General features: G+C 42.4%; 116 protein-coding genes and 3 tRNA genes (2 of these 119 only partly in view). 53 read left to right on the top strand and 66 right to left on the bottom strand.

The features are described 5' to 3' along the window. Window positions 1–239: the 3' portion of a hypothetical protein gene (locus ACZ5NL_RS01215; protein ID WP_464842532.1), read on the top strand. Its footprint begins 85 nt before the window's first position; 239 of the gene's 324 nt are visible here — the last part of the coding sequence; its start codon lies beyond the left edge, outside the window; its stop codon occupies window positions 237–239. Between the two features lie 3 nt (window positions 240–242). After that, complete coding sequence (gene rpiA, locus ACZ5NL_RS01210) at window positions 243–926, top strand: ribose-5-phosphate isomerase RpiA (protein WP_464842531.1); 684 nt, start codon at window positions 243–245, stop codon at window positions 924–926. Window positions 927–1035: 109 nt separating this feature from the next. Here the strand turns inward: rpiA and ACZ5NL_RS01205 are convergent, their stop codons facing one another. Further along, window positions 1036–1737 carry an IS6-like element ISPfu1 family transposase gene (locus ACZ5NL_RS01205; RefSeq protein WP_011011522.1) on the bottom strand — a complete coding sequence of 234 codons (702 nt, stop codon included), beginning with the start codon at window positions 1735–1737 and terminating at the stop codon, window positions 1036–1038. Between the two features lie 133 nt (window positions 1738–1870). Between ACZ5NL_RS01205 and ACZ5NL_RS01200 the strand changes: the two genes are divergently transcribed. The 3 genes from ACZ5NL_RS01200 (at window position 1871) to ACZ5NL_RS01190 (ending at window position 3171) form a co-directional block, all read left to right on the top strand. After that, window positions 1871–1958 (top strand) — tRNA-Leu (locus ACZ5NL_RS01200). A gap of 59 nt (window positions 1959–2017) precedes the next feature. Then, window positions 2018–2602 carry a hypothetical protein gene (locus tag ACZ5NL_RS01195; protein ID WP_464843511.1) on the top strand — a complete coding sequence of 195 codons (585 nt, stop codon included), beginning with the start codon at window positions 2018–2020 and terminating at the stop codon, window positions 2600–2602. Continuing rightward, window positions 2599–3171 carry an aldolase gene (locus ACZ5NL_RS01190; protein WP_464842529.1) on the top strand — a complete coding sequence of 191 codons (573 nt, stop codon included), beginning with the start codon at window positions 2599–2601 and terminating at the stop codon, window positions 3169–3171. The genes ACZ5NL_RS01195 and ACZ5NL_RS01190 overlap by 4 nt, the downstream gene beginning before the upstream one ends. Here ACZ5NL_RS01190 and ACZ5NL_RS01185 read toward each other — a convergent pair. Both ACZ5NL_RS01185 and cobO read right to left on the bottom strand, forming a co-directional pair. Then, entirely contained in the window at window positions 3164–3418 is a 255-nt protein-coding gene (locus tag ACZ5NL_RS01185) for a UPF0147 family protein (protein WP_435371997.1), read from the bottom strand. The two genes, ACZ5NL_RS01190 and ACZ5NL_RS01185, sit on opposite strands and share 8 nt — an antisense overlap. Window positions 3419–3507: 89 nt before the next feature. Then, complete coding sequence (gene cobO / locus ACZ5NL_RS01180; protein WP_464842528.1) at window positions 3508–4038, bottom strand: cob(I)yrinic acid a,c-diamide adenosyltransferase; 531 nt, start codon at window positions 4036–4038, stop codon at window positions 3508–3510. An 88-nt stretch (window positions 4039–4126) separates the two neighbouring features. On the opposite strand from cobO, the gene ACZ5NL_RS01175 reads away from it, so the two are divergent. Both ACZ5NL_RS01175 and ACZ5NL_RS01170 read left to right on the top strand, forming a co-directional pair. Then, window positions 4127–5215, top strand: a complete 1089-nt coding sequence (locus ACZ5NL_RS01175) for a DmpA family aminopeptidase (RefSeq protein ID WP_464842527.1) — start codon at window positions 4127–4129, stop codon at window positions 5213–5215. Between the two features lie 9 nt (window positions 5216–5224). Further along, entirely contained in the window at window positions 5225–6421 is a 1197-nt protein-coding gene (locus ACZ5NL_RS01170; protein ID WP_464842526.1) for an aminotransferase class V-fold PLP-dependent enzyme, read from the top strand. Here the strand turns inward: ACZ5NL_RS01170 and ACZ5NL_RS01165 are convergent. Genes ACZ5NL_RS01165 through ACZ5NL_RS01150 form a run of 4 tightly spaced genes read right to left on the bottom strand, consistent with a single transcriptional unit; the run spans window position 6411 to window position 9778 of the window. Further along, entirely contained in the window at window positions 6411–7256 is an 846-nt protein-coding gene (locus ACZ5NL_RS01165; protein WP_464842525.1) for a deoxyribonuclease IV, read from the bottom strand. The genes ACZ5NL_RS01170 and ACZ5NL_RS01165 overlap by 11 nt on opposite strands. Window positions 7257–7298: 42 nt before the next feature. Beyond that, window positions 7299–8363 carry a coiled-coil domain-containing protein gene (locus ACZ5NL_RS01160; RefSeq protein ID WP_464842524.1) on the bottom strand — a complete coding sequence of 355 codons (1065 nt, stop codon included), beginning with the start codon at window positions 8361–8363 and terminating at the stop codon, window positions 7299–7301. Continuing rightward, on the bottom strand, window positions 8332–9495 hold the full coding sequence (locus ACZ5NL_RS01155; RefSeq protein WP_464842523.1) for a DUF373 family protein: 1164 nt from the start codon (window positions 9493–9495) through the stop codon (window positions 8332–8334). Before ACZ5NL_RS01155 ends, ACZ5NL_RS01160 begins: the two co-directional genes overlap by 32 nt. Beyond that, on the bottom strand, window positions 9467–9778 hold the full coding sequence (locus ACZ5NL_RS01150; protein ID WP_464842522.1) for an MTH1187 family thiamine-binding protein: 312 nt from the start codon (window positions 9776–9778) through the stop codon (window positions 9467–9469). Before ACZ5NL_RS01150 ends, ACZ5NL_RS01155 begins: the two co-directional genes overlap by 29 nt. Before the next feature lie 98 nt (window positions 9779–9876). On the opposite strand from ACZ5NL_RS01150, the gene ACZ5NL_RS01145 reads away from it, so the two are divergent. Continuing rightward, window positions 9877–10494, top strand: coding sequence for a TIGR00296 family protein (locus ACZ5NL_RS01145; protein WP_464842521.1), 618 nt, complete (start codon window positions 9877–9879; stop codon window positions 10492–10494). Between the two features lie 221 nt (window positions 10495–10715). Beyond that, a complete protein-coding gene (locus ACZ5NL_RS01140; RefSeq protein WP_464842520.1) occupies window positions 10716–11618 on the top strand; it encodes a pyrolysin in 903 nt (300 codons plus the stop codon). 4 nt (window positions 11619–11622) lie between these two features. Here the strand turns inward: ACZ5NL_RS01140 and ACZ5NL_RS01135 are convergent, their stop codons facing one another. Beyond that, window positions 11623–12975, bottom strand: coding sequence for an RsmB/NOP family class I SAM-dependent RNA methyltransferase (locus ACZ5NL_RS01135; protein ID WP_464842519.1), 1353 nt, complete (start codon window positions 12973–12975; stop codon window positions 11623–11625). 81 nt (window positions 12976–13056) lie between these two features. Here ACZ5NL_RS01135 and ACZ5NL_RS01130 point away from each other — a divergent pair, with 81 nt between their 5' ends. Beyond that, window positions 13057–16551: a DNA polymerase domain-containing protein gene (locus ACZ5NL_RS01130; protein WP_464842518.1), complete on the top strand. Its 3495-nt coding sequence runs from the start codon at window positions 13057–13059 to the stop codon at window positions 16549–16551. Here the strand turns inward: ACZ5NL_RS01130 and ACZ5NL_RS01125 are convergent. Together ACZ5NL_RS01125 and ACZ5NL_RS01120 are read right to left on the bottom strand one after the other, a co-directional pair. After that, on the bottom strand, window positions 16541–17113 hold the full coding sequence (locus ACZ5NL_RS01125) for a dephospho-CoA kinase (RefSeq protein WP_464842517.1): 573 nt from the start codon (window positions 17111–17113) through the stop codon (window positions 16541–16543). The two genes, ACZ5NL_RS01130 and ACZ5NL_RS01125, sit on opposite strands and share 11 nt — an antisense overlap. Before the next feature lie 41 nt (window positions 17114–17154). Continuing rightward, window positions 17155–19329 (bottom strand): ATP-dependent DNA helicase, encoded by a 2175-nt coding sequence (locus ACZ5NL_RS01120; protein ID WP_464842516.1) that lies wholly within the window; start codon window positions 19327–19329, stop codon window positions 17155–17157. A gap of 194 nt (window positions 19330–19523) precedes the next feature. On the opposite strand from ACZ5NL_RS01120, the gene ACZ5NL_RS01115 reads away from it, so the two are divergent. Beyond that, window positions 19524–19763, top strand: coding sequence for an Lrp/AsnC family transcriptional regulator (locus ACZ5NL_RS01115; protein ID WP_087037882.1), 240 nt, complete (start codon window positions 19524–19526; stop codon window positions 19761–19763). Window positions 19764–19765: 2 nt separating this feature from the next. Here ACZ5NL_RS01115 and ACZ5NL_RS01110 read toward each other — a convergent pair whose 3' ends face one another. Next, the gene (locus ACZ5NL_RS01110) at window positions 19766–20074 is read right to left on the bottom strand and encodes a signal recognition particle protein Srp19 (RefSeq protein WP_464842515.1); all 309 of its coding nucleotides are present in this window, start codon (window positions 20072–20074) and stop codon (window positions 19766–19768) included. Between the two features lie 55 nt (window positions 20075–20129). On the opposite strand from ACZ5NL_RS01110, the gene ACZ5NL_RS01105 reads away from it, so the two are divergent. The 5 genes from ACZ5NL_RS01105 to ACZ5NL_RS01085 all read left to right on the top strand — a co-directional run bounded on the left by ACZ5NL_RS01105 (window position 20130) and on the right by ACZ5NL_RS01085 (window position 24897). After that, a complete protein-coding gene (locus tag ACZ5NL_RS01105; RefSeq protein WP_464842514.1) occupies window positions 20130–20747 on the top strand; it encodes a DUF257 family protein in 618 nt (205 codons plus the stop codon). Between the two features lie 13 nt (window positions 20748–20760). Beyond that, window positions 20761–21522 carry a tRNA (adenine-N1)-methyltransferase gene (locus tag ACZ5NL_RS01100; RefSeq protein ID WP_464843510.1) on the top strand — a complete coding sequence of 254 codons (762 nt, stop codon included), beginning with the start codon at window positions 20761–20763 and terminating at the stop codon, window positions 21520–21522. A 162-nt stretch (window positions 21523–21684) separates the two neighbouring features. Next, window positions 21685–22554 carry a sulfide/dihydroorotate dehydrogenase-like FAD/NAD-binding protein gene (locus tag ACZ5NL_RS01095; protein WP_464842513.1) on the top strand — a complete coding sequence of 290 codons (870 nt, stop codon included), beginning with the start codon at window positions 21685–21687 and terminating at the stop codon, window positions 22552–22554. After that, complete coding sequence (gene gltA / locus ACZ5NL_RS01090) at window positions 22551–23981, top strand: NADPH-dependent glutamate synthase (RefSeq protein WP_464842512.1); 1431 nt, start codon at window positions 22551–22553, stop codon at window positions 23979–23981. The genes ACZ5NL_RS01095 and gltA overlap by 4 nt, the downstream gene beginning before the upstream one ends. Before the next feature lie 166 nt (window positions 23982–24147). Then, window positions 24148–24897 carry a class I SAM-dependent methyltransferase gene (locus tag ACZ5NL_RS01085; protein WP_464842511.1) on the top strand — a complete coding sequence of 250 codons (750 nt, stop codon included), beginning with the start codon at window positions 24148–24150 and terminating at the stop codon, window positions 24895–24897. Here ACZ5NL_RS01085 and ACZ5NL_RS01080 read toward each other — a convergent pair. Next, window positions 24890–25243 (bottom strand): DUF7132 family protein, encoded by a 354-nt coding sequence (locus ACZ5NL_RS01080; protein WP_464842510.1) that lies wholly within the window; start codon window positions 25241–25243, stop codon window positions 24890–24892. The genes ACZ5NL_RS01085 and ACZ5NL_RS01080 overlap by 8 nt on opposite strands. Before the next feature lie 44 nt (window positions 25244–25287). Continuing rightward, on the bottom strand, window positions 25288–26589 hold the full coding sequence (locus ACZ5NL_RS01075) for a TldD/PmbA family protein (protein ID WP_464842509.1): 1302 nt from the start codon (window positions 26587–26589) through the stop codon (window positions 25288–25290). Window positions 26590–26674: 85 nt separating this feature from the next. Between ACZ5NL_RS01075 and ACZ5NL_RS01070 the strand changes: the two genes are divergently transcribed. Continuing rightward, window positions 26675–27256: a hypothetical protein gene (locus ACZ5NL_RS01070; RefSeq protein ID WP_464842508.1), complete on the top strand. Its 582-nt coding sequence runs from the start codon at window positions 26675–26677 to the stop codon at window positions 27254–27256. On the opposite strand, the gene ACZ5NL_RS01065 is transcribed toward ACZ5NL_RS01070, so the two are convergent. From ACZ5NL_RS01065 to gcvPA, 3 genes are all read right to left on the bottom strand, one after another. Then, complete coding sequence (locus ACZ5NL_RS01065; protein WP_464842507.1) at window positions 27236–28603, bottom strand: TldD/PmbA family protein; 1368 nt, start codon at window positions 28601–28603, stop codon at window positions 27236–27238. The genes ACZ5NL_RS01070 and ACZ5NL_RS01065 overlap by 21 nt on opposite strands. Before the next feature lie 69 nt (window positions 28604–28672). Continuing rightward, a complete protein-coding gene (gene gcvPB / locus ACZ5NL_RS01060; protein WP_464842506.1) occupies window positions 28673–30172 on the bottom strand; it encodes an aminomethyl-transferring glycine dehydrogenase subunit GcvPB in 1500 nt (499 codons plus the stop codon). Between the two features lie 10 nt (window positions 30173–30182). Continuing rightward, window positions 30183–31538, bottom strand: coding sequence for an aminomethyl-transferring glycine dehydrogenase subunit GcvPA (gcvPA, locus tag ACZ5NL_RS01055; RefSeq protein ID WP_464842505.1), 1356 nt, complete (start codon window positions 31536–31538; stop codon window positions 30183–30185). A 127-nt stretch (window positions 31539–31665) separates the two neighbouring features. Between gcvPA and ACZ5NL_RS01050 the strand changes: the two genes are divergently transcribed. Further along, window positions 31666–32334: an HAD family hydrolase gene (locus ACZ5NL_RS01050; RefSeq protein WP_464842504.1), complete on the top strand. Its 669-nt coding sequence runs from the start codon at window positions 31666–31668 to the stop codon at window positions 32332–32334. On the opposite strand, the gene ACZ5NL_RS01045 is transcribed toward ACZ5NL_RS01050, so the two are convergent. Next, the gene (locus ACZ5NL_RS01045; RefSeq protein ID WP_464842503.1) at window positions 32331–32609 is read right to left on the bottom strand and encodes a hypothetical protein; all 279 of its coding nucleotides are present in this window, start codon (window positions 32607–32609) and stop codon (window positions 32331–32333) included. The two genes, ACZ5NL_RS01050 and ACZ5NL_RS01045, sit on opposite strands and share 4 nt — an antisense overlap. Before the next feature lie 98 nt (window positions 32610–32707). Here ACZ5NL_RS01045 and ACZ5NL_RS01040 point away from each other — a divergent pair, with 98 nt between their 5' ends. The 8 genes from ACZ5NL_RS01040 to ACZ5NL_RS01005 all read left to right on the top strand — a co-directional run bounded on the left by ACZ5NL_RS01040 (window position 32708) and on the right by ACZ5NL_RS01005 (window position 39156). Continuing rightward, complete coding sequence (locus ACZ5NL_RS01040; RefSeq protein WP_464842502.1) at window positions 32708–33385, top strand: metallophosphoesterase; 678 nt, start codon at window positions 32708–32710, stop codon at window positions 33383–33385. A 47-nt stretch (window positions 33386–33432) separates the two neighbouring features. Next, a complete protein-coding gene (locus tag ACZ5NL_RS01035) occupies window positions 33433–34131 on the top strand; it encodes a PrsW family intramembrane metalloprotease (RefSeq protein WP_464842501.1) in 699 nt (232 codons plus the stop codon). A gap of 4 nt (window positions 34132–34135) precedes the next feature. Further along, the gene (locus ACZ5NL_RS01030) at window positions 34136–34342 is read left to right on the top strand and encodes a hypothetical protein (RefSeq protein WP_464842500.1); all 207 of its coding nucleotides are present in this window, start codon (window positions 34136–34138) and stop codon (window positions 34340–34342) included. A gap of 316 nt (window positions 34343–34658) precedes the next feature. Beyond that, window positions 34659–36398 (top strand): OPT family oligopeptide transporter, encoded by a 1740-nt coding sequence (locus ACZ5NL_RS01025; RefSeq protein WP_464842498.1) that lies wholly within the window; start codon window positions 34659–34661, stop codon window positions 36396–36398. Between the two features lie 10 nt (window positions 36399–36408). Beyond that, on the top strand, window positions 36409–36927 hold the full coding sequence (locus tag ACZ5NL_RS01020) for a cell division protein (RefSeq protein WP_464842496.1): 519 nt from the start codon (window positions 36409–36411) through the stop codon (window positions 36925–36927). 63 nt (window positions 36928–36990) lie between these two features. Beyond that, on the top strand, window positions 36991–37863 hold the full coding sequence (locus ACZ5NL_RS01015; protein ID WP_464842494.1) for a hypothetical protein: 873 nt from the start codon (window positions 36991–36993) through the stop codon (window positions 37861–37863). Window positions 37864–37918: 55 nt separating this feature from the next. After that, window positions 37919–38731, top strand: coding sequence for a hypothetical protein (locus tag ACZ5NL_RS01010; RefSeq protein WP_464842492.1), 813 nt, complete (start codon window positions 37919–37921; stop codon window positions 38729–38731). Next, entirely contained in the window at window positions 38728–39156 is a 429-nt protein-coding gene (locus ACZ5NL_RS01005; RefSeq protein WP_464842490.1) for a hypothetical protein, read from the top strand. Before ACZ5NL_RS01010 ends, ACZ5NL_RS01005 begins: the two co-directional genes overlap by 4 nt. A gap of 63 nt (window positions 39157–39219) precedes the next feature. On the opposite strand, the gene ACZ5NL_RS01000 is transcribed toward ACZ5NL_RS01005, so the two are convergent. The 8 genes from ACZ5NL_RS01000 to ACZ5NL_RS00965 form a co-directional block, all read right to left on the bottom strand. Next, the gene (locus ACZ5NL_RS01000; protein ID WP_464843509.1) at window positions 39220–39549 is read right to left on the bottom strand and encodes a DUF1667 domain-containing protein; all 330 of its coding nucleotides are present in this window, start codon (window positions 39547–39549) and stop codon (window positions 39220–39222) included. Between the two features lie 22 nt (window positions 39550–39571). Then, complete coding sequence (locus tag ACZ5NL_RS00995; protein WP_464842489.1) at window positions 39572–40816, bottom strand: NAD(P)/FAD-dependent oxidoreductase; 1245 nt, start codon at window positions 40814–40816, stop codon at window positions 39572–39574. Further along, the gene (locus ACZ5NL_RS00990; protein ID WP_464842487.1) at window positions 40813–42303 is read right to left on the bottom strand and encodes an FAD-dependent oxidoreductase; all 1491 of its coding nucleotides are present in this window, start codon (window positions 42301–42303) and stop codon (window positions 40813–40815) included. Before ACZ5NL_RS00990 ends, ACZ5NL_RS00995 begins: the two co-directional genes overlap by 4 nt. A 156-nt stretch (window positions 42304–42459) precedes the next feature. After that, window positions 42460–43944 carry a glycerol kinase GlpK gene (gene glpK / locus ACZ5NL_RS00985; protein ID WP_464842486.1) on the bottom strand — a complete coding sequence of 495 codons (1485 nt, stop codon included), beginning with the start codon at window positions 43942–43944 and terminating at the stop codon, window positions 42460–42462. Window positions 43945–43992: 48 nt separating this feature from the next. Then, window positions 43993–44748 (bottom strand): glycerophosphodiester phosphodiesterase family protein, encoded by a 756-nt coding sequence (locus ACZ5NL_RS00980; RefSeq protein WP_464843508.1) that lies wholly within the window; start codon window positions 44746–44748, stop codon window positions 43993–43995. A 34-nt stretch (window positions 44749–44782) separates the two neighbouring features. Beyond that, window positions 44783–45484, bottom strand: coding sequence for a glycerophosphodiester phosphodiesterase family protein (locus tag ACZ5NL_RS00975; RefSeq protein WP_464842484.1), 702 nt, complete (start codon window positions 45482–45484; stop codon window positions 44783–44785). Between the two features lie 36 nt (window positions 45485–45520). Beyond that, complete coding sequence (locus tag ACZ5NL_RS00970; RefSeq protein WP_464842483.1) at window positions 45521–45829, bottom strand: hypothetical protein; 309 nt, start codon at window positions 45827–45829, stop codon at window positions 45521–45523. Further along, window positions 45826–46575 (bottom strand): ParA family protein, encoded by a 750-nt coding sequence (locus tag ACZ5NL_RS00965; RefSeq protein WP_464842481.1) that lies wholly within the window; start codon window positions 46573–46575, stop codon window positions 45826–45828. Before ACZ5NL_RS00965 ends, ACZ5NL_RS00970 begins: the two co-directional genes overlap by 4 nt. Before the next feature lie 142 nt (window positions 46576–46717). On the opposite strand from ACZ5NL_RS00965, the gene ACZ5NL_RS00960 reads away from it, so the two are divergent. From ACZ5NL_RS00960 to ACZ5NL_RS00940, 5 genes are all read left to right on the top strand, one after another. After that, window positions 46718–48043 (top strand): SLC45 family MFS transporter, encoded by a 1326-nt coding sequence (locus ACZ5NL_RS00960; protein ID WP_464842480.1) that lies wholly within the window; start codon window positions 46718–46720, stop codon window positions 48041–48043. 10 nt (window positions 48044–48053) lie between these two features. Continuing rightward, window positions 48054–49355 (top strand): MFS transporter, encoded by a 1302-nt coding sequence (locus tag ACZ5NL_RS00955; protein WP_464842478.1) that lies wholly within the window; start codon window positions 48054–48056, stop codon window positions 49353–49355. Next, window positions 49352–50212 carry an alpha/beta hydrolase gene (locus ACZ5NL_RS00950; protein WP_464842477.1) on the top strand — a complete coding sequence of 287 codons (861 nt, stop codon included), beginning with the start codon at window positions 49352–49354 and terminating at the stop codon, window positions 50210–50212. The genes ACZ5NL_RS00955 and ACZ5NL_RS00950 overlap by 4 nt, the downstream gene beginning before the upstream one ends. Window positions 50213–50282: 70 nt before the next feature. Beyond that, window positions 50283–51287 carry a phosphorylating glyceraldehyde-3-phosphate dehydrogenase gene (locus ACZ5NL_RS00945; protein ID WP_464842475.1) on the top strand — a complete coding sequence of 335 codons (1005 nt, stop codon included), beginning with the start codon at window positions 50283–50285 and terminating at the stop codon, window positions 51285–51287. A 37-nt stretch (window positions 51288–51324) separates the two neighbouring features. Next, window positions 51325–51681 carry a hypothetical protein gene (locus tag ACZ5NL_RS00940; protein WP_464842474.1) on the top strand — a complete coding sequence of 119 codons (357 nt, stop codon included), beginning with the start codon at window positions 51325–51327 and terminating at the stop codon, window positions 51679–51681. Here the strand turns inward: ACZ5NL_RS00940 and ACZ5NL_RS00935 are convergent. Continuing rightward, a complete protein-coding gene (locus ACZ5NL_RS00935) occupies window positions 51678–51968 on the bottom strand; it encodes a DUF167 domain-containing protein (RefSeq protein WP_464842473.1) in 291 nt (96 codons plus the stop codon). The two genes, ACZ5NL_RS00940 and ACZ5NL_RS00935, sit on opposite strands and share 4 nt — an antisense overlap. Window positions 51969–52012: 44 nt before the next feature. On the opposite strand from ACZ5NL_RS00935, the gene ACZ5NL_RS00930 reads away from it, so the two are divergent. Beyond that, window positions 52013–53203, top strand: coding sequence for a right-handed parallel beta-helix repeat-containing protein (locus ACZ5NL_RS00930; protein WP_464842471.1), 1191 nt, complete (start codon window positions 52013–52015; stop codon window positions 53201–53203). On the opposite strand, the gene ACZ5NL_RS00925 is transcribed toward ACZ5NL_RS00930, so the two are convergent. From ACZ5NL_RS00925 to ACZ5NL_RS00910, 4 genes are all read right to left on the bottom strand, one after another. Continuing rightward, on the bottom strand, window positions 53177–53695 hold the full coding sequence (locus ACZ5NL_RS00925) for a ribonuclease FAU-1 family protein (protein ID WP_464842469.1): 519 nt from the start codon (window positions 53693–53695) through the stop codon (window positions 53177–53179). The genes ACZ5NL_RS00930 and ACZ5NL_RS00925 overlap by 27 nt on opposite strands. A 35-nt stretch (window positions 53696–53730) precedes the next feature. Next, window positions 53731–55440: a glycine--tRNA ligase gene (gene glyS / locus ACZ5NL_RS00920; RefSeq protein WP_464843507.1), complete on the bottom strand. Its 1710-nt coding sequence runs from the start codon at window positions 55438–55440 to the stop codon at window positions 53731–53733. 55 nt (window positions 55441–55495) lie between these two features. Continuing rightward, a tRNA-Ala gene (locus ACZ5NL_RS00915) sits at window positions 55496–55572 on the bottom strand. A 59-nt stretch (window positions 55573–55631) separates the two neighbouring features. Next, on the bottom strand, window positions 55632–56288 hold the full coding sequence (locus ACZ5NL_RS00910; protein WP_464842468.1) for a metallophosphoesterase: 657 nt from the start codon (window positions 56286–56288) through the stop codon (window positions 55632–55634). 83 nt (window positions 56289–56371) lie between these two features. Between ACZ5NL_RS00910 and ACZ5NL_RS00905 the strand changes: the two genes are divergently transcribed. From ACZ5NL_RS00905 to ACZ5NL_RS00895, 3 genes are read left to right on the top strand one after another with little or no spacing between them, the layout of a single operon-like run. After that, entirely contained in the window at window positions 56372–56701 is a 330-nt protein-coding gene (locus ACZ5NL_RS00905) for a hypothetical protein (RefSeq protein ID WP_464842466.1), read from the top strand. 48 nt (window positions 56702–56749) lie between these two features. Continuing rightward, window positions 56750–57763: a deoxyhypusine synthase gene (locus tag ACZ5NL_RS00900; protein ID WP_464842465.1), complete on the top strand. Its 1014-nt coding sequence runs from the start codon at window positions 56750–56752 to the stop codon at window positions 57761–57763. A gap of 47 nt (window positions 57764–57810) precedes the next feature. Then, window positions 57811–58146, top strand: a complete 336-nt coding sequence (locus ACZ5NL_RS00895; protein ID WP_464842463.1) for a hypothetical protein — start codon at window positions 57811–57813, stop codon at window positions 58144–58146. 15 nt (window positions 58147–58161) lie between these two features. On the opposite strand, the gene ACZ5NL_RS00890 is transcribed toward ACZ5NL_RS00895, so the two are convergent. The 11 genes from ACZ5NL_RS00890 to ACZ5NL_RS00840 all read right to left on the bottom strand — a co-directional run bounded on the left by ACZ5NL_RS00890 (window position 58162) and on the right by ACZ5NL_RS00840 (window position 70443). Continuing rightward, a complete protein-coding gene (locus ACZ5NL_RS00890; RefSeq protein WP_464842461.1) occupies window positions 58162–59352 on the bottom strand; it encodes a molybdopterin molybdotransferase MoeA in 1191 nt (396 codons plus the stop codon). Window positions 59353–59388: 36 nt separating this feature from the next. Beyond that, window positions 59389–59898, bottom strand: a complete 510-nt coding sequence (locus ACZ5NL_RS00885) for a MogA/MoaB family molybdenum cofactor biosynthesis protein (RefSeq protein WP_464842460.1) — start codon at window positions 59896–59898, stop codon at window positions 59389–59391. A 94-nt stretch (window positions 59899–59992) separates the two neighbouring features. Then, window positions 59993–60685 (bottom strand): CPBP family intramembrane glutamic endopeptidase, encoded by a 693-nt coding sequence (locus ACZ5NL_RS00880; protein WP_464842459.1) that lies wholly within the window; start codon window positions 60683–60685, stop codon window positions 59993–59995. A gap of 246 nt (window positions 60686–60931) precedes the next feature. Then, window positions 60932–61384, bottom strand: a complete 453-nt coding sequence (locus tag ACZ5NL_RS00875; RefSeq protein ID WP_464842458.1) for a putative toxin-antitoxin system toxin component, PIN family — start codon at window positions 61382–61384, stop codon at window positions 60932–60934. Continuing rightward, window positions 61366–61656, bottom strand: coding sequence for a ribbon-helix-helix domain-containing protein (locus tag ACZ5NL_RS00870; RefSeq protein WP_464842457.1), 291 nt, complete (start codon window positions 61654–61656; stop codon window positions 61366–61368). The genes ACZ5NL_RS00875 and ACZ5NL_RS00870 overlap by 19 nt, the downstream gene beginning before the upstream one ends. Window positions 61657–61772: 116 nt before the next feature. Then, the gene (locus tag ACZ5NL_RS00865) at window positions 61773–63206 is read right to left on the bottom strand and encodes an ATP-binding protein (protein ID WP_464842455.1); all 1434 of its coding nucleotides are present in this window, start codon (window positions 63204–63206) and stop codon (window positions 61773–61775) included. An 80-nt stretch (window positions 63207–63286) separates the two neighbouring features. After that, on the bottom strand, window positions 63287–66316 hold the full coding sequence (locus ACZ5NL_RS00860) for a hypothetical protein (RefSeq protein ID WP_464842454.1): 3030 nt from the start codon (window positions 66314–66316) through the stop codon (window positions 63287–63289). Then, entirely contained in the window at window positions 66313–68088 is a 1776-nt protein-coding gene (locus ACZ5NL_RS00855; RefSeq protein WP_464842452.1) for a DUF2357 domain-containing protein, read from the bottom strand. The genes ACZ5NL_RS00860 and ACZ5NL_RS00855 overlap by 4 nt, the downstream gene beginning before the upstream one ends. 1 nt (window position 68089) lies before the next feature. Continuing rightward, window positions 68090–68524, bottom strand: coding sequence for a hypothetical protein (locus tag ACZ5NL_RS00850; protein ID WP_464842450.1), 435 nt, complete (start codon window positions 68522–68524; stop codon window positions 68090–68092). A 32-nt stretch (window positions 68525–68556) separates the two neighbouring features. Next, window positions 68557–68898 carry a gamma-glutamylcyclotransferase family protein gene (locus ACZ5NL_RS00845; protein WP_464842449.1) on the bottom strand — a complete coding sequence of 114 codons (342 nt, stop codon included), beginning with the start codon at window positions 68896–68898 and terminating at the stop codon, window positions 68557–68559. A gap of 3 nt (window positions 68899–68901) precedes the next feature. Then, window positions 68902–70443, bottom strand: coding sequence for an MBL fold metallo-hydrolase (locus ACZ5NL_RS00840; protein ID WP_464842447.1), 1542 nt, complete (start codon window positions 70441–70443; stop codon window positions 68902–68904). A gap of 197 nt (window positions 70444–70640) precedes the next feature. Here ACZ5NL_RS00840 and ACZ5NL_RS00835 point away from each other — a divergent pair, with 197 nt between their 5' ends. Continuing rightward, window positions 70641–71390 carry a class I SAM-dependent methyltransferase gene (locus ACZ5NL_RS00835; RefSeq protein WP_464842445.1) on the top strand — a complete coding sequence of 250 codons (750 nt, stop codon included), beginning with the start codon at window positions 70641–70643 and terminating at the stop codon, window positions 71388–71390. 12 nt (window positions 71391–71402) lie between these two features. Here ACZ5NL_RS00835 and ACZ5NL_RS00830 read toward each other — a convergent pair whose 3' ends face one another. Beyond that, a complete protein-coding gene (locus ACZ5NL_RS00830; protein ID WP_464842444.1) occupies window positions 71403–71561 on the bottom strand; it encodes a hypothetical protein in 159 nt (52 codons plus the stop codon). A 21-nt stretch (window positions 71562–71582) separates the two neighbouring features. On the opposite strand from ACZ5NL_RS00830, the gene ACZ5NL_RS00825 reads away from it, so the two are divergent. Then, a complete protein-coding gene (locus ACZ5NL_RS00825; RefSeq protein ID WP_464842443.1) occupies window positions 71583–74240 on the top strand; it encodes a valine--tRNA ligase in 2658 nt (885 codons plus the stop codon). Window positions 74241–74331: 91 nt separating this feature from the next. Here the strand turns inward: ACZ5NL_RS00825 and trm10 are convergent, their stop codons facing one another. From trm10 to ACZ5NL_RS00795, 6 genes are all read right to left on the bottom strand, one after another. Next, window positions 74332–75462, bottom strand: a complete 1131-nt coding sequence (gene trm10 / locus ACZ5NL_RS00820) for a tRNA (guanine(9)-/adenine(9)-N1)-methyltransferase (RefSeq protein ID WP_464843506.1) — start codon at window positions 75460–75462, stop codon at window positions 74332–74334. Between the two features lie 63 nt (window positions 75463–75525). Then, window positions 75526–75903: a hypothetical protein gene (locus tag ACZ5NL_RS00815; protein ID WP_042697605.1), complete on the bottom strand. Its 378-nt coding sequence runs from the start codon at window positions 75901–75903 to the stop codon at window positions 75526–75528. Window positions 75904–75953: 50 nt separating this feature from the next. After that, entirely contained in the window at window positions 75954–76376 is a 423-nt protein-coding gene (locus ACZ5NL_RS00810; RefSeq protein ID WP_156882076.1) for a hypothetical protein, read from the bottom strand. A 23-nt stretch (window positions 76377–76399) separates the two neighbouring features. Next, window positions 76400–77395 (bottom strand): hypothetical protein, encoded by a 996-nt coding sequence (locus ACZ5NL_RS00805; RefSeq protein WP_464842442.1) that lies wholly within the window; start codon window positions 77393–77395, stop codon window positions 76400–76402. Between the two features lie 72 nt (window positions 77396–77467). After that, entirely contained in the window at window positions 77468–78346 is an 879-nt protein-coding gene (htpX, locus tag ACZ5NL_RS00800; protein ID WP_464842440.1) for a zinc metalloprotease HtpX, read from the bottom strand. After that, complete coding sequence (locus tag ACZ5NL_RS00795) at window positions 78337–78891, bottom strand: adenylate kinase family protein (RefSeq protein WP_464842438.1); 555 nt, start codon at window positions 78889–78891, stop codon at window positions 78337–78339. The genes htpX and ACZ5NL_RS00795 overlap by 10 nt, the downstream gene beginning before the upstream one ends. 136 nt (window positions 78892–79027) lie before the next feature. On the opposite strand from ACZ5NL_RS00795, the gene ACZ5NL_RS00790 reads away from it, so the two are divergent. Further along, a complete protein-coding gene (locus ACZ5NL_RS00790) occupies window positions 79028–79156 on the top strand; it encodes a hypothetical protein (protein ID WP_464842436.1) in 129 nt (42 codons plus the stop codon). Between the two features lies 1 nt (window position 79157). Here ACZ5NL_RS00790 and ACZ5NL_RS00785 read toward each other — a convergent pair whose 3' ends face one another. Next, a complete protein-coding gene (locus tag ACZ5NL_RS00785) occupies window positions 79158–80375 on the bottom strand; it encodes a methionine adenosyltransferase (protein WP_464842434.1) in 1218 nt (405 codons plus the stop codon). A 341-nt stretch (window positions 80376–80716) separates the two neighbouring features. Between ACZ5NL_RS00785 and ACZ5NL_RS00780 the strand changes: the two genes are divergently transcribed. From ACZ5NL_RS00780 to ACZ5NL_RS00760, 5 genes are read left to right on the top strand one after another with little or no spacing between them, the layout of a single operon-like run. Continuing rightward, entirely contained in the window at window positions 80717–81337 is a 621-nt protein-coding gene (locus ACZ5NL_RS00780) for a translin family protein (protein WP_464843505.1), read from the top strand. Beyond that, complete coding sequence (locus ACZ5NL_RS00775; protein ID WP_464842433.1) at window positions 81327–81887, top strand: endonuclease V; 561 nt, start codon at window positions 81327–81329, stop codon at window positions 81885–81887. Before ACZ5NL_RS00780 ends, ACZ5NL_RS00775 begins: the two co-directional genes overlap by 11 nt. Beyond that, window positions 81874–82509 (top strand): DUF120 domain-containing protein, encoded by a 636-nt coding sequence (locus ACZ5NL_RS00770; protein WP_464842431.1) that lies wholly within the window; start codon window positions 81874–81876, stop codon window positions 82507–82509. Before ACZ5NL_RS00775 ends, ACZ5NL_RS00770 begins: the two co-directional genes overlap by 14 nt. After that, window positions 82506–83030, top strand: coding sequence for a hypothetical protein (locus tag ACZ5NL_RS00765; protein ID WP_464842430.1), 525 nt, complete (start codon window positions 82506–82508; stop codon window positions 83028–83030). The genes ACZ5NL_RS00770 and ACZ5NL_RS00765 overlap by 4 nt, the downstream gene beginning before the upstream one ends. Window positions 83031–83064: 34 nt before the next feature. Continuing rightward, on the top strand, window positions 83065–83274 hold the full coding sequence (locus ACZ5NL_RS00760) for a PRC-barrel domain-containing protein (RefSeq protein WP_252743511.1): 210 nt from the start codon (window positions 83065–83067) through the stop codon (window positions 83272–83274). On the opposite strand, the gene ACZ5NL_RS00755 is transcribed toward ACZ5NL_RS00760, so the two are convergent. Further along, the gene (locus ACZ5NL_RS00755; RefSeq protein ID WP_464842428.1) at window positions 83271–84734 is read right to left on the bottom strand and encodes an NAD-binding protein; all 1464 of its coding nucleotides are present in this window, start codon (window positions 84732–84734) and stop codon (window positions 83271–83273) included. The two genes, ACZ5NL_RS00760 and ACZ5NL_RS00755, sit on opposite strands and share 4 nt — an antisense overlap. Window positions 84735–84837: 103 nt before the next feature. Between ACZ5NL_RS00755 and ACZ5NL_RS00750 the strand changes: the two genes are divergently transcribed. The 3 genes from ACZ5NL_RS00750 (at window position 84838) to topA (ending at window position 89971) form a co-directional block, all read left to right on the top strand. Then, window positions 84838–86541: a hypothetical protein gene (locus tag ACZ5NL_RS00750; protein ID WP_464842427.1), complete on the top strand. Its 1704-nt coding sequence runs from the start codon at window positions 84838–84840 to the stop codon at window positions 86539–86541. 159 nt (window positions 86542–86700) lie between these two features. Further along, complete coding sequence (locus ACZ5NL_RS00745) at window positions 86701–87567, top strand: DMT family transporter (RefSeq protein WP_464842426.1); 867 nt, start codon at window positions 86701–86703, stop codon at window positions 87565–87567. Window positions 87568–87811: 244 nt separating this feature from the next. Next, window positions 87812–89971, top strand: a complete 2160-nt coding sequence (topA, locus tag ACZ5NL_RS00740; protein WP_464842425.1) for a DNA topoisomerase I — start codon at window positions 87812–87814, stop codon at window positions 89969–89971. Between the two features lie 23 nt (window positions 89972–89994). Here topA and ACZ5NL_RS00735 read toward each other — a convergent pair whose 3' ends face one another. Genes ACZ5NL_RS00735 through surR form a run of 3 tightly spaced genes read right to left on the bottom strand, consistent with a single transcriptional unit; the run spans window position 89995 to window position 92079 of the window. Further along, the gene (locus tag ACZ5NL_RS00735) at window positions 89995–91176 is read right to left on the bottom strand and encodes an NAD(P)/FAD-dependent oxidoreductase (protein WP_464842424.1); all 1182 of its coding nucleotides are present in this window, start codon (window positions 91174–91176) and stop codon (window positions 89995–89997) included. Continuing rightward, a complete protein-coding gene (locus ACZ5NL_RS00730; protein WP_464842423.1) occupies window positions 91173–91376 on the bottom strand; it encodes a DUF362 domain-containing protein in 204 nt (67 codons plus the stop codon). The genes ACZ5NL_RS00735 and ACZ5NL_RS00730 overlap by 4 nt, the downstream gene beginning before the upstream one ends. 10 nt (window positions 91377–91386) lie before the next feature. Continuing rightward, on the bottom strand, window positions 91387–92079 hold the full coding sequence (gene surR / locus ACZ5NL_RS00725; protein WP_464842422.1) for a sulfur metabolism transcriptional regulator SurR: 693 nt from the start codon (window positions 92077–92079) through the stop codon (window positions 91387–91389). 150 nt (window positions 92080–92229) lie between these two features. On the opposite strand from surR, the gene pdo reads away from it, so the two are divergent. Beyond that, on the top strand, window positions 92230–92904 hold the full coding sequence (pdo, locus tag ACZ5NL_RS00720; RefSeq protein ID WP_464842421.1) for a protein disulfide oxidoreductase: 675 nt from the start codon (window positions 92230–92232) through the stop codon (window positions 92902–92904). A 43-nt stretch (window positions 92905–92947) separates the two neighbouring features. Continuing rightward, window positions 92948–93550 carry a tRNA (pseudouridine(54)-N(1))-methyltransferase TrmY gene (gene trmY / locus ACZ5NL_RS00715; protein ID WP_464842420.1) on the top strand — a complete coding sequence of 201 codons (603 nt, stop codon included), beginning with the start codon at window positions 92948–92950 and terminating at the stop codon, window positions 93548–93550. Here the strand turns inward: trmY and ACZ5NL_RS00710 are convergent. Further along, a complete protein-coding gene (locus ACZ5NL_RS00710) occupies window positions 93547–94788 on the bottom strand; it encodes an amidohydrolase (RefSeq protein WP_464842418.1) in 1242 nt (413 codons plus the stop codon). The two genes, trmY and ACZ5NL_RS00710, sit on opposite strands and share 4 nt — an antisense overlap. A 248-nt stretch (window positions 94789–95036) precedes the next feature. Between ACZ5NL_RS00710 and asnS the strand changes: the two genes are divergently transcribed. Together asnS and ACZ5NL_RS00700 are read left to right on the top strand one after the other, a co-directional pair. Beyond that, complete coding sequence (gene asnS, locus ACZ5NL_RS00705) at window positions 95037–96329, top strand: asparagine--tRNA ligase (protein ID WP_464842417.1); 1293 nt, start codon at window positions 95037–95039, stop codon at window positions 96327–96329. A gap of 70 nt (window positions 96330–96399) precedes the next feature. Further along, window positions 96400–96476: transfer RNA gene (locus tag ACZ5NL_RS00700), tRNA-Arg, on the top strand. Between the two features lie 180 nt (window positions 96477–96656). Here ACZ5NL_RS00700 and ACZ5NL_RS00695 read toward each other — a convergent pair. From ACZ5NL_RS00695 to ACZ5NL_RS00655, 9 genes are all read right to left on the bottom strand, one after another. Continuing rightward, complete coding sequence (locus tag ACZ5NL_RS00695; RefSeq protein WP_464842415.1) at window positions 96657–97124, bottom strand: hydrogenase 3 maturation endopeptidase HyCI; 468 nt, start codon at window positions 97122–97124, stop codon at window positions 96657–96659. Window positions 97125–97145: 21 nt separating this feature from the next. After that, a complete protein-coding gene (locus ACZ5NL_RS00690) occupies window positions 97146–97871 on the bottom strand; it encodes an Mrp/NBP35 family ATP-binding protein (protein ID WP_464842414.1) in 726 nt (241 codons plus the stop codon). After that, the gene (hypA, locus tag ACZ5NL_RS00685; RefSeq protein ID WP_464842412.1) at window positions 97868–98284 is read right to left on the bottom strand and encodes a hydrogenase nickel incorporation protein HypA; all 417 of its coding nucleotides are present in this window, start codon (window positions 98282–98284) and stop codon (window positions 97868–97870) included. The genes ACZ5NL_RS00690 and hypA overlap by 4 nt, the downstream gene beginning before the upstream one ends. Window positions 98285–98362: 78 nt before the next feature. Further along, window positions 98363–99739 carry an acetyl ornithine aminotransferase family protein gene (locus tag ACZ5NL_RS00680; protein ID WP_464842411.1) on the bottom strand — a complete coding sequence of 459 codons (1377 nt, stop codon included), beginning with the start codon at window positions 99737–99739 and terminating at the stop codon, window positions 98363–98365. Window positions 99740–99788: 49 nt separating this feature from the next. Next, window positions 99789–101336 (bottom strand): alanine/glycine:cation symporter family protein, encoded by a 1548-nt coding sequence (locus ACZ5NL_RS00675; RefSeq protein ID WP_464842409.1) that lies wholly within the window; start codon window positions 101334–101336, stop codon window positions 99789–99791. A gap of 167 nt (window positions 101337–101503) precedes the next feature. After that, window positions 101504–102622 (bottom strand): tungsten cofactor oxidoreductase radical SAM maturase, encoded by a 1119-nt coding sequence (locus tag ACZ5NL_RS00670; protein WP_464842407.1) that lies wholly within the window; start codon window positions 102620–102622, stop codon window positions 101504–101506. Next, window positions 102623–102871 (bottom strand): ubiquitin-like small modifier protein 1, encoded by a 249-nt coding sequence (locus tag ACZ5NL_RS00665; protein ID WP_464843504.1) that lies wholly within the window; start codon window positions 102869–102871, stop codon window positions 102623–102625. A 34-nt stretch (window positions 102872–102905) separates the two neighbouring features. After that, window positions 102906–104723, bottom strand: coding sequence for an aldehyde ferredoxin oxidoreductase family protein (locus ACZ5NL_RS00660; RefSeq protein ID WP_464842405.1), 1818 nt, complete (start codon window positions 104721–104723; stop codon window positions 102906–102908). 169 nt (window positions 104724–104892) lie between these two features. Beyond that, window positions 104893–106170, bottom strand: a complete 1278-nt coding sequence (locus tag ACZ5NL_RS00655; RefSeq protein ID WP_464842404.1) for a bifunctional L-myo-inositol-1-phosphate cytidylyltransferase/CDP-L-myo-inositol myo-inositolphosphotransferase — start codon at window positions 106168–106170, stop codon at window positions 104893–104895. A 131-nt stretch (window positions 106171–106301) separates the two neighbouring features. Here ACZ5NL_RS00655 and ACZ5NL_RS00650 point away from each other — a divergent pair, with 131 nt between their 5' ends. Next, window positions 106302–107804 carry a carboxypeptidase M32 gene (locus ACZ5NL_RS00650; RefSeq protein ID WP_464842402.1) on the top strand — a complete coding sequence of 501 codons (1503 nt, stop codon included), beginning with the start codon at window positions 106302–106304 and terminating at the stop codon, window positions 107802–107804. Here the strand turns inward: ACZ5NL_RS00650 and ACZ5NL_RS00645 are convergent. Then, a complete protein-coding gene (locus tag ACZ5NL_RS00645) occupies window positions 107796–108140 on the bottom strand; it encodes an ASCH domain-containing protein (protein ID WP_464842401.1) in 345 nt (114 codons plus the stop codon). The genes ACZ5NL_RS00650 and ACZ5NL_RS00645 overlap by 9 nt on opposite strands. Window position 108141: 1 nt before the next feature. Continuing rightward, complete coding sequence (locus ACZ5NL_RS00640) at window positions 108142–109260, bottom strand: geranylgeranyl reductase family protein (RefSeq protein WP_464843503.1); 1119 nt, start codon at window positions 109258–109260, stop codon at window positions 108142–108144. A 62-nt stretch (window positions 109261–109322) separates the two neighbouring features. Here ACZ5NL_RS00640 and pcp point away from each other — a divergent pair, with 62 nt between their 5' ends. Then, window positions 109323–109925 carry a pyroglutamyl-peptidase I gene (gene pcp, locus ACZ5NL_RS00635; RefSeq protein ID WP_464843502.1) on the top strand — a complete coding sequence of 201 codons (603 nt, stop codon included), beginning with the start codon at window positions 109323–109325 and terminating at the stop codon, window positions 109923–109925. On the opposite strand, the gene proS is transcribed toward pcp, so the two are convergent. Then, window positions 109922–111388 (bottom strand): proline--tRNA ligase, encoded by a 1467-nt coding sequence (gene proS, locus ACZ5NL_RS00630; RefSeq protein ID WP_464842399.1) that lies wholly within the window; start codon window positions 111386–111388, stop codon window positions 109922–109924. The two genes, pcp and proS, sit on opposite strands and share 4 nt — an antisense overlap. A gap of 107 nt (window positions 111389–111495) precedes the next feature. Between proS and ACZ5NL_RS00625 the strand changes: the two genes are divergently transcribed. Continuing rightward, window positions 111496–112225: the 5' portion of a 2-hydroxyacid dehydrogenase gene (locus tag ACZ5NL_RS00625; protein ID WP_464842397.1), read on the top strand. The gene runs 272 nt beyond the window's last position; 730 of the gene's 1002 nt are visible here — the first part of the coding sequence; it begins with the start codon at window positions 111496–111498; its stop codon lies beyond the right edge, outside the window.

Genomic DNA, 112225 nt, shown 5'->3' with positions numbered 1-112225 from the left:
CTCAAATGGGTTACATTGCAGGCTTACTGATTTATCTGCTCTCACCAAAGATAGTTATAGCTCTCGTTAAGGATCTTCCGGATGAGCTAAAGGATGAAAGAGTTCTGCTTAAGAAGGGCTTTTGGGGATTCTTCCTGTTTTGGTTGTACTTCACGATCTTCAGCTATAACCTCATCCTGCAGCCCGAACCGAAATTTTACTCAAACCAATCCCTCCTTTACAAAATAATGAAGGGATGAAGAATGGAAGAAATGAAAAGAATGGTCGCTAAGGAAGCTCTGAAGTACATCGACGATGACATGATAATTGGGTTAGGCACAGGTTCCACAACAGCTTACTTCATTCAAATGCTTGGAAAGAAGCTTATGACTGGGGAACTTGAAGATGTTTATGGCATCCCTACCTCACATCAATCACGCCTTCTGGCTCTTGAGAGCGGAGTTCCTGTTGTGAATCTTGATGAGGTTGATGCAATTGATCTCGCCATAGATGGTGCAGATGAAGTCGATCCGCACCTCAATCTCATCAAAGGAAGAGGTGCGGCACTAACGATGGAGAAGATCATTGAGTATAGAGCTGGGACGTTTATAGTGCTTGTTGATGAAAGTAAACTTGTGGAGTATCTAGGCCAAAAAATGCCCGTGCCTATAGAAGTAATCCCCGCAGCTTGGAGAGCGATAAAAGAAGAGCTTGAAGTCTTTAACGCAACAGCTGAGCTTAGAATGGGTGTTAAAAAAGACGGGCCAGTAATAACTGACAACGGGAACTTTATACTTGATGCAAAATTTGAAAGAATCGAAGACCCGCTCGACATGGAAATCGAGCTAAACAATATTCCGGGGGTTGTAGAAAACGGCATCTTTGCGGACATAGCGGATATTGTTCTTGTTGGTACAAAAGAGGGCGTTAAAAGGATGGAAAGGTAATGCTTTTTATCTTGTGTCATCTCCCACAACTTATCACTTTTAAGTTATAACTTATAATTCATGTGAACTGCCGGGCAAAAGGAGTTTTATAATAAAATTTGAGATACTGTTAGGATAACTGGGGCATCACCTCCTGAAGCCATTCAGTAACATCACCAGGCGGATCACCAAAACTAGAATGAATTCTGACAAAATTATACCAGAAGGCAAACAGAAAAACAAACCTATGAACCCTCCTCCAGTCTTTACCCCTGAAATTATTCCAGAAACGCTTCGTCCTCTCCTTCAACGTCCTAAACCAGCGCTCAACACTGTTCCTCGGCCCGAAAGTCACATGCAGATAACCCAACCTCAAACTCTTAAAAGCAGACTTATACCAGCTCGCCCTGTCAACCAGAAAGACAGGCTGCCCTTCACACGACTTTAAAACAACCAGAATGAAATCCCTGGCAACCCACCAGTTTCTAACAGTCGTAATCCAGACTGCTAAAACTTCCTTGCTCTCAACGTCAATTGCAGCCCAGAGGTATCTTTTCTTCCCGTTGATTTTTATTACTGTTTCGTCAACTGCGATGAAGTTTCGCTGTTTTTTGACTGCGAGGATTTTTGGCTTGTAAACTGCTTCTGCGAGTTTTTGGACTGCCTCCCAGACTGTTACGTGACTGATTTTGAGTATTCTGGCGGTTTGCCGGTAACTGAGGCCTCGCAGGTATAATTCTACTCCCCTGATTTTCTTTTCTGGTGGGATTTTGTTGCGACGAAAGGGTTTTAAGGCTGAAACCACCCAGTAAATAATGGTTTCAGACTTCATGTTCCCCCTTCTTTTTCTAAAGTACTGCCAGTAACTTAAACCTGACACCCCACAGCTTATCCTAACAGTATCAAATTTGAGACCACAAGGTTTTTAAAATCGAGTTGGTGTATAGAGAAATGAAGACCAACGTGCGGGGGTTGCCGAGCCTGGTCAAAGGCGGTGGACTCAAGATCCACTCCCGTAGGGGTTCCGGGGTTCAAATCCCCGCCCCCGCACCAAATCTCTTATAACAACAAAATCTAAAAGCTAAGATCCATACTTTTCTATGGTGAGAGTGATGATAATTTATGAACCAATAATGCTTGCAATGCCTCTTGCGGAAAAAATCAAAGATCAAATATTGCAAGAAAAGAAAATACCAGATGGGGAGACTCTTCGAAGAATATTAACATCTCTTGGTCTTGAGGAGACGTGTTTGGGAAGAGGACTAGCTTTATTTCGCTCTAAATATGTTCTCGCTCTTTTGATCCCCTCTGGAAAATACATAACTGTGGATATACTCTCTTCAACCGGAGATTTAAGCGATGCTCTGGAGCTCATGGTGTATCACGACAAAACGCTCAACGCGTACATAGTCGACATAGTACCTGCCAATGAACTCGAATTTGAGGGAAACATCGGCATAGAGCCGGTTATAATAGATGCAGAAACCTTTGAACTAAAAAGCACGCCTATTTTGGGACATTTTGAAAAGGAAAATGGGGAAATCTTCTTTGTAATAAGTGAGAAAACTTACGAAGTATGGAAAGAAAGTGGCAAACTTGAGGTCTGTCCCGTATGTGGAGCTGATGAGCTTGTATGGCAGAAGGGAATTGCCTACTGCAGCTCCTGTGGCTTTGGAATAAAGGTGGTGAAAAAATGAGCAGACTTGTTAAAGAGATGCTTGTTAAGTACTCCAGACTAGCTCACGAAAGAGGATTAACAGCGGCATTTGGGGGCAATTTGAGTGTTCTTTTTAACGGGAAAGTATTCATAAAGGCAACTGGGTCTGTTATGGATGAACTTACCCGGGAACAAATAGCTGTTGTTGATCTAGACGGGAATGTTCTAAGCTTAGTAAGGCCTTCTTCAGAATGGAAGCTTCATGTTGAGGGCTACAAGCGAAGAAGGGACATAAGAGCTATAGCACATCTCCATCCTCCTTATTCGATAGTTGCATCTATGTTGCTTAGTGAAGAGCTCCCCATAATAACGCCCGAGGCCGAGATATACCTAAACAAAATTCCTATAGCTGAGTTTAAACCAGCTGGTAGTTGGGAGTTGGCTAAAGAAACCGCAAAGTATCTAGAACACCATGATGCAGTTATTTTACAGAATCATGGAATAGTGACCGTCGGAAGAAGCTTAAGGGAAGCTTATTACAAAGCCGAATTAGTAGAGGAAAGTGCAAAATTATGGTATCTAAAAGAAAAAGGCAGGCAAATCATTTAATCTGCTCCAAAGCACCCAGTACTTCCCAAATTATAGTTCTTGTGTGCATTGGCATGTTTGGGTCTTCGCTAATCTCCTCAAGAATAGCAATAGCGTCTGCAGCTCTCACAGTTGGATCTTTACTGGTGTCCATCAGGGCTTCAATCGCCTGCTCAGCAGCTCTCCTAATATTTCTTGGGACGATTGTATCTTGAACAACTTGCTCCTTTAGAACTTGGATAATCTGTTGGATCCTTTCCTCGCTCATTCCCATCACCTCCAATTTAAGTAAGAATTCGTAACTAAAATTTTCCCACCATATATTGCACATTGGTTATTAAAACCTTTTCGGTTCTTTTAGTACTCTACGCCCTTTCTCGCAATTACTCCTCTATTGTAGGGATGTTTTATTTCCCTCATTTCTGTCACATAATCTGCTAGTTCATAAAGCTCCTCCGGGCAATATCTGCCCGTTAGAACAAGCTCGGTATTTTGTGCTTTTTCTTTTATGAGCTCCTTAACTTCTTCTATTTTTATCATCTTAAATCCCAGAGCTACGCATATTTCGTCAAGAATCACAAGATCCCATTCACCGCTTTTAACAACTTCTCTAGCTCTTTCTAAGGCCTTTTTTGCAGCTTCAATTTCTTCTGGCTCAGGCTTTCCGTGAATAAATTTTGGTAAGCCATAGGATTCAACAACAACTCCGCATTCTTGAGCTTTTCTCTGTTCCCCATAGACATTAGCTGATTTCAAAAACTGTATCATAATAACCCTTCCTCCATTGCCAAGCATTCTTAGAGCTAAACCTAAGGCTGCTGTAGTCTTACCCTTTCCATTTCCGGTGTATATGTGCACCAGACCGAGCTTCTCTTTCCAGTTTGTCATTTTATTCACCAAGGAAACTTGGTGTTGGAGTATTTATTCATTGCGAAAGAGCTTTTATTTTTTGGGTATATTCTTATTGGTGGCATGTATGAAAGCTCCTGAGCTCGGCATCAAAATTGGAATTTTTGAGCATGGAAAGAAAAACTCAATAAGCGACGTTAAAGGCGTCAAAGTTGGCCACGTCACACTAATTCGGGGTGAAGGGAAGCTTATTCCGGGTAAAGGCCCTGTAAGAACAGGTGTGACTGCAATAATCCCTCATGAGGGGAACATCTATAAAGAAAAGCTATTGGCAAATGTTTTTGTTATGAATGGTTACGCTAAGCCCGTTGGTCTAGTTCAAGTGCAAGAACTCGGAACCCTTGAGACGCCCATAATACTAACCAACACTTTAAGCATCGGTACCGCTGCTGACTCATTGATAGACTACACGCTTAAGCAAAATGAGGACATAGGAGTGAGCACGGGTTCGGTTAATCCAGTGGTTATGGAATGTAACGATTCTTACCTCAACGACATCAGAGGTAAGCACGTCAAAAGAGAGCATATATTTGAAGCAATTGAAAACGCAAAAGAGAACTTTGAAGAAGGCGCTGTTGGTGCTGGAACCGGGATGAGTGCCTTTGAGTTCAAGGGTGGCATTGGTTCTTCCTCTAGGGTAGTGCATATAGAGAACAGAAAATATACTATTGGGGCCTTAGTTTTGAGCAATTTTGGTAAAAGAGAGGACCTGACAATAGCCGGAGTTCCCATAGGGATGGAGTTGAAAGATTGGCCTGGAAGAGGGGGAGAAGGAAAGGGAAGCATAATAATAGTCGTCGCAACAGATGCGCCTCTGACCCCAAGACAGCTCTATAGGATTGCCAAGAGGGGAAGTGTGGGACTGGCAAGGACTGGGGGTTATGCATACAATGGGAGTGGGGACATAGTTTTTGCCTTCTCAACCGCTCAGAGGATAAAACACTACCAAAAAGAGCCACTAAACATAAAAGCACTCCCCGACAACATCTTGTCCCCCCTTTTCAAAGCTACAGCTGAGGCCGTTGAGGAAGCAATAATTAACTCACTCCTCCAGGCAAAAACCATGAGTGGAAGGGACAATCACATCCGTTATGGCATTCCTAAAGACGAGCTTATGAGACTAATGAAAAAATATGGAAGACTGGAAAAGAACTGAGGTGAAAGCATGAATCTTAAACATCTTTTTCCGGGATTAAAGAATTTTAAAGCCTATTTGAACACAGCAAGCGCTGGATTTTTGCCTTTAACGGCTCTTAAGAGAAGTATAGACTTTCTATATTATCTAGTAGATTTTAGGGAAGGCACTGATTCAGTGGACTTTTTGGACAAAGAAATCATGGAGAGAGTTTTAGGAGAGGGGGCAAGGCTCTTTCATACCAACAAAGAGAATCTAACCCTGACGATTCAAACAACAGAAGGACTGAGGAGATTACTCTCATCATTGGAACCGAGAAAGGGCATGAACATCGTCTCCTTTGATATGGAGTTCCCTTCTATTTCTTGCCTTCTAAAGAGCTATGCGAGAAGGTACGGTCTGGAGACTAGGGTCGTCAAAAACAGAAGTGGCTGGTACTTTCTTGAAGACATTGAAAGAATGGTGGATGATGATACCTTTGCAATAATCGGAAGCAGTGTCCAGTGGATCTCGGGCCAAAGAATGAATCTAAAAGAAATATCCAAAATTGCCCACGAGCATGGAGCGTGGTTTATAGTGGATGCTGTTCAGCATGCCGGTGGCTTAGTATTATATCCAGAAAGAGATGGAGTTGATGCCTTCGTTGCGGGAGGTGAGAAATGGTTGCTTAATCCATCCATTGGTTCCGGGATTATGTATCTTTCCGATGAACTTATTGAGGAGGCTTCACCGCTGACAGGACTATTGAACATGAAGCCCCCAGTAGGAGAGTGGTCATTGTGGTGGGGAATGCCCGAAAAGAATCCCTGGGGAGAATTCGAGCTTAAAAACGATGCAAGAAAGCTTGACTTCGGTGGTGGGCCGCCTTACCTTATGGCAACAACTCTCTGGGGGGCTCTCGAGCTGATAAATGATATAGGCATCAAAAAAATTGAGAAACATAATACTAAGCTCGCAGGGAAGATTAGGGATGAAGTTCTGAGCTTAGGCCTAGGGATTATCGGGGATGAAAACTGGGAAAATTCTGCAATAGTTACAATAAAAACCGGCTTGAACTATGAGAAAGAGGAAGAAATCTATCAACAAATGCTTGCTAAGGGGATAAAGGTCAGCCACAGGGGAGCGTTAGGTCATTATGGCATAAGAGTTTCCCCTCACCTGTACAACGAAATGGAAGATGTGGAGATAGTTTTAAGCTCTCTCGTGGATTCGCTTTCTAAACTCTGATTTCCTCGTATTTTTTCTTCATTAACAGGGCATCACCCTCTATGTTGGGGCTCTCACTTATAACAACTCCTTTGACTCTAAACTCCTTCAAAACCCTGAGTAGATCCTCCCATTTCATATCACTTTCTTGCAAATTCAAATGATTCTTTTCACCTTTCTCGGAGTAGTTTATTCCGCTTATGTGAATATGCATGTTGTCTAAAGCATCTCTTCCAAGTTCCTTTTCGATTAGGGATAGCATTTCTCTCCACTCTTCAGTGCTGTTGTACTTCCCTTTGTTTCTTGCGTGGCAATGCGCAAAATCTATAGCTGGGAGAACTTGCTCAACATCTTGGCTTAGCTTTATTATCTCTTTGAGACTTCCAAATTGTGTTGGCTTTCCAGTCAACTCAGGCCTTATCCACACGTCTATTCCCTTGTCCTGCAGGACTTTCACAATGTCCTTTAGCTCGTTCTTAATTTTTTCATAAACTTTTAATGGATCTTGTTTTAAGTAATAGCCTGCGTGGAATACTACGCTCCACCCTCCGGCTTCGTGCAAACGCTCAGCACTTTGGATTATTCTCTTCTTACTTGCCTCTACTTTTGCTTTCTCTGTTGCGTTTAGGTTTATATAATAAGGTGCATGTGCTGTGAGAAGAACATCGTTCTTTTGAGCAACATATTTTATCTTTTTAGCCATTTCGGGCCTTATATTAACCCCTCTCACGAATTCGAGCTCCATTGCATCTAAGCCGAGCTTTCTAACCTGTTCTATTCCCGATATTGTCGAAGGCTTTGGAGTTGAAAGAGGTATTCCTGCTGTTCCAAACCTCAGCCTGTCAATCTTTATCATTTTTACCACCCAGAATTAGGTAATCCTAAAAATATAAAAACTTTAACTCCTCTCAATTTTTTCTCCCAAGATGTGCTCAAGTTTTGAAATGCTTTTTCTAAGCTCTTCTTCCAGTTCTTGTATCTGCTTCTTAAAGGATCTTATTTTCTTCTCCTTTTCTTGGATTTTTTTCTTTAGTTCCTCGATCTCCCGTTTTTTGGCTTCTTCTTCCCTTATGAAATTTGAGAGCTCCTCCTCGATTTTTGTTAATTTTTCTTTCATGACAGCTAATTCTTGAGACTCTTTTACTAAACTTGTTTTAGCCCACTCTGCGGTTTTCTTATACTTTTTGTCAAGATTGTCTTTAATTTTATCGAGCAGCTTCAGAAACTCTTCTGGATGATGAATAGCATAGGCGGAGTCTTTTGAGAACTCTTTTGCAGTCATATCTGGCATTCTCATTCTTTTTATTGGTTTTTGGAGCTTAGAAATCTTAGAGCGGATATTTATTTCCTTCTGCGATATTTCTCTCTTGAGCTTTTCTTCAGATTCTTTGAGGACTTTAAACTCCGGTTTCTTTTCGAGCTCTTCAATCTGCTCCTGAAGTTTTTTTAACTGTGCCATGAGCTTTTCCTTTGAAAGTTCTTCCTCTTTTACATGGTTTCTAAGGTCTTCCAGTTCTTTCAGCAGCTTTTCAGTCTCTACGTCTTCAATACCAACTTTATTTATCTCCCCAAGATATTCAGAATACTTCTTAGATAAAGCCTTTAAAAGGGTGTTTATCTCATATACTTCCTTCTCAAATATCAGGAGCAAATGCCGGCCATGGGCAACGTGAAACTTGGAAATCTCTGGCAGTATTTTTTCAACGTCTTCAATACTCTTTATCTTTTGCACCATATTCCGGAGCGCAGTTATGTACCTCTCCTTTTCAACCTCTACAATTCTAGCCAATTGCGGGTCAATCTTTTTAGGCAACTCTTTTTGCTCAAGTCTTTCAAGATTTTTGAGAATTTTTAGGACAATTCCCTTAGAGCTCTTTGTGTATTTTTCCGATATTTTTTGTCTTTGTTTTTTGGTGTCTTCTTTTATCTTTTCATACTCCCGGAGTGCTTCTTTCAGTTTCAACTTTCTCCCATCCTCTTACTTTGTCCCTTAGATACATTCCAACAAGGGTTGCAAGGGCTATGTCAGCAATTGCTATGAGCCCCTTCTTTAGGAATTCAATTGAATAGAAGGATACTATTGAGAGGGCATAGAGTGTGGTAACATCAATTGTTATCCACAATGCCGGTAGCAGTAAAATGCCGCTTATGTAATACCAGATATGATAATCCTTTCTCAGGTAAGAATGAACGATCTTGCCTATCATTAAAACGCCCAGTGCAACGATAAATGGAGTATTTATGGCATTTAGGAAGATAACTGCTCCTAAGAGCTCAGTTCCAGGATATCTCCCAGTTAACTGAAGTGCAATGCTTTCTAAGTTAAGATAAGCGTTTACTGCTCCGGCGAAGAGAACAAATACTGCTGCAATAGCAGAAACGAACTGTATAAATCCTTTAGTTAGGAAGTGCCCTAGGACTTCCCTTATTCGGAAAGCCTTTGCAAAGAAGTATCCTCCTATGAGAAAGAGTATCAACCCGGTAACGGTTGAAGAAATTATTGCAACACTCTGTTGATATTTTATAGAAAGCAACCGGGCAATGCCGTAGATGAGCAGTATCATTCCGGGGAGCCCAAAGAAGATTTTTGCTGCCTCAGGATCACTCAAAATCTCTTTTAGATAACGATACAGAATGTAATACGTTGTCTCAATGCTTTCACTTTGTTTGACCACCACCCTGCGAGTGCTTATGATTGGAATTCTTGAAGTTATTATGGGGAATATCTGCTCGTCTTCTGCTCCATCTGTTACTGGTATCACTCCATCAGCAGGGAAACGCTTAAGAACATCTTCCAGCTGTTTTTGCAGTTCTAAGTCGCTCTTAACCCCTACATCAGGATGTCCTGTAATGAGTGCCACTTCAACGTCTTCAAATTCTCCTTTTTCCTTGAGCTCATCATATAGCTTTACTGCGGCATATAAAACGTTGGCATCGCTATCTTCAGGATCAGCTAAGCTGAGCTTTAGAGCAGCATCTACACATGCATCTCTTCCAATAACAGGCCCTTTAACCCCTGCTTTTTTTCCAAAATCATCATCTCTATCAATAGCGAGTACTAGTGCTTTAATCTTTATCCCCCCGGACTTTCTCAAAAACTGATTTTATCTTATCTTCCATTTTTCTATCCTTGTCCCGTCTGTCATCGATTCTTATCGTTGTTGAAACCCGTTTTGCACCTAGTTCAAACATTGCTTCGTGAGCCTCTTCGATTATCTTTAAGCCCTCTCTGAGAGTTGGGACCTCAATGATTGTGCCCATAGGGGTCAATTGATATTTTACTCTCTTTTCCTCTAAAAGCTTTACTACATGAGCGATATATTTGCTTAGGCTCAGTTCTCCCAATGGAACAATGACGAATTCAATAATCACTCCCACCTTCGACACCTGGCTAAATTAGAATCGACAATTTTTTTAAGCTTAACGGTGGAAAGTCTTATTTTGCTTAAAGAACAAAAGGTATTGGTGAAGAAAACATGTACAGGATAAAAGATGAGTGGGGAGAATTCTTGGTGAGATTAGCTAGAAAAGCCATAGAAGAATATTTGAGGTCTGGTAAGGAAATAGGTCCTCCTGAAGATACGCCTCCCGAACTATGGGAAAAAATGGGAGTTTTTGTGACTCTCAACAGATCAAATGTTCCTCCTACTCAGGCATTGCGCGGATGCATAGGTTTTCCGTATCCAATATATCCCTTAGTCAAGGCAACTATAAAAGCCGCTATCTACGCAGCTGTCGACGACCCGCGCTTTCCTCCGGTAGAACTCGATGAGCTTAATAATCTGAAGATAGAGGTTAGCGTTCTAACCCCTCCAGAACCCATAGAAGGTCCTCCCCATGAAAGGCCTAAAAAAATAAAGATTGGAAGAGATGGGCTCATAGTTAAAAAAGGCATTTACAGTGGGCTTTTGCTTCCCCAAGTGCCTATTGAATGGGGTTGGGATGAGGAGGAATTCTTAAGTGAAACATGTTGGAAAGCAGGTCTTCCGCCAGATTGTTGGTTAGATGCAGATACGGAGGTTTATCGTTTTACTGCAGAGATTTTTGAAGAGGAATATCCAAACGGGCCCGTGAAGCGAAAACCTCTATATTGACCAGAACTCCTCTTTTTTGGTGGATTTCTCTCCATGTTTTTGGAAGGTAATGACCAATTACATATATAGTATTTTGCCCAAATATCATATAATGATAAATCGGGGGTTTAAACTATGAAAAAAGTTTTAGGACTCGTGGTCGTTTTCTTGTTTGTTTTGAGTACTCTTAGCTTTTCTGCAGCCCAAGGAATTACAGGAAAAAAGTGCTGATACTAAAAAACGTGGATGCGTGGAGTTCTAATGCAAATGAAGTAGTATTAACTGAACTGGGAGTTTCCTATGATGTTATGAGTGCTGCTCAGTTGAATTCCTTAACTGCTTCTGATCTGATAAATACTTACGACATGATCTTAATTGCAAGCGATCAGAATCAACAGTTCTATGATGATCTTGGTCCTCAAATGCCGAAGCTCGAAGAGTTTGTAAAAGCAGGCAAAGTTCTTCAAATTCATGCCGCAAACTGGGGATGGCACGGAGGCCGTTGGACCACTCCACTACCGGGAGGAGTCGAAATAGTTAACAGCTACTCAAACTACGACTATATATTAGGAAATGGAACTTGGCTGTACAGCACATATGCAAGCCACGGATACTTAATTAACGTCCCAACTGGAGCGGAGATAATAACTGTACAGGGGGATGGCTCAACACCAAATTACAACAAGCCCAGCACAATTATATATTCCTTCGGAAGCGGTCGTGTTATGGCTAGTGGACTTACCTTCGAATACAGCGTTAAATATAGGGGTCCAGAATGGAAAGCTTTTCTTAAGGAGCTAATTGTGGACAACCTTGAATATTCAAAAAAGAAAGAAGAAAAGCCTGAAGTTGTTCAGAAACCCTTTAACTACATTATCTGGAACTTCTTCTACTACAGACAATACCAAAAAGCCACTGAAAGGTTTGACTTATTATACAGCAGTCCTGAGGCTGGAGAATTAGATAATGAGACCTTAGAGCTTGCACTGTTTCACAAAACCCTTGCAGAACAGTACTATGCAAAAGCAGAGGAAAATGGTCCGATATTCCAGAACTTAAACAGCATAAAAGTGTTCATAAATCTAAGAAAAGCCTACTTCCATGTGAGAGACGCAGTTGGTGTTCTAGAAGAGGGTATGGGTTGATTTTTTATTTTTTCAATTTTGCAATGAAAAAGCTATTACAGTCGTGTAAATGGGTGAAACTCCTAAAGACCTTATCTCCAATCTCAGTGAATCCCTTTTCCCCCCATGAGAATGGGTAATCGACAAGCTCAAAACCTACTTTATTTATAGCGTACTTTATGTTTTCCTCATTCTCATCAATCCTTATTGAGCATGTAGAATAAGTCATTTCACCTTCTTTTTTTAGATTCCTGTAAGCGTTTCTTATCATGGCTTTTTGAACCTGAATAACCTTCTTTATCTTTTCCTCATCAAAGCGCCATTTAACTTCTGGAAACTGCCTATATGTTCCGGAAGAAGAACAAGGTGCATCAAGTATTATTTTGTCAAATTTTTCTTTGTCTTTAAATTTCATCCCATCAGCGTGCACAAGCTTAACGTTCTTAACTCCTAAGAGTTTCATTTTTGCCTCCATTTTCCTTAATCTCTCGAGAGAATAATCCACGGCCACTATCTCTCCAGAGTTCTCCATAAGATGAGCAGTATGGAACGTTTTGCTTCCGGGGGCCGCGGCAAGATCTAAAACTCTCTCACCTTTTTCCGGAGCAAGGACATGAGCAACATAAGCACTCGCTAAGTCCTGAATCACAAAATAGCCCTCTTTATACCAATCTAAACGGGTTATTGGTGTTTCATACTCTAAAATCTTTAGAACATCCTCTACTGGGGTTTTTGCTACTCTAACATTGTGTTCTTCTAAGTATTCCGCAAGTGTGTCGATGTCTGTCTTAAGGGGGTTCACTCGTACGTAATACCTTTGAGGCCTGTTGTTGCTTAATAAAAGGCGTATTGCGTTTTCGTATCCTAAAAGGTCTATAACGTACTCTACATACCAACGCGGATGAGAAAACTTCACACTTAAATACTCTATTCTATCCCTTTCCTTGAGCTTTTTTAGAGCTTTATCGAGATTAAATTTTTCTGCCTCTCTAAGAATTGCATTTACGAATTTTGCTTTGTTCAAATCATATTTTTCCTTTACAACTCTAACCACTGAATCTGTAGCTATTGCCGGATTGATTCCTTTAAACTTCATTTCAAATATGCCAATCCTAAGGAGATTGGCAAGGTAAAGATCAAGATCCCCGATCTTGGTTCCTTTGAGAACAGAGTTTGCAATAAAATCTATTTTCTTTCTCCATTTTTCAATTTCAAAAACATAAGCATGAGCCAAACCTCTTGCCTTTTCTCTGTCTTTTCCACTAACTCTTTTGAAAACTCGCTCTAGAGCGTTTTTCGATGAAAGCTCACGCTCCTCTATGAGGGTTAAGATGTCTGCAATCAGCTCATGAAGGGTTATTCTATAGAACAACTCCATGATTTTCGATTTGGAAGAGGGTTTAAAAATTTGGCGGAACTTTTATTTAATTTGAATTCCAGTTTATATCTGGTGGTATTTATGATACTGGACACTGATTACATAACAAGAGATGGCAAGCCCATAATTCGGATTTTTAAGAAAGAGAACGGGGAATTTAAAATAGAGCTTGATCCCCACTTCCAGCCCTATATCTATGCTCTTCTCAAGGACGACTCCGCTATTGATGAAATAAAGGCAATAAGGGGTGAGAGACATGGAAAAACCGTGAGAGTGCTAGATGCAGTTAAAGTCAAGAAAAAATTTTTGGGGAGGGAAGTCGAAGTCTGGAAGCTTATATTCGAGCATCCCCAAGATGTTCCAGCTATGAGAGGTAAGATAAGGGAGCACCCGGCTGTGGTTGACATTTATGAATATGACATACCATTTGCCAAGCGTTATCTTATAGATAAGGGCTTGATTCCTATGGAAGGAGACGAAGAGCTTAAGCTCTTTGCCTTTGATATTGAAACGTTTTATCATGAGGGAGATGAGTTTGGAAAGGGCGAAATAATAATGATTAGTTATGCTGATGAAGAAGAAGCTAGGGTAATTACGTGGAAGAACATCGATTTACCGTATGTTGACGTTGTATCCAATGAAAGAGAAATGATAAAGCGTTTTGTTCAAGTTGTTAAAGAAAAAGACCCGGATGTGATAATAACTTACAATGGAGACAATTTTGATTTGCCATATCTTATAAAACGGGCAGAAAAGCTTGGAGTTCGTCTTCTCTTGGGAAGGGACAAAGAACATCCTGAGCCCAAGATCCAGAGGATGGGGGACAGCTTTGCTGTGGAAATCAAAGGCAGAATACACTTTGATCTTTTCCCAGTTGTGCGAAGGACAATAAACCTTCCGACATATACGCTTGAGGCGGTTTATGAAGCAGTCTTAGGAAAAACCAAAAGCAAATTAGGGGCAGAGGAAATTGCCGCTATCTGGGAAACAGAAGAAAGCATGAAAAAACTGGCTCAGTACTCGCTGGAAGATGCTAGGGCAACATATGAGCTCGGAAAAGAGTTTTTCCCCATGGAAGCCGAGCTGGCAAAGCTTATAGGACAAAGTGTTTGGGATGTTTCTCGCTCAAGCACCGGCAATCTCGTGGAGTGGTATCTGCTAAGAGTGGCATACGCAAGGAATGAACTCGCACCAAACAAACCCAGTGATGAAGAATACAAGAGGCGTTTAAGAACAACTTACCTAGGAGGGTATGTAAAAGAGCCAGAAAAGGGTTTATGGGAAAATATCATTTATTTAGATTTCCGTAGCCTGTATCCTTCAATAATAGTTACCCACAACGTATCTCCAGATACCCTTGAAAAAGAGGGCTGCAGGAATTACGATGTTGCTCCGATAGTAGGATACAGATTCTGCAAGGACTTTCCGGGCTTTATCCCATCGATACTTGGGGACTTAATCACCATGAGGCAAGAAATAAAAAAGAAAATGAAAGCTACAATTGATCCAATAGAGAAGAAAATGCTTGATTATAGACAAAGGGCTGTCAAATTGCTTGCAAATAGTTATTACGGCTATATGGGATATCCAAAGGCAAGATGGTACTCGAAGGAATGTGCTGAAAGCGTTACCGCATGGGGGAGGCATTATATAGAAATGACGATAAGAGAAATAGAGGAGAAGTTTGGTTTTAAAGTACTTTACGCAGACAGTGTCTCAGGAGAAAGCGAGATCATAATAAGGCAAAACGGAAAGGTTAGATTTGTGAAAATAAAAGATCTTTTCTTTAAGGTGGACTACAGTATTGGCGAAAAAGAATACTGCATTCTTGAAGGTGTTGAAGCACTAACCTTGGACGATGATGGAAAGCTTGTCTGGAAGCCCGTTCCCTACGTGATGAGGCACAGAGCAAACAAAAGAATGTTCCGCATCTGGCTGACCAACAGCTGGTATATAGATGTTACCGAGGATCATTCTCTCATAGGTTATCTAAACACATCAAAAAAGAGAACTGCAAAAAAAATCGGAGAAAGGCTAAAGGAAGTAAAGCCAGTCGAATTGGGCAAAACAGTAAAATCTCTCATATGCCCAAATGCACCGCTAAAGAATGAGAATACCAAAACTAACGAAGTAGGGGTAAAATTCTGGGAGCTCGTAGGATTGATTGTAGGGGAGGGAAACTGGGGTGGAAATTCTAACTGGGCAGAGTATTACCTTGAACTTTCAACAGGCAAAGATGCAGAAGAGATAAAGCAAAAACTTTTAGAACCCCTAAAAACTTTCGGGGTAATCTCAAACTATTATCCTAAAAACGAGAAGGGAGACTTCAACATATTGGCAAAGAACCTTGTGAGATTCATGGAAAAGCACTTTAAGGACGAAAAAGGAAGGCGAAAAGTTCCAGAGTTCATGTATGAGCTTCCGGTTACTTACATAGAGGCATTTCTCCGGGGACTATTTTCAGCCGATGGTACTCTAACCATCAGGAAGGGAATTCCAGAGATTAGGTTAACAAACGTTGATGCTGACTTTCTAAAGGAAGTAAGGAAGCTTCTGTGGATTGTTGGAGTTTCTAATTCAATATTTGCCGAAACTAATCCAAATCGCTACAATGATGTTTCCACTGGAACCTACTCGAAGCATCTAAGGATCAAGAATAAGCGGCGTTTTGCAGAAAGGGTAGGCTTTCTAATCGAGAAAAAGCAGAAGAAACTTTTAGAATATCTAAAATCAACGACGGTAAAAAGAAATACCTTGGATTTTGACTTTGACCTTGTATATGTGAAAAAAGTAGAAGAGATACCATACGAGGGTTATGTTTATGACATTGAGGTCAAAGATACCCATAGGTTCTTTGCAAACAACGTCCTAGTACACAATACAGACGGCTTTTATGCAACAATACCTGGAGAACAACCTGAAATTATTAAAAAGAAAGCCATGGAATTCTTAAACTACATAAATTCTAAACTTCCAGGCCTGCTTGAGCTTGAGTATGAAGGTTTTTACTTGAGAGGATTTTTTGTCACAAAAAAGCGCTACGCAGTCATAGATGAAGAGGGCAGGATAACAACAAGGGGCTTGGAAGTAGTAAGGAGGGACTGGAGTGAGATAGCCAAAGAGACGCAGGCGAAGGTTTTGGAAGCTATACTTAAAGAGGGAAGTGTTGAAAAAGCCGTTGAGATTGTGAAAGATGTTGTAGAAAGAATAGCAAAATATAGGGTTCCCCTCGAAAAACTTGTTATCCACGAGCAGATTACCAGGGATTTAAAGGATTACAAAGCCATTGGTCCCCATGTAGCAATAGCAAAAAGACTCGCTGCAAAAGGAATAAAAGTGAAACCGGGTACGATAATAAGCTATATTGTTCTCAAAGGGAGCGGAAAAATAAGCGATAGAGTAATTTTGCTTACAGAATACGATCCTAGAAAACACAAGTACGATCCGGACTACTACATAGAAAACCAAGTTTTGCCAGCGGTACTTAGAATTCTCGAGGCATTTGGATACAGAAAGGAGGACTTAAGATACCAAAGCTCAAAACAAACCGGTCTGGATGCATGGCTCAAGAGGTAGCCCTCTTATCTTTTAAGCCAAGTTCCTCTGCAAGTCTCTCTATCTCTCTTTTGTATTCTGATATGTGATTTTCATTAACTATTAAGTAGTCTGCTAGGGCAATAACATTTCCAATTCCAAACTTGAGCTCTTTCCAGTCTCTAGCCTCAAACTCCCTCCATGTTTTTGGATCGTCGCTTCTTCCTCTTCTGCTTAGTCTTTCAAACCTTTTTTTCGGCGAGGAATGTACAGCTATTATGATTATCTTTTCATTTGGAAATGCATCTTTAAATGTCTGAATCTCATCTAAAGACCTTACCCCATCGATTATAACTGCCCTGTGACTCTTTAAGAGCTCCTTTACCTTTGGAATCGTTAGCTTTGCCACAGCATTATCCCCAAGTTCCTGTCTCAACTGGATGCTCACATTGTTCATTCCTTCTGGAGTTCTCGGAATTCCTCTTTTGTCAGCTTCCTCCCTTACGATATCTCCCATAGAAACGTGGGGCACTCCATACTTCCCAAAAATTTTCACTATCTGGCCTTTTCCAGAACCAGGCATTCCCACTATACAGATTATCATTGCCCACACCCACCTAACGCTAATTGATTTAAAAAGGTTGCTCATTTAAAAAACTCATCCAGCGTTCCTTTTCTTGCTTTTTTCTTCATTTTAACCTTTGGGAGTTCCACCCCAAAGTGCTGATATATCCTCTCCAAGATCCCGACTCCGATTCCCTCCACCTTTAGAAGTTCGCTGGGCTTTGCTTTTACGATGTCTTCTACGCTCTTAAAGCCCGCATTGTAAAGGGCTCTTGCTCTCTTTCTGCCTATCATCGGGAGGCTTGTGAGTTCAAGTAGCTCCTCTCTCACTCCATATTTGACTCTTAAGTGGAGTTGCTTTAAGAAATCCAGAATCTCTTTTTTAGGACTGGAAAGCTTGTATAATTCAATTAGGGAATACATAAGCCAATCTGCCAGTTCCAGTATTCTGTAGAGATCTCCCGTGTCTATGTCATAAGTTTCCAAGATTCTTGCCTCAGGAACTTCGTTAATCCAGTCAAGGAGGAGTTTTGCTGTTTTTACCTCCCCAAGGAACTTTTCAAATTTGTAGTCCTCCCAGTAGGGAATGCTATGATAAAAATAATTTTCCATTTCATATGCATAGTCAAGAATATCTTCCTGTTCTTTGCGTCTTATCCTTAAAGATGTCATGTCCGGGGTGGAAGCTAAAAGATGAAAAATACCCAGCGGGTTTGGATTTGTCTCAAGCTTCTCAAAAGCATCTTTGAACTTTTTAGCCGTTAATGGATCAAGATATAGCTGAGAAGTTCTTATTCCGAAGGGAAGGGGCATAAACTGATCGTTTAGGTCAATGTCAATGAACTCATTTTCAAGCAGGAAGTAGACTATATCCTTAGCCTTTCCTTCAAGGGCTTCAAGGTTCTTCCGCTGGTGGTAGTAGAAGGTTTTTTCTAGGAATTCTATGAGCCCTCTAAAGTTCTTAACTCCGAAATTGGTTATTAAGGCAAGAATCTGACTTCTAAATGATGCTTCATTTGAGAGCATTGAAAAGAGATTTTCTGGCTTGCCGAAGATGTATCTTTTCATCAGGTCTTCTGGTTTTTCAGTTTTTGCAATTATTATTGCTTGTCCCTCTTTGTCGTATTTAGGTCTTCCCGCCCTTCCCATCATTTGCTGTATCTCCAAAACAGGAATATCACTCCATCCGAAGTTGGAATAACGCTTTGTGTCCCTAATTATAACGCGATATGCCGGCAGGTTTACGCCAGCGGAAAGGGTTGGAGTAGCTGTGATTACTTTTATAAGACCTTCTCTAAATGTTTCTTCTACAATGGAGCGCTCTTCTCTCCCTAGGCCTGCATGGTGAAAGGCTACCCCTTTCTTTAGGGCTTCTTTGAGTTTCTCGTTGGTTGGAGTGCTCTCAAGTTCATCCGCTATTTGCCTCAGTCTTCTCTCTTCGGGCTTGCTTAAAAATCTCTGGACTTTCCCCCCTAATAGAAGGGCTTCTTTTTCGGCACTTCTTCGGGTGTTGACAAAGACAAGCACTTGTTTATCTTTTTTTAAAGCGTCAATAACGAGGGAATCCCATTGACTTGGAAATTTTTCAATACCCCCATCTTCCCAGAAAAGTTGCCCATGGTGAAAAACACCTCTTTTTAGGCTTACAGGGCGCCATTCACTTACTATTAACTCTGCGTTTAACCACTCTGCAAGCTCTTTGGCATTTCCAATGGTTGCACTTAATCCTAAAATTTGAGCCTTATTCATTAAATGGGAGAGAATCATTTCTAGGGTAGCTCCTCTGTCGTATGAGCCGAGAAGATGAATTTCATCGGCAACTATAAGCTTGACATCTTTTATCCATGGGGACTTATGGCGAAGCAGAGAGTCAAATTTTTCTGATGTTGCTATGATAATGTCGTATTTTCCAAGCCACTCCTCTGCACTGTCATAATCTCCAGTTGTCACTGCTATCTTGATCCCTAACTTTTCCCAGAACTTGAATTCCTTGTATTTCTCCTCGGCAAGTGCTTTTAAGGGGACAAGATATACTGCCTTTCCTCCCTCACGGAGAATCTTGTTTATCATCACTATTTCCGCAACAAGGGTCTTTCCAGAGGCAGTAGGGATGGCTAAAATCAAGTTACCTCCGCTAAGCACCTTAGTTTTTAATGCCTCTGCTTGAGGGGGATACAGCTCTTCTATACCTCTCTCGAGTATCAGCCTTATAATTCTCTCATCCACTCCCAGTGATTTAAGTTCCTCTACCTTCATACCTATCAGCCCAAATAAAAGAAAAGCGTTTATATAGCTTTTTGAAATATTAAGCCTCATGAGGATTGGGGTGTTATAGTTCGTTTATCTCATGATAACGAAATAATTTTTGTCAGATGTATTGAAAATAAATGCGAAAACCTTAAATTATAGAACATCTCTAAAAAGACTGACAACAAAATCTGGTGATGTAAATGGTTAGGGCATACATTTTGTTAACAATTGAAATCGGGAAGGTTGAGAAGGTAATAGAAGAGATAAAAGCAATTCCAGGAGTTTTAAAGGCCGATGCTGTCACTGGACCATATGATGCAATAGTCGAACTTGAGGCTGCCGATTTAGGAGAGCTCACAAGAAAAATCCTGCACGACATACACAACATAGACGGAGTAATTGACACGACAACTGCAATAGTTGTAGAAACAGAGGAGTAAAGTTATTTTTTCCTGCGTGCTTTTCTAAATTCTCTAACCTTTTGAGCTATTAGCTTTAGAGTTTTTGATTTTCCGTGCTTGCTTTCTACAATAATCCTGCCTTTAACTCGTAGTTCATCATCTAGTCCTGCAAGCCTTGGATTTAGAGCCTCTTTATTGACTTCTATAATCGTAATTCCCAGAGCTTTAGCTGCGTCTATTATCTCATCTATATTGGGCTTTTCCACTGCAAGATTTTTCGGAACTTCTCTGCCGTACTTCCGTGGAATCCTAGAGTCTATTTCGTTTGTCCATATTACGAACTTGCTCATTTTGAACACCTAAAAAGTTTAAAAGCTTTGGCATTAAAAATTCTTTGGTGAGAACATGGAAGTTGATTCACTTACCGAGTTTTTAAAAACGCACTCTACACCGGGTGATTTCATTCTCGTAGAATATCCCTCGTTGTATCCCCTCGAAAATCTGATATGGGGAGAGCTTATACCCTCTCTTTCCAATCGTGAGATCTTAATAGATGACTTTTTTGGTGTGGGTGATCTGTTATTTAGGGATTATCTAAGGAAAAGCTCTCCCGAAAAATATAAAGTGTTAATGGAGTCCACAAAGAAGATAAAGGCAATAAGGATAGGGCCCGGTAGAACAAGCTACGCCTCCGCAGTTGAAGAAATGCCTGTTACATATGAGATCTCCGAGTTTATGAGGAATTATTATAATGCTCTAATGAAGCTCTCTTCTCCTTCAACAAAAGTTGAGTATTCAATAACCCTTGACATATCTCAGTATATTTACTTCGGTGGGGATAAGGCACTTAGAGCAATTTTGTTTACAAGAAGCACGCTCCCGTTTGAAGACTGGACTTCTATTTATTTTGTGAATAATGATATATTAGATAAACAGCAAATTGCTGTTTTAAGGGAGCTTGCAAGCAAATCAATAAAGATTCGAAAAGAAGGAAATCTCTACAAGCTTGAAATAGAGGAGTAGTTCGGTGGTTAAAATGATAAAACAGGGAGATAAAGTTGTGTTGCTTGACCCTAGAGGAAAGAGGTATCTTATAACAGTAAAAGAAGGGGAATTTCATACAGACTTGGGCAAAATAGATTTAAGCGAACTTTTGAGGAGGGAGTTCGGGACTTTTGTGGAATCCCATAAGGGGTACCAGTTTAGAGTTCTCAAGCCAAGAATAGTTGATTATATTGACAAGATGAAAAGAGGACCCCAGATAATTCATCCAAAAGATGCTGCCCAGATAGTAGCATTTGCAGGGATCTCTCCGGGAGATGTTATAGTGGAAGCAGGGGTAGGGAGCGGTGCATTAACGCTTTTTTTGGCCAATATTGTTGGTCCTCAGGGAAAAATAATTGGTTATGAAGTGAGGGAGGATTTCGCAAAGCTCGCATGGAGAAACATTGAGTGGGCAGGCTTTGCGGATAGAGTTAAGATAAAGCTAAAGAACATCTATGAGGGTATTGATGAGGAAAATGTGGATCACGTCATCTTAGATCTTCCACAGCCGGAGAACGTTGTGGAACATGCAATAAAAGCTCTAAAGCCGGGAGGATTTTTTGTTGCATACACTCCTTGTATAAATCAGGTTGACAGACTGTACAAGAAGTTAAGAGAGCATAAAGCTCACTTTACGAGGCCTAGGACAATCGAGTGTTTGGTGAGGGAGCAGGAAGTTAAAGAGGAGTGCATAAGGCCAAGAACAACCATGCTGGCACATACAGGTTACATAACTTTTGTTAGGAAGAAATAATTTCTTCTTTGTCTCTATCGGTTTCTTTGTGAGTTTTTTATCTTATCCATTATTTTCTTATGTGCCTAGCATAACCTTTGGTTTACAATAATTTTATAAATACCTTGAGTTTTGAACAAAAGTAGATGATCAAATCTGAACTCATGTACGGAGGTGTTCATTATGTACGAGATACTGGAGAAGAAAGAAATTGCCGCTAAAAATGTTTTGTATAAAATTCACGCCCCGCATATAGCTAAGAAGGTTCAACCGGGTCAATTTGTTGTAGTCAGAGCATTCGAGAACGGAGAAAGGATTCCTCTAACTCCCGTGATGTGGGATTCCGAAGAAGGGTGGATAATACTAGTGGTTTTCATAAGGGGGAAGACTACCCTTAGAATGAACGTAGAACTAAAAGAAGGGGATAAAATACTGAATATAGCCGGTCCATTAGGCAATCCAGCTCCAATGGAAAAATTTGGAAAGATTTTGGCAATAGGAATGATGACCGGGATAGTGGAAGTTTACCCAATAGCTAAAGCGTGGCAGGAAATTGGGAACGAAGTGATAACCCTTCATATAGCCCCAGAACCAATGGTTCTCCTTAAAGAAGAGTTAGAAAATGCAGTCTCAAAACATGTAATAGAAAGCTTCCCACTTAAAGAGGGTATGGGAATGCCCGAAATATTCAAAGAACTTGTCACAAGGGGGCAAGCAAAGGTAAGGGAGCTCATTGAAAAGGAGAAGCCAGATTTGGTCTTTATGGTCGGACCGGCAGGAGGGCAGAAGGCTATTTTCGAAGTGGTTAAAGAATATGGAATTCCCATGGAAGTTGACCTTCATCCCATAATGGTTGATGGGACTGGGATGTGTGGTGCGTGTAGAGTTACCGTCGGAGGAGAAGTTAAATTTGCATGTGTGGATGGTCCAAGCTTTGATGCTTATAAGGTAAACTGGGACGAGCTTATTGCTAGGTCCGGGTTCTATACTGACTTGGAAAGAAAGGCTCTGGAAGATTATCTCGCTAAACTCCAGCAAGGGGGTGTTCAATGATGGCCCTTATCAAGGAAAGAGTTCCCACTCCAGAAAGACCCGTGGAAGAGAGACTTAAAGGTTTTATGGAAGTTAATTTGGGTTATACATTTGAGCTTGCCGTTAAAGAAGCGGAGAGATGTCTTCAGTGTAATCCTGCACCCTGTACTCAGGGATGTCCTGTTCACATAGACATTCCCGGTTTCATAAGAAAGCTCCGTGAGAACAAGGATAATCCAGAAAAAGCCGTTAAAGAGGCATTAGAAGTTATCTGGGCGTGCAACACTTTGCCTGCGATTACTGGCAGAGTTTGTCCCCAAGAAGACCAGTGTGAAGCCCCTTGTGTCATGGGTAAAGTTGGAGAGCCCATAAACATTGGAAAGCTTGAGCGCTTTGTGGCAGATTATGCAAGAGAAAAGGGTATAGACGAGAAGCTGCTTCAGGAAATTATCCCAAAAATTGAAAAGAAGAAGGAGAAAATTGCTGTTATTGGGGCCGGGCCAGCTGGATTAACATGTGCCGCAGAATTGGCCAAAGAGGGCTATCAAGTTACAATATTTGAGGCCCTCCACAAGCCCGGAGGAGTTCTTGTTTACGGAATCCCTGAGTTTAGACTGCCAAATGATACCATAGAAAAGGAGCTTGAAAAGCTCAAAAAGCTTGGCGTTGAGATAAAAACTGACTACATTGTGGGAAGGACTGTAACATTCGATGAACTTCTTGAAGAGTATGATGCTATTTTTATAGGAACTGGTGCTGGAACCCCCAAACTTCCAGATATTCCTGGGATTAACTTAAACGGTATCTATTCAGCGAATGAGTTCTTAACAAGAGTCAATCTTATGAAAGCTTATGCATTCCCGGAATATGACACTCCTATCAAGGTGGGTAAGAAGGTTATAGTCATTGGAGCTGGCAACACTGCAATGGACGCTGCAAGGACTGCAAGAAGGCTTGGAGCAGAGGTCACAATAGCATATAGAAGAGGAGAAGAAGATGTTACAGCAAGAGTTGAGGAAGTTGCGCATGCCAAAGAAGAGGGAGTTAGGTTTGAGTTCTTCCTCAATCCAATTGAGTTCATTGGCGACGAAAACGGAAGAGTAAAGGCAGTGAAGTTCATGAAAATGAAAGCCCTTGAAGAAAGAGACGCAAGAGGAAAGAGAAAAATTGTGCCTACTGGAGAAACCGTGATTCTTGAGGCAGACACGGTTGTGATAGCAATAGGCAAAACAACAAGCAAACTCCTTAGGATGACACTTCCCCAGATAGAAGCGGATGAATATGGGGTAATAAAGGTTGATGAGAACCTAATGACCAACATTCCTGGAGTCTTTGCTGGTGGGGATGCTATAAGGGGAGAGGCAACTGTTATCCTGGCAATGGGCGATGGAAGAAAAGCCGCAAAGGGAATTAAGCAATATTTGGAAGAAAAACGAAAGAACACCTGATATCCCCTCTTTATTTTAATTTCTCGAACTATCGAATAATGTTTATAAGGCGTTTTCTAAATTTAGATAGGCGATGAAGACCTCTAGGGTATCTGAACTGTGATGATGGTCAAGTGCTGAGCCGCTAAACGTATAAACCCTTGTGCCTTACTGTTTTCGATGGACTATGAGCTTGGAAGAAATTTTAGAGGAAGAGGATTTGGGAATTGAGATCCTCCATCCTGGCGGATTGGAAATTACGAGGGAGCTAGCAGAACTCTGCGGCATTAACGAAAAATCCAAAGTTTTGGATGTGGCATGCGGTACCGGCGAAACTGCCTGTTTTTTAGCAGCAACCTTTAGTTGTGAGGTTGTGGGAATTGACGCTTCTCCTTTAATGATAGAGAAAGCAAAGAGGAAAGCAAAAATGAGAGGAGTGGAAACAAAGACCACTTTTATCTTGGGTGATGCTCACAAATTGCCTTTTCTAGATAATACTTTTGATGTTGTTATTTCAGAGTGCACGCTCTGTCTTCTTAACAAGGAGGTTGCATTAAAGGAAATGGTTCGGGTAGTTAAGCCAAATGGCTATGTGGGAATACACGATGTTGCCTGGAGAGAAGATGCACCTGAAACGCTGAAGCTAAAACTTAAGGAGATTGAAGGGGAAGAACCAGAAACCATCGATGGATGGAAAAAACTTTTTGAGAAAGCTGGTCTTGTAGATGTTGTTGTGATCGATAAGTCCCATTTAATCCCTGAGTGGATGAAAAAAATGAGGGAAGAGGTTGGTCTTTGGGGAGAGCTGAAGATATTCTTAAGAATACTTAGAAAAGAAGGGCTAAGGGGTTTGAAGAATGCTTGGGAGTCAATGAAGATATTTGAAAATCCCTATACCGGTTATGTTATTGTAGTAGGAAGAAAACCACCTAAGTAGTCTTCTCCCCATCTTCTTCCTCCTCGATTTCTTCAAGTATATGCTCAAATCTCTTGAACTCATCTGTCTGAGCTACTAACGTGATGAATTCATCTATTTCGTCTTTTTCAAGGAAGGAACCGACTAGAAGCCTGCCCGTATATCGGTTGTTTCTGATTTCCCAGAACATGTAGAATTCAGGGAATTTATTCTTTATTTTTCTGTAAGCTACCCCGTACTTTGAATCCTTAAGCGGATTTTGCTCAAGGAAAAAGTGGTTTTTGGAGACCTCTATCATGTGGAGAAGAGCTCCTCTTTTGGTTCTAACTATCTTAACCTTCACCGGTTTTTCTTCCAGAACCCTCATTCTACCACCAAATAAAATAGGGGTAGAATAACTTAAACCTTTCTCTAGACAAGCTTTCCCATACTGAGCACTCTGGGAGATATGAAAGCTCCAAGTTCTTCCTTTTTCTTTCCCACAGCGGTTATGGAGTTCATAAATTCAAAAACATTCCCCACGAGCATGTTATCCTTAAAGGGGATGAGTTCGCCGTTTTTAGCAATATAACCGAGCCCCACTGTTAATGAAAAGTCTCCGCTTATTGGATTTGCCGTGTGCTCGCCAAAGACCTTCCTTATTATGACCCCTTCAAAATCCTCAAGATTTTCCTCTTTTCCTCCTACAATTATGTTACTTGTCCCTATATGGGGAGGAGTCCTAAAGTCCCTCACAGCATTTCCTGTGCTTTGCATTTTCAAAAGCCTCGCATAGGTTTCATCTAGGAGGAAGTTTTTCAATATGCCTTTTTCAACCAAGACCGTCCTTTGAGAGGGATTTCCTTCACCGTCGAAGGAATAACTTGCTATTTTGCCCTCCAAGGTGGCATCATCGACAAGGGTAAAGGACTCACTTGCCACAATTTCTCCCACTTCTCTAAATCTGCTCCTTTTGTGGTATACACTGTCTCCTCTCAGGTTTGAAAGAAACAGCCCAAGGACAGATGCAACTGAGTGGGGTTCCAAAGCTATTTCTCCCTCAAAAGAATCCAGAGGCTTCGCATTGTAACTCAGCTCGGTCTCTTGCAGGGCTTTTTCGAGTCCTATATCCAGCTCTCTTTCGAAGTTCATCATAGTTCTTGATGCCTTGTAGTAGTCTCCACTTCCAACTTTTCCATCTTTTCTAACGATGTAAACGCTAAAGCTCATTGCTGTTCCCTCTTCTTCCATCTCGATCCCGTTTGAGTTCACTATACCATCTTTTGCCACGCCAAAGGCCAATCTTCCTGAAAAAGTATAGCTTTTTCCGTATTTCTCTCTTAGCTCACGCTCCCTTTGGGCTATTTCCTTTCCCAAATCTAAAGCTTCTTCAAACTCTAGCTCTGCTATTCGCTTATCATAAATTCCATTAACTTTTGTAGTCGGCTTTTTTTCGGGGAATCCGTAGAACTTTACCTCTCCGACCTTTGCAAGTTTTATAGTTTTTTTAACAAACTTTTCAAGCTCTTCTTTTGAGTGGTTTAACCCGGTTATATAAGAAAAACCCTGCTTTCCATTGTATCCAACTCTAAGGCCAATCCCGGAGTGATACTTTCTTTGGGCTCTCTCAAGCTCACACTTTTCGATTTTAAATGAACTTCCTCTACCAATCTCCCAGTAAATCTCCCACTCAATGTTCTCGCGGTTTAGGATTTTAACCAGCTCATCTATCATCTTCTCACCCGCCCTTCATAAGCCAGAAAAGATTAAAGATTTTTGGTGAAAAGATATATATATCCCTTCAAGAAAATTATCTCAGGTGAGGAAATTGAGAGCCCTTCCATTAATTGTAGCCCTTATTGTTATCCTGAGCGGGTGTCTAGGAGCTAATACATCCTCTCAAAGTTCTTCTTCAGAATCTTTAACCTCATGCCCCCTTACTCATCCCGGATATGGAGAGTTCAATGTAAAGAACGTCATTTTTAAGTCACTGGATGGCCAAATATTAGAGGAAAATCCCTCATTCCTAATGCCTCCCAACTCCACAATAACAATTAAAGGAGTAATTTTCGCTAAGAGATATAAAATAAACAACATAGTCTGCTACTATGGGGGAAAAGCTGAATTAAAAGCCTTTTTGGGAAGTGCAAACGAAGTCGAAAGCTGGCATTATTTAGAAGGAACACTAAGGGAGGTAAAGAATATAAGCGTTGAGATAGCTCCAAGGGAGGCTTTTATCTTCCCGGGAAAAAATGCAACCTTTGAGGTGGAAATCAGTGCTAAAAACACCCACGTTGGACAGAACTACTATATTTACATAGTGGCGTTTGGAGAAGGTGGATGGAAGAGCTGGAGCAGAATTGAAGTAAAAATCTGGGGATCAGAGGAGACCTCCCACTAGGGCCTTAGTTAAGACATGCGGTCCCCCGTCGTCAACAGATACCCACTGCCCCTTTCCACAGTATCCGGGGAATTCAATTTTAAGATCTCTCCCGATTGCCCTTATGTTCTTAAGAACGTCTATAATTTTACCTGAAAGCGCGACGTCTCTTATAGGTGTCTTTATCTCCCCGTTCTCGATTACATACCCCTCCTTCGCTCCGAACATAAAGGTGCCGTTCGCTATATCCACTTGTCCACCTTTGTCCCCTATGAGATACAATCCGTTTTTAACCTCTTCAAGCATTTCCTCAAAGCTCCAGTCTCTGGGCTCTATATATGTGTTGCTCATTCTCACGAGGGGCTGGTAGTTGTAGCTCTGTGCTCTCCCATGACCATTAGGCTCAAGCCCAAAGAAGGCTGCAGTTTCTCTGTCGAGGAGGTATTCCCTTAAGATTCCATCTTTTATGATTTCTACTCTCTTTGCTTTAATCCCTTCATCGTCGTAAAGATAAGAGCCGAACTTTCCTTTTAAGGTTGGATCATCGACAACAGTAAGCTCCTCAACGGCTATCTCCTTCCCGAGCTTTCCTTCCAGTATGCTTTCCCCGTTTTTAACGGCATCCCCCTCTGCTGCATGCCCAAGGGCTTCATGGATGAAAACTCCAGCAAGTTCGGGATCAATTATCACATCAAACTCTCCTGAGGGGGGTAGAGATGCGTTTAAAAGTTCTCTAGCTTTGTTCTTCACAAAAGAAGCCCAATATTCAAGATCAACCTTTTCTATCGTTTCCCATCCTACTGTGCCTCCAAAAACTTTCCAATACGTTTGCATGTCGTTGCCTTTTTTTGCAGTAACAGAAAAGCTCAAGCGGATTTTAGGAACTACTGTTCTGATCTCACTCCCAATGGAGTTAAAATAAAACTGCTCCTTTATCCCATCTCCGTAGGCTATCCTTCTGTTGGGCAGGTCTTTTTCCATCAGCAGGGAATCCAGCTCTTTTAGAAGGGCTATTTTCTCTTCCAAATCCACATCAGAAAATGGCTTTTTAACCCTTATTTTTGCATCATCCTTAATTGGGTCTCCAATGTAAATTTTTGAATTGCCTTTTGTGGTTTTTGCAATTTTCATTGCAGTTTCAATGGCCTTTTCAGCCCTTCTAATGTCATTTGCTGACGAGAAGCCCCAGGAGCCGTCAAAAGCTCTAACACCAATCCCAATCTCCATATTTGAAGAGATATCTTCAAAGTGGGAATTTTGTATTTCAATATGGGTTGCGCTTATTTTGGCTATCCTAACCTCATAATAAGGGATCTCGTACTTTTGACTTAGCTTCTCGGCTTTTTTGATCAGTCCTTCAACTTCCATAGAACCCCCAGATAAGGGAACCGACCAGGGTTTATATTGTTTTTGGAAAAGGAGAAGAAAAAAGAAAGGTCAGTAGTCAACTTCTCCCCTTTCCTTAAGCTCTTTGTACATTCTCCATGTTATGATTGGCTTTTTAGCTGCAAGGACATCATCCACTCTCCTAACTGCCGTGTTGTGTGGAGCACTCTTGACTATCTCTGGATTAGTGTATGCTTCTTCGCTGATCTTCTTGAGTGCTTCAACGTAAGCGTCAAGCTCTTCCTTGCTGACCGTTTCTGTTGGCTCGATCATCAATGCCTCATGCACTATAAGTGGGAAGTAAATTGTCGGGGCGTGCAGTCCAAAGTCGAGCAATCTCTTAGCAACGTCTAAAGCTTTTACACCTGTCTCTTTCCTCATGGGCTCTGCTGAAAATACCACTTCGTGCTTCCTAAGTTCTTTATGGGGTAGCTCGTATCCCCGTGTACCCTTTAATTTTTGCGTGAGGTAGTTGGCATTCAGCACGGCAACTTCAGCAACTTCCCTAAGCCCTTCTCTTCCCATCATTTTAAGGTATGTGAGTGCCCTAACAAGTACTGTGAAGTTTCCATAAAATTCCTTAACTTTCCCAATGCTCTTTGGTAGGTCGTAGTTTAGATAGTACCTCTCTCCGTCGAATTCTACTAATGGTACTGGCAGATACTCTACGAGGTGCTCTTTTACACCTACAGGTCCTGCTCCGGGGCCGCCACCTCCGTGAGGCGTTGAGAACGTCTTGTGAAGGTTTATGTGAACAACGTCAAAGCCCATGTCTCCGGGTCTTATCTTGCCAAGAATTCCGTTTAAGTTTGCACCATCATAGTAGAGCAATCCTCCGGCTTTGTGAACTATTTTTGCTATCTCCAGAATGTCCTCCTCGAAAATTCCCAAAGTGTTGGGATTTGTGAGCATTATTCCTGCCGTTCTTTCGCTTACCGCATTTTCTAAAGCCTCCAAGTCAACCATTCCCTGCTCATTTGAGGGTATCTCTATAACCTTAAAGCCGGCCATTGCTGCGGAAGCTGGATTTGTACCGTGGGCTGAATCGGGAACTATTATCTCATTTCTCTGTGTTTCTCCCCTATCGAGGTGGTATGCCCTTATTATCATAACTCCGGTGAATTCACCATTAGCTCCAGCTGCGGGTTGTAATGTAAAGCGATCCATCCCAGTAATCTCTTTAAGCCACTGCTCAAGCTCCCACATTATCTGCAGGGCACCTTGAACAGTTCTTTCATCTTGGTAAGGATGGATGAAAGCAACTTTAGGATGGTTGGCAAATTCCTCGTTTATCTTGGGGTTATATTTCATCGTACAAGAGCCTAGGGGGTATATGCCAGAATCAACGCCATAGTTCATTTCGCTTAGTCTTGTATAGTGCTTGACTATCTCCGGTTCACTCAGCTCTGGAAGTTCAAGGCTTTTTCTCTTTAAATCCTCTGGAATTTGGACGTCAACGTCTTCAATAGGTTCTGGAAGGGTAAACCCGACTCTTCCGGGCTTTGAAAGTTCGAAAATTAAAGGTTCATCCCATTTAGCTTGCCTGAACATTTTTACCACCTCACAGCTCCGCCTCGTTTATTATCTCTCTAACATTCTCTATTAGCATCTCTATCCACTCTCTCCTAGTTGTTTCAGTTACTGCCAATAAAGCACTCTCGCCGAGCTCTGGGAAGTGTGGTTTTAGATAGAAACCGCCGTGTATTCCTTTCTCAAGCAGCCTCTCATGAATAACTGAGTAAGGAATCTCAAATGTAGCTGGAACATCCTTGAAGTTAATTGCATCGAACGGTATTTCGGCGACCTCGCTTAATCTCTTCTTGAAATACGCCGTGTTCTTCAGGATTATTTCTCCGAGCCTCTGCAGCCCCTTTGGCCCAAGGGAAGCTAAGTGGATTGCAGCTGCAACAGCCACGAGGGCTTCGTTTGAACATATGTTCGATGTTGCCTTTGCCCTCCTTATATGTTGTTCTCTTGTCTGAAGTGTCATCACAAAAGCCCTTTTGCCTTCTGCATCTCTTGTCATTCCAATAATTCTCCCTGGCATCTGTCTTATGAGGGCTCTTTCATTTTTAGTGGCGAATATTCCTGCCCTTGGACCTCCGAAGTTTAGTGCGCTTCCAAGAAATGATGCTTCACCTACCACAATGTCGGCCCCTAAGTTACCGGGAGCTTCTACTATTCCTAGGATTGTCGGATCTACGCCCACTACAAATAGAGCGCCGTTTTCATGAGCGATCTCTCCAATTTCTTTTACCTGTTCTTCGATTATTCCAAAGAAGTTGGGGAGCTCAACATAGACTCCGGCGGCGTCTTTTACCTTCTCCTTCAGATCCTCAAGATCGATCTGTCCCTTTTCATTCCATTTTACGTATTCTATCTCTATATCCGCTCCTTCTACAAAGGTCTTGAGAACTTTGTTTCTTTCCGGATGGAGATGTTTTGGAACTACAAACTTGGTCTTTTTATTAACTCTAGCTGCCATTCTAGCGGCTTCGCCAAGTGCAGTTCCCCAGTCATACATCGAGGCATTTACAATCTCCAGCCCTACAAGCTCTCCGATCAAGCTCTGGTACTCAAAAAGCGCCTGCAGCATTCCCTGGCTTATTTCCGCTTGGTAGGGGGTATAGGAGGTTATGAATTCACTTCTCTCTATGAGATACTTTACATGAGCTGGTACGTAGTGGAAATAAGCTCCAGCACCAAGAAAAGTTGGCATCTCAAGGACAGTCTTGTTTTTGTTGAGAATCTCGTTCATCTCGAGGAAGACTTCATATTCGCTCTTGCCTTCTGGAAGGTTAAACTCCTTGACAAATCCTTTTGGAACATCCGAGAAGAGATCTTCAATGGTCTTGAAGCCAATTTCTCTAAGCATTTCCTCTTTGTGTGCCGAGTTTGGGATGTAGTGTTTACCCATGTTCCTCACCCTTTGAAATTATCATCTGAATATTTTGTTCCACTGAAATATATGCTTTGTGGAGGGCAAAACTTAAAGGGGATAGCATTCATTGAGCTAGTGGCAGAATAACAAGGGGGATTTAATAATGATAATAGCTTTCGACTTTGATGGAACGCTTGTGGATAGCTACTCCGTTATACAGGAAGCCTTTAGAAGGGCGTTAAAAAAACATTTTCCCTGGCTTCCTTTCAAAGGGTTATTTGCTAAAATTCTCACTATGGTGGAGCTTTACTTTGAACGGCCAAAGTTTGGAAAACACAGGGGCAAAATAAAACAACCAAGATTTTTCAAGACCAAATTCGCCCGCACATGGTTTGAAGAGAGGGCAAAACTCTCAAAGCCAATTGACGATTCGAAAGAACTCCTGAAAAAGCTTAAAGAAGAAGGTCATATTGTGATATCCTTTTCTGCAGAGGATTTTTTAGACGGAATGAAAGAGTACAGGTTGAAAATGAGCGGTTTTCATGAACTTTTTGATGATGTGATAATTTTTGGGACGGACATGACGCTCTGCGAAGCCTTTCAGCTTGTCAGGGAAAGATATGGAAACGAAATTTTTGTATGGGTGGACGACAAGCCGTGGCGGTTTATAGGGCGGGGAGACGAGAACACGGAGTACGTTTGGTACTATTTTCCTCCGACGGCAAAATACGTCACCAGAGAAATCTTAGACCGGATCCCGCACCTTCACGTTATTCAAGATCTCTGGAGCATTTTTGATGTAATAGAGAGGATAAAAAGCGAGAGAAGTTAATCACCGCTTATATACTCAAGTGTATCCTCAATGAATTCATTAAGATCTTCATCGCTCACATCTTCAATTCTGAGCTCAAAAGCTTTTCCAAGCGCCCATCTTACTGCTATATTTCCTTTGTCACTCTCCACTATAACAAGACCAAAGGGCATGTCCCCTGCCCAATGGTGCTTGGAAAACTTTATCTTAAAGCCCCTTTTCTCCAGTTCTTCCAATATTCTCTTATACGTCTCGTAAGGAGCTAAATCTGTCTTTGCAAATCCTATATAGGCCATGATATCACCAGCTTTAGCTCTTAATCCAAATTTAAATATTTTTCGGTTAGCCTAACAAAATTCAATATGTTTAAAAATGCCGAAGAATAATCCCAACCATGCATGAGCTCCTTCCCCAGAAGGCTATTAAAATTAAAAATTCAATCATAATAGCGGATCTGCACATTGGATATGAAGAGAGCATGGCAAAGGAAGGTGTTTATCTCCCAAAAGCCTTTAGACAGATGGTTGACTCTGTTGTTGCCCTTCTCAAAGAAGAACGTCCAAAAAGATTAATAATAAACGGCGACCTCAAGCATTCATTCATTCCCCTCAAGCGGGAAAAACTCGAGCTCAGGGCATTCTTTGAGCGTACGCTCCCTCTTGTGGAGGAAGTGGTTGTTGTAAGAGGCAACCACGATGTAGGAATAGGCTGGATTAGAGAACTTGGTGTGGAGGTTGTTGATGAACTTGAAGTTGGAGGGTGGAAGATAGTACACGGCCATAAGCTTGTTGAGGGGGAGAGGTTTATAATAGGACATGAGCACCCTGCAATAAGGCTCAGGGATGAGGTTGGAGCACTAATAAAAGTTCCAATATTTTTGGTGGGTGAAACTCTGATAGTGCTCCCAGCTTTTTCTCCATGGGCATATGGAAATGACATCCTCAGGGAAATCGTGTCCCCCTTCCTTAAAGATGCCAGTCTTTTCAACCTTAAGGTTTTTGTCCCCTTAGACAAAGAACTTCTGGACTTTGGGAAGCTTGGAGATCTAATTAGGGCACTCCAAAGAATTTGACCGCAAGGATTAAAATCAAAAGAACCAAACTTTTTTCTGGTGATGATATGGATGTACTGAGTGCCATAATATTCTTCGCCTATGCCCCAGCTCTTGCTCTGCTCTGGTATTTCTACCACGAGGATAAGTATGAACCCGAGCCCAAACGCTATGTTATAGCAACGTTCATCTTAGGAGGTACTCTCTCTGTTGGTGTTGCAATGATCTTGGAGGCCTTTTTAGTACAAGGGGAGTTCGGATATGCCATCTTACCAGCAACCGCATTTTACATGGCACTTGTGGCTGGCCTCGTGGAAGAACCGGCAAAAGCTCTAGCCATTAGGCTTCCATTTAAGGCAGGGCAAATGGATGGGATAATGGATGGTGTAGTTTATGGTGTTGCAGCGGGACTGGGGTTTGCAGCCACTGAGAATTTCTTATACGGGATTGGCTTTGGGGTTGGTACTACCATAGTGAGGGCTTTCTTAACACCTTTTGCCCATGCTACTTGGAGCGCAATAGTTGGCGTTGGATACGGGCTGAAGGCAGAGGGGAAAGTTCAAAGCATCTCAAGTTATTTTGCCCTCGCTATACTGCTCCACTTTCTATGGGACTATTTTGCATTCTTAAGCCTTGCAATTCCCTCGTATTACATCTTCACTATACTGCTGATTTTTATCAACATAGCCCTTGTTAGGTATTTCATAATGCTTGGACAAAGGGAAGATCTTGAAAGAGCATGGTGGTACTGGTTCGTTAGGAGGTGAAAATATGAAGGAAAAAATAGAGCGAGCTCTCTTTGAAGCGAGGCCGTACATCGAATACTACGAAGAGCTAAAGAGAAAAGTTGAAGAAATAAGTTCAAGGGCCCAAGACGAGATTTCCTTCGTAAAATCTTTGGAAGAGGAAATAAGGAACTCACAAGAGCCTTTTAAAACAGATTTGAGGATATTCCTTCAAAAGTTTAACTCTCTCTAGCGGTTGTGTTTCTAATAATTTTCGAAAATTTTTATTTTATTTGAAGATTTTTCTGAAATAATGACAATTCTTGAGCACCTATGATTTATGAAAATACATTCATGAATTTCTTCCCTGCGTCCTGTGCTTTTTACATGTCCTATGATAAAAGTGCAACATGATTGCTTTTTTGCAAGTTATGTTGGTTTATAGTTCTCTCTAACGAATATAATCGATCTAGAAAACTTTATATGTGCAAAAAAGGCAGGATGTCTTGCTTTTGTATTCCGGGTATATAGAATACGCCACATGTACAAAAATGTACGGAGGGTTGAAAATGGAAAGGTATGTGGGGCAGAGCGTTACAAAAGGAGAAGAAAGCTATAGGGAAGTAACACCAGTCGCTGTAATCTTGGGAGTTCTTTGGGGAGCTTTCATGGCTGCAAGTTTTACCTACGCAGGAATGATTATGGGCTTCACCTCGGGAGGTTCTGCAATAGCGGCGATTGTTGGTTGGGGTATCCTTAGGGGAATATTAAAGAAGGGTACGGTCGTTGAAAACAATATAGTCCAGACAATTGCATCAGCAGTGAATATTTCCGTTTCTGGTGTTATATTCACGATACCAGCCCTTTACATAATGGGTCTTCACCAAGAGATAAACACAATGTACTTCTTCCTAGCAACAGCTGCTGGGGCAATTTTGGGTATAACCTTCATAATTCCACTCAGAAAGCAAATGATCGAGATAGACAGGCTTAGGTTTCCAACAGGTACTGCAGTGGCCACAATACTAAAAACTCCCGGTAGCGGTATAGAGAAGGCAAGGCTATTGTTCCTTGGCATGATTATCAGCGCCCTAGTTTACCTGATCCAGCAGTTTCCAATATTTGGGTTACCTCACATAATACCTGAAGTCGTCGATCTTGGGTCACTATTTCATCTTCCAGAATGGGTTAATCTAACTGTAGCACTCTCACTCATGGTATTTGGTATGGGATTGATCACAGGGAGGAATGGTCTAATAGTACTTGCCGGGGGTGTGCTTTCCTATTACATTATAACCCCAGTGGTTAAAGCCCTTGGATGGATACCAGCTGATGTTCAAGGTAGTGCTATAAGCGGCTACGTTTATGGAACTATGACAAGACCTCTTGGTATAGGAATGCTTCTTGGCGGTTCAATAGCGGGGCTGATACTATCTCTCCCAGTGATTGCAGTAGCTATGAAAAGTCTTGCACAGGCGAGCAGAGTAAAAGACAAAAATGGGAATAGTGAGGAGCTCCCAATATACTACCTACTTGGTGGAGCAATTTTGGCATTTGCACTGCTTTTAATAACAGCGTACAAGCTTGGAGGCCTTGGATTTGGTAGAAGTTTTCTTACTGCTTTAGTTGGCGTTGCGTGGATTTTCATAGCTTCACTTCTCGTAGCAATGTCTACTGGAATGACCGATTGGAGTCCAGTATCAGGCCTCTCCTTAGTCTCAGTTATGATACTTCTCTATTTGACCCACAAGAACGTTCCACTTACAATCTTAATGGGAGCAACTGTTGGTGTTGCCATTTCGGGTGCTGCAGATATGATGCAAGACCTCAAGACAGGTCATATGGTAGGTGCTATTCCTTCAAGGCAGCAAAAAGTTGAGCTCTTAACTGCCTGGCTTGGCCCAATAATCGCTCTAACTGTAGTCGGCCTTATATGGAATGCTTATGGCATTGGAAACGACAAAGTTCCAGCACCTCAGGCAATGGCGCTTAAGTCAATGGTTGAGGCAGTCCTTGGAGGAAGTGTTCCAGTAGACAAGTTCATAGCGGGAGGATTGCTTGGCTTTGTCCTCTCACTCAGTGGAATTCCAGGGCTTGGTGTCCTTGTAGGACTTTCAATGTACCTTCCAATGCTCTACATCATCCCCTATGGAATCGGATGTATTGTAAATGAGATTGCAAAGAGAAAGAAGGGCCACGAGTTCATTGTCGAGAAAATGCTCCCATTTGCTGCTGGGTTAATGGTTGGAGAAGCCGCCATGACCTTGCTCTTTGCCGTGCTTACAGTAGCTGGGGTACTTCATCCATGAGGTGGTGCATATGAAAAAGCTCATTGGGAACGTCATAATTACCGTTGGATTAATTGGAGGGGCAATAGCATCTGCCAAAAATCCACCGATATGGACTGCGGTTGCTGGTGCACTCTTCATTATGGGGATAGGGATAGCATTGAGAAAGCAGGGAGAGAAGGAAGATCTACACAAAGCAGCGGCTAATGGTCTAGGGGGAGCAGAAGGGCTTAAAGCACTCCTTGATAGCTCCCTGAAAGAAATCGAGAAAATCATCGAAGAAAAAGAGAGAGACCTAGACAGAGCCCGAGACCACTTAGGAAAAGTCCTAGAGACATTGGAAACGTTTGCAGAAAAAGCCCAGCCACTTAGGATAAAAGGAATCAAGTTCTATGGAGAACTCATGACGAGTTTTAGCAAAGCCGAAAGGCACTTAAACAGGGCTTGGAGTGCCTATGCAGATGGATACATTGGAGAAGGAGATACCTACTTAGAGTCCGGATATGCCCAGCTAAGGGAGATTTCGAAACTCTTGAAATCCAAGAACTAACTTTTTCTTTTTTCTTCTAATCTATGAAAAAAGGATAAATACTCAAAAAACAAGATAATTTTGGTGAACGATATGAAGAAACTCTCTAGTCTGATTTTGGTTGTTCTTATAGCTGTCAGTGTCTCTGCTTGTGTTTCAAAAGAAAGTTCTACACAATCTATAACACAATCCTCTACGCCTCCAGAGTATCCAACTGCAAGCGAGAGCTCTAATAGTTTTACCACAAGTCAAATAGCAGTGGATAAGGAGGATATAATTAAAGCTATTGAAAAAGTCGAGAAATATGAGTTTACTGCTCAATATTCTACAATCCCAGAGGGGGATACCCAAGTAACTTCCAGAGGAGGATTTGATTATAGCAAAGAGGAAGCCTTTTGGGAGATTATCAGTAAAAGCGGAAATTTTGTTACATATTCAAATGAAACCGTTTGGAATGACTCAATTTATTACTCTTCTCTTGTTAAACAAGATAGCAAGGTAGTCCAAAAAGGAGAAGTTACCTCTACAATAGAGGAGTACTTTGAAAAAGTCCTTAAAGGGCGTACAGAGATTGCAACGCCAGAGGAATTCAAGCAATGGCTTTTCAAAGGCCCAGATCCTACAAGAAACCCGCTTTATTACGTTAGAGACATTCTCATCAATGCGAGCTCAGTTACGGCAGTGAAAGAAGGAGATAGTTACATCGTAACATTTACCTTCACAAAGGAGGAACGAACAAGCATTAATTCTGTGCAGAAAGTCATAGCAATTCAAGGAACAGGAAAATTGTGGCTCCAAGATAACCTACCTACGAGAGGTGAAATAGAAATTACAAGAACAACAAGCTATGTAGGATTGGAGGAAAGTCCTACAACATTAAATGCCAAGATAAAGTTTGAAATAATCTACCGGTATCAACCTCCGGAGTGGGTTACGGGATTACTAGATGATTTTTGATCTTTCAATTTTTCTATCGAAAAAGATATATATTTTGAATGCGTAACGTATTTCGGTGAGAGGTTTGAAAAAACCACTGACCATAATCCTAATTCTCCTTGTAGTGGTGAGCTCTTCTGCATGCATGCAAAAGGAGCCGACTCCAGAGGCTATTATTAAGGAAATCGAAGACGTTGATAAATATACCTACTCCATAAAATATATCACGATAAGTAACCTCAGCAACAGTACGGTTCATTATCGAGGCGGCTTCAACTATGATAGGGAGGAAGCATTTTGGGAGGCAACTGTAGTCTGGAGTAAGGGGGAGGTTCTCTACCTTAATGAAACCCTTCTCGGAGATTTTATATATCTCTCATATGCAACAGAGAGGAACAATAAGATAGTGCAGGAAGGCGAGGCAAACATGACGGTTCAGGAGTACTTTGAGAAGCTGAAAAAGGGATCAACATATATAAAGAGCCCTGAAGAATTGAAATATGAGATGCTAAAGGGTCCAAACCTCGCAAGGAACCCTCTTTATTCCATCAGAGACATGCTTCAGAATGCGACTAACTTCGAAATTGCAGAAGGAGACGGAGTGTATTTGGTTGTGTTTAACTTTTCCAAAAGCTATGAGTCCCCGATGCCAGAAAACGTCACCCAGCAAATGCGAGATTATTTTGAAACCATGCGATACGTGAGAACAATAAAGGGTACTGCCAGGTTGTGGATTAAAGACAATCTTCCCATAAAGGGAGAGGTTGAAGGGGTTGAGATATTCCAACTCTTGATAGAAAACAAAACCTCTACCAGAAGATTTTCGGCCAAGTTTGAGATAGAATACACTTATAAAAGACCCGAGTGGGTCAAAAAGGTGATTAAATGAGGAAACTAATTCTTTCCTTAGTTCTTGTTTCCCTTTTCTCCGGATGCCTTTTCTATGAGAGGGCACCTACAATATATGAAGTGCTCGGAGCGATTGAGAGAGTCGACGAATATCAATACCAAGCTCACATCTCAGAGATAGAAGATTCAGAGTTAATGCTCACCCAAACTATACGAGGTGGTATGAGCTTAGAGACAAGCGAAGGCTTTGAGGAGTGGAGAACCTACAGCCCAAATGGAGAGCTAAGAGAGATTTACAGAGTTGCTGTATTTGGCGGGAGATACCACAACTATAGATTTAGACGTGATGAAAAGAAGGTTCTTGAAAACATAACCACTACTACAATAGGAACCAAGTCAAATAAAACGAAAACAGCATTTTCCATAATTGAGTTGAAGCTTTCCTATTCTTATATTTTTCTCTGAAAACCCGTCCTTCAGGGCGAGGTAGGTCACTCAGCTCCGGAATGGGTTTAAAAAATGAAGACATCAAGCTGAATCGACTTTCCTAGTTGCGACTACCTTAACGTCTAAGTTTAGCGGTTTCTCTAAGATTACTTGGCCAACCTCTACCGGTGCTCCAATCTCGATCTTTGCAAGCAGTTTCATGAGCTCAGGTATTTTGTCTTTGGGAATTGGCTTATTGGTCTTAACACTCACTGTCGGCATGTTACCGTTTCTAACCTTTATTACACTCATTACAACCCTTTTTGGGCTTATAACCTCCTCAATTGCCCACTCCTTTCCTCTAGGGCATTTGTAGCCACGTACTTCCTTAACTTTATTATTTTCAACTTCTACTTCAATGGTGCATCCCATAGGACAGACTATGCAGGTGAGCTTATATCTCACTCTTCTCCACCTCCACGGTTATCTCTTTCTCTGCTTTTTGTATCTCCTCGGCTTTGAGCTTTATCCTGAGCATCTCAGAGGGCTTAACCACTGGAAGTTTCAATTCCTTTTCGATTTCTGGAAAAGTCACCCTAACGTTTTCCATTGGTCTGGAAACCCTTGCATAAATATAAACGTCCCTCTCTCCGCTTACGTAATGTGGGGCCAAGATCCTAACGTTTGATCCTCTTTTCAGCTTTATCCACTTTCTTGAAGGGATGCCTTGATTTTCGATGAACTCTTTAGCACCTAAAGCCGCTACTTCCCCCTGTTCCGCCACATAATCCACGAGGTCATTTATCAAGAGGGCATTTCCTGCCACAAATATTCCTGGAATGGTAGTTTCTAGGAGTTCATTAACTATGGGACCTCCGTTTAGTGGATCTATTTGAGCCCCTATTCTTTTGAGGAGCTTTACATTTGGTATAAGCCCTGCTGAAATAAGCAAAGTATCGCATTCGATCCAGAATTCACTTCCGGGAATCTCCTTCAGGTTCTCATCGACCTTAACTACCTTCGCTTTCTCTACTCTTTTCTTTCCCCTGACCTCAACAACCTTGTGACTTAAGTAAAGTGGGATTTCAAAGTCTCTAAGGATCATGACGTTTCTTGCAAGGCCACCCGGATATGGCATGAGTTCAACAACAGCCTTCACTTTTGCTCCTTCTAGGGCAAAGCGGCGTGCCATTATTAAACCCACATCACCGGAGCCAACTATAACCACTTCTTTTCCGGGCATTACACCATAAATGTCCATTAGAGTTTGAGCTTCCCCAGCTGTGTAAATCCCAGCAACTCTATCTCCCACAATGCCTATCTCGAAAGCATGCCTCTCTCTTGCTCCTGCAGCATAAATTATAGTCTTTCCCCACACCTCTTTCACACCCTCTGGAGAAGAAAAGACCACCTTCTTTTCCAAATCAGAGTAGTTCTCAATCTCAAGAACGTATGCATTGGTATAGTGGTCTATGCTCAACTCATTGATCTCTTTGACAAACCTATACGCAAACTCTGGCCCTGTAAGCTCTTCTTTAAAATAGTGCAGACCAAAGCCCGGGTGTATGCACTGAGGCAAAATGCCTCCCAGAAATTCGTTTTCATCCAATAGAAGAACTTTTAGGCCGAGCTTCTTTGCCTTAACTGCAGCGGCTAAACCCGCTGGACCTCCCCCAATGACTATGGTATCATAGATCATTCTGCCTCCCCCCTGAGGAGAACTTTTACATCCCCAATACCAATCTCGCTTCCTTTTCCTTTGATGGTCACGTTCCAAAGGTTTACCCCGTATTCCCTCGCTAGTATCCTAGCTATTCTTACCCTGCAGAAGCTTCCTTGGCATGTCCCGCTTGTGGCTTTTGTTCTTACTTTGACCGAGTCGATGCTAGGAGTTTTGATCCCTATAAGCTTCATTCTACCAATAGCCTCCAATATGTCGCCTTCGCTCACGTGGTTGCATTTGCATATGATCTTTCCGTAGGATGGATTCTGCTTTACGAGCTTGTTTGCTTTTTCCTTGGAAAGCATAAAGAAGTGCGTTATATCCTTGCGGTAGGGGTTCCACTTTTTCTTTTCAACTAACTTTATCCCGAGATCACGCTCTATTATATCCTTGACCTCATACGCTATAGCGGGAGCACTTGTTAAACCCGGAGAACGAATACCAGCAACGTTGATGAATCCCCAAACTTCCTTCTCTGCCCTTATGATGAAGTCTCCTCCAGTAGGTTCAGGCCTCAATCCAGCGAAGGTTCTTATCACCTTGCTTCTTGGAGGCAAATTAGGCCAGAGCTCCTTGGCTTTCTCCCAGACCTCTTCGAGCCCCTCCCTGGTAGTTGCCACATTTTCCTTCTCTTCTTTTGGCAGATCTTGAGCATTTGGCCCTACCATCAAATGACCGCTTATCTCCGTGGTAACAACGACGCCCTTGCTTTTTGGGGTGGGCGTCGGAAAAAGAACCCTTCTTGGGCCAGGTATGTCGTCATCAAAAATCCAATATTCACCTTTTCTCGGGTGAATCTCGAAGTCATCTGCCCCTATCATTTTGGAAATCTCATCCGCATAGAGCCCCGCGGCGTTTATAACTATGTCTGCTTTAATAAAGCCGTTGTTGGTTTCAACACCTTTTACTTCTCCTCCCTCAACTTTTACCCCTCTAACTTCTGTTTCTAAGTGGATCTTTACTCCATTTGCGACAGCATTTTCTACTATTGCAATAACTGCTGGAATTGGGCCTATCTGACCAACTATAGGAACCCAAAGCCCACCAAGAGCCTCTGGATTCAGATTAGGCTCCAAACGGAAGAGCTCTTCTTTGTCTACAATTCTCATCTCAGGGACTCCGTTTTTCCTTCCCCTCTCCAATAATTCCTCAAGTTCCTTGAAGTCTTCATCCCTTAGGGCGACTATTAGTGCACCATTCCAGATGTGAGGAATCTCAAGTTCTTTTACCCATTCATGCCAAAGACGATTTCCCCTTATGCATAGCTTTGCCCTCATAGGATATTTCTCTGGATCGTCATCATAGCCACCGTGTATCAAAGCGGTGTTGGCCTTGCTGACGCCCCATCCTACGTCGGGGTTTTTCTCAATCAGATGCACTTCAAGGCTCTCATATCTGCTCAAAACACGTGCTATGCTCGCGCCACTTATTCCAGCACCTACTATGACAACTCTGGCCTTCATATTTCATCACCCAATTTAGCCTAAAATAAGACTTTCATCATTTTAAAGCTTTCTCTGAGCTTTAGTCTAACTCAAAGGGAAGAATAGAACAGTTCTGGACATAAAAAGAGAGAACATGAATGAACATTGAACCGGTGGACATTTGTGATGATCAGTTCACTGAGTTTCAACAACCCTTGCCCATCCAAGGGCTCTCTTTACGGCTTCCTTCCAGCCCCTGTAAAGTTTCTCCCTTGTTTCTTCATCCATCTTTGGCTCGAAGACCTTTTCAACCCTCCAGAGTTTCTTTATCTCATCAAGGTCTTTCCAATAATCAACTGCCAAGCCAGCTAGATATGCCGCTCCCAATGCCGTGGTCTCCTTTACTACCGGCCTTATGACATTTTTATTGAGAATATCCGCTTGGAACTGCATGAGAAAGTTGTTTGAAGTTGCTCCTCCATCAACACGAAGGTCTTTGATCTGAACGAGCTTTTTCATCTCCTCAATGACGTCTCTCGTAAGGTAGGCGATAGCTTCGAGAGTAGCTCTCGCTAAGTGTTCCCTTCCGGTACCACGGGTTATGCCGATTATTATGCCCCTTGCAAACTGATCCCAATAAGGAGCTCCGAGACCAACAAAAGCTGGGACGAAATAAACTCCCTCGTTGCTCTCGAGCTTCGTTGCAAGCTCTTCTGTCTCAGCTGCATGATTGATTATTTTTATTCCGTCTCTGAGCCACTGGACGGCGGCTCCTGTTATGAAGACGCTGCCCTCAAGGGCATAGCTCACCCTCCCCTTGAGGCCCCAAGCAATAGTCGTGAGTAAGTTGTCCGAGTAAAGGATCATTTTGCCTGTGTTCACGAGTATGAAGTTGCCCGTTCCATAGGTTGTCTTGACCATTCCGGCTTCAAAGGCCGCCTGTCCAAACAAAGCGGCCTGCTGATCTCCGGCATCTCCACTTACAGGTATCTCAGCACCGAGGAGTTCTCTTTTGGTGTATCCATAGATTTCGCTTGACTCTCTAACCTCCGGAAGAACACTCTCCGGGATGTTAAAAAGTTCAAGGAGTTCCTCATCCCATTTGAGCTTTTTGATGTTGAATAGCATCGTCCTTGAGGCGTTGGAGTAGTCAGTCATATGCTCACCGGTGAGGTGGTAGATAAGAAAGGTATCAATGGTTCCGAACTTGACATCTCCTTTCTCGGCTTTTTTCCTTAAACCCGGAACGTTGTCAAGTAACCATTTGAGCTTTGAGGCAGAAAAATAAGCATCTGGAACGAGACCAGTCTTTTCTTTTATCATTTCCCCATACTCGCGTTTTATATCCTCGACCATTTCAGCTGTTCTCCTGCACTGCCAGACTATGGCGTTGTAGAGGGGCCTTCCATCTTTATCCCACACGAGGGTCGTTTCCCTCTGGTTAGTTACACCTATTGCTGCTATCTGTTTTGGTTCGATTTTTGCCCTACTTAAGGCGGTTTTTATGGCTCTCATCTGAGCTCTCCAAATCTCTTCTGGGTCGTGTTCTACCCACCCGGGCTTTGGATAGTACTGAGGAAATTCATACTGGCCAATACCAAGAATATTGCTTTCTCTATCGAAAATAATAGCCCTTGCCGAAGTAGTACCTTCATCTAACGCAAGAACGAACTTCTTCATTTTCCCACCGAGAAAAAAGATAGGGGTTTGATATATTTAAGCTTGGTGCTATCTTAAGCCAAGTGCTTTGAGATGATTTATCATTCTTTCAGGATCGTCCGTGATTACGATATCAAAAAGCCCTTTGAGTCTCTCGAGGTTGTTGTCTCTATAATAGATATCCTCATTTGCAGGCCATAGAGCTATTTTAAGACCCAAGCTTTTAACCCATGCTAGGGCCTGCTTGAACCTCTCAAAGCCAATTACAGGTATGCCGTCTATTGGAACATTGACCGAGTAAAGGGAAAGCTCATCTTTAAGCTTTGGAATTAGGGGGACTACACTCTCTTCTTCCACGAGAAGTCCTAGAGTTATATCTTTGTTTATCTCCCTTGTTCTCCTCAGCGCATCTATTTTAAAAGAAGAGATCATGGTTCTCTCTACTGCGCTGAATGTATCTACTATCTCAAGCACTTTTTCCACCGCTTCTATATCCTTTATCTCAATGTTAATAAGTGCATCTTTTGGCAGAGCTTCAAAAACTTCTTCGAGGGTCGGGATTTTTTGCCCCATCCCAAGGTCTGCCATCTTAAGCTGGGCCAGTGTCATTTCCTTCTGCTTCCCCTTTAGATTCGATGTTCTATCTATGCTCTCATCATGCATAGCTATAACTCTGCCGTCTTTAGTTAGCCAAGCATCGAGTTCCACTCCATCTGCACCGGCTTTTATTGCTTCAACAAACGCAAGTAGGCTGTTTTCGGGGTACTTACCTATTCCTCCTCTGTGTCCGATAACCAATACTTTCTCGGTTTCCCAGTTGGACATGATTATCGCCAAACCAGAAGTAACCTAATAGGGGTTAAAAACTTTTCTTCAGGCGAGCTAAAAGGTTTCTAACTTCTATAGGGTTATTGGAGATAAAATAGTCCCCTAAATCAGCTAATAGGGGAATATATTTAAGCTCATTAGCTTCATAGCTCCAGAAACCGATCTTTATCCCCATGCCCCTAACCCACTTGATAAGAAGCCTAAAATTTGCAAAGCCCACATAAAATATCCCGTCTATAGGAACATGAATGCCAAATATTTCAAGACGGCGTTTTAGGAGAGGCACTTTTGGAACGCTACTTCGCCCTATTATGGAAAAAGCCAACTTTAGTTCCCTATCATGAGCCCTTAAAGCTTTGAGTATCCCAATTTCTGTTGTTGAAACTATCGCTTTTTCAACTTCATAGTTTCTAATAAGCTCCTTTAGATCTTCAATCGCCTCTGCGTCCTTTATATCTGCATTGAAAACAGAATCAGGGAATTTTCTAAATAGGTCTTCTACCTTCGTTATACGATTCCTCCAGGGTGCAAGTGCCTTGAGTTCTTTAAAAGTGAGCTCTTTTACGGAGTACTTCTCATCATCAACGGTTATCTCTGGGTCATGCAGGCTTACGAGCTCTTCATCTGCAGTTTTCCATACGTCAAACTCTATCCCAAATCCTCTCTTAACAGCCCTTTTAAAAGAAAGCATACTATTTTCAGGTTCTCCGAGTCCTCTGTGGGCTATTATCATGGTTCTCACTTATAACTTAAAAGTTAGAAGGAAAAGCTATTCAAGCTCCTTCATTCGTTTTTCAACTACGCTCCATATTTCGGGATATTTCTCCTTTATTGCTTTTTCTAAAAGCTTGCTTGCTTCATTTGAAATGCTGAATTCGGGAATAGTTTTTCTCAGATATCTAAGCACAGCTGCAGCTTCGGGAGACCACAAGGTAATTCTTGGATTCTTTAAAGCTTCTTGCAGGCTTCTTTCGAGTACTTCTCCATTTATCTCCTCCTTTTGGGAGCTCTCTAACTTAGGCATCGGGCCGGAGATTATTGCTTCCAGTCCTCTTCCAAGGGCTTTTTTCTTCTTCATATACCATCAACCTCCTCAGCCAGCTTCATATACGCCTTGGCACCTCTGCTGTCTGGGGCGTATAGAAAAATCGACTTTCCATGAGAAGGCGCTTCGGCTAGCTTTACATTTCTTGGTATCATAGTTCTGAACACCTTTTCTCCAAATATCCTCTTCACCTCTTCCCTAACCTCTTTGGACAAGTTGGTCCTTTTATCGAACATGGTAATTAAGAACCCTCTGATCTCGAGGGGAATGCCCAATCTTTCTCTAACAAGTCTTATCGCCTTTAACAAGAGGCCGATTCCCTCCAGAGCATAGTACTCTGCCTGAATTGGTATTATCACTTCATCACTTGCTACGAGAGAGTTCATCGTTAAAATACCGAGAGATGGAGGTGTGTCTATTATGACGTAGTCATAATTATCCTTAATTTTAGCAAGCTTGTTTCTCAGGATGTATTCCCTTCCTATTTGGCTACTGAGTTCAATTTCAGCACCGCTTAGTGCAATATTGCTTGGGATTAACTCAAGCCCCTCTATCTCAGTAGGAATTATTGCGTCTTCAGTGTCCACTTCGTCTAGGATTACATTATAGATAGTTGGATTCGCATCTCTAAACCCAAGCCCTACCGTCGTTGCTCCTTGAGGGTCCATATCGACGAGAAGAACTCTTTTTCCTTTGAGAGCCAATGCAGCTGAAAGATTTATTGCAGTGGTGCTTTTCCCTACCCCACCTTTTTGATTTGCAATACTTATCACCGGCATGCAACTAGTTACGAGCTTGGAAGTTATAAACCTTGGCAGTTATAAGATATAAGTTATAACTTATAAGTTAGACGAACCGAAAGAATAATAACTTTCCTTAACGTACAGCATCAATGCGCCGATGTACTAAGGAGGTGATTAAATGGTCGAGTTCAACTATAGGCGTATTTTCCTGCTCGGATTTGGGTTCTTTGGAATAAGTATAATATGGTCCCTGTACAATGCATACATCCCGATTTTCCTCCAAGATACCTTCAGAATGAGCAGGACTGTTACTGGTTTCGTCATGACCATCGATAACCTTTTCGCAGTGTTGCTGTTACCATTTCTCGGAGCCCTCAGTGATAAAACAAGAACAAGAATAGGGCGCAGGAAGCCATATATCCTCCTTGGAGCTCCTTCAGCAGCGTTGCTCTTTGCCCTTATCCCAGTTGCAAGGAGGTATGAGAACCTAGCGCTATTCATGGGTACGATAGTCTTTATGAACTTCTTTATGGCACTATTTCGTTCTCCAGTAATAGCCTTCATGCCAGACATAACCCCAAGTGAAAAGAGAAGCCAAGCAAATGGAATCATAAACTTCATGGGAGGTATTGGGGCTTTGCTTGCCTACTTTGGCGGGAAGCTCCTCTATGACATAAACTATGCCTACCCGTTTTTTGCTGGAGCGGCAATAATGCTCATTGCCAATCTCCTTGTGGTATTCTTTGTACCAGAACCCGAGGAATATTGTGTCCCCGGGGAGAGAATAGACCTCAAGAAGCTCATAAAGGAAACCTCAAAGAAAAGCTTTGGCGAACTCAAAGAGAACCTCAAAGATGTATTTGCGAGTAAAGAAAAGAGCCTGCTCTTTATCTTGCTTTCAATCTTTCTCTGGTTCATTGCCTTTAATTCAGTAGAGACGTTTTTCACAAGCTATGCGAAGTACCATCTTGGAATTGAAGAAAGCACTGGGGCATTCATGATGGGCGTTGTTTCCCTCAGCTTTATGCTCTTTGCAATTCCAGCAGGATTCATCGGAGGAAGGATAGGAAGAAAGAAAACAATAACAATGGGATTAATACTCACAACAGCAGTGATGATATTGGCCTATCTCTTGGGCGAGGCCTCAAAACCCCAGAGCAGCGCATTAACAGATCCTGTGGTGCTTAAATTCATGGTGCTCTTCTTCTTTGGGGGTGTTGGCTGGGCAATGATAAACGTTAACTCCCTTCCAATGGTCGTTGATATGACAACGGAAGAGAAACTTGGAGGATACACTGGACTCTATTATTTCTTCAGCCAAGCGGCAAACCTTGTAGCTCCTCCTTTAGCCGGAGCATTCCTCGATGTTATTGGTTACAGTACTTTACTACCCTTTGCGGCAGTTTTCTTTATATTGGCCACTGTAACAGTTCAATTCGTTAAGAGAGGAGACATAAAAGGAAAAGTTGGCGATGTTTATGAGCTGATACCGGATATGGACTGAGGTGATGAAAATGGAAAGGAAAAAGTTCAGCTGGGGTGTGGTAATAGGATTGGCACTCTTAGGGTTCAGCAGAAGCACGGGGTGGGCATTAAACAAAGGCCTTTCCTTCCCCCTACTTTCCAGCTATACAGAGTCCGCCTTCATTAAAGGTACAATCTTAGCCCTTGAGGGATTTATCGGAATTTTGATTCCTCCTCTGCTAGGCTATTACAGCGATACCCTTAGATCAAAACACGGAAGGAGAAGGCCATTCATAATGATAGGAGGCCTTCTTGCTGGTATTGCTGTGTTAATGATCTACACAAGTTATGCACTTGGGATTCCTCTGGCAGGGTTTGCGCTCACATTAGCGGTCTTTTACTTCTCCATGCACATCTATACGGCCCAGTTTAGAGCCCTAATGCCAGACACCATAGAGAGTGGAGAGCGAGGAAAGGCCAGTGGAGTTATAACATTATTTGAATGGGCGGGCAACCTCTTTCTTTTTGGACTTGCCGGATTTTTAATAGCGAAAGCAGTGGCAGAAACGGGGGAAAGCGAGAGCATAAAGGCTCTAGCTCAGACTCCTTACCTCAAACTACCTTTCATTGTGACATCGCTGTTTCTCATAGGGGCCGCTTTGTTTGTTTACTTTGTAGTTAGAGAACCAGAGAGGCCTGAAGTTATGGAAGACGAAAGTTTGGCAAACTATCTTAAGAGCATCGTTACGAACAGGGATTTTCTCAAATTCTACGCTGCCCAGACTCTCTGGTGGATGAGCTTTGAGTTTGTTGCAATATTCCTCTATGGGATACTTGCCTTTATCCTCCACGGGAGTGCAAGTGAAGAAAACGTAAAAGCCGTTACTTCACTCGGCCTCTATTTAATGGCATTGTTCAATGTAACTGTCTTACTTGGAGCTCTGCCCGGAGGCATAATTTACGACAAAATCGGAAGGAGATTGAGCATCATAGTGGGTGGGGTTGTATTTGCTCTGCCCCAGCTATGGGGGTGGTTCATAAAAACACAAACCCAAATAGTGATAGCACTCGCACTTGCTGGACTTGGTTGGGGAATACTGATGGCAGCTTCCTATCCTGTTATCGGAGATTTGCTGACCCAGTATGAGAAAGAGGCCTTCACTGGGAGATACTATGGATTCTTTGAGGCAACACGCTCTTTGCCAGTACTGCTAGCCGGAACGATAGGAGGGGCTATCGTTGATCTAGCAGGAGGAAATTACAGGGTTCTATTCCCTATAGGGGCTATCATGGTGCTGGTGGCAATGCCAATGATATGGAGCATGAAGAAACTTGAGGTGAGTAAAAAATGATCTTGGAAATAATCCTCCTTGCCTTGATTTTGTTTTTTGCTTTTGTCTTTGTAGTGGCTTATAAGATGGTTACTCCTCCTAGAGAAATTACGAATTGGACGCCCAAAGATGTCGGAATTGATTATGAAGATGTAACAATACCAACTTCCGATGGACTTAAGCTTAAGGGATGGTGGATAGACAGGGGGAGCGAAAAGACCGTAATTCCCCTCCATGGGTATACTTCAAGCAGGTGGGGCTTTTACATAACCCCAATGATAGAAAGTCTCGCAAAAAACGGGTACAATGTTCTGGCCTTCGACTTTAGAGCCCATGGAGAAAGTGAGGGCAAATACACTACCGTAGGAGATAAAGAGCTTATAGATCTTATATCCGCTATTGACTGGCTTAAAAAAGAAAAATCCAGTGGTGCTAAGCGCATTGGTTTAGTGGGCTACTCTATGGGTGCTATGGTAGCGATTAGAGCTCTTGCAGAAGACGAAAGAGTGTGCTGTGCTGTTGCTGACAGTCCGCCTATGTATTTGGACAAAACGGGAGCCAGAAGCCTGAAATACTTTGCAAACCTGCCCGAATGGCTTTACTACTTCGTGAAACCTATATCAAAAATGATCACCGGAGCTAAGGAAGTGCATCCAATAGCATATGCCGACAGAATTAAGAAGCCCCTCCTTTTGATAGCGGGCAAAAAAGACCCAATAGTCAAGGTTGAGGAGATTAGAGAGTTTTACGAGAGGAACAAGAAGATAAATCCAGATGTTGAGCTTTGGATCACTGAAGCGGCACATGTAAGGACAATCCAGCTTATGCCCGAAGAGTACAAGGAAAAGATCCTGCAGTTTTTTGAGAAATGCCTCTGATTTTCTTTCTCACTCTCAGTGAAAACAATCTTTAAGTATTTCCCTCTTTTAAGATAATCTGGGTGAGAAAATGAGAGTTAAGGTAGGGATTAACGGTTACGGGACTATAGGAAAGAGAGTCGCTTATGCAGTTTCAAAACAAGATGACATGAAGCTAGTAGGAGTTACAAAAACAAAACCAGACTTTGAGGCTTATCGTGCTAAAGAGCTTGGAATACCTGTTTATGCTGCATCTAGTGAATTTCTACCTAGATTCGAAAAGGCGGGATTCGAAGTAGCAGGCACCCTTGAAGATCTGCTCGAAAAAGTAGATGTAATCGTTGATGCCACTCCCGGAGGAATGGGCGAGAAAAACAAAGCTCTCTACGAGAAAGCAGGAGTTAAAGCAATATTCCAGGGTGGAGAAAAAGCTGAGATTGCGGAGGTTTCATTTGTGGCTCAGGCGAACTATGAAAAAGCCCTTGGCAAGAATTATGTGAGAGTCGTTTCCTGCAACACTACCGGTTTGACGAGAACTCTAAGTGCAATAAAGGACTACATTGACTACGTATATGCTGTGATGATTAGAAGGGGAGCGGATCCCAATGATATCAAGAGAGGTCCCATTAATGCCATAAAGCCAAGCGTGGAGGTCCCATCGCACCATGGGCCAGATGTCCAGACAGTTATACCTATAAACATCGAAACAATGGCATTTGTTGTGCCAACGACACTAATGCATGTCCACAGCGTAATGGTAGAGCTAAAAAAGCCCCTTACAAGAGAAGAAGTTATTGACATCTTTGAGAACACCACGAGAGTTCTGCTCTTTGAGAAGGAGAGAGGCTTCGACAGCACAGCCCAGCTAATAGAATTCGCAAGGGATTTGCACAGGGAATGGAACAACCTCTATGAGATTGCCGTATGGAAAGAGAGCATTAACGTAAAGGGCAACAGATTGTTCTATATCCAAGCGGTTCACCAAGAAAGCGACGTCGTTCCAGAGAATGTTGACGCAATAAGGGCAATGTTTGAGCTTGCAGACAAGTGGGAGAGCATAAAGAAGACCAACAAGAGCCTCGGCATTTTGAAGTGAAGTTAAAGTTTTTATAATTTTTTACAGATCTTTTGTTATGGAAGCTGAAGAATATTTAATTGCTCTAGGTTTAGTTTTAATCATTGCTTTCTTTCTCTACCCAAGCGAAACTATTTCCGGGACTTTCTGTGAAGGTAGTTTTGGAAAGCTAGGAAGCTATGAAATAAGTGTCCAAGATAGCTTTCTAAAAGTTTACCAGAAAGGTGAAGAGGTACTCACTGCGAAGGGAGAGCAAATCTTCGTTAAAAAAGCAAACATAGAATATCTCTATTCTAATGAATGCTACACAGTTACTATAAGAGAAAAGCCCGAGAAGGCTCTTTATCTCTTTATTGTAGGCGTTGTTTTGCTCGGGGTGGCTTTTTATTATATGGCTTTTTTGCGCTACCGTTAAATCCCAAGTTTCCTCTTCACTTCTTCAACGCTTATTCCTTTTACAAGGAGATCCTTTTCTCTACTTGTCTCACCCCTTATAAGAGTCACTTCAGCGCCAAGAAGCTTTGAGAAGAATTTCACTACTTCCTTGTTTGCCTTTCCTTCTACTGGTGGAGCTTTTACCTTTACCTTCAACCTTTTTCGCCATTCATCTATTCCTTCGATTTCGGTTTTCTTTGCCTTTGGTTGCACATATATTTGAATTATTATGCCATCTTTAGTTTCTTTTATCACCAGCCTCACCATAAACTATTTAAATCTGAAGTTTATTTAAAGATATGGGGGATTTAATGAGGGTGCTGGTAATTTTTCTTGTTATATTACTTTTTCTTCCTTCAGTGAATGCCGCTCAGCTAACATTTGTTGGAGATGAGAGTCTAAAAGAACTTCCTGGTTCTGGAACTCTAAATGACCCATACGTTCTGGAGAATCTCTTCATAAATGCCACCAATGACACCGCTATTTTAATCAAAAACACCAGTGCATTCCTTTTGATAAGAAACATAAGCATAGTGGGAGACAACAATCGACCCGGAATAATTCTTGAAAATGTAAAGAATGTCAGGATTGAGGGCCTACAGGTGACCAGATGCAGCTATGGGATAAAAATCATCAACTCTGAGGACGTAACTATCGCCAACAGTGTTTTCAAAGGGAATTTATACTGCTATTGGAAGAGTGAATTTGCGGGAGATGCCGAGTGTAAGGGCGGTGCGATTTTCGCTGATTACTCAAGAAATTTATCCATTGTAAATAATTCCTTCGTTCCTCACTCGTTTCTTTTCTCAAATATCTACGGGGTCTATTTAGTAATGGTCACGAACTCTACAATTTATGACAATAGATTTGTAAACTCAGTCAAATGCTACCCTTCCGCAGCATTTGGTGGCTATTGCAAGGGAGCAGCAATTTATTTGGATCGTTCTAATGACAACGAAGTGGTTGGAAATACAATTTATCTCCCTCAAAATGGAGGCATGGAATATGCAGCAGAGGTCTATGGCATCTATATTTGGGGAGTGGGAAATAGAATTTACCTTAATAACTTCTATGGAGAGGAGAAGCCGTATTACTTAGAAACAGCGACAGGATTTTATTATATTTTTCCACGAAATAAAGGCAAAAATATATTTAACTCTCCAAAAGTCATCTACAACTTTGGTAACGAGACTTTTGAAGGATTTTTAGGCAATTATTGGGCCACTTATAATGGCTCTGATGAAAATGGAGATGGTGTCATAGATACTCCTTTTCTTGTGGACAAATACCCATTAATCCTTCCCTCAGAAAACTACAGGATTGTAAGCTTAGTGAAAGAAGTAAACAGTACTACAAGCTCAACACCAATTTCTCCAGTATTGAATACTTCATCTTCTATCACCACATCTCCATTCCCACAAGAAGAAGAGAATCCCAGCTACATAGGCATTCTCTTGATAATCCTAGGGGTGATTTTAATCATTCTCTGGAGAAGAAAGTGAGTACTCCCAAACAACATCGGGCGGGAATTTTCCTTCTTTGAATTTCTTCATAATTTCTCTCGCTTTTGAGTATGCGAAATCAAAGGTCTCTTTATCGATGAGGCCGTAGTTTAATGCCATCTCAAGCTCCTCTTCATCCAAAAGAAACGCTTTGCCATTCGGAAAGATGAAGATATCTAAAAAGAGATCAAGCATCTCTAGCGTATTCCCTTCTCTCTTGGTGTAAGCTAAAACGTCAACATAAAGTCCCTTAAAGTTCCCCTCTCTATCGTAAATCTTTAGTATGTCGTAGTTTTCTCCGATGAAAGCGAAATATATCATAGTGTACCCGTTGTCTATAACTTTAACACCGTTCACAAAAAGTGGAGTGAGCATTCCTTCAAACTTCGATTTTGCTACGATTACATCTCCCAGATCAGCTATTACTTCATCGTCCCTCTCAAGAATCCTGTTCGGAATGCGTCTGTAAATGAGGTGTATTTTTGCTGACATAGCTCTCATCAGTAGTAAAATTATTTAAAGGGGGGCTAATTCCCAAAAATGAGCTCCTTTAGCTTTTGTGGAAGATCTTCTATCTTAACTCTTATCTGCTCCCTTGTGTCCCTATCCCTTATCGTTACGGTGCTGTCCTCTGGTGTTTGGTTGTCAATGGTGACACAGTAGGGAGTTCCTATCTCATCATACCTTGCGTATCTCCTTCCGATAGTGTCTTTCTCGTCGTAAACCACTATGAAACCTTCCTTCTGCAGGGTTCTGAATACATCATAGGCTATGCTCGTGAGGGGCTCCTTTGCTACCAAAGGTAGTACAGCAACTTCTATCGGGGCCATGTCCTTCTTTATCTTGAGGTAAACCCTCCCATCTTCGTCCATAGCCAGAGAGTTTTCAAGGAGCAGATAGAAGGGCCTGTCGATACCAAAGCTCGGCTCTAAGACGTGAGGCACTATCTTTTCACCGGTTATCTTTTCTTCAACTTCTTTGATGATAAAGTCCTCTTTTTCAAGCTCGTAGCCGTCAATGATAACCTTTCCAATCCGCTCAAGCCCTTCGACTATCTTCTTAAGCTCTTCTTGGCTCATCTCCTGAAGTTTCTGGTTAATCCTCTTTGCATCTTTCTTAAGTTTAGGCCCAACCCTTTTCATATTTAGGAAGACTTTAAGCTTCTTGACAATCTTGGGCTCTTTGTAGTGGATCATAACGGTCAAATCGGCTCCGCTTTCTTTTATGTGTCTGCTTAGGTCGTAGTCACCCCTGTAAGCTATACCCACACACTCGATCCATCCAAACCTTTCACTGTGAATCTCTACATCCCACGTGTCGGTTGAGTAGTGTGCCCTCTCCTCAGGCAGCTGCTGTCTGAACCTTATTTTGTCCTCGGGAATGCCTATGTCGAGGAGAATTCTCTTTACCATGGCCATGTAATAGGCAAAAAAGGTGTTCAGCACGTAGCCCTTCCTCACAGCCTCTTCAAGGGTAACCTCGATCATGCCTAGGTCTTTGAGCTGGTGTTCTATTGGGTAAAGCCTGACAACCTCGTCTTTAACCTCATCAAAGTGCGGATGTTCAGTTTCATTTGGGTTGAAAAAGATCTCCACTTCTGCTTGAGTAAACTCTCTAAGCCTCAGCATTCCCTGTCTTGGGGAGATCTCGTTTCTGTAAGCCTTCCCTATCTGGAAAACCCCAAAGGGAAGCTGGTTTCTTGCGAAGTTATTTAATCTCTTAAAGTTCACGAATATCCCCTGGGCAGTTTCCGGTCTTAAGTAGCCCTTTTTATCCTTATATGGCCCTATGTAGGTTTCAAACATCAGATTGAAGTACCACACATCGCTGAGCTCCCCACCGCATTCGGGACATTTTATCCCATGCTCTCTTATGAGCTGGGTTAGGTGCTCGGCACTAAGGCCTTCGGTGTCTATGCCAAGAGCTTCTTCAACAAGATGGTCAGCTCTAAACCTTGAGCCGCACTTTTTGCACTCAGTTAATGGATCAACAAACTTTTCCACGTGCCCTGAGGCAATAAAAACTTCCTCCGGTGTAATATCGGGAGTCTCAATTTCAAAGAAGCCCTCCCTTATGAAGGCTTCTCTGATTTTCTTCTCGATTTTTCTTTTTATTGTAGCTCCCAGAGGGCCATAATCGTAAAAACCTCTCGCTCCACCGTAGATTTCAAAACTACCCCACGCAAAGCCCCTTCTTCTCATCAGGTCTTGAAGAACTTCGTACTTATCCATGAACACCACCTTAGTCCATGAAAGTAAAGCACCTAAAAAAGTTTTGCCCTAAGAGTAATTATGGTGGACCGGGCGGGATTTGAACCCGCGGCCTACGGCTTGCGAAGCCGTCGCTCTCCCAGGCTGAGCTACCGGCCCACACCCAAAGACCTATCTTGGATTTGGCTTAAAAAGTTTTCTTTAAAATCCACACCTCTTCAAAATCTCTCAAGTGTTATATCTTTTACCTTTTTTGTATTCTCGTCAAGGTCTATTACAGCATAGTGTCCCCTTGAAAGCGGGCCGGGGTTTACAATTATTGTTCTGCCAATTTCGTCTATCCCTATGGCCTCATGAATATGACCGCATATGATCAGCGGCGGCTGGTATTCTTCTATAAATCTCCTTAACGCCTTACTTCCTGCATGTGTTCCCACAAATGTCTTGTCAACCTTGGTGTTTTTGGGCGGAACATGAGAGAGCACTATATCCCCATCTTGGTAGTTCCTAATGAGAATTTCCCAGATTTCATCCTCACTGAACTCCCATATGGTTGAGAAAGGCGTTATGTTTGAGCCCCCTATTCCGACAATACCAATACCGTTGAACTCTACCCTCTTGTTGTGAATGCCAACTCCCAGCTCTTCAAGGAGATCCAGAACTTCCTTGCCATCGCAGTTTCCCATAACTGCATAGAAAGGCTTTCCAAAGCTTATAAACTCCTTTAGGATATGAGACGCTGCTTCTTTTCCTCCAAAATGTGTTAAATCACCTGCTATTAAAATGAGGTCAAATTCATCCTCTCTGATGTGGTCTAGAAACTCCCTAACTTTGCTGTTCCTCCCGTGGATATCCGTCACTGCTACTAGCCTCATTTCCCCACCCCCATAGAGAGTTAAGGCAGAACTTTAAATCATTGGCGGTTAAGTTTAAAACTTGAACTCCAATTCATAAATGTATGGAGGAGTGGAGAGAGAAGCTCAAAGAGGAAGGGTTTCTTGAGGTGGGGGATTTTATAATTGAGGTCAGCATAGACCCTGAATGCCCATGCAAAGATGAAGTTCTCTATCCAGCAGTCCTGATATATGACCTCAAAAACGAGGAAATCTATTACCTTGATGAGCCCTTTGAGCCCGTGAGCAACTTTAAGGAAGCCCTTGAGCAGGTTTTTGAATGGATTGAGCGGTATAAGAAGGGAGAAAGACCCATAATGAAGAGGACTCCTAAGAAAGGGGCTCCCGAGGAGGTAGTGCAGAGATTTCTGGAAGCCTTAAAGTCCCTTAAATAGGACAAAAACTTTAAGGTGAAATCAAAACCTCTACTGGAGGTGCAAAATTTGGATCCCAAAAAGACAGTTCTCAAAGAATCATCAACTGAAGGACTTGAAGAAATCCCGATCACCGGTCCGTGGCTTGAAGATGTGAGCAGTTTAGAAGAGATAATTGACTATTATGAGAGAATAGGTTTTCAGGCCACCCACTTAGGCAAAGCAATTGAAATCTGGAGGAAGGTTGAGGAAAAGAGGGCTAAAGGTGAGGAAATTAGAGTTTTCCTTGGCTACACTTCCAACATAGTTTCCTCTGGTCTGAGAGAGATAATAGCCTACCTTGTAAAACACAGGAAAGTTGATGTGATTGTAACAACTGCAGGCGGAATAGAGGAAGATTTCATAAAGGCTCTGAAGCCTTTTATCCTTGGAGACTGGAGCGTTAACGATGCCGAGATGAGAGAGAGGGGGATAAACAGAATTGGAAATATCTTCGTGCCCAACGATAGGTACATAGAGTTTGAAAAGTATATGATCCCATTCTTTGAGAGACTTTTACAGCTTGAGAGAGAGAAAAGAAGGCCTTTAACTGCCAGCGAGGTCATTTACGAGCTTGGTAAATATATGGATGAAAAGCTGGGCAAAGAGAAGGAGAAGAGCATTCTTTACTGGGCCTATAAGAATGACATTCCAATCTTTTGCCCAGCGTTAACCGATGGCTCATTTGGAGACATGCTTTACTTCTTTAAGGAAGAGAGGGGAGACAGAGAGCTGATAATCGACATCGCCAACGACATAGTGAAGCTCAACAATCTTGCAATCACCGCAAAGGAAACTGCGTCAATAATCCTCGGTGGAGCATATCCAAAGCACGCTATAATAAACGCGAACCTCTTTAGAGGGGGAACGGATTATGCAATTTATATAACCACGGCAATTCCATGGGACGGTTCTCTAAGTGGGGCTCCCCCAAGCGAGGGAGTAAGCTGGGGCAAGATAAAGGCAAAAGCTGACTACGTGGAGATATGGGCCGATGCAACGCTTGTTTTCCCGATTCTGGTGTGGAAGGTGATGAGAGGTTAAGTTTGCAGTCGCACTGCAAACTCTTTTTAAATAGCTTTGCAGTATGAATGCAAAATCGTCTCCTTGGGGGAGATGGGAAAGTTTACCCAAGAAAGGAACGCAAATTGATCATCAGAGACCCTCTAATTGCGCGTGCAATGGAACTATGGACACGCAGAAAGTTGAGCAAAGATATCCTTTATGAATGGCTTGTCCAAGAACATCTCTACAGGCGATTTGGCGAAATTTATTATTTCCGGAACTCCTATGAAGTTGATGCAATAGCAGATGAGCTGAAGGTTGAAATTAAGTCAGGAAAGATAAGGGGAAGATATCCAAAAGACGTGAAAGTGTTAACTGGGAAAGACATTCCAAATTTCCTTTATGAGCTTGGAAAGAGGTAAAATCAGAAAATTGGATCAATAAAGCGTAACCCATACCTCTTCTCCTTCTCTGTATCCTTCACTGTCCTCTGGAATCTCAAGGTATGCGTTGCTGGCAACTATTGCGCTCATTATCCCGCTTCCCTTCTTTTTGATTGGTGTAGCTTCGCCGTTTTCATAGTACACCTTCACAAACTCGTGCCTTCCTAGTGATGATGGCACTTTCTCCTTGAGCCTTGCCTTGACCTTTACTGGCTTATAGTTTGCCCCGACAAGCTTCGCCAAAGCATATTTGACGTAGAGGTGGAACTGGGCAAATACCGCAGCAGGATAGCCGCTCATGACAAAAACCCTCTCTCCATAACCTATTGGCCTCCCTGGTTTGTTCGTGCACCCGTGGAAAAGCAGATTGACGAACTTGTGGGCATAGTCTTTTTCTCCAAAGGCGCTTCCTCCGGTTATTAAAACGAGATCACACTCGCATTTCGCCCTCTCCACTGTAGCCCCAATTAGCTCTTCATCATCCGGAATTACACCATAAAAGATGGGTTCGCCAAAGTATTCTCTCACAAGGCCCTTCAGCATCGCAGAGTTGCTTTCCAAGATTTTCCCTTTGTTTAAAGCTTCTTCATCAAGCTCTTCTATCAGCTCATCTCCAGTGACTATTATCCCCACCTTTGGCTTTCTCTTCACCTTAACGGCTTTAATTCCAAGACCTTTGAGCATCCCAAGATCTTGGGCTCTTAAGATGTGGCCCTTTTTGAGGACAACTTCGCCTTTTTTCACGTCTTCACCCTTGAAGGCAACATTTTGCCCCGGTGCAACTGGTCTGAGAACGTAAATCTTGTTGCCTTCCCTCTTCACCTTTTCCTGCTCAATGACCGCATTAGCACCCTTTGGCATTTTGTTACCCGTCATCAACTTCACCGCTTTTCCATTGGTGACTTCCTTTTCGCTCTCCATTCCTGCTGTTATCTCATCGATGACCTCAAGCTCCACTGGAGAGTACTCTCTTGCTTGAAATGTATCTTCAGCCCTAACGGCATATCCATCAACAGCAGAACGGTCAAAGGGCGGCAGGTCTATTGGCGAAACTATATCTTCGGCAAGAACTCTCCCAAGGGCCTCGTCGAGAGGAAGTTCCTCAGTTTCTTCGATCTCCTTTATGTCGTTCAGCATCATCTCAAGGGCTTTCCTGTAAGGGGTCAGCTGTTTAAACTCTCTCATTTTATCACCTTCTAACTTTTAAGTTATAACCTCTAACTACTCCCTTGCATGCTTGAGTATGTGATAGGCTTCTTTTTTAATAATCTCAAGTGCAGTTTTTACTGCATTCAAACTGCCGGGCAGACAAAAGACCACTTTGCTTTCTTTATCCCTTATTATCCCCGCGGTTGCTCTGCTTAGAACTGCTGCAGTTCCAACTTCTTCATAGCTCTTGAGTCTAAAAATCTCACCAAAACCAACAAGTTCTTTATCAAAGAGTGGCCTTAAGCTCTCGATGGTGACGTCTCTCCTCGTGATCCCAGTTCCTCCCGTGGTGATCACAACATCGGCTTTTTCAAGGGCTTCGACTACAGCTTTTATTATCTTAAGCTTTTCATCGGGCACTATAGCATAATAAACGTTTTCATTTCCCTCTTTTTTCAGCTCTTCAATGATGTAATAACCGCTCAGGTCTTCCCTTTTTCCGAGGCTCGCTGTGTCGCTGACCGTTATAACGGCGAACTTAAACTTCTTAGGGGCTTTAGCTTTGTGCTCTTCAACTCCCATTTTATACACCCATTTAACATTTGGCTAGAAGGTTAATAACTTTTTTCAAAACAGCTAAGCGTTACACCAAGGGAGAGAATTGACCAGCCATTAATTAATCACGTTCTTGGACCAACCTTTGAGGCCCATAGATTATCACCACTGCTATAGCAGCAAAGGTTACCAACATCCCATAGTAGAAAGGTCCGATGGTTGTTGTAAAAACAGCTGGGGCCACAACAAAGGCCGACAGATTAATCATCGTATGAAAGAGCAAGGCGGCAAAAATGCTGCCTCCGGTATTGTTATACAGCCATGTGAACAGTATTGATAACGAAACCATTGTGATAATTGATCCCAGAAACATCGATAGGGCGGCCTCATACTGGGGCCCTGCTTTATCGGGCATGAAATTCAGCGGTAAATGCCAAAAGGCCCATAATACTCCCAGTATCACACTTGAAACAAGTGCATTATGACCTGCCTGAAGACGGGGTAATGCGTATCCCCTCCACCCGAATTCCTCTTGGAGGGGGCCTCCTAGAAAGAGTATATAAACAAAAATTCCCAGAATCACCCAAGGCTTAGATAGCACACTTAGTTCAGAAATGTTTTCTCCACTCCGCATAACTAGCAAAAGAGAAACACCTGTAATAACGGGCATTAACAGAAAAATTGGGATGTACCATATCTTAGGAAACCTGTAGTCTATTCCCCTTTTAAGTAACTTTAACACTCCTTCTTTCTCCTCATTCAGATAGGTTAGAACAAAAGCAGCTACAAAAGGGCCAAATGGCGCAAGGTACAAGCGATAATTCCATAAAACTTCAGGTATCCAAAATAACCATGACCAAGCGAAAGCAATTACAAAAAACAGCCAAAGGCTTTTATCCCCAGATTTGGATTTTTTCATACTTATGCCTTCTTATGCGATTCTCATTTAATATCTGCTTCAGCATTTTTTGGAATACTCCACAGTTTTGAATAATACTCCAAAATACTTAACTCTTTTTGTTCCTGACTAGCCTCCTTTCCGTCTTGAAGAACAAGGCTTTCAAAGGAAAGAGGTAAAATTTTCAACAAATTCCTTTGGTGTTAGAATCTTGAACCTATGAGTGCCGAGCTTAAACTCTTTGTCTCTATTTCTCAGGTTTATTATATTCCTTATGTTCCCGCTGATCAAGTAATCTGCTTTTGCCTCATAAACTACATCAAAAAACTTGTTATCCCCTTTATCGGGGGACACGTTAAAATGTATTTTCGGCTCTACAATAACTGACATTGTAGAAAAGCTCAGGAGTAAGTTTAATGCAGTGGAAGCATCCCCTATGTATTTCAACACTTTTTCCGATAACAACTTAAAGCCCAGCTCTTCCAGGATTTCCTGTGAGGTGTACGAGGTTATCTTCCCATCCATTATCATGTCAATGATCTTTCCCGGCTTTCCTTTCGGATTTATTGCGGCCGATATTACCACGTTTGTGTCAATCACGACCTTTGGCTCCATTTCTTCCACTCCTTGTCGACCTCTCTTAAGACTTCCTCGATCTCCTCTTCTGGAACTTCTTCTGCTTTGGCTTTGTATTCTTCCCATATTTCTCTTGCTTCTCTTTTACTTATCCTTCTTGTAAGGGCTAGCCTTACTAGGGCTTCTCTTATTGCATACCTCACGAACTCGCTTCTGTTGGCGAATTCACCCTCTTCCACGAGCTCATCAATGCTTTTTATCAATGCTTTCGGTAGTCTTATTGTGAACCTACTCTCATTAACAGTTTTCATTCCTTCACCCCGTCATACTATTGTCTGACAAACTATAAAAACCTTTTGATGAATAACTTGACACTCTCCTAATAGACAAAAGAGAAATTTTTAAAGCCTCGTCTTTACTTTTGAGATTATTCAGATCCCAACTTTGCACGTGTCTTTTCAGATCGTTGCTTTTTGGTGAAACTCCCGCCCAGAGTTTCAAAGTCCTCTAAATCCCACACTAACCATCCTTCACTTCTTAATTTTTCCTTTCCATTAATCTTTTTCCCAACTAAGCCGTAGTATCTTTCCCAATCTTCCAACCCAACAAGTTGGGCTTTTCCCATCAGATCCCTCAAAATTTTCCTGCTTTCCTTCTCACTCAATTTTTTCCACTTAACCTCAACAAACAGGGCATTCTTTTTATGCTCATTTAATGCAACAAGATCAATCTCCTCGTTCTTATGCCACCACCGTCCTATTTTAGTAAAAGATGGGGTCAAAAGATTCTCCCTGTTCAGCTTAATCAAGAATTGCTTCACAACCTCTTCAAAGATTCTGCCAAGATATTGATCAAAGTCTTCCATGACCAGCTTTACTAACAAATCTCCTTGTCCTGTCTCAATTAAGTCCACATTGGGCAGCACATAGCGGAACCAAAATGTGAAGTAGGGATCATTTATGTAGTACCTCCCTTTTCTACTCTTCCAGCTCGCTGTTATTGGTATTTCCCGTTTCACAAGATCAAGATCAATGAGAATTGAAAGATATTTGCCAACAGTCGACCTATCAAGGCCAGTTTCATTCATAATCTCTCCAAGAGAAGTTCTTCCTTTTGCTATTGCTTCCATAATAGCGAAGTAGTTTCTGGGCTCATCAAGCTCTTCTCGTAGAATAAAGAGTGCATCCTGATACAAGAAAGAGTCAGATCTAAAGTAACTTAAGAGATTTTCTTCAATGCTCTTTTTATCGTCAAACTTAAGCAAATATGCAGGAGTTCCCCCAAGTATCCCATAAGCTCTTAAAGAATCTTCAAGAGAGTATTTAGGTAAGAATTTTCTTGCACTGAAGAAATCCATTGGTTTAAGCTTAAGTTGGCCGGTTCTTCTGCCATAGATTGGGCTTTTGTATCCTAGAAGTTTCTCCATCATGGTTACTGATGAGCCGCAAATTATCAAGAAAATCTTGCTTTTAGAGAGTTTTAAATCCCAGTACTCCTGAAGAATTGATGCTAAAGCCTTATTTCCTCTTAACAAATATGGAAATTCATCTATGGCAACTATAAGTCTATCACCTGATTTCTGATACAAATATTCAAAGAATGCGTCCCAGTTTTGGAATGGGTTTTTTCTAAGGAGATCATCATCAAAATAGTCCGCAATTCTCTCTGAAAAGCGTTTTAAATTATCTGCTTCACTTGTTTCTCTTGCCAGGAGATAAATCCCTCCATGTCGTCGAATTAGTTCTAATATGAGTGCAGTTTTTCCTATTCTCCGCCTTCCGTAAATTACAACAAACTCTGGTTTATCGCTTTTCACTCGGTCTCTCAAAAGATTGAGTTCCGTTTCTCTATTGATGAACATTATTTACTCACCAGTAATTTACTTGTAAGTAAACTATTTAAAGATAATGGTTCTGCCAAAATGGCTAAAAGAAGTGAAATTCAGCTAAAGCTGGCAAACCCTATCTCGTAGAGCTGGCGGAGCATGCGTAGGACTTTCTTAGCGGTGTGCTTGAAGCGGAAGTTTTTCCCATACTCCACCTTTTTATCATCATTACCCTTATCATCAACAACTTCACCCTTAGCTTCTGGCTCATTGCTCTTCTCATTTTTAGTATCCTTTTCGTCTCCTTTCTTCTCCCAGTTTGTAAGCATTTCAATTATTGCGCTATTGTTGAGGTTTTCGAGATCTCTCGTTATCTTTAATGTCCTCTCGCTGTTATTTTCTTTGAATTTTACTTCAAATTCCCTTTCAATGCAGAACTCTAGGACTTTTAGTAGGGGCTTTTCCAGCCTCTTCCTGTTGCCGTGGAACTTGGGTAGGATTTTCATGAGTATGGCGAGGTCAAAGATTTCGTCATCGTTCTCGAATTTAACTATACTGGCTTCCTCGCTTTCTTTTGCGTTTTTGAAGAACAGTGCAATCTCGTCAACGATACGGTAGCCGAAGTGCATGTCGTAGGGTTCGAGAGCTTTGTTAAGCCCTATCAAGATGCTCCAGTAATCAGAGTGCTCGCTCTTAAATTCCTTCACAGCTTTGTTTGCCTCTTCTTTCGAGCGAGCAAGGAACATTTTTCCAGAACCGGCTAGATCCTCCAAAATGACTGTCCTGAGGGTGTTTTTAATCTCGTCGGCTTTGTCCTCATTAACAGAATCTGGCGGATATTTCTCAAGGTTAACGTCGTGGAATTCCATCACGAAGGCTCTATCAAGGACCTTGGGGCTGAAGGAGTAAGTAGTCTCGTCCATGTTGACCGTTCCGATGATGTAGAGGCTCGGCGGGAGGTAGAGCTTTTTTGGAATACCTTCGAATATCTCAATTCTATCGTTGTCGTGTAGGGGTATTCCTTCCCGAGTGAAGCCACGTTTATTTCTTCCACTCTCTAAAATACTCAGGAAATCTGCAAAGTAGTACTCGACATGAGCTAGGTTCATCTCATCTAAGAGAACAAAGTAGGGCTTTGCATCATTTGTGAATATTCTTTGCAGGGTCTCTTTGTTTAAGAAGGAAGTATCATCCCGAACTTCTTGGATTGTAACAGGGATTCCCTCAAAAGATATCTCAAAACTTCCTAGCCACATAACGTCTCGTCTGTGTTTCTGAGGATTACTATCGGTAGGTTCTGGGACATAGTAGTAATCACTAGAAACAATGCCTATTGCTACAAGATTCCTGCTCTTTTCTAGTGGCATAAGGATAATATCCCCTTTTGAAATCTCCTTGAAGAACTTTAACGTCTGACCTAAGGGATCCACTGTTCTGGTTAGATTCTCTAATTCTTGATCAGATAACTTTCTCATATCCTCAATCTCATTCCAGCCTATTGAGATGTAACCATTTCCCAATGCAGTAGATGCGTATTTGTTTGGGTTCCCTTCCTCCCCGCACCGGATAAACCAGACTTTGTGCGTATGTAGATAGTCTTTGGAGAATACATAGTTCCTAATTGCATCAATAATAAACTCCAACAGGGGTGTTTTATGGTACTCCCCGGTTAGTGGGTTGTAGTAACCGAGCAAAGCTTTGGAATCGCGCCAGTCCGGGCGAACCGGGAGGAAGAGGAAGTTCCTCTTGGAGCCATCTAGCAGTTTGGCTAGTTGCTGGGCAATTTTTGTTTTCCCGGTTCCAGTTAGGCCTGAGAGGATCACAAAACCTTTAGTCTTGAGAGCAACGTAAAACTGAGAAACTAAATGGGGAGGGTAACTGTATCCCTGTGAATCAAAGTAGTGCTTTAGTGTAATTGGTTCGCTACCGTTTCTTCTTCCTTTCTTGGTGAAATAAAACACTGCTTCACTCATGTCCTTGACGCTAGCTTCCTCAACAGCAATATTCAAAGCACTTAGGAACCTTAGATATTCCTCAGTAACTTTTCTGAGTTTCTTTTTGTTGTATTTTTGAATGGCCCAGAACTTATTCAGTCCCAATCTCTTCATAGTTTCTTCGCTCATTATGTAACTGTGGATGGGAAAGAATACCTTCGGATTAAAAACAAAGAGCCATGAGCTTAGTGTGGACAATTTGGCATGGGGAGCACTCATTACCTGGAGAATAAGCTTGATAATCTCGCTATCTATCTCGATCTCTTTTATGTCGTTGATTTCTTCCACAATCTGCATTAGTTCCTGAAAATCCGACCTAGACAAAATGTCACGTGGCACCTCAACTGAAGCTTTTGCACTTCCCCACAACCATAATACCTCCATACCTAGCAATTCGTGAATCTTGTTGATGATATTTAGAAGCTCTTTAAACTCTCCTTCTGTAATTGAGTTTCCTTTCTTTGCCAATTCCTTTATTTTCTGAAGGTATTCTTTAAATTCTTTCTCTTTTGAGGCCCAGTCATCTTTATGTGCCGCCTTGAGTTCTTTTAATAGTGATGCTAGATTCTTTGACAGGTCTTTCGTTGCTACTTTCACCTGAAGCCACCATCCGAAGTGATCTACTATCACGAAATCAACTTCTCCTCCACTACATTCTTCTTCAAAAATGCTCCTCAGCTCTTTAAAACGGAAAAGGACTTCTGAATATTTTGTAGGCTTTCCCCATCCGAGTTCTTGGAAATACCAGTCGACAACATTATTCCAGGGAACAAAATAATCAGGGTAATAAAAAGCCAGTGTTTCAGAAATAAGGCCCTTCCCTGCTCCGTTTATCTTTTTCCACTTTTCAAAGCGTTCATCGATGTTCTCTAAAAGTTCCTCTGGACGGGTTTCAACAATCTCTTTGAGGAAATTCTGCCAGAGGTTCTCCAAATCTGCTATTGTTCGAAAGTAGAATCTAAGGGCATTCTTACCAGAATGCAGACGATGGATGGCCTTTTTTAGAAGCTCGTAATTGCCTGTATCCTTAACTTCATTAAGAATCTGTCTAAACTCCTGAATGTTTTTATCGGCCCATGTACTCTTCGCCTTGTGAAATTCTGTACGACAGTACTCTCTAATCAACTCCCGAAGTTCATTTTCGCTTATCATCCTCCCACCTCCGGAATAAGCTTCAAATAACCAACACCCTCCATCTTTAGCAGATTCTCAAGATTAAAAGCGTAGTTCAAACTAACATCGAACGAATATAGCTTAAATGTCAAATAGTCTTTGTCATTTAGGGTCCTATCCACCTTGGTCACTAACAATAACTGTGTTGTTGCTCCTGTATCTGCTAATGTGTCTCTATGACGTTTTGATTTTTCAAAAAACAAACTCTTCTTCCCAGGATAAACCACGATCGCGAACTTGCACCCCAAAGCATCCCTATAGGTGTGCATCTTGTAAATATCCTCGAGTTTAGCCCAAGTCTCGTACTTTCCCGTTTCCTCGACTATTTCAGTCTCCTCATCGAATTCTTCTATCTCCCTTGGCTCATCCACCACGTCGAGCTTGAACTTAGCATCAAAGACTCCAATGAGCTCTGCACCTCTCCTCGGATCACCATTAAAGAGCGAGAAATCTGGCCTCAGCGTTACAGAATAGCTCCATTTCTTGGGAGTTAGCCTCTTGTTATAGTAGAGCCTCCAGCCGTTGTCGAATTCAGCATAAATGTCTCCCCTCTCGGAAAGCTCTCCGGTGGGGAGCACATGGATCTTAAGTCTCTTCCTCCCAAGGATTCCCCCAAGCTCCTCAACGAGCCTGAAGAAGGCCCAGTACTCGTAGAGCTTGGCGATGTCCTTGTTGTCCATCGCCTTCTGAAGCTCTTCAAAGAAGGGGATGTACGAAGTGAACTCCCTATAGAGCTCCAAAAGATCGCGGTACCCGTCTCCCTTTAATAGCGTCTGAGAGGTGTAGGGAAAGATCTCCATCTCTCCTACTTCTTCCCAGAGTCCGTCGCTCCGGAGGAACTCAAGCTCGCTGAGGAGCTCTTTAATTGAACCAAGATCTGCAGAGGGATTCTTCCTGAAGACCTCAAGAACTCTTTCGCTCCAATCGATCAGCAAGTTCAAGAAGTATTTGGCAAAGCGGTTTTCTGGTGTGTCGGGAGTCTCGTACTTCCTAACGCCAAGAACCCTTGTAGGGGCGTACCTGTTAAGGTGCTCCGCTATGAGGATTCCTTCCCCTGCCGGTGCGAGATATTCAGGGTGCTGGATGATTGATATGAGAGTTTCGGGAGTTATCTCATCCACTTCATGAGCCTTCATCCACTCTTCCTCAACGACAAGCCTGCGCTTAACTCTTCTCAGTACGGTCTCAAATGCCTCAAGTATGCGCTCCCTATTTGAGCGAAGGTAATGGAGGGCAAAGAGTTCATTTACGGGTTCATCCCCTTCTCCTGCCACAAATGCTGTCGGAGCGGAAAGAGAAAATGGCAGAGATGAAGAGGCCCTTAAAATGTCTTCAAAGAGAGCGTTGTAGAACTCCCTATGAGCATCTACAATCTTTTGGCTCCTTCCCTTAACACTCATAATATCGAGAACTTTCTTGGAAAGAACTTCAACGGGCTTTTTGAGCATCCATTGATCGTTTTCGAAAATCTCTATGAAACTCTTGCCCACGTAGTTTTTGAACTGAAATGTTGCTATATAGGTATTTTCATTAATCTTCTCTGCCTCAAAGTTCTCATCCCCCCTCCTTAGTGTGAACGCCTTTTTTCCAATAATCCTGTACTCCTGCCATTCAAATAGATACAGTGTTCCATTATCTTTTATTATGCCTCCATTCTCTTTTTTATTTTTTAATCTGGCTTGTAGACGATATCTTCCTTCTTTGTCAAGCGACACTTCTAGGATGAAATTTTTATTCTTACTCTCTTCCATTTTACATATTTCCTCCAATTTGTGCATTAACTTCATCAAATGTTCTTTTCACGCTTCTCCAGTATATTAAATCCCTCTCATTCCGTATTCTCTCCTCGTTCACGAGATATGCACCCCTCGGGGTCTGCAAGATTAGTTTTTGCTCCAAAAGCTCCTTGACAGTATCATCCAAGGATTTCCATGGATTAATTATGCTAGAGAACATCTCACTGTTCACCTCATAGAGTACAGCAAGAAACTCTTCCAGATCCTCCTTAGTGGCCCCCTCTTCCCTTCCCATAACATTCTGGATGTAGTAGATGATGTTAAGGAGTAAAAATCTCCTTCTTCCCGCTCTTAGCCAGTCCTCCCCGTGCTCTGGATGTCTCTCTGGATGGAGCACGGTATCTTTTATGTACTCAAAAACACGATTTGGATCTCTTTCAGGAGCTCCCACACGAAACACCCTCCGGAGCACTTTTCGCACGTCTACCATATTCCAACATCATCAAAATCTCTACTCTCTATCCTTTCTCCACTTGGTTCATACTTCCACTCCCATAGAACGGCCTCGCCAAACTCCGTGTTAACTTCAACGGGCATATATCCAGCGCCGACCTCTATGTTGTTGAGTAGCTCGAAAGTCTCCTCATCGACCTCATAAACCTCAACTTTCAGCTTTCCATTTCCTCTAACTGCATATGGCAACCCATCCACGTAGAGCTCATAGCCCTCAACCCAATCTTCCCCAAGGAAAATTGCATCTTCTAGATGTCCATGTAGAGGCTTCCCCTTTCTCAAAGTCCCATAAACGGCTATTTTAATTGACATTTGTTAAACCTCCCAACTACCACCATTTTTCAAAATAATGGTTTTTTCTTCCCAGTTCTCTTTAAACCACTCGGGCCCTTCCGTATGAACCGGAATAATATAATCTGGGTCAATCTCATCAATAATATTCTTTAGTTCTTCCTTCGAAACATGGCCCGAAGCATGGAGGCCCCTCTGGAAGAGAGGATGTCCATCGCGATCAACTCTAAACCCATACACCTCAAAACCAAAATACTGAAGCCAGTTCCAGAGTCTCAAAAAGCTGAATACCTGCTCTTCTCCAAAAGCTTCGCTTGATGAATAAATGTAAACCCCTCCACCGGGCATCACATCTAATAGATGGGGCATATCGTAGAATGAAAAGCAGAGAATGTAGTTTTCCTGCTCTTCTCTGATTTCAAATGGAGAAATGTATTGCTCGGCGTAATTGCCCCAGACGACTATTTCCTCCCACTTCTGTCTTGTGGCTTTAAAGTTCCCATAAATTTTAAGCCCTGAAAGTCCGTCAACTCCATCAACAAGCTTTAGTGCATGAAGGAAGTATGCATCCTTTGCAGTTATCACAAGCTCTCTCCCTGTTTTCTCAGCAATCTTCTTAAAGGTCTCAAGTCGCTCGAAATTTCTCGCTGAAAAATCGGCCACAACAAGACCCTTGGCCTCTTCAACTATCTCTAGGGCATTCTTATAAACTTCCTCTTCAGAAACATTTTCATGCTCTTCCCGCCCCACCCTCGTGCCTTCGGTTATGAAGATGCTCGAGTTCTTGGCCTCTTTAATGAACCTTCTAGTCTTGTCCCCATTTTTGCCATGTAATCGAAAGTCTCCAGTATAGGCCAAGCTTATGTCACCTTCAATTATGTAAGCTGTTGCACCGTAAATTGAGTGATCCACACTGAAGGCCTTAATTTCAAATCCTAAATCTTCCTCGTTGAGGGTTTTCACATCACCGGGCAAAATTTTCTTAGCTCTTGAAGATTCCTGCCCGGGCCTGTAAGAAAGGAAATCTAAGAGGTCTTGTGAGTCTTCAGTGAGGATAATATCTCTCGAGAAGTAGTGAGACTTTCTATCTGCTTCCAGGACATAACCTTCTTCATCCTTATTCACCTTGACTTTGTAGTACGGCAATTCCATACCAAAGTGACTCCCACCAGCTGCAGTGTCATTCAAAGCCTTAACTATCGATATCGTCGTTGGAGATCCCACTATGGGAATGTTTTTGTCAAGAAGAGCCACGTTTCCAACATGATCTAAGTGAGCATGGCTTATGAGGACTGCATTAACTTTAGGCCGTGGGGATTTTTCAACTTCAGGAGAGAGATCCCTTGGGATTAGGTCTCCTCGATAGACACCAAGTTTTGGTATCATGCCAAGATGCCAGAGATCGTAAATCCCTCTTGCTGTTCTTTCACTTATGAATTCCTCATAATATTGAGAATACTTTGCAAAATTTATTCCGAAGTCCAAGAAAATGCCCTTTTCGCCCTCCTCAATGTGAATCTTTGTTCCACCAATAGTATCGGCACCATCGTAAATAGTTATTTTCATTACCAATACACCCCAACAACTGGTCGTAGTTATATTTTTTCATTGGAAATATTTAGATTTTTCTGAAAAAAACGTAGGGTGTTTTTTCATAATATTTTAGTTTACTTCCAAGTAAATTACTCCAAAGTAAATTAGATAGGAACAGCAAGTACTTAACTTTTTTAAAGAATCAAACCCCAATAATCTAAGGTGATTCCATGCACGAGCTCTACACGACCCTGGCAAGGTATTATGACACCATCTATCAAAGACGGGCCGAGAGGGTTAAGGAAGAAATTGACTCCGTTGAGGAAATATTTGAAAAAGATGCAAAACGAGAAGTAAAGAGAGTTCTCGATTTGGCCTGTGGAACTGGAATCCCCACACTTGAACTTGCAGAGAGAGGGTATGATGTGGTTGGCTTAGACCTTCATGAAGAGATGCTTGAGGTTGCAAGGCGAAAGGCCGAAGAGAGAGGACTAAACATAAAGTTCCTTCAGGGAGATGCCCTTGAGATAAATTTTGAAAATGAATTCGATGCGGTAACGATGTTCTTCTCCAGCATCATGTATTTCGATGAAGAGAATCTTCAAAGGCTCTTTAAGGCTGTTGTCAGAGCGCTCAGGCCAGGAGGAGTGTTCATTGCAGACTTTCCATGCTGGTTCTATGGAGGAAGTGATGGCCCAATAGTCTGGGATGAGAAAAAAGGAGAGGAAAATTTAATAATCACGGATTGGCGTGAAATCGAACCAGCAATCCAAAAGCTCCACTTTAAGAGGCTAGTGCAGATAATTAAGCCAAACGGAGAAATGAATGCATTTTTTGTTAATGATGAACTCAACATCTACACACCAAGAGAAATGAGACTTCTAGCCAAGGGACACTTCAGTGAGGTTAAAATCTACGGCCACCTGAAGAGGGAACTCATGCCAAATGACAGAAGATATTGGCTTGTGGGGATTAAGTAAACTTTTTAAACCCTAAATCCTCTTTATTTTCTGGTGGTGCATATCGTCAATCGCTACGCCTATTATTAAGCCCATTAAAAAATTCCCTTTTTTCTGGTTAGTGAACTCTTTTTCAAATGCACCGCCAGAAGGATTAACCTTTTTAAGCCTAGCTTTTAATAGGTTAAACATCTCTAAAAGAGGTGAGATATGATGCTTCCAAAGAGCTATGAACCAGAGAAAATAGAGCCAAAATGGCAAAAATTCTGGCTTGATGAGAAGATATACAAATACGAACTCGATGAAAAGAAACCGGCCTATTCAATAGACACTCCACCCCCATTTACAAGCGGGACCCTACACTTGGGCCACGTGCTCAGCCACACTTGGATTGATATTGTAGCAAGATACAAAAGAATGCGCGGCTATAACGTGCTCTTCCCTCAGGGTTTTGACAACCATGGCCTGCCAACAGAGCTTAAAGTGGAGAAAGAGTTTGGAATAAGCAAAGATCAGCCAGAGGAATTCCTTAAGAAGTGTATAGAATGGACTTGGCAGGCAATTGAAGCCATGAGAAACCAGTTCATAAGAATAGGTTATTCCGCAGACTGGGATTTAGAATACCACACGATGGACGATGAGTACAAAGCTTTGGTGCAAAAATCCCTCCTTGAATTTTATAAGAAAGGGCTCCTCTACCAAGATAAGCATCCGGTTTACTGGTGCCCGAGGTGTAGAACTAGCTTGGCAAAGGCTGAAGTAGGATATGTGGAGGAGGATGGTTATCTCTACTACATCAAGCTCCCCATCGCTGGAGAAGATGACTACATACCAATAGCCACCACGAGACCGGAGCTCATGCCAGCATGTGTTGCCGTGTTTGTACATCCAGATGACGAGCGCTACAAGGACAAGGTAGGGAAGAAGGTAAAACTTCCAATATTCGAGAGAGAAGTGCCCATACTGGCTGACGAAGACGTAGATCCAAACTTTGGTACTGGAGCAGTGTATAACTGTACCTATGGTGACGAGCAAGATGTTGTGTGGCAGAAGCGCTATAATCTGCCAGTGATTATAGCTATAGACGAAAACGGCAGAATGAACGAAAACGCCGGCAAATACAAGGGACTAACAACCGAAGAGGCGAGGGAAGCTATAGCAAAAGACCTTGAAGAGATGGGCCTTCTCTATAAGAAGAAGAAAGTGCACCACCGCGTGCTGAGGCATACAGAGAGGAGCTCATGTATGGCGCCTATCGAACTATTGCCAAAGAAGCAGTGGTTCATAAAGGTGAAAGACCTTACGGATGAGATAGTTAAAGTGGCAGAGCAGATTAATTGGTATCCGGAAGATATGTTCCTAAGGCTCAAGGACTGGGCAGAGAGCATGGATTGGGACTGGGTGATAAGCAGGCAGAGAGTTTTTGGAACACCAATTCCATTCTGGGTTTGTAAGGACTGTGGCGAGATAATCCCTGCGAGAGAAGAAGACCTTCCAGTAGATCCAAGATTTGACAAGCCTCCGGTAGAGAAATGTCCAAAGTGTGGAAGCACAAACCTAGAAGGCGTAAAAGACGTTCTCGACTGCTGGGTAGATTCGAGCATTACCCCCCTCGTGATAAGCAAGTGGCAGAGAGATGAAAAGTGGTTCAAGCACAACTTCCCAACTTCACTGAGACCACAGGGTACGGACATTATAAGGACATGGGCATTCTACACAATTTTCAGAACTTACATATTAACGGGGCAAAAACCATGGAAGAACATTCTTATCAACGGTATGGTGGCCGGTCCGGATGGAAGGAAAATGAGCAAGAGCTATGGTAACGTTGTCTCACCTGAAGAGGTTATTCCAAAGTATGGAGCAGATGCCCTAAGGCTGTGGACAGCCCTAGCTCCACCGGGAGAAGACCATCCGTTTAAGTGGGAAATAGTAGATTACAACTACCGCTTCCTCCAGAAGCTCTGGAACATATTCCGCTTTGCCGAGAGACACATCAAAGACTTCGACCCGGAAAAGGCACCAAAAGAGCTTGAGCCCCTTGACAGGTGGATACTCTCAAGACTTCACCGCTTAATAAAGTTCGCAACGGAGGAGCTTGAAAAATACCGCTTCAACCTTCTCACAAGAGAACTCATGACGTTCGTATGGCACGAGGTGGCCGATGATTACATCGAGATGATAAAGCACCGCCTCTACGGAGATGACGAGGAGAGCAAGCTCAAAGCAAAGGTAGCACTCTATGAGCTCCTCTACAACATAACGCTTCTGCTTGCACCGCTTGTACCCCACATAACCGAGGAGCTCTACCAGGAGATGTTCAGAGAGAAGGTGGGTGCAAAGAGCGTTCATCTTCTCGAGTGGCCTACCTACAGGGAAGACAGAATTGATGAAGAAGCCGAAAAACTTGGAAGGCTTGCGAGCGAGATAATTGGAGCAATGAGGAGGTACAAGAACTCTCATGGATTGGCTTTAAATGCCAAGCTCAAGCACGTGGCAATTTACGCAACGGACAGCTACGAGATGCTTAAGGCAATTGAAAAGGACATTGCTGGAACCATGAACATCGAGAAGCTTGAAATAATCAAGGGCGAGCCGGAGCTAGAAGAGAGAATCACGGAGATCAAACCCAACTTCAAGAGCGTAGGGCCCAAGTATGGAAAGCTGGTGCCGAAAATCACAGCCTATCTTAAGGAAAACACCGAAGATGTGGCAAAGGTCCTCAAGGAAAAAGGTAAAGTGGAGTTTGAAGTCGAGGGGCAAAAAGTAGAGCTCAGCAAGGAAGATGTTGTTATCAGAAAAGCAGTATTTAGCGAAGGGGAGGAGGTAGAAACGGCAGTAGTTGGAGATGCCGTTATTCTCTTCTTCTGATTCTTTTGTTTTCAAGTTCTTGATAACTTATGGAGGCGTAAGCAGCTTACGGTACCATAAGTTATATCTTTGTTCGGAAAATAGATAAAAGTCAACAATTATAACAGAGCATCTCGGCCCTTTTCAACAGAATGACCCGATAGAGCTTGCCGTTTATTATCCTCGGAACTGAGATCTTATTAAGGTGCTGGATTCTCTTTCTTTCTAGGGCTACAAAGCCAAGCTCCCTCAAGACTTGAACGAAGTCTTCCCACCTTATGTTGAGCCACTTTGAGTATTCATTGAAGAGCTCCTTTTCAACCACCAAAAACTTCTTCCCGTCTATTAAAAATCGTTTCTTATGTTTTGGCAACTCTTTTCTCAGCCTCCACTTTGCGTGGAGGGGCGATTGAACTTCCAAGACAGCTTCATCCATAGGTTTAGCCTCCAAAATCATTTTGAGCAAGATTTCAAGGATAAGGTTTATCCTATCAGGAACACCGATTATGTCCCCTCTTAAAGATATTTTTCTCCTTTTGACCTTGATCCCTCTCTCTTCTAGTTCTTCCCCAATCTTTGGAGTAGTCTTCTTTTTTGTGCCTCCGGTGTCAACAATACCCCCGATTATAAAAGCACCAGCTGAAAAGTCCTCTTTGCTCAAATCTTTCTCAGCCCAGGGGTCTAGGAGAACCACTTCCTCTATGCCCTTTCTTTCAAGAAATTCCCACGTTGGGCCTTCGTAGGCTGTAACTTTTTCTAAAGGAAAGTTTGCCATCTTCTTAAATTCCTCGTTAACCCATGTAAGTGCCAGCCTATTTCCCCAGAGATAATCCCTCATTACGCCATAGCTTTGAGATGCCTGAAGGGCAACTTTCTTCTTTTCTTTTTCCGTATGCTTTTCCCAATGCATGAGGTCTATTATGAAATAGGGCCACCTGTAGGAGGAGAGCTTTTCCTTAAGTTCTTTACCGGTAATTGCAATTTCAAATTTTTCAAGATGGGAGGAATTCAAGGGTATATATGCAAAAAGCGCCCCTTTTGTGGGGTTTCCTTCCAAGTCCCACGCTATTGTTGTAGGTTCTTTTACCTTTACAATTACTCCCCTCTCTTCAAGAAGAGCTATTGCAATTTCTTGGAGTGGTTTCTCTGAAGATCTTTTGGGCACTCTCCTAGAGAGGCTTCCGATTTTGTCTATTCCTTTTTCCATGAGAAGTTCCTTGAAAACGTCACTGAGCATTTTCATAGTCATCGTTTTGAGCTCGGAAGAGGGTTTTTAAGGTTTTCTCTCAAAAGGGCGTGTTTAGTTTCACCCCCTGTTATTTAAACAGTATTTGACTCTGAGGAGGATTTTCAGACCATAACACATTACCCCAAGCAGGATTCGGGTTACAGTAGTCTTTTTCAGAAAACAGGGGATCCTACTGCCAAACCACGTTGTAAACGCACCCCAGAACCCCTCATGAGGATTCCTACGCCTGTACTCTTCTTCAGAAAACACTCTGTCTCTCTTCTTACTACCAAAACCACCTGGAGCGTTCTTAGTTTTCTTAACAATCGGCCGATAACCCTTTTCCACCACAGTGTTCAGAACTTTCTTTGAATCATAAGCCCCATCAGCATAAAAATTCCCAGAACCCCCCGGCAGGAGTTCAATCAGCTCGTTCTCAGAAGTTGTGATCTTCACAGCAACCGGATACAGTAAACCCGGCAGGATTCTCGTTATTGCCTGAACTTCTATCCTGCCCTTTTTTTATTTGTAATAATGGTTGAGTCTGCTTGAGTGCTGGCGTAGGGTAATTTCTGGAGTTTTTTCAGGAGGTGGTTTGTCAGTTCTTCGAGGTTCAGCTTTTTCTCCCAGTTGTGGAGGGTTGAGTAGTGAATGTTTGCTCCGAAGAATTTTCTGCCGTAGTGCTGGGCGTCTCTGAGAGGTAGGTTGTAGTATTGTTTAAAGAGGAGTATTGCCAGTATTGTTTTTACTGGAAATTTTTTGGATTTTGGCAGGTTCTTCAGCTTTCCTTCTGATTCGAAGTCTGCTAAAACGTCAAGAATTGCGAATGCCACGCTTTCAGGGTCTTTGAGTCTGTGATCCCATCTGGGGATCACGACAACCACCCGAAAGAATTCAGCAAAAACCCTAATAAAGGTTACTATAAACACGCCCCTCTCAAAAAGCTGGATATTTATTCACGCCTTAGCACTACTGCCTGAACGTACTCTCCAAAATCTTCCTCCACCTTTTGCAGGGTTTCTTTGCTGAAGTCTGGAACGTAAACAAATACCAGCCGTTCTTTCTCCTCCGCAATGTATCCTTTTTCTTTCGCAATTGCCAAGACTTCCTGATTAAGCCTCGTCTGATTGTACCCATACTTCTTAAAAAGCTCCCAAGGATAAAGCTGGAGGTAAGGACTGCCAATCTCTTCAAGTGCTTCTTTTGATGGATGGGCATAAAGAACTCTAATCCAGTCGTCTCTATAGATATACATCTCCTCTCTTTTCTCGGAGCCTTCATAAAGAACCCAAAGAGGCTTGTGAGAGAGGTCAAATGTATAGATGCCGGTTCTTTTTCCTTTCCAAGTATCTGCCAAAACTATAACTTCCACATTTTGATAGTCTTTCAAAAACTTGATTTCAAATGATGGGAATGTGAGGTCTAAGGTGCATATAATAGATGCAGGATTACACTTCCACAGCTTGAAGGTGAGCTTTATCTTGTTTCTTTCTTCCTCACAGGATAAAAGCTTAAGGTAGTACATCCCGCTTGTTCCAAAGCTTGTGTATATTCTCACATCCTCTTCAACCTCTTCGGCCCGGCTATGGGTATAGTTTATGGGACAAACAGGTTCTGGTCTTACAAAGTCTTCATCGTATTCTCCCCGAACTTCAATTTTAACTGCCTCAAGGGGGATGCCCTGCTCTTCAATTGCCTTTATAAGAGCTTCCTTATCTCCGTATGGACTTATTGCAATGTGGATGTAGTTATCTCCTGCCAAGCTGTCCTTTCCAAGCCATATTGCACCGATCCCATAGCTGGAATTTGCGGCCAAGCGCTCGATTTTAATTCGCCAGAGCTGGAGATCGTTTTCATCCCATGTTTGAGAGTTACTCTTAAGTGTCCCGGCATAATAAGCCGAGAAAAGAAGTATTGCCACAACAATTAGTATAATCCATTGCTTCATTATCCTCTCCAATACAGTTATTCTCCAAAAATATAAATTAGTTTCGATGGTTTCAAAAAGGTAGGAATAAAATCAGAAGGCAATTCCCATTTCTTCCGCGATCTTCCTGAGCCTCTCAATTCTCTTGTGGGTTGGCGGGTGTGTTGAGAACAGCTCTGCAAAGCTGACGCCTCTAAATGGATTCACAATGAACATGTGGGCCGTTGCTGGGTTTCCGTCTTTGAGAGGTCTCATTGAAACAGCATATTCAATTTTCTCGAGTGCTCTCGCTAGAGCCCATGGCTTTCCGCTTATCTTTGCGCCGGTTTCATCTGCCAAGTACTCTCTTGCTCTGCTTATTGCCATTTGGATGAGCATTGCAGCTATTGGAGCAAGTATTATTAAAAGTATAGCTCCCAAAGCACTGCCAGCATCTCTATCCCTGTCCCTACCTCCAAATCCCCCGAGCCATAGCATCCACCCTGCCCATCTTGCCACCATGATTATCGCTCCTGCCAGAACAGCGGCTAAAGTTTGAATTAAGATGTCTCTATTCTTAATGTGGCTTAACTCATGAGCTATTACCCCTTCCAGCTCATCCTTATTCAGTATTCTCAAAAGACCTTGAGTAACTGCAACTACAGCATGTTTGGGATTTCTTCCTGTTGCAAAGGCATTTGGTGTTTCAGTTGGCACAATTGCTACCTTTGGTGTCGGAATACCCGCTTCCTGGGCTAGACCCCTCACTATCTCGTAAAGCTCTGGGGCTTCATCCTCCTCCAGAATTCTAGCTCTGTACCAAGTTAAGACAATTTTATCACTATACCAATAGCTGAAAAAGTTCATTACTAATGCGAACATGAAGGCAAAGAGCATTCCGGTCTCATTACCTAGGACGTAGCCTATGGCCATTAATAAACCGGTGAGGAATGCCATTAAAACCCCCGTTCTAATCCACAGACCTACACCCATTCATCGTCACCTCCGAGTTTTAGGTAAGGAAGTATCTCATCATATACTTTAGTCCAATCGACGATGCCGATCCTCCTTTTTATGCCCCTGTTGAGAAGGTCTAAGATCTCTTCCACTACTTCTTCCGGAGATTTGTCTGTGGTATCAACCTCTATAATGTTTTCATTTTCATCTATAGCCTCTAAAAGACACACATCCACGAGCTCTGCTTCAACGTTCTCGGCTATTTTCCCCTTGCTGTATCCCCTCTCCTTTAGACGTTCACCTATTAGTTTTGGATGAGCGCGGAGGATTATAACCTGGTCGACTGGCATTAGATGGCTTAGGTGCCCGTCAAGCACCACATTTTTGTCTTTGAGTTCTTTCTCAACATGATACGCAAGCTCATCAATGCTGACCTCAAGTTCTTCCCCCTTCATCTCGCCCACACCCTGTTTTAGCGCAAATTCCCTGAGATCTACGTAATCGTAACCCAATTTCTCAGCCAGAAGTTTTGCTACAGTTGTTTTTCCAACTCCGGGTGTCCCGCTCACGGCGATTATCATTTTCTCTCACCTCTATCTAATTTATTAACCCAAGGTTTTTAAAGATATGGTTTTTTACGTCTTTTGTCGATATAAACTTAGGCATTAAGCGGAAGGTTTTTAAGGAATGAAGACGTATACACTCTGGTGATTTCCTATGAGGGATGATATGCTTTTGCAGAAGAAGCTTGAAATCATTAAGAAGCAAAAGGAAAAGCTATTGCTTGAGGAAGCTAGAATCTTGAGAATTCTTATGCAAGAAAAGATGAAAAAGAGCACCAGTTAAATTAGAAGACGTTAATTTTGTTTTCCAATATCATTTTTTGGATTTTTGTTATGTTTGCAAGCCACTCATCTGCTATCTCATAGGCCTGCTTTTCAAACTGTTCCACTTTATAGCCTGGCTTTGGAATTGCCTGGATGCTTGCCACAAGGGGTTGGTCAATTGGTTTTCCTATCTGGCTTAGGATTCTCACGTAAACCTCTTGCACTCCTTCTATCTGCTCGGCAATGTCGTTTGCTATTAAGTTGGCGAGGATGTTGTAGATCTTACCCACGTGGCTGACCGGGTTCTTACCAGCCGCTGCTTCCATACTCATGTGTCTGTTTGGAGTAATTAAACCATTTACTCTGTTTCCTCTACCAACACTTCCATCATCTCCGGCCTCTGCTGAAGTTCCCGTGACGGTTATGTAGTAGATGTCCTTTTCTGGGTCATCAGCGGTGTTAACGTAAATGTTAACCTTTCTGTTGGTGTATTGAGAAGCGAGCTCTTTAACCGCGTTGTATATCCCCTCCTTGACTCCCATGTACTCTTGCGGGTTTTGGACTTCGCTATCAACTATAGCAGCGGCAATTGTTAGATCTATTTCGTCACCTTTCCTGAGCCCCATTACCTTTATGTCTTCTCCAACGGCGGGCCATTCTTTTTTGAACTTTTCGCTGTTGAGGAGCTTCTCAGTTTCAAGGACTATCCTTTCAGTCTCACTTAACGGTGCATATCCTACACCAAAGGAAGTGTCGTTTGCAAGTGGTATTGGGTTCTCCTTGACTTTGTTGAAAACACCAACTAGATCAACGCTTCCCTGTCCTATCCTTGAGTCAATAACTACGTGCTCTTCTACATCCAGATGTCTAACCGCCTTCTTTAGATATTCCTTGGCTGCCTTGATGGCCACTTCATGGACTGGAAACATCTCCTTATCAACAAACTCAACAGCCCTGCCTGAAAGGAGGATATATATTGGCTTTATCACTTCACCGCCGCCGAACCTTGGATATGCCCTTCCCCCTACAACTTCAACTTGGTCTGTGTTGTGGTGGAGAATGATTCCATATCTCTTTATGTACTCTTTTGAGAGGGCCCTGCTAATGGCCTCTGCTATTCCATCGGCTATGCTGTCAGGATGTCCTATTCCTTTCCTTTCCACAAGCTCTACCTTCTGCATCTCGACGGGAGTCCTTACAAGCTCTTCAACAATGATGTTTCTCCTCTTTTCAACCATGATCATCACCCCAAATGAATTCTTACGTGCATAGTCTGAGGGTGCCTTTATATATTTTTCGGCATGATATTGAGGCTGAGATATAACTGACAGTTATTAAAGGGAGAAAAATTAAAATTCTCATCAGTGAAATATTGTACTGGCATCCGACACGCCCGGTAGCCCGACCGGAGGAGCTTTTGGGCAGCTGTGAATCTGGGGGACGATGCCGGGCGCACAGGGCTTGGCCTCCGGGGCCGCTTGAGGTTGCCGAAAGGCTCACGATGAAGGCGGTAGGATAAGCCAAGCCCACATAAGAAGGTTTTTATCCTTAGAAGCCAAAAAACTCTCTGGTGGTAGAAGTGAATATTTCTGAAATAATAAGAGAGATAAGAGAGGTTCTTGACAAAAAAGATGAACTGAGAGAAGAGGCCCTCAAGCTTACTAGGGAAATCGTAAGGCTAAGCGGGGACTCAATAAAAGCCCTACATAGAGGAGAGCTCGAGACTGCAAAGGAAAGGCTAGAAAAAGCTGAAGAGCTGGTCAAAAGACTAAAAGAAGATTTAAAAGGCCATGAAGATCTTTACTTCACGGGCTATGTTCAGAATGCCCATCAAGAGTACGTTGAAGCCTTGCTTTTTTACTGCTATCTGCTTAGAAAAGAGTTCCCCTCTCCGAGGGAGATTGGAATTCCCGAGGCTGACTATGCCCTTGGAATTGGAGACTTCATTGGAGAGTTGAGAAGGCATTTCCTGACTCTCCTGCTAAAGGGAGACTTAGAAAAGGCTCAAGAAGTTTACACTTTTATGGAGAAGGTTTATGATGAGCTTGTTACTCTCGAATATCCTAAGGGTCTTGTAAATGTGAGGCAAAAGCAAGATCAAGCGAGATACATTCTGGAAAGAACTCTTGAAGATTTAACAAGGGCCAAAATCAGCAAAGATTTAGAAAAGAAGCTTGAGGAGTGGAGAAATGAACCTTAAAAAGATCGCAGAGATTCAAAGAAAACTAAGCAGAAAAATTGTAGAAAAGCCCTTGGATATTTCAAAAGTTAAAAGCATCGCCGCAGTTGACGTATCTTATAAGGGAAACCAGGCAAGAGGAGCTTTTGTTTTATGTTCTTTCCCTTCCTGCGAAGTTTTAAAAACAAAAGTCGCTGAAACAGAGGTATACTTTCCCTATATTCCCACTTATTTCTTCTTGAGAGAAACGAGACCAATTTTGATGCTGTTAAAGGACGAGAAATTCGATGTTCTTCTTGTAGAGGGGCACGGAAAGGCACATCCAAGAGGATATGGCTTGGCTTCACATATAGGCTTACTTATCAAAAGACCCACAATAGGGGTTGCAAAACGTCCTTTGCATGGTACCAAAGATTTCGTGAAGGTGGGAAAAGCTTATGTAAGTGTTGGTAATTTAATTGACCTTGACTCTGCAAAGAGGATTGTTGAAATAATTAACGAAAACGGCTACCCAAAACCTCTGAGGATTGCAGACAAACTTTCCAAAGGTGCTGAAAATGGAAGAGATTAGGCTGCTCATTTCCCTTGCCAAGAAAGGTGCTATTGGAGATAAAGTTAAAGTTACCTTAAGAGAACTTTCAAAGGAAATGGGAATCTCTCCCCAGTCTGTGATGAGGAAACTAGAGAGAATGGAAAAAATGGGCTATCTAATGCGAGAAGTTTCTGGAAAGAAAACTTTTATAGAGGTAACCCCCGATGGATTGAGGCTTCTTGAAGAGATATTTGACGAAATCGGAAAGATTCTGTATGGGAGATACATCTTGGGAGAAGTAGTTTCTGGAATTGGAGAGGGGAGATATTATGTGGAGCAGTACAAAGACAGAATAAAGGAATACCTTGGCTTCACCCCTTATCCCGGAACTCTAAATCTTTTGATAATCTTCCCGAAGACGATCTACGATGCACTCTATAATGTGGAACCAATCATAATCCCCGGCTTCACCAAAGGGGGCAGAACTTTCGGAGATGTAAAGGCCTACAAAGTTAAGATAAATGGAATCGAGGGGGCAATAGTCGTTCCTTCCAGAACAATACACCCCCCAAGAGTCGCTGAAATAATAGCTCCCGTATGTCTTAGGGAGAAGCTCAATCTAAAGGACGGCTCAAAAGTTAAAGTGGAGGTAGTAAAATGAAGGAGAGAATCCTTTCCTCCTTAGGATATGGGGGCCTTGGGGTGACCCTAAGCTTTTTACTGATAGTCCTCTTTTATCCTCCCTACACTGCAATGGATACCCTTATCCCCATTTACATCGCTGGGTTGCTTCTAGGTGGAAGTTTTGGGGTTCTTAAAGGAAAGATAAGAGCAAGTGGATATGCATTTCTTGTGGGATTTTTCTTAACCCTCGCCCTCTATATTCTCTGGCTTAAAGTGGAGTTTTCCATGCTCTACTCTTTCTCCCTTTTGGTAGCTGTTGTGTTTGTTATGGGGCTTGTTTCTGCGGAAAACACGCTTGATGTATCCATAGTCCCGTTTGCTTATTTTGGTGGATTTATACTCGCAAATTTAGTTTTTATGAACTCTAAAATCTCGGAAATTGAGGGTTCCACGGTAAGCATTGTGCTGGTAGGGGTTGCGGGAACTGTTATTGCAACCGTAGTCATTTTTCTCAAATCGTTCCTTGAAAACACTGCAAGGATGAGTAAGAAAATTTAAAAGGGAAGACTTCCAATTTCAAATGGTGAGCAATATGGTAATGAGGCTGTCAAAGCTTTATGGGAAACAGATATACAACACCAAAGGATATTACATCGGTTACGTTGATGAAGTACTGATAGAGATCGACAAAGGAGAGGGAAGGATACTGGCGCTTGGACTCCCGGGAGAAAAAGTTGGAATCCCCTATGAAAGGGTAACTGCAATTGGAGATATAATATTGATAGAAGCGAAGAAAGACTAGCCCTCTTTGGCATTCAGTGCCTCTAAGAATTTTTCTGTTATTGCTTCTTCTACCAATTTTAAGAGGGAATCCTTATCCTTAGCAAGTTTGAATATTCCCAATGGGATTCTAGCTCCCCCTGACTGTGGATGTCCTCCCCCACTGCCTATGTCCCCAAAAGCCTCTTTCAGAACCTTGCCAACGTTTACTCTCACGTCTCTTGTTCTGGCAGAAATTTCTATTCTATCATCAACTATTCCAAAGACTAAAACGGTATTAACCCCTTCTAGCCTAAGTAAAAAGTCTGCAGATTCTGGAATGGCGTCTCTGTTGGTTATAAAGCCCACGTTTGAGATAACAATGTTCTTGTACATCTTTCTGTTCAAAATTGCCCTTGCCAAAACCTCTGCAGTCTCAGTAGATATGTCCGGGGATTCTATCTTTTCTAGGATGTCATAGTCTACTTTCCCTGCCAAAAAGGCCAATGCCTCAAGATCGGTATGATTAAGCTTTGAGAACTTCTTTGTGTCTATGTAGATGCCATAGAAAAGGCTGGTTCCAAGTAGTTCATTAACCTCTATATTAAGATGTTTTAGGTATTCCACCATTATTGAGGATGTGGCGTTTACTTCAGGCCTAATATCAAAAAATGCATTCTTGGGAAGCCTTTCTTCCAAATTTTGGAGAAGCTGGTGATGATCGACAAGTATCTCTATTTTCTTAAGATCCTCATCATCCAAAATGCTCACATTTCCATTTGGCTGGCAATCAACCAACGCTATGGCGGAGTATCTTTTAATTTCATAAGAACCCGGAGAGACTTTCCTCATATCTAACCCAAGAAGATTTACAAAAGCCCTGTTCTCATGGTGGGTTATCTCGCCTCCGTAAACAATAGTGGTCTTTAGCCCCATGTTTTGGGCTATAACTTGTAGGGCAGCAGCGCTAGCCATGGCATCTGGGTCAGGGTTATCATGCATGACTATTAAAAGCGAATCCGTCTTTTGTTTTATTTCTGAGAGCTTCTTGCTGAGTAAAACTGCATTTTTTCTTCTTCCGATATTCTCTACCATTTCAACAATTGTCTTGATTACGGCCTCTCTTGGAGAGATTGCATAATCTATTTTGACCTCATTTTCAAATTCTTCCTTTATCTGAGATGTCAGTTCTTCAACGGTTATATCATCGGGGAGGAGAACCAAAATCGGCACTTCTGGGTTGTTGTTTTTAATTGTCTGTATTGTTCTCTTTATCTTGCTTATGTCCATTGTGGTTATTATGATAAGGTCCGTCTTATCAATGCCGGCCTTCAACAAAGATGCAGTATAAGAGAAGTCACCATGAATAACGTGAAATCCGCTTTCGCTAAGGGACTTAGCCCTAATATCGTCTTGTTCAACAATAACAATGTCAAATTCACCTCTAAGCACCTGGGCAATGCTCCTCCCTATTGTTCCTCCACCAAGTATCAACACTCTCATGGTGCTCACCTTATAAGGACAATAATGCTTAAATATATGCTCAGATGGACTTTAATTGTGGTGGTTTCCTAAACCTTTATTCAGCTTTTGATATATATACCTAATGGTGGTAGAGATGCAGCTTCCAAATATCACACCAATAGAAGAGAATGTTGTATGCACCAAAAAACAGGAATTGCTCGATTTAATCTACAATGCTTTTTCCAATCAGGAGTTTAGCGGGTTATTTCTGAAAATGTTCACAAAAGACGAAAAAGAAAAGTACTATGCCACAATTTTGTTGGACAGAAAAAAACTCTTAGCGGCTCAGATAGACCTCCTGAGCTCCAAGAAAAAGTTGGTTGGAAACGACAGCATTGAAACCCTGAAGAGAATAATAGACTATCCCCTCGTAGTGGATTTGTACGGACTTGATGAGATATCTTTGAAGCTCTCAATAACCGACAACTTGGAAATTTACAATTCAACTCCAAAAGTCGAGCTTGAAAAAATATTTGGGGAGAATAAAATCGAAAGTGCTGAGGTGCTAGAAAAGGAGAAATTGCTAGAGAAGGCTCTTGAGAGAAAAAAGGAAGAGAAAGCAGAGACAAAACCGCAAGTAAAGGTACAAGAAGAGGCTAAAAAAGAAGCCCCTCCAAAAAGGGAGGAGAAAAAGCCCCTTGAAAAAGCCCCTAGAATTGAAAGGAAAGTTGGTGTCCCAGAAATTGATGTTAAAGTGGTAGGAGGAGAAATCTTCAAGCCAGTTCTTCAAGAATATGCTGAAGAGGTCCTAAAGGAGATAAAAAGCCTAAACGGAGTTTCTGTAGAGAAAGTTGGAATAACTGGGGAAGTGGGCTCTGGAGTAATTTACCTTCACATAGACGTTCATGGAACAAGCGAGAAGGACAAGAGCTCAAGGGAGATGTTAGAAAGAAGGGTGCTGTACTTTGTCAACAAGCATCTTCCGATAATCTGGAGAAAAGCCGGGCTTAAGCCAATCTTAAGCAACGCCCAGGCAAAAATAGCTGCTCCTGGAGAGTCAGAAGAAGAGAAAAAAGAGAAAGAAGAGATCGTAGTTCCCCGCAAGGTAGAAAGCAACATAATAGTGGAGGCACATGAGAGTGTCAAGCCTTACTTTTCCGCCTACGCCCGGGTGATCTTCAAAGACATTCAAAGTGCAGGCATTGATATTGAGAAGATGCTCTTGGACATAAAGGGAAGGAGTGAGCATGAGATTAACCTAACGCTCTGGGGGAGAGCTTCTGGAATTAGTAAAGAAGAAGCGGAGAGGGTTGTTAATAGGATCCTAAGGAATCATGCAAGAGAAATCGGAAAGGCGTTGAACAAATACGTGACAATCCATAGAGTAGAGCTTTATCTAGAAGAGGAGGAAGTTTCAAGCAAAGCTAAGCAGATAATCAGCAAAAAAGAAGAGTTAGAAAAGGAGATAGAAAAGCTCCTTAAAGAAGCTGGAGTTGAGGAGCTTTCTTACATAACTGAAGAGAAAAAGAGAGAAGCTGAAGAGGCATTGTTAAAGACCAAGATAGAACCAGCAATGGAAGATATGAGAAGAAGGCTGCAAAGGGAATTCACAGAGCTTCCGAATTCAGTGTTCAGATGGATGAACCTTGATTGGGAGTTTAAAGAGGGAACGGTATTTGCTGATCTTGAAGCAAGTTTCGACAAAAGGAGCACACTGCTAGGAATTGTCTCTGACGAGAGAGTGCGTGAGGATATTATGAGAACTCTAGAAAAAGTGATAAAAGAAGTATCAGCAGAACAGAACATGCCAATAAAACTCAGAAACATTGAAATTAAGATCAGATGAAATCAGCACTCAAGATCGTCATCATAGCACCGCTCAGATTTGCCGAGATCATCACTACTTTATTTTTAATATCTGAGGTTTTTAAGCTCTCTGGTATGAGAGAATTAAGATAATTTTCGAAACGTTAAGTTTTTAAATTGATTGATCTCTCTTCTCAACATGAGCACATTACTCGGAGCATTACTCGCGTTGATCTCAGCATTTGGATGGGGAACTGCTTCAGTTTTAGTGAAAATTGGAATGAGGAACAAAAGCGCAGTTACCGTTAACATAATCAGGCTGTACATTACGGCACTTTTTTATGCTTGTATGTTTTTGCTCACTGGGAACTATGCCGAGATATCTTCTCTCAATTGGCGGGTTCTTCTGATCGCATTTATCTCCGGACAGTTTGGCTTCGTGATAGGAGATTACTTCTACTTCAGTGCCCTCAGGCTGATGGGAGTTTCAAGAACCGTTCCGATAACGTCCTCCTACCCTCTCTGGACTATATTGTGGGCTTGGTTATTTCTAGGTAGGAGCGTAAATGCCCAGATAATTGTTGGAGCATTCCTCGTATTTTTGGCAATTGTTATCGTCAGAAGGGGGGAGATCGAAGAGCATTTAGATAGCAAGGGATTCGTGTTTGCTCTTTTAGCACCTATTTCTTGGAGCATTGCAATAACACTGCTCGATTTTCTCTCTTCACAAGTTTCCCCTCTCTCTTTAGCAGGTATTAGAATGATATTCGCCGCATTTGGGATTAGTGTATTCCTGCCTAGGTATTCGAAGGAACTAAGGGAGATCACACAAAGGGAAGTTGCGATACTCTCGGGAGCAGCCCTGCTCGGGCTGATAATTGGACAATACACATTCGTTAAGTCTGTGAGCCTAGTGGGTTCCCAAATCTCCGCCCCAGTAAGTGCTGTAAATCCTATTATATCCTCCCTTCTTGCGATAGCAATTCTAAAAGAACCGCCGAACACCAAGATAATCCTGGGATTGATATTGGCCGTTGTAGGTGTGATCTTAATAACAACAGCGTAAAGAATTTAACCTCCACCTCCTATTTTATAATGCCGACAGCGAGGGGACAATTAGTCTCCTCGCGTGGGCTCGGTCGAACCCGCCTCCGCAAGATATCGGGCTCTATGAGCGGAGTGTGCTCACACCGAGCCCACAGGGCCGGTGCATCCACCCGCGCGAAAAGTGAACGCGGGCCTCTGTTGCCGGCCCACAATTCTCCAAAAAATTCTTATAGCTCTATTCTAAAGGGATTGGGAGGGGTATCATGACTACGCTTATAATTGCAGAGAAGCCCAATGTAGCTAGGAAAATAGCCTATGCACTTGCCGAAAAGAAACCAATAAGGAAGACCATTGGTAAAGTCCCCTACTACGAGCTTACAAGGGACGGGAAGAAAATAATAGTGGCTCCAGCCGTTGGACACCTCTTCTCTCTCGCCCCAAAAGAGAAAACCTACGGCTATCCTGTCTTTGATATAGAATGGGTGCCCGTTTACGTTGCAGAAAAGGGAAAAAGCTATGCAAAAGACTACATAAAAGCCCTAAGAGAACTTGCAAAGAGAGCGGATGAGTTTGTCGTTGCGTGTGACTATGACACCGAAGGTGAGGTGATAGGGTACACAGCACTAAAGTATGCCTGCGGTGTTGATCCAGCAAAAGCTAAGAGAATGAAATTCTCCGCCCTTACCAAGAAAGACCTCTTAAGAGCTTGGTATAATTTAGAGCCAACAATTAACTTTGGAATGGCGGACGCGGGAATAGCGAGGCATGTCCTTGACTGGTATTGGGGGGTTAATCTTTCAAGAGCATTGAGCTCAGCTGTAAGAAAAGCCAGTGGAAGATGGATAGTTCTCTCCACTGGTAGGGTTCAGGGACCAACACTAAAGTTTTTAGTTGAAAGGGAGCGAGAGATAGCAAACTTCGTTCCCACGCCGTACTGGGTCATAAAAATGGTTCTCGAAAAAAACAACCAACAATATACTGCTGTCTATGAAAAGGACCGCATTTTTGATGAGGAGGAGGCCAAGAAGATCGTTGAAGAGTCCAAAAAGGGACCGGCCTTTGTAGAGAAAGTGGAGATAAAACAGCAACAAAGAAATCCCCCGCATCCCTTTGATCTTGGAACACTTCAAAGAGAAGCGTACTCTGCTTTTGGCTACAGCCCAAAGAAGACTCTGGACATTGCACAGCGTCTCTATGAGCGAGCTCTCATCAGCTATCCAAGAACTTCGTCTCAAAAGCTTCCAAAGAACTTGAACTACGAGTCGATTATCCATAATCTTGCCAAAATTCCAGACTACAAACCCTTTGCTCATGAGCTTTTAGGGAAAGGTGTCTTAAGACCTGTGGAAGGCAAAAAAGATGACCCTGCCCACCCAGCCATATACCCCACAGGGGAGCTACCCAAGCCGGGAGAGCTGAGCAAAGAGGAGCAAAACCTTTATGATTTGATAGTTAGACGATTCTTAGCCGCATTTGCCGATCCTGCTATAAGAGAGAGCGTAAAGGTCATTATAAACTCAAACAACCACCGCTTTATTCTTAGCGGTTCAAGGACAGTTAAAGAGGGATGGCTGAAGATTTACGGCAAGTATGTTAGCTTTGATGAAGTTCTGCTCCCAAAGTTTGAGAAAGGAGAACTGATAAAAGTTATTCAGATAAAACGAGAGAAGAAGAAAACTAAACCCCCAGCAAGATATTCTCCAGCTAGTGTCATCAAGAAAATGGAAGATCTGGGTATTGGAACTAAAGCCACAAGGGCTCAAATCTTAGAAACCTTATATTCGAGAGGATACATAGAGGGCAAGAAAAAGATAAAGGTCACTCCTCTGGGCATGAAGGTAATAGAGGCATTGGAAAATAACGTTCCGGATATAATAAGCGTTGAACTAACGAGAGAGTTTGAAGAAAAAATGGAACAGATAATGCAGAAAAAAATAAGCAAGGAGAATGTTATTGAGGAATCTAAAGAGACCTTAGTAAGAATCTTGAAGGAGTTCAAAAAGAAAGAGGGAGAAATAGGGAGAAAACTTCTGGAAACGTTTGTTGAGAGCCAAAGAAACAAAAAGAATAAGAAAAGTACCAGCACAAAGGAACTAACTGCAGAGGAGGAAGAAAGTATCAAAGAATCTGCTGAAAAGAGAAAGTCTATGGACGCTATAATAGTGGGGAAATGTCCTAAATGCGGTGGCGACTTAGTGGTGAGGTATAATAGAAAAACAGGAAAAAGGTTTGTGGGCTGCTCCAATTGGCCCAACTGTGATGTTACTTACCCACTTCTCCAAAGGGGTGAGATAGTTCCAACAGGCAAAACATGCCCTGAGTGCGGAAATGCCCCGATAGTGAAGATCAAGGAACGCAATAGGGAATATGAGGTATGCCTTGATATGAACTGCTACAAAAATCGGAAAAAAGGTAAAAGTTAGAAGTTATAACTTAAAAGTTAGAATCACAGGAGTTCCTTAAGGAGTGCTATCCTTCTCTTACTCATGAGCACTTTTGGATGTTTGAGGAGGGCTTTTATAACCTCTCCGTAGTCTCCACCCGCAATTTTCTCTGCATCTGCTCCGCTTAGAACTTGGATAAATACATCCAGATCTTCGTCAGTTAATTTTTCCACGGCTTTTCTGATTTTAAGAACCCTCTCAAGCCTCTTACCGTCTTTTTCCCACCATTCCCTTGTGTAGTTCTGGAGAAGCGAGAGGTTTTCCTCTTCGAGTGCCTTTACTATCCATTTGCTTGCTATTGTCCCAGCTTCCATAGCCTCTGCCATTCCGCCGCCGTGCATGGGGTTTACCTGTCTAGCCGCATCTCCCACAACGACCACGTTGTCCTTAGCGAGCTCTTTTACAAATCCTCCTACGGGGACAACACCCACGTTTATTTCAAGGAGCTTCTTTGCTGGAATGTTGTTTTTCTCCAACCATTTGTCGAGGTAATACTTAGCTGTCTTTGGATTGTCGGAGTTTATACCTATTCCAACATTGGCTCTGTCTTCATCTTTTGGGAAAACCCATACATAACCTCTCGGTGCTATTTCATTCCCAAACCATAGATGAATCATATCCGGATCAAAGCCCTCGATGAGCATTTCGTATTCATACGCAGAGTCAAACTCGTGTGGAGGGGCATAGGTATTGATACCTGCTTTTCTTGCTATGGTACTCTCAACACCATCCGCTGCCACAATAACATCAGCGTGTATCTCAACGGGTTCTCCCTCGTGTTTTGCCTTTATGCCCTTTATAATGCCATTTTCTCTAATAACGTCGAGAGCTTCAGTTCTGGCCAGCACATCAGCTCCAGCTCTCGCGGCATAAAACGCCAGCATTTTATCAAATACCTTCCTTTCCAGAATAACCCCGCTCACGTTATTGTACCTTATTTCAAGCTCGTAACCGCTGGGAGAATACAGTTTTGCCCCATAAATCTCGCGGTTTATGAATCTCTTATCATAGGGGATGTCGTACTTCTTGAAGACATTTATATTGATCCCCTCGGCACACTGCTTTGGAGCACCTATGGCAGGCTTTTTATCTATGAGAAGAACTGAGTATCCTTCCTTAGCAACGTTTCTAGCTACTATCGGGCCTGCAATTCCAGAACCGACGACAACAACATCGTATTTCATGGTTCTCCCTCCAGAGGTTCAGCGCTTAAAGCTCCCACGGGACATGCGTTTACACATATTCTGCAAGAAATACACTTATCTTGGAAGAACTCCCACTTTGAAGAGGACACTCTTATTGCAAGAGCAGGACAAACACCAGCACAACCACCGCAAAGGTAACATCTATCTTCGTTTACTATGATTCTGATTTTCTCTGCCATAGTGACCCCCTCATTTTACTTCTTTTTTCCTGAGCTCTTCCTCATCAATTTCTATGACATTTTCTTTTATGCTTAACGGTATTACCCTTGAGAGTTCCTCGGCCTTTTCCTTAATTTCCCTCTCTTTGAGATTCAAAACATCGCTCAACTGCTCAACTGTTGCTTTTTTATAGAGAAGCAGGTAGTGGAGTATGGCGAGCTGGGTCATGTCACCAATTTCCTTCAAATATCTATCTTTGATGCTCTTCATGAGATTGTTTCTGTAGCTCTCAATAATTTTTAAAGCCTCTACTATCTGGTCTAACTTTTTATTTGCATCTATAAAGGCGGTTACCATAGAGCGTAAGCTTTTTGGAGATTTGTTAAGTTCATCAAGCCTGATTTCAAATCTCTCAAACCTTTCTGGAGAATCCAAATCCAAACTTTTATACCAGAATATATTGGGCGTGACAGTTACAAGAAACGTTTTCGAGACAGCTATGGAGTAGTATTTCCTTGTAGGTCCAATAAATCCTTCCTCCTTTTCATATGACCTCAAAACTCCCTCTCTCTCCATTATTTTCAGGTGCTTTGAAACGGCAGTAGAGGAAACGTTAACCTTGCTGCTGAGCAGGCTAAAGTAGCATTCAGTACATGTTAAGTGGCTGAGTAAGTCCCTCCTCACCTTGTTCCCCAAGATGTAAAATATATCCGGTTCAGACATGTTGCCCACCTACCCAAATCTGTATCGTAAAGTTTATATACCGTCATCCTAACCTTTGGTTGAAAACTCTAAATTTGTAAAGTTTCCGTAGATATGTTGCATCCAAAGGTTAAAAAGCTTTAGTTTGAAACTGATTGGAGGTGTATGGAGATGGCGCTTATTAGTGATGGGGACAAGAAGATAATTAAAGAGGAGTTCTTTTCAAAGCTTGTTAATCCGGTTAAGATTATCGTTTTCACAGGAAAAGAGCACTGCCAGTATTGTGACCAGCTGAAACAGCTTGTTGAAGAGATTAGCGAGCTTAGCGATCTTATAAGCTATGAGGTGCACGACTTTGACGGTGAAAAAGAGCTCGCTGAGAAGTACAGAATCGATAAAGCTCCGGTAACCATAATAACCCAAGATGGGAAAGACCTTGGAGTTAGATACTTTGGTCTTCCAGCAGGGCATGAATTTGGAGCATTTTTAGAGGACATTGTTGACGTTTCAAGGGGCGAAACCGACCTTATGGAAGATACCAAGGAAGCAATAAGGAGCATCGAAAAAGACGTTGAGATATATGTCTTTGTAACTCCTACATGTCCGTACTGCCCAATGGCCGTTAGAATGGCTCACAAGTTTGCAATTGAGAACGCACTGGCAGGAAAAGGTAAGATTCTTGGGGACATGATTGAGGCAATAGAATTCCCCGAATGGGCAGACCAGTACAGCGTCATGGCGGTTCCAAAAGTCGTTATAAGAGTAAATGGTGAAGACAAGGTTTCATTTGAGGGAGCCTATCCAGAAAAGATGTTCCTCGAAAAACTTCTCCAAGCTGTGGAGTGAACCTTTTTAACCCTCCTTTTCTTTTGCATTTTAGGTGTCTCCCGTGAGGACCTTTATAGTAAAGGCCAATAAGGCGCATACAAGAGCCGATTTTAGTCTGAAAGATCTCCCTGGAACGAGTGGGAGAATTGATTTACTTTGTAGGGTCTTGAATTCAGCATTTCTTCTTTCTCATGGGTTTAGGAAGGAAGTTAGAGTGTGGCTTAACCTTAATGGTCCCCCAAATCCACCAAAGACCATCAGATTTGAAGGAAGTGAAATCAAGCCCAAGACAATAAACCCTGACGAGATGAACTTGGCTAGGATAATAATAAAAGCTCTAAAAGTTGGTGAAGGTATAAAAGAGCCTGCAAGAGAGTATCCCGTTCTTCCGGGCATTTATGTTAGTAACCTGAGATTTGAAGATATTGTGCGAAAAACTATCAAAAACTCGACCCTTTACTACCTTCACGAAGATGGGAAACCGATTGAAAAGATAAGCTTCAAAGGCAACGTTGCCTTTGTCCTAGGAGATCATGAAGGGCTAACCAAAGAAGATGAAGAATTCCTTGAGGGGATAGCAGAAAAGGTTAGCGTGGGAAAAAAGAGCTATCTAACGTCCCATGTAATAGCCTACGTAAACATCTTTCTCGACAAGTTCCTCTAGTCGCTGAGTAGCCTCTCAATTTCCTCTGTTTTTGGGAATCTCCCCTGGTCATATATCAACTCTCCTCCCACAAAAACCTTCTCCACGTCACTTCCTCTTGCCGAGTAGACAATGTGCGAAAGCATATTCTCCTTAGGCAGAAAATGAAGCTTCTTTACGTTTATTAAGACCAAATCTGCTAGGTAACCTTCTTTTATGAGACCAGCTTTTAGTCCCAAGGATTTTGCCCCTCCAACGGTTGCCCAGTAAAATACCTCCTTCGCAGTTGGTTTTGTGGGATTTTTTCCCTTTACCTTGTTGAGTATTGCCGCAAATTTCATTTCGAGGATCATGTCGAGTGAGTTATTGGAAACCGCGCAGTCGTTTCCGAGGGCAATTTTCCCACCAAGCTCCCATAGGTCTATTATCGGAGCGATTTCTCCTTCGAGCTTTGCCAAGCTAGTAGGACAGTGAACCAGAGTTGCATCGCTATTTGCATAAATCTTAACTTCATCTTTTGAGAGATACACGCCATGAACCCCTATGAAGTTCTCTCCCAGCATTTCCAGCCCCTTTAGATACTCAACTGGGAGCATTTTTTCTCTCCTTTTGACTCGAAGAACCTCTTCTTTGCTTTGAGAGACATGCATATGAACTAGCGCATTTTCTCTCTCTGCGATTTCTTTGATTTCCCTTAACAAGTCCCTTGAAACAGTGTCTGTTGCATGCGGAGCCAATGTTGCTCTCACGAGGGTGCCTTTTTTCCATCGTTTGAAGAACTTGAATCCAATCTTTGGCTCTGCTATGGGCATCTCAACGAGATCCATCATCGTCTGCCCGATAAAAGCCCTAACACCCAACTTCTCTGCCGCTTCCGCTATTTTCCATGCAAAAAAGTAGTGGTCATTTATTACTGTTGAGCCGTTTGACACTGCTTCAGCAATTCCTATCAGAGCCCACTTGTAGATTTCGTCCTCATTCCATTCTTTTTCCATTGGCCATATTACTTCTTTAAGCCACCTGTCAAGGGGCATGTCATCGCCAAAGCCCCTAAACTTATTCATTGCAACATGAGTATGAGCGTTGACAAGTCCAGGTATGAGGAGGTATCCTTTGCCCCCAAAAATTTCATCCACATCAAACCCCTTTAGGCTTTCCCGAGGAATAACCCCAGCTATCTTATCTTTTTCTATAAGAACGGCAACGTTCTTTTTAATTCCCTCAACATCGAGGACATAATCGGCTACGATGGCTTTCACTCTTCTCACCTCCCCATAGGGATTAACTTTATGATGCTTGAGTTATTTAAACCTATGGCAAAATGGCAAAGAATGAGGCGAAGGATTTAAATATTCATCTGCAGTCTAGGGATGTGATAGCCATGCCTGTGGTATTTGAGGTCAAGGGCAAAAGGTTTCTTGCAAAATTTCTCTGGAATAATTGACTCTTCTGGGATAGATTAATAAAGCTAGGATTAAAACTCAAGCAAGATTGGAGGTGTTTTATGATGCTCGAGAAGGTTTATTGTGCAGATGTAAAGCCTAAAATGGAAGGGGAAAGGGTAAGACTTGCCGGATGGGTCTATAGGAAGAGAGAAGTGGGTAAAAAAGTTTTCATAGTTCTTAGAGATTCAAGCGGTATAATTCAGACGGTCTTCACAAAAGAACTTAGCGAAGAGGCCTATACTAAGGCAAAGCAGGTTGGAATAGAGTCAAGTGTAATAATTGAGGGAACCGTTAAGGTTGACCCAAGGGCTCCAACGGGAGTGGAGATTCAGGCGGATAAGATAGAGATCATCCAGAACGTTGAGTTCTTCCCAATAACAAAGGATGCAAGCGACGAGTTTTTGCTTGATGTGAGGCATCTCCACCTTCACTCCCCCAAGGTAGCCGATATCATGAAAGTTAAAGGGACTTTAATGCAGGCAGCGAGAGAGTGGCTTCTCCAAGACGGATGGTATGAAGTGTTTCCTCCAATCCTGGTCACTGGAGCAGTTGAAGGTGGTTCAACTCTCTTCAAGCTGAAATACTTTGATAGAGAAGCCTACCTCAGCCAATCAGCCCAGCTTTATCTTGAGGCAGCAATATTTGGACTAGAGAAAGTGTGGAGCTTAACTCCAAGCTTCAGAGCCGAGAAGAGCAGAACAAGAAGACACCTCACTGAATACTGGCACCTTGAGCTTGAGGCAGCATGGATGGATTTATGGGACATAATGAAGGTGGAGGAGGAGCTGGTAAGCTATATGGTGCAACGCACCCTTGAGCTTAGAAGAAAGGAGATCGAAAGGTTTAGAGAAGATTTAACAACGCTCAAGAACACAGAGCCTCCTTTCCCCAGGATAAGCTACGATGAAGCCATAGACATACTGCAAAGTAAAGGAGTCGAGATAGAATGGGGCGAGGATATGGGTGCCGATGAGGAGAGGGTTTTAACACAAGAGTTCGACAGACCGTTCTTCGTTTACGGATATCCAAAGCACATTAAAGCGTTTTATATGAAAGAAGACCCCGAAGACCCAAGGAAGGCTTTAGCAGCAGACATGCTCGCTCCTGAAGGATACGGTGAGATCATCGGTGGGAGCCAGAGAGAAGACGACTACAACAAACTCGTGCAGAGAATACTTGAAGAAGGGATGGATCCAAAGAACTATGAGTGGTACCTTGATCTTAGGAAGTACGGTTCAGTTCCGCACAGCGGTTTTGGACTTGGGTTGGAGAGGCTTGTTACATGGGTGCTGAAGCTCGATCACATTAGATGGGCCACTTTATTCCCAAGAACGCCTTCAAGGATTTATCCCTAAAGACCTTTTTCCCTTTAAATTTTCAAAAACCGTAAGATTTATAAATGCGATCGAGCCCAATAAAGTCCGAGGGCCCGTAGCCTAGCAGGATAGGGCGCCGGCCTTCTAAGCCGGAGGTCCCGGGTTCGAATCCCGGCGGGCCCGCCATAAATTCTTTGAGAGAATAATTTTGCACCATAATTCTCCTTAAACTTCAATCTCATGAGCCACATGGCAGTGATGATCATAAGGTCTCCCCAGCTGAATATGATGAGCTGGACCCGTGACTGAGCCTCTCTTTTTAAATAAAAGGTATTAAAAAGTAAAAACTTCTCGCGTACTAAGACCTTAAATCTCCATTAAAATCCTCCCCAAAAGCTCGACAAGCCTCTCTGCGCTCTCCTTAAGCTCATCGCTCATCTCAACAAAAAGTCCCGTCTGCTTTGGCTGCGCCCCTATGAGGATGAACTTTGCCTTTGTGTTCTGCTTTAAGTAGCCAACAAGAAGCTTTAAGGGCATCTTGTGAGTTGAAAAAGCTTCTCCCAGCGTGCCCTCTGGATCGGCCAAAACTATCTCGCCCGGCTTTCCTTCAAAGTGCACCGCATCTATAAAAACCACATGGGATGGGTTTTCCCTTATTATCTTCCCGGCATAGCTTTCGGGCATTTCACCGCAGTTCAAAAACACCACCTTGGGGTTTGAAACTTTTTCTTTCAATCTCTCCACAACGTAAACTCCAAAAGCATCGTCTCCCCTGACATCATTTCCGATGCCACATATCACAACCTTTCTTGCCCCTTTAAAAAACTCTTCCATGGTTCTCACCAAAAATTGAAATTAAAGAGAATCCGCAATTTTTTCAATCTTTTTAGCAAATTCCGTATTCAAGAGCTCTTCTACGTTGCCTATCTTTTCGTCGAGGTCTCTGTAGAGCGGAATGCCAACAAGATAGGGCACGTTGAACTCCTTTGCAAGAGTCTCAATCTCCTTTTCCTCATCGAGCTTCATGTTTTCCACTATACCAATTATTTTAAGGTTCTGCTCTTTCAAGAGCTCAAGGAGCTTTCTAACAACGTTGACAGCGAGCTTTGAAGGAGTAGCAACAACCAAGAACTCACCTCTTTTGAGGAACCTTAAAACATCCAGAAATTGGTCTCCCATTCCCGGGGGCATGTCAATTATGAGGAAATCGAGCTCGTCCCACCTTGTTATGGCCAAGAGCTCTATTAAAGCGTCGCTTATTTCCATTCCCCTCAAAGGGGTGGGCTTATCCTCTGAGTAATATACGATGCTCATGAACTTAATTCCATGGACTTCGGGAGGAACAACGCCTTTATCCTCTTCGGGAAATTCCTTGGGCTCAAAGCCAAGGATTACGTGATCACTCGCCCCGTGGAAGTCCAGATCGAGAAGACCAACTTTATAACCTTCCTTTGCCAGAACTAAGGCTAGGATAGTGGAGACCATTGATTTTCCCACTCCTCCCTTGCCGCTCACTACGGGGATAATTCTCGTGACGTTTTCGAGTCTAGCCTCAACTGCCTTTATCCTTGGGTCGATCACTCCTCATCACCCTCAACCTTTATTGCAGCCAAATAAACCCCTCTCCCCTTTGTAACCTCAAAGTCTCTGCTTCCACATCTTGGGCAGGCTAAAAAGGCATGAACAACTTCCGGAATGAAGTGAATGTCTTCTTTTATTCTCTCATCGAAACCTTCTTTGACATCCTTAAGCTTCCATTCGTTTCCACAGTTTCTGCACTTAAATTCCGCCTCCTCAACCACGAACTCAATCTCTGCTTCCTCTGCAATAGTTCCCTTCTTTATTTCGTTGATAGCAAACTCAAGTATCTCCTGATTAACATCCTGCAGTTCTCCGAGAACAATCCTCAATCCGAGTACTTTTTCTTTTCCGTGCTGCCTTGCAAATTCAATTGCAGTCCTAACTATACCATCAGCAAGCGCCCATTCGTGCATGATCTCCACCAGAGAAGTCTAAGCGAGGAAGTTTATAAATGGTGATGTTTTGAACAAAAGGTGGTAAAAAGAAAAGGACTAGTGCCACGTAACGGTTTTGTGCCTAACCTTTCCAGCGAGGGCATCTTTTAGTGCCTGTTCCATAATCTCCAAGCCTTTTTCAGCAATTTCCTTTGTTATCACAAGCGGTGGCGTTATTCTTATGACGTTTCCAAACATCCCATAGCTTGGTAAGATTAGACCAAGCTCAAAGGCTCTCCAGCAGATCTTTCCAGTCAAATCTGGATCGGGAATCTTTGTGTTTGGTTTTACTATTTCCGCACCTATCATCAGGCCTTTACCCCTGACATCCCCAATGACGTCGTATTTTTCTTTCATCTCAAACAAGCGTTTCTTTATGAAGTCTCCAATCTTCAGAGCGTTCTCAAGGAGATTTTCCTCTTCTACTATCTTGAGGGTTGCATATGCAGCCGCTGAAATAACAGGGTTAGCGGCTGGTGTAAGCAAAGCAGACCCACTGGTCATCTCCATGAGTTCGGCTTTTCCAATTACTCCACTGAGGCCCATTCCACTTGCTACACCTTTTCCAAAGGATATGAAGTCTGGCTCAACACCAAACCACTCGCTTGCAAACCATTTTCCAGTTCTTCCAATACCTGTCTGTACTTCATCCATTGCTAAAAGGATTCTATACTCCTCTAGTACTTTTTTGAGCTCTTTGAAGAAGTTTTCTGGGGGCACAACTATTCCAGCGTCTCCTTGTATCGGCTCTGCTAAAAGAACGCTTACCTCATCCGGAGGAACAACATGGGCAAAGACATAATTCTCTAGATAGTCCAAAAAGGCGTTTATCAGCTCATCAGGTTCTTCATAGCCGTCTATTCTCCATGGGTTTCTGTAAGGGTTGGGGTATGGAATCCAGACTACATTTGGAACTAAAGGCGAAAACCCTCTCTTCTGTGAGCTTTGAAATGCAGCTACGGAAGTTGCTCCATAGGTCTGTCCGTGATAAGCCCCAATGAACGCAACTATCCACGGCTTTCTTGTGGCGAAACGGGCAACTTTCATGAGCAAGTCGATGGAATCGCTCCCACTTAACCCAAAGAGGATTTTTGGACTTTTTATGGGGGCCTTCTCGGCCAAAATTTCAGCAACTTCTATCGCCCTTTTGCTGTAGGTGTAGCCGATCATCGAGTGCTGTATCTTTGCCACCTGCTCTTGTACTTCTTTAACCAACTTGGGATGAGCATAACCGGTGGAAGCTGCGGCGGCTCCGGCAAGAAAGTCTATGAAAACATTGCCATCTACATCCTCAATAAGCGCCCCATATCCTCTTTCCGGGACAAGAGGGAAAAGCTTAACTCCCAGACCCTGAGATATTACCTTTTTCTCTCTTTCCACAAGCTCTTTGGCTTTTGGTCCCGGAGGGGCAACAACTAGTTTTGGATATTCCATCTAGATCACCTCTAATAAAAACGATAAAAGTTGAAAAAATGGGAAGAAATCATGGGTTTGCAGAGACAAACTCGTCGGTGTACCTTTTGATAACCGTTGCTAGGAGTATAAGTCCAACAAGGTTTGGTATTGCCATAAGTCCGTTCATCATGTCTGAGAATGTCCATACGTTTTCAAGGGCTGTTGTGGCCCCTATGTAAAGGAAGACCACAAAGAGCAGGTTGTAGATCAAGTGAAGCTTTGGATATAGCTTTGCGAACTTCTCTGGGTCTCCTTCAATCCACTTTGCAAGGTACATAATGTTCTGCCTGCCGTAGAAGGACCATGCAAGCACTGTAGAGTACGCGAAGAGGATAACACCTATAACCACCATGACTTCACCTATGTGTCCAAATGCCCTTGCGAAAGCTTCTTGGGTTAGAGGAGTGCTTGTCTTTCCGGTTTCCCATGCCCCTGTTGCTACAATTGAGATACCTGTTAATGAACAGATAATGAGTGTGTCAATGAACGGACCGAGCATTGCTACGTGAGCCTGCCTTGATGGGTGATCTGTCCTTGCTGCAGCGTGGGCAAGTGTAGCAGTTCCAAGACCGGCCTCGTTTGAGAACAAACCTCTAGCTACTCCCCATCTTATCACTGTACCAACTGCACCACCGGCAACTGCCTGTCCAGTGAATGCGTCTTTGAATATAAGAGCTATTGCAGATGGTAGCTGACCGGCGTACTTGATCCAAACTCCAATAGCAAAGATGAAGTAGATTATTGCCATAAATGGAACTAGACCTTCTGCAACCTCTCCAATTCTCTTAATTCCACCGACGATAACTATGAAGGTTATGAACGCGAAGAAGATTCCAGTTATCCATGTTGGAACGTTGAATGCCTGCTTCATTCCCAATGCTAGAGAGTTTGCCTGCGTCATGTTTCCAATTCCAAATGCTGAAATTGCCGCAAATAGGGCGAATAATATTGCGAGGGTTTTGCCAAGGGTTGGAAGTGAGCGCCCTGTTAGTAAGTATATTGCTAGTATGAGGAAGAGAATTGCTATTATAATAGCGAGTATCATTAAACCTCCGCTTAGCTTCGTTGCTTCAAACCCTATGAAGATTGCGAAGAGGATTATGAACAGCCCAGCTATTGTTCTGAAAGTTGGTGAGATTTCTTCCTCCGCTAATCCTCTCTCTAAGAAGTTGAAGGTTCCACCTATCATTGTCCCATCTGGTAGCTTGCTCCTAAAGGCAACTCCCAAAAGTCCTTCCGAATATCTAGTTGCCATTCCAACGAGAGCTGTGACCCACATCCAGAACAGTGCACCTGGCCCTCCAGCAGCTATTGCGGTTGCTACACCTGCTATATTTCCTATACCAACAGTTCCAGCAATGGTTGCCATTAAAGCCTGGAATGGGGTAATATCACCTTCACCCTGCTTCTTTCTTCCCTCAAAGAGGGTGAACCTTATAGACCACCCCAGTCTGCGGAACTGTATGCCCCCTAGGTATATTGTTAGCAACAACCCTGTACCCACAAGTAAAATCATTATTGGGGGGCCCCAAACCATGCCATCAAGCCAGTTTATAAAGTCCATTATGGCACTCATCTTAGCACCTCCAAAGAGTACTGCATAGTGCACTATGGCATTAAGATTAACGTCAAAGAATTATTTAAAACTTTCTAGCACATTTATGAACCTCAATGAAATAAAATCAAGAGAGAGGGCATTACCGATGAATAGATTTTCAGAATTTTATGGGGCTAAATGAAATATCACCAGAACTTTCCATGCTCTTCTCTTGGAATTGGACACAAAACTATTCTTCTCGCCCACAAACAATCTCCGCAGCTTGGTACGTTTCCCCAGCAGTCCATTTTTGAGCCCTTGGCATAATCACAAGCCTCCACAACGGGACAGTCTGTGCAAGAGGGGTAGAGGGAATTCCTAACACTAAATCTAAACCATGTATATTCTCTGCTCGTCCATATTTCTTTCAGAGACTTTTCTTTCACATTGCCAAAGGAATATGCCTCCACCTTTTTCTGCCTTCCGAAAATGTACTCTGGATATGTATGAAGGAAGCGATAACAAGGTGCAACTTCTCCATCCCATCTAACCACGGCGACATTATTTTCAACAAAATCGCAGTGTCGTTCACTCCTAAGTCTAAACTCCGCTATTTTAACTGGAAATCCACGGTATATCTGGGGATAAAGCTCGGAAAGTGCATCGCCTATATCGACGCTTCCGTCGTAAATTATCATCTCAGCATGCTCCGCTGTAATCGGCATTAGGTTTGAGAAAAGCAGGGCATCTATGTTAAACCTAGAGAGATACTTCACAAGCTCGGCCATTTGAGTGTAGTTCTCTTTTGTTAAGACCACTTCAACTCCCACATGTGGAATTTCTGTATTTTCTCTTTTCTTTATTTCAGCAAACTTTTTGAGACGTTCAACGGTCACACTAGGCATTATATGGCCCAATCTTGTTGGCTGTGTTGGGATTGCATCTAGTGAAATGTATATCAAATCAACTCTGAGCTTCACAAGCTCTTCAATCAGCTTGTCTGTAAGAAGAAAACCGTTTGTTGAAATACCAACTGCGTATCCCCTCCTTTTTACCTCCTTTACCATATCCATAAAACGGGGATGCACAAGGGGCTCGCCAATACCGCCAAAGTAAATCATCTTTAAGTTGGGAAACTCCTCTGCATCATTTAGAATTTTCAAGAAAAGGTCATAATCCATGTCCCCTTCTTCATCCTCCCAGTACTGCTTAAAGCACATCTCACATCTTAGATTACAGCGGTTCGTTATTTCAATGTAGAGGTACTTCATATCCGGGACTTCGGGGAGGAGAATCTTAGCGTTGTCCCAATGGAACTCATGCATCTAACCGCCTCCCACTGGAGGAAAGATGCTTACCACGTCTTCGTCCTTGAGTTTGGTGTTAAGCTTCTCCAAATGTTCAATGTTCTTCCCATTAACCAAAATAACGACTCCCTTCTCTAGCTCTTTCTTCATTCTAGGGTATTCACTGTATAACTTTTCTAAGAGCTCTCCTACTGTGTCAGCCTGAACTTCGAGCTCACTCTTCCCAACAATGTTCCTGAGTGTAGCAAAAACCCTCACCTTGACCATCTTCATCACCCAAAAATAAATAATGGAAGAAAAGTTAATAATACTTATCCAAACCAAGCTCCTTAAGCTTCTCCTCAGTTGGATATCCCTTCTCGTCCCAGCCTCTGAGCTTGTAGTACTTTGGAAGGATTTCGTGGAGCTTTACTACGTGTCCTTTGTTAGGTCCTTCAGGCATTGGCTCTTCTAAGAACCTCTTTGGAAGTGTATCATCTTTTTCTGGGACTAAGCCGGCTTTGAGGTTGAAGATTCTTTCAATGTTCCATACCCTCTCTCCCGCCTTGAGCCACTCATCGGTTGTATACTCAAAGCCTGTTGCAGCGTTTAGCATGTCTCTGTAGTCATCGGCACCAAGTGCAAAGCTTGTGAAGAGGCACAGTCCAGCGGAGTCAATTACTGCGGTTAGGTCTTGGAATATCTTAACCCATTTAGCTTTCTCCTCACTTACATCATGGGGATCAAGCTTCACTGGCACGCCAAGGATCTCTGGGCTTATCATGTACCCTCTAACGTGGCATCCGCCTCTGTTTGATGTGGCGTAAGTGACACCATGTCCTTCTGCTCCTCTTGGATCATAAGCAGGAATCTCCTGCTTCTTAACGCTCATTGAGTATTCTGGATGTCCATAGCTTTCAGCTAAACGGTAGCTTCCCTCAGCTAATTTATCACCAAAGCCTTCCCTCTTCGCGATCTTCTCAATGTAGTAGTGGAGCACTTCACTGTTTCCAAATCTAAGCGGTGGCGCATCTCCAAGTTCTTCCTGCTTTATGAGGCCCTTCTCATAAAGCTCCATCGCCGCTGCAAGTGTTCCACCGGTTGAGATAGTGTCAAGGCCAAATTCATCACAGAGGTGGTTTGCTATCACTATGCTGCCCAAGTCGTTTATACCGCATGTGGCTCCAAGCGCCCATGTACTCTCATACTCGGGCCCTTCAGTAATCCCTATAGCTGGGTGATATGAGACCCTTCCACATCCAATTGGACATGCAAAGCACGGGTGGTTTCTTACTAAGTACTTAGCGGCCAAAGCTTCACCGCTCTGCTCATATGCATATGGGAATACTCCAGTCTGGAAGTTGTATGTTGGATAAAGACCATTTTCATTTATTATGTTCACCAAGACTGCGGTTCCATACTGTGGAAGTCCTCCGCCTGTAATTGGGTTCTCTTTTATCTTCTTTATCTTCTCCTTAACCACACTCATGAACTTCTCTTTATCGGCAAGCTCTACTTGCTTTGTTCCTCTAACCACAATTGCCTTCAAGTTCTTGCTTCCCATCACTGCCCCTACACCACTCCTTCCGGCAGCTCTGTGTTTGTCGTTGATTATGTTTGCAAATCTGACAAGGTTTTCTCCAGCGGGGCCAATACATGCAACCCTCGCTTTCTTGTCCCCAAACTCCTCTAGGAGCTTATCGGTTGTCTCCCCAACTCTCTTACCCCAAAGATGGGAGGCGTCTTTAATTTCTACATCCTCATCTTTTATGCTTATGTAAACTGGGTGGTCTGCCTTTCCTTCAACAATCAGAAAATCATAACCTGCAAACTTGAGCTCTGGTCCAAAGAAGCCACCAGAATTACTTGAAGCTATAAAGCCTGTTAGTGGGGACTTTGTAACTACCATATATCTACCGCCGGTTGGGGCAGTCGTTCCTGTTAATGGGCCGGTAGCAAAGATCAATTTATTTTCAGGACTGAAGGGATCTACTTTTGGATCGATTTCCTCCAAGAGAAGCTTTGTTGCAAGACCTCTACCACCAATGAACTCCTTTGCGTCTTCTTCCTTCAGCTCTTCCACTTTTATTTCTCCCGTTGTTAAGTTAACTCTCAATATTTTTCCCATATACCCAAACATAAAGCAACACCCCAAACAAATATCAACATATAATTATGCATTTCAAATTATAAAATTTGACGAAAATAAAACAATTTGCAGAAAAGAAAGATGTTAAACAGCAATGTTCACATAGGAACACTATGTTGAATACAAATTCATCAATGTATATAAGTGTTCACAAGTATTTTTATGGAATCTCTCTTTTTTGCACTAAATAAACCGTAGTAAACACCCTAATATGTGTTATCAATGCCAGTATGATAAAAATCAGCCCTATTTTTCCAATTAAACAAAAAATCATCGTTAAGAATATTCTTTCATCCCTCTTTCCGAGAAGATATTTCATTTGAGGAACTGCTTTATATATGTCAACAAAATACTCTCCTTTATAACGCTCTGTTGAGTAGCTTACCATAGCAGAGCCAAAGATAGCCAAGGAAACCACCACCCACTCCCATAAGTTTGGGTTTAAATAGAGAGCAAGTGCCAGTAACACGGAAAAGTCAACGTATCTATCTAGGATGGAATCAAAATATCCTCCAAACTTGCTTGTTTTCATTGCAGCTCTTGCTATCTCTCCATCAACCCCATCGAGAATTGAATTTAACTGGTACAGCAGACCACCAATAGGAGGGTTAATGAAAGCCATAACAGCTGCAGTTATACCAACCACAAAGGAAAATAGTGTCATGTGGATTGGCTCAACATAATCCACGAGAATTTCACTGATCTTTGGGGATATCCTTCTGTTTAAATATCTCGCTACGAAGCCATCTCCACTGCCTTTTATGGCGTTCTTTATTAAGAACCTCTTGGCTTTTTTAATATCTTCTGGTGTATCAACATCCATCCAAAAAAGTCCGCTTACTTCAAATACTTCCAACCCGGCCTCTTTAACGATTTCAGCTAGTTCAAGTTCCTCTTTTTCTTTGACCAGCTTTTCTATTATCTCGAAGATATCCGGCTCTAGAACAAAAAATCCCGTATCTAAGGCATCATACTTCTCGAGATCTTTTCCAATATCTACTACCCTTCCATTTTCTATTTTCACCTTTGTCGCTTCATCTATGTTTGTGAATTTTCCTTCTCTATCAACTACAAGCCCCTTACCTTTCAGAGCTTTCCGTATAAAGGCCTCTTCATAAACGTGGTCGCTCATTACTACAACGAAACTGCCCGAAACATGCGAACGAGCGAGATATAAACTGTATCCATTTCCTCTTTCTGGGAACTCATTAACCACGAGTTGATATCTGAAATTATTTTTCTTCAAAAATTCCTCAAATGTTTCCCTGTATAGGGGATTGGTGATAATCACAAACTCATTAATGCCCTGCCCTTCGAGAGTCTTCATTGTTCTGTAAAGTATCTCTCTTCCGGCCACTTTTATTAGCCCTTTGGGAGTTTTCTTGCTAAGTTTTCCCATTCGAGTTCCAAGCCCAGCTGCCAGAATTACCGCTTTCATGTTTCATCCTTAGTATCTTTTTCTTGGTTTTCTAAAAAGTTTTAGTGTTTTCAAGCGAGTTTTTTGCGTTAAGATGTATGTCGAAAGAGTTAAAAACATCACTGAGATTAGATATACACAGGTGAACAAAGATGGCTGAGGAAATATTCCAAAACGAGACCATAAAACAAATTTTAGCCCACTATAGGAAGATATGGGCAATTGGACACGCTCAGAGCGTCCTTGGATGGGATATGGAAGTAAATATGCCCAAAATGGGGATAACTGAGAGGAGCACTGCACAGGGAGAACTTTCAGTTTTAGCCCACAGTTTTATGCTAGAGCCAAAGTTTGTCGAGCTAGTAGAAAAAGCAGCTGGAGAGGAGTTAAACGATTATGAGAAAGGAGTCGTTAGGGTACTGCAGAGGGAGATAAGAATAGCAAAGGCATTTCCACCAGAGTTCGTTAGGGAGCTAAGCGAAGTTAGAAGCAAAGCAACCATGGCATGGGCTGAAGCGAAGGAAAAGGATGACTTCAAGAAGTTCGAACCGTGGCTTGATAAGATAATAGAGCTTGCAAAGAAAGCAGCAGATTACCTCGGCTATGAAGAGTATCCATACGATGCCCTTCTTGACCTCTATGAGGAAGGACTAAGAACTAGGGACTTGGAACCAATATTTGAAAAACTAGAAAAAGAACTAAAGCCGATTCTGGATAAAATAATTGAAGAGGGCAAGGTTCCTAAAGAGCACCCTCTGGAGAAGGAGGAATACAATATCGAAGCAATGAAAAATGTCAATTTGAAAGTTCTTGAGCTTTTGGGGTATCCCTTGGGGACAAGAGGGCGTTTGGATGTGTCTCCTCATCCGTTCACCACAGAGTTCGGAATCCACGACGTGAGAATAACTACCAGATACGAGGGCTTTGATTTCAGAAGAACTCTCTTGGCTGTAGTTCATGAATTTGGTCACGCGCTCTATGAACTCCAAGTAGATGAGAGGCTCATGTTCTCTCCAATAGCCGGAGGCGTTTCTCTCGGGATCCACGAAAGCCAGAGTAGATTTTGGGAGAACATAATCGGAAGAAGCAGAGAATTTGCAGAGCTAATTTATCCAATCCTCAAGGAAAACCTTCCATTCATTTCAAAATACACGGAAGAGGACATCTATAACTACTTCAACATAGTTAGGCCAGACTTCATAAGAGTTGAGGCGGATGAGGTTACCTACAACCTGCACATCCTTTTGAGGTATAAGCTTGAGAAGCTCATGGTAAACGAAGAAGTCAAGGCTAAAGAACTCCCCGAACTCTGGAACGATGAGATAGAGAGGCTTCTTGGTATACGCCCAAGGAACTACAAAGAGGGAATTCTCCAAGATATTCACTGGGCTCATGGAACAGTCGGCTACTTCCCCACCTACAGCCTTGGAACACTCTTAGCAACGCAGATACGAAGATACATCCTTAAAGATATCCCAGACTTTTATGAGAAGGTCGCAAACGGAGAATTTGCACCGATAAGAGAATGGCTAAGGGAAAAAGTGCACAAATATGGAAGCATGTACCCACCAAAGGAACTCTTAGAGAAGAGCTTCGGAGAAGGCATAAATCCAGAATACTTCATAGAATACATAAAGGAAAAATATCTAAGATGATTTTTCGTTTTCCATTATTGGCTCCACCTCAATGGCAACAACTCCATATTTCTTTTCTTCCTCTTCACTGTAAAATTTTCTGTAGATTTTAACCCCCTCATCTATGCTTTTCACGTTTGGGAGGACTCTTTCCAGCCCTTCTTTCTCAAGCATCTCCTTGAACGAGTGATAGACTCTCAAACCCTTTACTTTTACTTTTAAACGCCCCTCAAAGATTATTATGTCCCCTGGCTTTATTCTTTTTCGTTTTTCATCGTATAGTCTTCCTTCGATCTTCTTTTTTCCCTCTTTTATCAGCCTCAAATACTTCTCCTGAAGCCCCATTTCCCATTCCATTCTACATCACCAGATATCTTAACAACATTGGGGTAACCCTTAAAGCTCTCGCAAGCAGACGTGGGTGCTTTACAAGGGCGGTTATTGTTTTCTTGTGGTCGTCAAAGTCTGCATAGTTCTCTATTACCTCTATTGCTTCCCTGCTTGAAAGAATCTCAAAGAGCTTCTCTATTCTCTCCTGGTCAAGAGCCTTGAAAAGTCTCCTGACTCTAAGTCCAAAGGCTATTTGCTTCTTTATATCCCCACAAAGCTTTTCGTACATGGCTAGATTACTTCTTCTGATAGAATACCTGAGGGCATGAGCACAGAGCATCCCGTATACAATACCTCCAGCCGTTAGAGGCTTTATCTGTAAGGCAGCATCCCCAACGAGTGCAATGTTTCCCTTCACCCATGGCTTTCTAAATCCAAAACCGACGTTTCCAGCTTTTATCTCAACCACTTGAGTTTCTTTGAGAAGCCTTAGCCTTAAAAATCTCATAAGAGCATCGTAACTTCCAAAAGTGCCCACTCTTGCTAGGGATTCATTTACCGGAGCAACCCACATGAAAAACTCCTCGTTAATGTCCTTATTTACCCACACCTCAACGAAATTTTTCCTCTTAAAGTCCCCCACCACATCAACTTCATAGCCACTCAAAAATTCTGCCTCTGTTTTTGCCCCAATCTCTTGGGCGGCTTTGCTTGACACTCCATCGGCTCCCACATAGAAATCAGCCTCTATCTCAAACCTTTCATTAAACCTCTGTACAAGAGCTTTTCCGTTTTTAAATCCCAAGAACTTGGTCCCCATGTAGTATTCGGCACCTTTTTTGATTGCTCTCTCGGCAAGAGCCTTTTCGAGAACTTTCCTATCAACCATATAAGCCTGTGGGGTTTTTCTCTTTATTTCAAAGCTCTGAATTCTAGAGTAAAATACCGCCCCACTAAACTCGTTGAGAATGGCTTCTCTGGGAAGGTTGAGCTTTTCATAATTTTCTGCCCCGATTATACCCGTGCACGCTTTACCTCCAAAAGAGGTCTTTGCTTCAATTAGTGCAACTTTAAACTCTCCCGCAAGAAGATTTGCAAGATAATTCCCGACTGCTCCTCCACCTATTATCACCACATCATACTTCATAAGCTTCACCGAAGAGTGTAACCTTTAAATCTTAATTAAACTTTAGCTTTTTGGTGATTCAAATGAAGGTTTTGGTTACGGGTTTTGAGCCCTTTGGAGGAGAGAAAATAAACCCCTCCTGGGAAGCTGTTAAGGGGCTCCCTGAGAAGATCGAAGATGCAGAGATAATAAAGCACCAGCTTCCAGTGAGCTTTAAGGGGGTTAAGGAAAAACTGCCCAAGATTATAGAAGATATCAGGCCGGATGTTGTAGTTCTCACAGGCCAAGCTGGTGGAAGAGTCAACATAACCGTGGAAAGGGTTGCGATAAACATCATGGACGCAAGGATGGAAGATAACGAAGGATACAAGCCAGAAGATGAGCCAATCTTTGAAGATGCCCCAGCGGCTTATTTCGCCACGATACCTATAAAGAGGATTGTAAAAGCTCTAAAGGAAAATAAAATTCCCGCTATGGTATCAAACTCCGCTGGGACTTATGTATGCAATACTGCCATGTACACAGCCCTGCACTATATCTCTACAAATGGATTAAATGCAAAAGCAGGCTTTATACATGTTCCATACATTCCAGAACAGGTTTTAGAAAAGCCACAGCCTTCGATGAGCCTTGAGATAATCAGAAAGGCAATAGAAATAGCAATAAAAGAAAGCATAAAGGCCTAGTAAGTCCTTGCAAATCTTGCTATGTACTTTGCTTCTTTTCCACAGTGGGCACACTTCTTCCCTTCAATCTTTGCAGTCTCTTCTGGGTAAGGTATTCCGAGCATGCTTGCGTCAAGGATTTCTTCCATCTCGACCCCACAGCTCTCTTCACCACACCATGGTAGCTCTACTACTCCTCTCCTGTCCTCAAAGAGCTGTTTCGCTTCTTCTATTGTATTTACTCTCTTTATGTGGCTCTCTAAGAACTCTCTTGCTCTTGCATAGAGGTTTTCCATTATTAAATCAAGAGTCTTTCTAACTTCCTCAACGATTTTTTCCCTCTCGACACTGAATTTTTCAAAGGTGTCTCTTCTTGCCAACACTGCCTTCTTTCCTTCAACATCCCTTGGCCCTACTTCAATCCTTAACGGGACTCCTTTAATTTCCCAGTCGTAGAACTTTCTTCCAGGTCTTATCTCCTCTCTATCATCCACATGAACTCTAATGCCAGCTGTCTTGAGCTCTTCAGCAATTTCCTTAGCATAAGCATTAACATCATACGGAGAATCCTTCATTGGGATCGGAACTATCACCACCTGAATTGGGGCTATTGTTGGGGGGAGCACAAGACCGTTGTCGTCCCCATGTACCGCCATGACCGCTGCAAGTAATCTCTCGCTCATTCCAAATGTAGTCTGGTGAACGTAGTCGTGGGTGCCGTCTTCTTTTTCATAGGTTATCTCGTATGCCTTTGCAAAGTTCTGCTTGTAGTTGTGCATTGTTCCAATTTGCAGAGTCCTTCCATCGGGCATTATAACCTCTGCACCAAGGGAATAGAATGCCCCTGGGAACTTATCCCAGTCAGGTCTCTTTGAAACGATGTAAGGTAAAGCGAGTTTCTTGGCAAGGTTGTCAAATATCTCCAAATCCTCTTTTATTTGTCTCTCAGCATCTTCAAAGCTATCATGAGCAGTGTGGGATTCAAAGAACCTACTTATTTCTCTTACTCTAATCAAAGGCCTTGTGTGCTTTGTCTCATATCTATAAACGTTGACTATCTGATAGACCTTAAACGGCAGATCTGCATGAGACCTTATCCAGAGGTTAAACATAGGATACATCGCAGTCTCGCTAGTTGGTCTCAAGATAAGCTTTATATCTAAAGGCTTCTCACCAGCTTGTGTTACCCACAAAACCTCTCCATGGAATCCCGCTATGTGTTCAGCCTCTTTTTCAAATTCTGTCTCTGGAATTAAAGCCGGAAAGAGCACCTCATCATGTCCAGTCCTTCTCATCTCCTCGTGGATGAAGTTTTCAATGTTTCTCATAATTCTCAATCCATAGGGCAACCATACGTTCATTCCCTTTACCGGGTATCTCTTATCCTGTATCCCAGCGAGTTCTATCATTTCATTGTACCATTCGCTGAACTCATTTGACCACCTTTCTCTCTTTACTTTTGGCTTCTTACTGGCATTATCCATAAGCTCACCACCTATCCCTTAAAAATGTCCAATGTTTTTTAATCTTTCGCAGATTTCTCAAAAAGTTTTATTAACATGTTTCGATGAAAGTTTTAGTGGTGAAAGAAATGAGACCAAAAGTTTTGGTTCTTTTTAACATGAAGAGTGAACCTCTAGAGCTCTTGAGGCAGTATTGCGACGTTGATGTATTAGTTTACCCAGAGAAGGAGAAAATACTTGAAATAATAGGCAGATACGACGGATTAATAGTCTCACCCTTAAATAGAGTAGATAAGGAGATAATTGAGAAAGGGGAGAACCTTAAGGTCATAAGCACCCACTCCGCTGGCTATGACCATATAGACATTGAAGCGGCAACTGAAAAAGGGATATACGTAACAAAGGTTAGCGGGGTTTTGAGTGAAGCCGTTGCAGAGTTTGCTGTTGGTTTGGCCATAGCCCTCCTGAGAAAAATCGCTTATTCAGACAAGTTCGTGAGAAGAGGCCTCTGGGACTCTCACAGGACGGTTTGGGGATGGTATAAAAAAGTGGAAACGGTTTATGGCAAAAAAGTTGGAATCGTTGGGATGGGTCCAATAGGCAAGGCCATAGCAAGAAGAATGAAAGCTCTTGGAACAGATATTTACTACTGGAGCAGAAGCAGAAAAGAGGATATAGAAAAGGAAGTAAACGCAAAATGGCTTCCACTTGATGAAGTCCTAAAGCAGAGCGACATAGTTATCCTCGCCCTACCCTCAACTCCCCAGACATACCACATAATAAATGAGGAAAGACTCAACCTCATGGATGGGAAGTATCTAATAAACATAGGAAGAGGGAGCCTAGTTGACGAAAAAG

Source organism: Thermococcus aegaeus (assembly GCF_055393685.1).
The sequence above is the reverse complement of the archived record's forward strand: the minus strand, read 5'-3'. Positions and strand labels throughout refer to the sequence as shown.

Coding starts and splice junctions, on each gene's coding strand:
- ACZ5NL_RS00855 (WP_464842452.1), bottom strand. CDS start 68,088: ATGGAAGAGAGTAAGAATAAAAATTTCATCCTAGAAGTGTCGCTTGAC.
- pdo (WP_464842421.1), top strand. CDS start 92,230: ATGGCGCTTATTAGTGATGGGGACAAGAAGATAATTAAAGAGGAGTTC.
- ACZ5NL_RS01005 (WP_464842490.1), top strand. CDS start 38,728: ATGAGGAAACTAATTCTTTCCTTAGTTCTTGTTTCCCTTTTCTCCGGA.
- ACZ5NL_RS01095 (WP_464842513.1), top strand. CDS start 21,685: ATGTACGAGATACTGGAGAAGAAAGAAATTGCCGCTAAAAATGTTTTG.
- ACZ5NL_RS00755 (WP_464842428.1), bottom strand. CDS start 84,734: ATGAGAGTGTTGATACTTGGTGGAGGAACAATAGGGAGGAGCATTGCC.
- ACZ5NL_RS01145 (WP_464842521.1), top strand. CDS start 9,877: ATGTACAGGATAAAAGATGAGTGGGGAGAATTCTTGGTGAGATTAGCT.
- ACZ5NL_RS01085 (WP_464842511.1), top strand. CDS start 24,148: ATGAGCTTGGAAGAAATTTTAGAGGAAGAGGATTTGGGAATTGAGATC.
- ACZ5NL_RS01190 (WP_464842529.1), top strand. CDS start 2,599: ATGAGCAGACTTGTTAAAGAGATGCTTGTTAAGTACTCCAGACTAGCT.
- ACZ5NL_RS01205 (WP_011011522.1), bottom strand. CDS start 1,737: ATGAAGTCTGAAACCATTATTTACTGGGTGGTTTCAGCCTTAAAACCC.
- ACZ5NL_RS01115 (WP_087037882.1), top strand. CDS start 19,524: ATGGTTAGGGCATACATTTTGTTAACAATTGAAATCGGGAAGGTTGAG.
- ACZ5NL_RS00775 (WP_464842433.1), top strand. CDS start 81,327: ATGAACCTTAAAAAGATCGCAGAGATTCAAAGAAAACTAAGCAGAAAA.
- ACZ5NL_RS00960 (WP_464842480.1), top strand. CDS start 46,718: ATGGTCGAGTTCAACTATAGGCGTATTTTCCTGCTCGGATTTGGGTTC.
- ACZ5NL_RS00845 (WP_464842449.1), bottom strand. CDS start 68,898: ATGTCAATTAAAATAGCCGTTTATGGGACTTTGAGAAAGGGGAAGCCT.
- ACZ5NL_RS00995 (WP_464842489.1), bottom strand. CDS start 40,816: ATGATCTATGATACCATAGTCATTGGGGGAGGTCCAGCGGGTTTAGCC.
- ACZ5NL_RS00675 (WP_464842409.1), bottom strand. CDS start 101,336: ATGAGTGCCATAATGGACTTTATAAACTGGCTTGATGGCATGGTTTGG.
- ACZ5NL_RS00805 (WP_464842442.1), bottom strand. CDS start 77,395: ATGAAGCAATGGATTATACTAATTGTTGTGGCAATACTTCTTTTCTCG.
- ACZ5NL_RS00885 (WP_464842460.1), bottom strand. CDS start 59,898: ATGGGAGTTGAAGAGCACAAAGCTAAAGCCCCTAAGAAGTTTAAGTTC.
- ACZ5NL_RS00655 (WP_464842404.1), bottom strand. CDS start 106,170: ATGAAAGCGGTAATTCTGGCAGCTGGGCTTGGAACTCGAATGGGAAAA.
- ACZ5NL_RS00930 (WP_464842471.1), top strand. CDS start 52,013: ATGAGGGTGCTGGTAATTTTTCTTGTTATATTACTTTTTCTTCCTTCA.
- ACZ5NL_RS01125 (WP_464842517.1), bottom strand. CDS start 17,113: ATGATAATCTGTATAGTGGGAATGCCTGGTTCTGGAAAAGGCCAGATA.
- ACZ5NL_RS00860 (WP_464842454.1), bottom strand. CDS start 66,316: ATGATAAGCGAAAATGAACTTCGGGAGTTGATTAGAGAGTACTGTCGT.
- gltA (WP_464842512.1), top strand. CDS start 22,551: ATGATGGCCCTTATCAAGGAAAGAGTTCCCACTCCAGAAAGACCCGTG.
- ACZ5NL_RS00955 (WP_464842478.1), top strand. CDS start 48,054: ATGGAAAGGAAAAAGTTCAGCTGGGGTGTGGTAATAGGATTGGCACTC.
- ACZ5NL_RS00975 (WP_464842484.1), bottom strand. CDS start 45,484: ATGATAATAGCCCACAGAGGACTCGGAGAACCTGAAAATAGTATGCTT.
- ACZ5NL_RS00760 (WP_252743511.1), top strand. CDS start 83,065: ATGGTAATGAGGCTGTCAAAGCTTTATGGGAAACAGATATACAACACC.
- ACZ5NL_RS00865 (WP_464842455.1), bottom strand. CDS start 63,206: ATGTTCATCAATAGAGAAACGGAACTCAATCTTTTGAGAGACCGAGTG.
- ACZ5NL_RS01165 (WP_464842525.1), bottom strand. CDS start 7,256: ATGATAAAGATTGACAGGCTGAGGTTTGGAACAGCAGGAATACCTCTT.
- ACZ5NL_RS01050 (WP_464842504.1), top strand. CDS start 31,666: ATGATAATAGCTTTCGACTTTGATGGAACGCTTGTGGATAGCTACTCC.
- rpiA (WP_464842531.1), top strand. CDS start 243: ATGGAAGAAATGAAAAGAATGGTCGCTAAGGAAGCTCTGAAGTACATC.
- ACZ5NL_RS00925 (WP_464842469.1), bottom strand. CDS start 53,695: ATGTCAGCAAAAATACACCTCATTTACAGACGCATTCCGAACAGGATT.
- ACZ5NL_RS00835 (WP_464842445.1), top strand. CDS start 70,641: ATGCACGAGCTCTACACGACCCTGGCAAGGTATTATGACACCATCTAT.
- gcvPA (WP_464842505.1), bottom strand. CDS start 31,538: ATGGGTAAACACTACATCCCAAACTCGGCACACAAAGAGGAAATGCTT.
- ACZ5NL_RS01120 (WP_464842516.1), bottom strand. CDS start 19,329: ATGAAGGTAGAGGAACTTAAATCACTGGGAGTGGATGAGAGAATTATA.
- topA (WP_464842425.1), top strand. CDS start 87,812: ATGACTACGCTTATAATTGCAGAGAAGCCCAATGTAGCTAGGAAAATA.
- ACZ5NL_RS00695 (WP_464842415.1), bottom strand. CDS start 97,124: ATGGAAGAGTTTTTTAAAGGGGCAAGAAAGGTTGTGATATGTGGCATC.
- ACZ5NL_RS00645 (WP_464842401.1), bottom strand. CDS start 108,140: ATGGAATGGGAAATGGGGCTTCAGGAGAAGTATTTGAGGCTGATAAAA.
- ACZ5NL_RS00650 (WP_464842402.1), top strand. CDS start 106,302: ATGGCTGAGGAAATATTCCAAAACGAGACCATAAAACAAATTTTAGCC.
- ACZ5NL_RS01100 (WP_464843510.1), top strand. CDS start 20,761: ATGATAAAACAGGGAGATAAAGTTGTGTTGCTTGACCCTAGAGGAAAG.
- ACZ5NL_RS00940 (WP_464842474.1), top strand. CDS start 51,325: ATGGAAGCTGAAGAATATTTAATTGCTCTAGGTTTAGTTTTAATCATT.
- ACZ5NL_RS00745 (WP_464842426.1), top strand. CDS start 86,701: ATGAGCACATTACTCGGAGCATTACTCGCGTTGATCTCAGCATTTGGA.
- ACZ5NL_RS01135 (WP_464842519.1), bottom strand. CDS start 12,975: ATGGAGTTGTTCTATAGAATAACCCTTCATGAGCTGATTGCAGACATC.
- ACZ5NL_RS01130 (WP_464842518.1), top strand. CDS start 13,057: ATGATACTGGACACTGATTACATAACAAGAGATGGCAAGCCCATAATT.
- ACZ5NL_RS01035 (WP_464842501.1), top strand. CDS start 33,433: ATGGATGTACTGAGTGCCATAATATTCTTCGCCTATGCCCCAGCTCTT.
- ACZ5NL_RS00825 (WP_464842443.1), top strand. CDS start 71,583: ATGCTTCCAAAGAGCTATGAACCAGAGAAAATAGAGCCAAAATGGCAA.
- hypA (WP_464842412.1), bottom strand. CDS start 98,284: ATGCACGAATGGGCGCTTGCTGATGGTATAGTTAGGACTGCAATTGAA.
- ACZ5NL_RS00790 (WP_464842436.1), top strand. CDS start 79,028: ATGAGGGATGATATGCTTTTGCAGAAGAAGCTTGAAATCATTAAGAAG.
- surR (WP_464842422.1), bottom strand. CDS start 92,079: ATGTCTGAACCGGATATATTTTACATCTTGGGGAACAAGGTGAGGAGG.
- ACZ5NL_RS01185 (WP_435371997.1), bottom strand. CDS start 3,418: ATGAGCGAGGAAAGGATCCAACAGATTATCCAAGTTCTAAAGGAGCAA.
- ACZ5NL_RS00750 (WP_464842427.1), top strand. CDS start 84,838: ATGGTGGTAGAGATGCAGCTTCCAAATATCACACCAATAGAAGAGAAT.
- ACZ5NL_RS01075 (WP_464842509.1), bottom strand. CDS start 26,589: ATGATAGATGAGCTGGTTAAAATCCTAAACCGCGAGAACATTGAGTGG.
- pcp (WP_464843502.1), top strand. CDS start 109,323: ATGAAGGTTTTGGTTACGGGTTTTGAGCCCTTTGGAGGAGAGAAAATA.
- trm10 (WP_464843506.1), bottom strand. CDS start 75,462: ATGAAAATGCTCAGTGACGTTTTCAAGGAACTTCTCATGGAAAAAGGA.
- htpX (WP_464842440.1), bottom strand. CDS start 78,346: ATGGGTGTAGGTCTGTGGATTAGAACGGGGGTTTTAATGGCATTCCTC.
- ACZ5NL_RS01195 (WP_464843511.1), top strand. CDS start 2,018: ATGATAATTTATGAACCAATAATGCTTGCAATGCCTCTTGCGGAAAAA.
- ACZ5NL_RS00945 (WP_464842475.1), top strand. CDS start 50,283: ATGAGAGTTAAGGTAGGGATTAACGGTTACGGGACTATAGGAAAGAGA.
- ACZ5NL_RS00935 (WP_464842473.1), bottom strand. CDS start 51,968: ATGGTGAGGCTGGTGATAAAAGAAACTAAAGATGGCATAATAATTCAA.
- ACZ5NL_RS01025 (WP_464842498.1), top strand. CDS start 34,659: ATGGAAAGGTATGTGGGGCAGAGCGTTACAAAAGGAGAAGAAAGCTAT.
- ACZ5NL_RS01030 (WP_464842500.1), top strand. CDS start 34,136: ATGAAGGAAAAAATAGAGCGAGCTCTCTTTGAAGCGAGGCCGTACATC.
- ACZ5NL_RS00765 (WP_464842430.1), top strand. CDS start 82,506: ATGAAGGAGAGAATCCTTTCCTCCTTAGGATATGGGGGCCTTGGGGTG.
- ACZ5NL_RS00830 (WP_464842444.1), bottom strand. CDS start 71,561: ATGTTTAACCTATTAAAAGCTAGGCTTAAAAAGGTTAATCCTTCTGGC.
- ACZ5NL_RS01065 (WP_464842507.1), bottom strand. CDS start 28,603: ATGGAAGTTGAAGGACTGATCAAAAAAGCCGAGAAGCTAAGTCAAAAG.
- gcvPB (WP_464842506.1), bottom strand. CDS start 30,172: ATGTTCAGGCAAGCTAAATGGGATGAACCTTTAATTTTCGAACTTTCA.
- ACZ5NL_RS00640 (WP_464843503.1), bottom strand. CDS start 109,260: ATGAAGTATGATGTGGTGATAATAGGTGGAGGAGCAGTCGGGAATTAT.
- ACZ5NL_RS00680 (WP_464842411.1), bottom strand. CDS start 99,739: ATGGAATATCCAAAACTAGTTGTTGCCCCTCCGGGACCAAAAGCCAAA.
- ACZ5NL_RS01000 (WP_464843509.1), bottom strand. CDS start 39,549: ATGGGATGCACCATTGAAGTAGAAGTTGAAAATAATAAAGTTAAGGAA.
- ACZ5NL_RS00730 (WP_464842423.1), bottom strand. CDS start 91,376: ATGGCAGAGAAAATCAGAATCATAGTAAACGAAGATAGATGTTACCTT.
- ACZ5NL_RS00870 (WP_464842457.1), bottom strand. CDS start 61,656: ATGAAAACTGTTAATGAGAGTAGGTTCACAATAAGACTACCGAAAGCA.
- asnS (WP_464842417.1), top strand. CDS start 95,037: ATGCTCGAGAAGGTTTATTGTGCAGATGTAAAGCCTAAAATGGAAGGG.
- ACZ5NL_RS00840 (WP_464842447.1), bottom strand. CDS start 70,443: ATGAAAATAACTATTTACGATGGTGCCGATACTATTGGTGGAACAAAG.
- glpK (WP_464842486.1), bottom strand. CDS start 43,944: ATGAAGAAGTTCGTTCTTGCGTTAGATGAAGGTACTACTTCGGCAAGG.
- ACZ5NL_RS00670 (WP_464842407.1), bottom strand. CDS start 102,622: ATGCATGAGTTCCATTGGGACAACGCTAAGATTCTCCTCCCCGAAGTC.
- ACZ5NL_RS01020 (WP_464842496.1), top strand. CDS start 36,409: ATGAAAAAGCTCATTGGGAACGTCATAATTACCGTTGGATTAATTGGA.
- ACZ5NL_RS00665 (WP_464843504.1), bottom strand. CDS start 102,871: ATGGTCAAGGTGAGGGTTTTTGCTACACTCAGGAACATTGTTGGGAAG.
- ACZ5NL_RS00990 (WP_464842487.1), bottom strand. CDS start 42,303: ATGAAGGCCAGAGTTGTCATAGTAGGTGCTGGAATAAGTGGCGCGAGC.
- ACZ5NL_RS01105 (WP_464842514.1), top strand. CDS start 20,130: ATGGAAGTTGATTCACTTACCGAGTTTTTAAAAACGCACTCTACACCG.
- ACZ5NL_RS01170 (WP_464842526.1), top strand. CDS start 5,225: ATGAATCTTAAACATCTTTTTCCGGGATTAAAGAATTTTAAAGCCTAT.
- ACZ5NL_RS00660 (WP_464842405.1), bottom strand. CDS start 104,723: ATGTTTGGGTATATGGGAAAAATATTGAGAGTTAACTTAACAACGGGA.
- cobO (WP_464842528.1), bottom strand. CDS start 4,038: ATGACAAACTGGAAAGAGAAGCTCGGTCTGGTGCACATATACACCGGA.
- ACZ5NL_RS01175 (WP_464842527.1), top strand. CDS start 4,127: ATGAAAGCTCCTGAGCTCGGCATCAAAATTGGAATTTTTGAGCATGGA.
- ACZ5NL_RS00890 (WP_464842461.1), bottom strand. CDS start 59,352: ATGAGAGAGTTTAAACAGCTGACCCCTTACAGGAAAGCCCTTGAGATG.
- ACZ5NL_RS00875 (WP_464842458.1), bottom strand. CDS start 61,384: ATGGAGCCAAAGGTCGTGATTGACACAAACGTGGTAATATCGGCCGCA.
- ACZ5NL_RS01080 (WP_464842510.1), bottom strand. CDS start 25,243: ATGAGGGTTCTGGAAGAAAAACCGGTGAAGGTTAAGATAGTTAGAACC.
- ACZ5NL_RS00965 (WP_464842481.1), bottom strand. CDS start 46,575: ATGCCGGTGATAAGTATTGCAAATCAAAAAGGTGGGGTAGGGAAAAGC.
- ACZ5NL_RS00795 (WP_464842438.1), bottom strand. CDS start 78,891: ATGATAATCGCCGTGAGCGGGACACCCGGAGTTGGAAAAACAACTGTA.
- ACZ5NL_RS01045 (WP_464842503.1), bottom strand. CDS start 32,609: ATGGCCTATATAGGATTTGCAAAGACAGATTTAGCTCCTTACGAGACG.
- ACZ5NL_RS01040 (WP_464842502.1), top strand. CDS start 32,708: ATGCATGAGCTCCTTCCCCAGAAGGCTATTAAAATTAAAAATTCAATC.
- ACZ5NL_RS00980 (WP_464843508.1), bottom strand. CDS start 44,748: ATGTCCAACTGGGAAACCGAGAAAGTATTGGTTATCGGACACAGAGGA.
- proS (WP_464842399.1), bottom strand. CDS start 111,388: ATGGATAATGCCAGTAAGAAGCCAAAAGTAAAGAGAGAAAGGTGGTCA.
- ACZ5NL_RS00905 (WP_464842466.1), top strand. CDS start 56,372: ATGGAGGAGTGGAGAGAGAAGCTCAAAGAGGAAGGGTTTCTTGAGGTG.
- ACZ5NL_RS00950 (WP_464842477.1), top strand. CDS start 49,352: ATGATCTTGGAAATAATCCTCCTTGCCTTGATTTTGTTTTTTGCTTTT.
- ACZ5NL_RS00910 (WP_464842468.1), bottom strand. CDS start 56,288: ATGAGGCTAGTAGCAGTGACGGATATCCACGGGAGGAACAGCAAAGTT.
- ACZ5NL_RS00770 (WP_464842431.1), top strand. CDS start 81,874: ATGGAAGAGATTAGGCTGCTCATTTCCCTTGCCAAGAAAGGTGCTATT.
- ACZ5NL_RS00735 (WP_464842424.1), bottom strand. CDS start 91,176: ATGAAATACGATGTTGTTGTCGTCGGTTCTGGAATTGCAGGCCCGATA.
- ACZ5NL_RS00785 (WP_464842434.1), bottom strand. CDS start 80,375: ATGGTTGAAAAGAGGAGAAACATCATTGTTGAAGAGCTTGTAAGGACT.
- ACZ5NL_RS01110 (WP_464842515.1), bottom strand. CDS start 20,074: ATGAGCAAGTTCGTAATATGGACAAACGAAATAGACTCTAGGATTCCA.
- ACZ5NL_RS00970 (WP_464842483.1), bottom strand. CDS start 45,829: ATGAAGAAGAAAAAAGCCCTTGGAAGAGGACTGGAAGCAATAATCTCC.
- ACZ5NL_RS00895 (WP_464842463.1), top strand. CDS start 57,811: ATGCAAAATCGTCTCCTTGGGGGAGATGGGAAAGTTTACCCAAGAAAG.